The sequence below is a fragment of the Sporosarcina cascadiensis genome, assembly GCF_009650995.1.
Classification (GTDB): Bacteria; Bacillota; Bacilli; order Bacillales_A; family Planococcaceae; genus Sporosarcina; species Sporosarcina cascadiensis.
This window is the reverse complement of sequence record NZ_WHVV01000001.1, coordinates 115,343-230,685: the sequence shown is the minus strand read 5'-3', so window position 1 is coordinate 230,685 and position 115,343 is coordinate 115,343. Positions and strand designations below refer to the sequence as shown.

Annotated in this window: 113 protein-coding genes (2 of these 113 running past the window's edge); 105 read left to right on the top strand and 8 right to left on the bottom strand. The window is 44.1% G+C overall.

The genetic code is table 11. From position 1 onward, the window contains the following. From hslU to GDZ68_RS00715, 90 genes are all read left to right on the top strand, one after another. A protein-coding gene (gene hslU / locus GDZ68_RS01160; protein WP_153720664.1) for an ATP-dependent protease ATPase subunit HslU crosses the window boundary here: on the top strand, positions 1 to 86 show its 3' end. It extends 1,303 nt beyond the left edge of the window; 86 of the gene's 1,389 nt are visible here — the last part of the coding sequence; the start codon falls outside the window, past its left edge; its stop codon occupies positions 84 to 86. An 85-nt stretch (positions 87 to 171) separates the two neighbouring features. Beyond that, positions 172 to 948 (top strand): GTP-sensing pleiotropic transcriptional regulator CodY, encoded by a 777-nt coding sequence (gene codY, locus GDZ68_RS01155; RefSeq protein ID WP_153720442.1) that lies wholly within the window; start codon positions 172 to 174, stop codon positions 946 to 948. A gap of 475 nt (positions 949 to 1,423) precedes the next feature. Then, positions 1,424 to 1,813: a flagellar basal body rod protein FlgB gene (gene flgB, locus GDZ68_RS01150; RefSeq protein WP_153720663.1), complete on the top strand. Its 390-nt coding sequence runs from the start codon at positions 1,424 to 1,426 to the stop codon at positions 1,811 to 1,813. A gap of 2 nt (positions 1,814 to 1,815) precedes the next feature. Beyond that, on the top strand, positions 1,816 to 2,277 hold the full coding sequence (flgC, locus tag GDZ68_RS01145; protein WP_153720441.1) for a flagellar basal body rod protein FlgC: 462 nt from the start codon (positions 1,816 to 1,818) through the stop codon (positions 2,275 to 2,277). Between the two features lie 33 nt (positions 2,278 to 2,310). Then, positions 2,311 to 2,619: a flagellar hook-basal body complex protein FliE gene (gene fliE, locus GDZ68_RS01140; protein ID WP_153720440.1), complete on the top strand. Its 309-nt coding sequence runs from the start codon at positions 2,311 to 2,313 to the stop codon at positions 2,617 to 2,619. A 62-nt stretch (positions 2,620 to 2,681) separates the two neighbouring features. Continuing rightward, positions 2,682 to 4,274: a flagellar basal-body MS-ring/collar protein FliF gene (fliF, locus tag GDZ68_RS01135; RefSeq protein WP_153720439.1), complete on the top strand. Its 1,593-nt coding sequence runs from the start codon at positions 2,682 to 2,684 to the stop codon at positions 4,272 to 4,274. A 14-nt stretch (positions 4,275 to 4,288) separates the two neighbouring features. Further along, complete coding sequence (gene fliG / locus GDZ68_RS01130; protein WP_153720438.1) at positions 4,289 to 5,302, top strand: flagellar motor switch protein FliG; 1,014 nt, start codon at positions 4,289 to 4,291, stop codon at positions 5,300 to 5,302. Next, a complete protein-coding gene (gene fliH / locus GDZ68_RS01125) occupies positions 5,295 to 6,074 on the top strand; it encodes a flagellar assembly protein FliH (RefSeq protein ID WP_194841009.1) in 780 nt (259 codons plus the stop codon). The genes fliG and fliH overlap by 8 nt, the downstream gene beginning before the upstream one ends. Positions 6,075 to 6,076: 2 nt before the next feature. After that, on the top strand, positions 6,077 to 7,411 hold the full coding sequence (fliI, locus tag GDZ68_RS01120) for a flagellar protein export ATPase FliI (protein ID WP_153720436.1): 1,335 nt from the start codon (positions 6,077 to 6,079) through the stop codon (positions 7,409 to 7,411). Next, positions 7,408 to 7,860: a flagellar export protein FliJ gene (gene fliJ / locus GDZ68_RS01115; protein ID WP_153720435.1), complete on the top strand. Its 453-nt coding sequence runs from the start codon at positions 7,408 to 7,410 to the stop codon at positions 7,858 to 7,860. Before fliI ends, fliJ begins: the two co-directional genes overlap by 4 nt. A gap of 1 nt (position 7,861) precedes the next feature. After that, positions 7,862 to 8,470 carry a MotE family protein gene (locus GDZ68_RS01110; RefSeq protein WP_153720434.1) on the top strand — a complete coding sequence of 203 codons (609 nt, stop codon included), beginning with the start codon at positions 7,862 to 7,864 and terminating at the stop codon, positions 8,468 to 8,470. A 28-nt stretch (positions 8,471 to 8,498) separates the two neighbouring features. Next, positions 8,499 to 9,896, top strand: a complete 1,398-nt coding sequence (locus GDZ68_RS01105) for a flagellar hook-length control protein FliK (protein ID WP_153720433.1) — start codon at positions 8,499 to 8,501, stop codon at positions 9,894 to 9,896. Positions 9,897 to 9,898: 2 nt separating this feature from the next. Then, positions 9,899 to 10,591, top strand: a complete 693-nt coding sequence (gene flgD, locus GDZ68_RS01100; protein WP_153720432.1) for a flagellar hook assembly protein FlgD — start codon at positions 9,899 to 9,901, stop codon at positions 10,589 to 10,591. Positions 10,592 to 10,611: 20 nt separating this feature from the next. Then, positions 10,612 to 10,989: a TIGR02530 family flagellar biosynthesis protein gene (locus GDZ68_RS01095; protein ID WP_153720431.1), complete on the top strand. Its 378-nt coding sequence runs from the start codon at positions 10,612 to 10,614 to the stop codon at positions 10,987 to 10,989. 84 nt (positions 10,990 to 11,073) lie between these two features. Beyond that, entirely contained in the window at positions 11,074 to 11,880 is an 807-nt protein-coding gene (gene flgG / locus GDZ68_RS01090) for a flagellar basal body rod protein FlgG (protein ID WP_153720430.1), read from the top strand. 55 nt (positions 11,881 to 11,935) lie between these two features. Next, the gene (locus GDZ68_RS01085) at positions 11,936 to 12,157 is read left to right on the top strand and encodes a flagellar FlbD family protein (RefSeq protein WP_153720429.1); all 222 of its coding nucleotides are present in this window, start codon (positions 11,936 to 11,938) and stop codon (positions 12,155 to 12,157) included. Further along, complete coding sequence (gene fliL, locus GDZ68_RS01080) at positions 12,147 to 12,578, top strand: flagellar basal body-associated protein FliL (protein WP_153720428.1); 432 nt, start codon at positions 12,147 to 12,149, stop codon at positions 12,576 to 12,578. The genes GDZ68_RS01085 and fliL overlap by 11 nt, the downstream gene beginning before the upstream one ends. Before the next feature lie 48 nt (positions 12,579 to 12,626). After that, a complete protein-coding gene (gene fliM, locus GDZ68_RS01075; protein WP_153720427.1) occupies positions 12,627 to 13,628 on the top strand; it encodes a flagellar motor switch protein FliM in 1,002 nt (333 codons plus the stop codon). Beyond that, the gene (gene fliY, locus GDZ68_RS01070) at positions 13,621 to 14,808 is read left to right on the top strand and encodes a flagellar motor switch phosphatase FliY (protein ID WP_153720662.1); all 1,188 of its coding nucleotides are present in this window, start codon (positions 13,621 to 13,623) and stop codon (positions 14,806 to 14,808) included. The genes fliM and fliY overlap by 8 nt, the downstream gene beginning before the upstream one ends. 22 nt (positions 14,809 to 14,830) lie before the next feature. Beyond that, a complete protein-coding gene (locus tag GDZ68_RS01065) occupies positions 14,831 to 15,193 on the top strand; it encodes a response regulator (protein ID WP_153720426.1) in 363 nt (120 codons plus the stop codon). Between the two features lie 8 nt (positions 15,194 to 15,201). Continuing rightward, entirely contained in the window at positions 15,202 to 15,918 is a 717-nt protein-coding gene (locus GDZ68_RS01060; RefSeq protein ID WP_153720425.1) for a flagellar biosynthetic protein FliO, read from the top strand. Continuing rightward, positions 15,911 to 16,576, top strand: a complete 666-nt coding sequence (gene fliP, locus GDZ68_RS01055; protein WP_153720424.1) for a flagellar type III secretion system pore protein FliP — start codon at positions 15,911 to 15,913, stop codon at positions 16,574 to 16,576. Before GDZ68_RS01060 ends, fliP begins: the two co-directional genes overlap by 8 nt. Positions 16,577 to 16,587: 11 nt before the next feature. Then, positions 16,588 to 16,857 (top strand): flagellar biosynthesis protein FliQ, encoded by a 270-nt coding sequence (gene fliQ, locus GDZ68_RS01050; protein WP_153720423.1) that lies wholly within the window; start codon positions 16,588 to 16,590, stop codon positions 16,855 to 16,857. Between the two features lie 4 nt (positions 16,858 to 16,861). Next, complete coding sequence (gene fliR / locus GDZ68_RS01045; RefSeq protein ID WP_153720422.1) at positions 16,862 to 17,638, top strand: flagellar biosynthetic protein FliR; 777 nt, start codon at positions 16,862 to 16,864, stop codon at positions 17,636 to 17,638. Then, on the top strand, positions 17,631 to 18,722 hold the full coding sequence (gene flhB, locus GDZ68_RS01040) for a flagellar biosynthesis protein FlhB (protein ID WP_153720421.1): 1,092 nt from the start codon (positions 17,631 to 17,633) through the stop codon (positions 18,720 to 18,722). The genes fliR and flhB overlap by 8 nt, the downstream gene beginning before the upstream one ends. Positions 18,723 to 18,746: 24 nt before the next feature. Further along, entirely contained in the window at positions 18,747 to 20,777 is a 2,031-nt protein-coding gene (gene flhA / locus GDZ68_RS01035; protein WP_153720420.1) for a flagellar biosynthesis protein FlhA, read from the top strand. Beyond that, on the top strand, positions 20,777 to 21,886 hold the full coding sequence (gene flhF, locus GDZ68_RS01030) for a flagellar biosynthesis protein FlhF (RefSeq protein WP_153720419.1): 1,110 nt from the start codon (positions 20,777 to 20,779) through the stop codon (positions 21,884 to 21,886). Before flhA ends, flhF begins: the two co-directional genes overlap by 1 nt. Then, a complete protein-coding gene (locus tag GDZ68_RS01025; protein WP_153720418.1) occupies positions 21,879 to 22,745 on the top strand; it encodes a MinD/ParA family protein in 867 nt (288 codons plus the stop codon). The genes flhF and GDZ68_RS01025 overlap by 8 nt, the downstream gene beginning before the upstream one ends. A 1-nt stretch (position 22,746) precedes the next feature. Then, positions 22,747 to 23,877 carry a protein-glutamate methylesterase/protein-glutamine glutaminase gene (locus tag GDZ68_RS01020; RefSeq protein ID WP_153720417.1) on the top strand — a complete coding sequence of 377 codons (1,131 nt, stop codon included), beginning with the start codon at positions 22,747 to 22,749 and terminating at the stop codon, positions 23,875 to 23,877. A gap of 15 nt (positions 23,878 to 23,892) precedes the next feature. Further along, positions 23,893 to 25,962, top strand: coding sequence for a chemotaxis protein CheA (locus GDZ68_RS01015; RefSeq protein WP_153720416.1), 2,070 nt, complete (start codon positions 23,893 to 23,895; stop codon positions 25,960 to 25,962). A 17-nt stretch (positions 25,963 to 25,979) separates the two neighbouring features. Further along, the gene (locus GDZ68_RS01010) at positions 25,980 to 26,447 is read left to right on the top strand and encodes a chemotaxis protein CheW (protein ID WP_153720415.1); all 468 of its coding nucleotides are present in this window, start codon (positions 25,980 to 25,982) and stop codon (positions 26,445 to 26,447) included. Further along, positions 26,437 to 27,069, top strand: a complete 633-nt coding sequence (locus tag GDZ68_RS01005) for a chemotaxis protein CheC (protein WP_153720414.1) — start codon at positions 26,437 to 26,439, stop codon at positions 27,067 to 27,069. Before GDZ68_RS01010 ends, GDZ68_RS01005 begins: the two co-directional genes overlap by 11 nt. Further along, a complete protein-coding gene (locus GDZ68_RS01000; RefSeq protein WP_153720413.1) occupies positions 27,070 to 27,564 on the top strand; it encodes a chemotaxis protein CheD in 495 nt (164 codons plus the stop codon). It begins immediately after the preceding gene. A 128-nt stretch (positions 27,565 to 27,692) separates the two neighbouring features. After that, on the top strand, positions 27,693 to 28,472 hold the full coding sequence (locus GDZ68_RS00995; protein ID WP_153720412.1) for a FliA/WhiG family RNA polymerase sigma factor: 780 nt from the start codon (positions 27,693 to 27,695) through the stop codon (positions 28,470 to 28,472). Continuing rightward, a complete protein-coding gene (locus GDZ68_RS00990; protein ID WP_153720411.1) occupies positions 28,469 to 28,768 on the top strand; it encodes an RNA polymerase subunit sigma in 300 nt (99 codons plus the stop codon). The genes GDZ68_RS00995 and GDZ68_RS00990 overlap by 4 nt, the downstream gene beginning before the upstream one ends. A gap of 6 nt (positions 28,769 to 28,774) precedes the next feature. Further along, on the top strand, positions 28,775 to 29,263 hold the full coding sequence (locus GDZ68_RS00985) for a helix-turn-helix domain-containing protein (RefSeq protein ID WP_153720410.1): 489 nt from the start codon (positions 28,775 to 28,777) through the stop codon (positions 29,261 to 29,263). Between the two features lie 150 nt (positions 29,264 to 29,413). Further along, on the top strand, positions 29,414 to 30,154 hold the full coding sequence (gene rpsB / locus GDZ68_RS00980; protein ID WP_153720409.1) for a 30S ribosomal protein S2: 741 nt from the start codon (positions 29,414 to 29,416) through the stop codon (positions 30,152 to 30,154). A 96-nt stretch (positions 30,155 to 30,250) separates the two neighbouring features. Further along, entirely contained in the window at positions 30,251 to 31,138 is an 888-nt protein-coding gene (gene tsf, locus GDZ68_RS00975; protein WP_153720408.1) for a translation elongation factor Ts, read from the top strand. 110 nt (positions 31,139 to 31,248) lie between these two features. Continuing rightward, on the top strand, positions 31,249 to 31,977 hold the full coding sequence (gene pyrH / locus GDZ68_RS00970; protein ID WP_153720407.1) for a UMP kinase: 729 nt from the start codon (positions 31,249 to 31,251) through the stop codon (positions 31,975 to 31,977). Then, entirely contained in the window at positions 31,974 to 32,531 is a 558-nt protein-coding gene (gene frr, locus GDZ68_RS00965; protein ID WP_153720406.1) for a ribosome recycling factor, read from the top strand. The genes pyrH and frr overlap by 4 nt, the downstream gene beginning before the upstream one ends. A gap of 132 nt (positions 32,532 to 32,663) precedes the next feature. Next, on the top strand, positions 32,664 to 33,455 hold the full coding sequence (locus tag GDZ68_RS00960; RefSeq protein WP_153720405.1) for an isoprenyl transferase: 792 nt from the start codon (positions 32,664 to 32,666) through the stop codon (positions 33,453 to 33,455). Beyond that, positions 33,452 to 34,246 carry a phosphatidate cytidylyltransferase gene (locus GDZ68_RS00955; protein ID WP_153720404.1) on the top strand — a complete coding sequence of 265 codons (795 nt, stop codon included), beginning with the start codon at positions 33,452 to 33,454 and terminating at the stop codon, positions 34,244 to 34,246. Before GDZ68_RS00960 ends, GDZ68_RS00955 begins: the two co-directional genes overlap by 4 nt. Before the next feature lie 18 nt (positions 34,247 to 34,264). Beyond that, positions 34,265 to 35,410, top strand: a complete 1,146-nt coding sequence (dxr, locus tag GDZ68_RS00950; protein WP_153720403.1) for a 1-deoxy-D-xylulose-5-phosphate reductoisomerase — start codon at positions 34,265 to 34,267, stop codon at positions 35,408 to 35,410. Positions 35,411 to 35,454: 44 nt separating this feature from the next. After that, positions 35,455 to 36,714 (top strand): RIP metalloprotease RseP, encoded by a 1,260-nt coding sequence (rseP, locus tag GDZ68_RS00945; protein ID WP_153720402.1) that lies wholly within the window; start codon positions 35,455 to 35,457, stop codon positions 36,712 to 36,714. 18 nt (positions 36,715 to 36,732) lie between these two features. Further along, positions 36,733 to 38,427 (top strand): proline--tRNA ligase, encoded by a 1,695-nt coding sequence (locus GDZ68_RS00940; RefSeq protein ID WP_153720401.1) that lies wholly within the window; start codon positions 36,733 to 36,735, stop codon positions 38,425 to 38,427. A 61-nt stretch (positions 38,428 to 38,488) separates the two neighbouring features. Next, complete coding sequence (locus GDZ68_RS00935) at positions 38,489 to 42,799, top strand: PolC-type DNA polymerase III (RefSeq protein ID WP_408020113.1); 4,311 nt, start codon at positions 38,489 to 38,491, stop codon at positions 42,797 to 42,799. A gap of 382 nt (positions 42,800 to 43,181) precedes the next feature. Further along, on the top strand, positions 43,182 to 43,652 hold the full coding sequence (gene rimP, locus GDZ68_RS00930) for a ribosome maturation factor RimP (RefSeq protein ID WP_153720399.1): 471 nt from the start codon (positions 43,182 to 43,184) through the stop codon (positions 43,650 to 43,652). Positions 43,653 to 43,965: 313 nt separating this feature from the next. Then, positions 43,966 to 45,150, top strand: coding sequence for a transcription termination factor NusA (gene nusA, locus GDZ68_RS00925; protein ID WP_153720398.1), 1,185 nt, complete (start codon positions 43,966 to 43,968; stop codon positions 45,148 to 45,150). 20 nt (positions 45,151 to 45,170) lie between these two features. Continuing rightward, positions 45,171 to 45,449: an RNase P modulator RnpM gene (gene rnpM, locus GDZ68_RS00920; RefSeq protein WP_153720397.1), complete on the top strand. Its 279-nt coding sequence runs from the start codon at positions 45,171 to 45,173 to the stop codon at positions 45,447 to 45,449. After that, positions 45,446 to 45,793 carry a YlxQ family RNA-binding protein gene (locus GDZ68_RS00915; RefSeq protein WP_153720396.1) on the top strand — a complete coding sequence of 116 codons (348 nt, stop codon included), beginning with the start codon at positions 45,446 to 45,448 and terminating at the stop codon, positions 45,791 to 45,793. The genes rnpM and GDZ68_RS00915 overlap by 4 nt, the downstream gene beginning before the upstream one ends. After that, entirely contained in the window at positions 45,771 to 48,215 is a 2,445-nt protein-coding gene (gene infB, locus GDZ68_RS00910; RefSeq protein WP_153720395.1) for a translation initiation factor IF-2, read from the top strand. The genes GDZ68_RS00915 and infB overlap by 23 nt, the downstream gene beginning before the upstream one ends. Beyond that, complete coding sequence (locus GDZ68_RS00905; RefSeq protein ID WP_153720394.1) at positions 48,212 to 48,490, top strand: DUF503 domain-containing protein; 279 nt, start codon at positions 48,212 to 48,214, stop codon at positions 48,488 to 48,490. Before infB ends, GDZ68_RS00905 begins: the two co-directional genes overlap by 4 nt. A gap of 41 nt (positions 48,491 to 48,531) precedes the next feature. Further along, on the top strand, positions 48,532 to 48,885 hold the full coding sequence (gene rbfA, locus GDZ68_RS00900) for a 30S ribosome-binding factor RbfA (RefSeq protein WP_153720393.1): 354 nt from the start codon (positions 48,532 to 48,534) through the stop codon (positions 48,883 to 48,885). Positions 48,886 to 48,985: 100 nt separating this feature from the next. Then, positions 48,986 to 49,897, top strand: a complete 912-nt coding sequence (truB, locus tag GDZ68_RS00895) for a tRNA pseudouridine(55) synthase TruB (protein WP_153720392.1) — start codon at positions 48,986 to 48,988, stop codon at positions 49,895 to 49,897. A gap of 12 nt (positions 49,898 to 49,909) precedes the next feature. Beyond that, complete coding sequence (gene ribF, locus GDZ68_RS00890) at positions 49,910 to 50,848, top strand: riboflavin biosynthesis protein RibF (RefSeq protein WP_153720391.1); 939 nt, start codon at positions 49,910 to 49,912, stop codon at positions 50,846 to 50,848. A 133-nt stretch (positions 50,849 to 50,981) separates the two neighbouring features. Further along, entirely contained in the window at positions 50,982 to 51,251 is a 270-nt protein-coding gene (rpsO, locus tag GDZ68_RS00885) for a 30S ribosomal protein S15 (protein WP_153720390.1), read from the top strand. A gap of 141 nt (positions 51,252 to 51,392) precedes the next feature. Next, a complete protein-coding gene (gene pnp, locus GDZ68_RS00880) occupies positions 51,393 to 53,507 on the top strand; it encodes a polyribonucleotide nucleotidyltransferase (RefSeq protein WP_153720389.1) in 2,115 nt (704 codons plus the stop codon). A gap of 75 nt (positions 53,508 to 53,582) precedes the next feature. After that, positions 53,583 to 54,836, top strand: coding sequence for a M16 family metallopeptidase (locus GDZ68_RS00875; protein WP_153720388.1), 1,254 nt, complete (start codon positions 53,583 to 53,585; stop codon positions 54,834 to 54,836). Positions 54,837 to 54,895: 59 nt separating this feature from the next. Further along, complete coding sequence (locus GDZ68_RS00870) at positions 54,896 to 55,174, top strand: YlmC/YmxH family sporulation protein (protein WP_153720661.1); 279 nt, start codon at positions 54,896 to 54,898, stop codon at positions 55,172 to 55,174. Then, positions 55,167 to 55,967 (top strand): dipicolinate synthase subunit A, encoded by an 801-nt coding sequence (locus tag GDZ68_RS00865; RefSeq protein WP_153720387.1) that lies wholly within the window; start codon positions 55,167 to 55,169, stop codon positions 55,965 to 55,967. The genes GDZ68_RS00870 and GDZ68_RS00865 overlap by 8 nt, the downstream gene beginning before the upstream one ends. Continuing rightward, complete coding sequence (locus GDZ68_RS00860; protein WP_153720386.1) at positions 55,940 to 56,530, top strand: dipicolinate synthase subunit B; 591 nt, start codon at positions 55,940 to 55,942, stop codon at positions 56,528 to 56,530. The genes GDZ68_RS00865 and GDZ68_RS00860 overlap by 28 nt, the downstream gene beginning before the upstream one ends. A 118-nt stretch (positions 56,531 to 56,648) precedes the next feature. Next, positions 56,649 to 57,674, top strand: a complete 1,026-nt coding sequence (asd, locus tag GDZ68_RS00855; RefSeq protein WP_153720385.1) for an aspartate-semialdehyde dehydrogenase — start codon at positions 56,649 to 56,651, stop codon at positions 57,672 to 57,674. A 442-nt stretch (positions 57,675 to 58,116) separates the two neighbouring features. Then, positions 58,117 to 59,007, top strand: a complete 891-nt coding sequence (gene dapA / locus GDZ68_RS00850; RefSeq protein WP_153720384.1) for a 4-hydroxy-tetrahydrodipicolinate synthase — start codon at positions 58,117 to 58,119, stop codon at positions 59,005 to 59,007. A gap of 113 nt (positions 59,008 to 59,120) precedes the next feature. Beyond that, positions 59,121 to 60,788 carry a ribonuclease J gene (locus GDZ68_RS00845; protein WP_153720383.1) on the top strand — a complete coding sequence of 556 codons (1,668 nt, stop codon included), beginning with the start codon at positions 59,121 to 59,123 and terminating at the stop codon, positions 60,786 to 60,788. 79 nt (positions 60,789 to 60,867) lie between these two features. After that, positions 60,868 to 63,201, top strand: a complete 2,334-nt coding sequence (locus GDZ68_RS00840) for a DNA translocase FtsK (RefSeq protein WP_153720382.1) — start codon at positions 60,868 to 60,870, stop codon at positions 63,199 to 63,201. Positions 63,202 to 63,333: 132 nt separating this feature from the next. Then, the gene (locus GDZ68_RS00835; RefSeq protein WP_153720381.1) at positions 63,334 to 64,059 is read left to right on the top strand and encodes a GntR family transcriptional regulator; all 726 of its coding nucleotides are present in this window, start codon (positions 63,334 to 63,336) and stop codon (positions 64,057 to 64,059) included. A gap of 54 nt (positions 64,060 to 64,113) precedes the next feature. Continuing rightward, positions 64,114 to 65,202: a BMP family lipoprotein gene (locus GDZ68_RS00830; RefSeq protein WP_153720380.1), complete on the top strand. Its 1,089-nt coding sequence runs from the start codon at positions 64,114 to 64,116 to the stop codon at positions 65,200 to 65,202. Positions 65,203 to 65,487: 285 nt separating this feature from the next. After that, entirely contained in the window at positions 65,488 to 67,056 is a 1,569-nt protein-coding gene (locus GDZ68_RS00825; RefSeq protein WP_153720379.1) for an ABC transporter ATP-binding protein, read from the top strand. After that, on the top strand, positions 67,046 to 68,092 hold the full coding sequence (locus tag GDZ68_RS00820; protein WP_153720378.1) for an ABC transporter permease: 1,047 nt from the start codon (positions 67,046 to 67,048) through the stop codon (positions 68,090 to 68,092). The genes GDZ68_RS00825 and GDZ68_RS00820 overlap by 11 nt, the downstream gene beginning before the upstream one ends. Position 68,093: 1 nt before the next feature. Continuing rightward, complete coding sequence (locus tag GDZ68_RS00815) at positions 68,094 to 69,047, top strand: ABC transporter permease (protein ID WP_153720377.1); 954 nt, start codon at positions 68,094 to 68,096, stop codon at positions 69,045 to 69,047. A 159-nt stretch (positions 69,048 to 69,206) separates the two neighbouring features. Further along, positions 69,207 to 70,481 carry an EF-P 5-aminopentanol modification-associated protein YfmF gene (gene yfmF, locus GDZ68_RS00810; RefSeq protein ID WP_153720376.1) on the top strand — a complete coding sequence of 425 codons (1,275 nt, stop codon included), beginning with the start codon at positions 69,207 to 69,209 and terminating at the stop codon, positions 70,479 to 70,481. Continuing rightward, the gene (gene yfmH, locus GDZ68_RS00805; protein ID WP_153720375.1) at positions 70,478 to 71,776 is read left to right on the top strand and encodes an EF-P 5-aminopentanol modification-associated protein YfmH; all 1,299 of its coding nucleotides are present in this window, start codon (positions 70,478 to 70,480) and stop codon (positions 71,774 to 71,776) included. The genes yfmF and yfmH overlap by 4 nt, the downstream gene beginning before the upstream one ends. Further along, positions 71,773 to 72,507 (top strand): elongation factor P 5-aminopentanone reductase, encoded by a 735-nt coding sequence (gene ymfI, locus GDZ68_RS00800; protein WP_153720374.1) that lies wholly within the window; start codon positions 71,773 to 71,775, stop codon positions 72,505 to 72,507. Before yfmH ends, ymfI begins: the two co-directional genes overlap by 4 nt. A 131-nt stretch (positions 72,508 to 72,638) precedes the next feature. Beyond that, positions 72,639 to 73,433, top strand: coding sequence for a DUF3388 domain-containing protein (locus tag GDZ68_RS00795; RefSeq protein WP_153720373.1), 795 nt, complete (start codon positions 72,639 to 72,641; stop codon positions 73,431 to 73,433). A 37-nt stretch (positions 73,434 to 73,470) separates the two neighbouring features. Continuing rightward, a complete protein-coding gene (locus GDZ68_RS00790; RefSeq protein WP_153720372.1) occupies positions 73,471 to 74,355 on the top strand; it encodes a helix-turn-helix domain-containing protein in 885 nt (294 codons plus the stop codon). An 81-nt stretch (positions 74,356 to 74,436) separates the two neighbouring features. Beyond that, entirely contained in the window at positions 74,437 to 75,015 is a 579-nt protein-coding gene (gene pgsA / locus GDZ68_RS00785; protein ID WP_153720371.1) for a CDP-diacylglycerol--glycerol-3-phosphate 3-phosphatidyltransferase, read from the top strand. A gap of 16 nt (positions 75,016 to 75,031) precedes the next feature. Next, the gene (locus tag GDZ68_RS00780; protein WP_153720370.1) at positions 75,032 to 76,288 is read left to right on the top strand and encodes a competence/damage-inducible protein A; all 1,257 of its coding nucleotides are present in this window, start codon (positions 75,032 to 75,034) and stop codon (positions 76,286 to 76,288) included. A gap of 165 nt (positions 76,289 to 76,453) precedes the next feature. Then, the gene (gene recA / locus GDZ68_RS00775) at positions 76,454 to 77,515 is read left to right on the top strand and encodes a recombinase RecA (RefSeq protein ID WP_153720369.1); all 1,062 of its coding nucleotides are present in this window, start codon (positions 76,454 to 76,456) and stop codon (positions 77,513 to 77,515) included. A gap of 444 nt (positions 77,516 to 77,959) precedes the next feature. After that, positions 77,960 to 79,519 (top strand): ribonuclease Y, encoded by a 1,560-nt coding sequence (rny, locus tag GDZ68_RS00770; RefSeq protein WP_153720368.1) that lies wholly within the window; start codon positions 77,960 to 77,962, stop codon positions 79,517 to 79,519. A 68-nt stretch (positions 79,520 to 79,587) separates the two neighbouring features. Then, a complete protein-coding gene (locus GDZ68_RS00765) occupies positions 79,588 to 80,385 on the top strand; it encodes a TIGR00282 family metallophosphoesterase (protein ID WP_153720367.1) in 798 nt (265 codons plus the stop codon). 92 nt (positions 80,386 to 80,477) lie between these two features. Then, a complete protein-coding gene (locus GDZ68_RS00760; RefSeq protein WP_153720366.1) occupies positions 80,478 to 80,744 on the top strand; it encodes a stage V sporulation protein S in 267 nt (88 codons plus the stop codon). Between the two features lie 535 nt (positions 80,745 to 81,279). After that, on the top strand, positions 81,280 to 82,827 hold the full coding sequence (miaB, locus tag GDZ68_RS00755) for a tRNA (N6-isopentenyl adenosine(37)-C2)-methylthiotransferase MiaB (protein WP_153720365.1): 1,548 nt from the start codon (positions 81,280 to 81,282) through the stop codon (positions 82,825 to 82,827). Further along, a complete protein-coding gene (locus tag GDZ68_RS00750) occupies positions 82,827 to 83,261 on the top strand; it encodes a RicAFT regulatory complex protein RicA family protein (protein ID WP_194841008.1) in 435 nt (144 codons plus the stop codon). The genes miaB and GDZ68_RS00750 overlap by 1 nt, the downstream gene beginning before the upstream one ends. A 97-nt stretch (positions 83,262 to 83,358) precedes the next feature. After that, positions 83,359 to 83,937, top strand: a complete 579-nt coding sequence (cotE, locus tag GDZ68_RS00745; RefSeq protein ID WP_194841025.1) for an outer spore coat protein CotE — start codon at positions 83,359 to 83,361, stop codon at positions 83,935 to 83,937. Positions 83,938 to 84,057: 120 nt separating this feature from the next. Beyond that, positions 84,058 to 86,616, top strand: coding sequence for a DNA mismatch repair protein MutS (gene mutS, locus GDZ68_RS00740; RefSeq protein ID WP_153720362.1), 2,559 nt, complete (start codon positions 84,058 to 84,060; stop codon positions 86,614 to 86,616). 13 nt (positions 86,617 to 86,629) lie between these two features. Beyond that, positions 86,630 to 88,462, top strand: coding sequence for a DNA mismatch repair endonuclease MutL (gene mutL, locus GDZ68_RS00735; RefSeq protein WP_153720361.1), 1,833 nt, complete (start codon positions 86,630 to 86,632; stop codon positions 88,460 to 88,462). 105 nt (positions 88,463 to 88,567) lie between these two features. Continuing rightward, positions 88,568 to 89,494: an alpha/beta hydrolase gene (locus GDZ68_RS00730; protein ID WP_194841007.1), complete on the top strand. Its 927-nt coding sequence runs from the start codon at positions 88,568 to 88,570 to the stop codon at positions 89,492 to 89,494. Beyond that, positions 89,478 to 90,410, top strand: a complete 933-nt coding sequence (gene miaA / locus GDZ68_RS00725) for a tRNA (adenosine(37)-N6)-dimethylallyltransferase MiaA (protein ID WP_153720359.1) — start codon at positions 89,478 to 89,480, stop codon at positions 90,408 to 90,410. The genes GDZ68_RS00730 and miaA overlap by 17 nt, the downstream gene beginning before the upstream one ends. A 41-nt stretch (positions 90,411 to 90,451) precedes the next feature. Then, on the top strand, positions 90,452 to 90,676 hold the full coding sequence (hfq, locus tag GDZ68_RS00720; RefSeq protein WP_153720358.1) for an RNA chaperone Hfq: 225 nt from the start codon (positions 90,452 to 90,454) through the stop codon (positions 90,674 to 90,676). Between the two features lie 96 nt (positions 90,677 to 90,772). Further along, positions 90,773 to 92,032, top strand: coding sequence for a methionine gamma-lyase family protein (locus tag GDZ68_RS00715; protein ID WP_153720357.1), 1,260 nt, complete (start codon positions 90,773 to 90,775; stop codon positions 92,030 to 92,032). Between the two features lie 46 nt (positions 92,033 to 92,078). Here the strand turns inward: GDZ68_RS00715 and lexA are convergent, their stop codons facing one another. Next, the gene (gene lexA, locus GDZ68_RS00710; RefSeq protein ID WP_153720356.1) at positions 92,079 to 92,699 is read right to left on the bottom strand and encodes a transcriptional repressor LexA; all 621 of its coding nucleotides are present in this window, start codon (positions 92,697 to 92,699) and stop codon (positions 92,079 to 92,081) included. Between the two features lie 196 nt (positions 92,700 to 92,895). Between lexA and yneA the strand changes: the two genes are divergently transcribed. The 6 genes from yneA (at position 92,896) to GDZ68_RS00680 (ending at position 97,234) form a co-directional block, all read left to right on the top strand. Then, on the top strand, positions 92,896 to 93,216 hold the full coding sequence (yneA, locus tag GDZ68_RS00705) for a cell division suppressor protein YneA (protein ID WP_194841006.1): 321 nt from the start codon (positions 92,896 to 92,898) through the stop codon (positions 93,214 to 93,216). Continuing rightward, positions 93,209 to 93,862: a YneB family resolvase-like protein gene (locus GDZ68_RS00700; RefSeq protein WP_153720354.1), complete on the top strand. Its 654-nt coding sequence runs from the start codon at positions 93,209 to 93,211 to the stop codon at positions 93,860 to 93,862. Before yneA ends, GDZ68_RS00700 begins: the two co-directional genes overlap by 8 nt. A gap of 66 nt (positions 93,863 to 93,928) precedes the next feature. After that, a complete protein-coding gene (locus tag GDZ68_RS00695; protein ID WP_153720353.1) occupies positions 93,929 to 94,165 on the top strand; it encodes a DUF896 domain-containing protein in 237 nt (78 codons plus the stop codon). Between the two features lie 106 nt (positions 94,166 to 94,271). Beyond that, a complete protein-coding gene (tkt, locus tag GDZ68_RS00690) occupies positions 94,272 to 96,278 on the top strand; it encodes a transketolase (RefSeq protein WP_153720352.1) in 2,007 nt (668 codons plus the stop codon). 167 nt (positions 96,279 to 96,445) lie between these two features. Beyond that, positions 96,446 to 96,886 (top strand): sporulation inhibitor of replication protein SirA, encoded by a 441-nt coding sequence (gene sirA / locus GDZ68_RS00685; RefSeq protein ID WP_153720351.1) that lies wholly within the window; start codon positions 96,446 to 96,448, stop codon positions 96,884 to 96,886. Between the two features lie 111 nt (positions 96,887 to 96,997). After that, entirely contained in the window at positions 96,998 to 97,234 is a 237-nt protein-coding gene (locus GDZ68_RS00680; protein ID WP_153720350.1) for a YneF family protein, read from the top strand. Positions 97,235 to 97,281: 47 nt separating this feature from the next. Here GDZ68_RS00680 and GDZ68_RS00675 read toward each other — a convergent pair whose 3' ends face one another. Beyond that, the gene (locus GDZ68_RS00675) at positions 97,282 to 98,205 is read right to left on the bottom strand and encodes an alpha/beta hydrolase (protein WP_153720349.1); all 924 of its coding nucleotides are present in this window, start codon (positions 98,203 to 98,205) and stop codon (positions 97,282 to 97,284) included. A gap of 25 nt (positions 98,206 to 98,230) precedes the next feature. Continuing rightward, positions 98,231 to 99,124, bottom strand: a complete 894-nt coding sequence (locus tag GDZ68_RS00670) for a hydroxymethylglutaryl-CoA lyase (protein ID WP_153720348.1) — start codon at positions 99,122 to 99,124, stop codon at positions 98,231 to 98,233. Between the two features lie 128 nt (positions 99,125 to 99,252). Between GDZ68_RS00670 and GDZ68_RS00665 the strand changes: the two genes are divergently transcribed. The 3 genes from GDZ68_RS00665 (at position 99,253) to GDZ68_RS00655 (ending at position 100,933) form a co-directional block, all read left to right on the top strand. Further along, positions 99,253 to 99,510 (top strand): YqkE family protein, encoded by a 258-nt coding sequence (locus GDZ68_RS00665; protein ID WP_153720347.1) that lies wholly within the window; start codon positions 99,253 to 99,255, stop codon positions 99,508 to 99,510. A gap of 88 nt (positions 99,511 to 99,598) precedes the next feature. Continuing rightward, on the top strand, positions 99,599 to 100,024 hold the full coding sequence (locus GDZ68_RS00660; protein WP_153720346.1) for a hypothetical protein: 426 nt from the start codon (positions 99,599 to 99,601) through the stop codon (positions 100,022 to 100,024). Between the two features lie 57 nt (positions 100,025 to 100,081). After that, on the top strand, positions 100,082 to 100,933 hold the full coding sequence (locus tag GDZ68_RS00655; RefSeq protein ID WP_153720345.1) for an STAS domain-containing protein: 852 nt from the start codon (positions 100,082 to 100,084) through the stop codon (positions 100,931 to 100,933). Between the two features lie 36 nt (positions 100,934 to 100,969). Here the strand turns inward: GDZ68_RS00655 and serC are convergent, their stop codons facing one another. Continuing rightward, the gene (gene serC, locus GDZ68_RS00650; RefSeq protein ID WP_153720344.1) at positions 100,970 to 102,070 is read right to left on the bottom strand and encodes a 3-phosphoserine/phosphohydroxythreonine transaminase; all 1,101 of its coding nucleotides are present in this window, start codon (positions 102,068 to 102,070) and stop codon (positions 100,970 to 100,972) included. 220 nt (positions 102,071 to 102,290) lie between these two features. Between serC and ypfJ the strand changes: the two genes are divergently transcribed. Beyond that, positions 102,291 to 103,136 carry a KPN_02809 family neutral zinc metallopeptidase gene (ypfJ, locus tag GDZ68_RS00645; protein WP_153720343.1) on the top strand — a complete coding sequence of 282 codons (846 nt, stop codon included), beginning with the start codon at positions 102,291 to 102,293 and terminating at the stop codon, positions 103,134 to 103,136. 45 nt (positions 103,137 to 103,181) lie between these two features. On the opposite strand, the gene GDZ68_RS00640 is transcribed toward ypfJ, so the two are convergent. From GDZ68_RS00640 to GDZ68_RS00630, 3 genes are all read right to left on the bottom strand, one after another. Further along, the gene (locus GDZ68_RS00640; protein WP_153720342.1) at positions 103,182 to 104,465 is read right to left on the bottom strand and encodes an L-lactate MFS transporter; all 1,284 of its coding nucleotides are present in this window, start codon (positions 104,463 to 104,465) and stop codon (positions 103,182 to 103,184) included. 219 nt (positions 104,466 to 104,684) lie between these two features. Next, complete coding sequence (gene fdhD, locus GDZ68_RS00635) at positions 104,685 to 105,476, bottom strand: formate dehydrogenase accessory sulfurtransferase FdhD (RefSeq protein WP_153720341.1); 792 nt, start codon at positions 105,474 to 105,476, stop codon at positions 104,685 to 104,687. Between the two features lie 14 nt (positions 105,477 to 105,490). Further along, positions 105,491 to 105,832 (bottom strand): DUF2294 domain-containing protein, encoded by a 342-nt coding sequence (locus GDZ68_RS00630; RefSeq protein ID WP_153720340.1) that lies wholly within the window; start codon positions 105,830 to 105,832, stop codon positions 105,491 to 105,493. A 261-nt stretch (positions 105,833 to 106,093) separates the two neighbouring features. Between GDZ68_RS00630 and fdhF the strand changes: the two genes are divergently transcribed. The 3 genes from fdhF (at position 106,094) to purU (ending at position 110,602) form a co-directional block, all read left to right on the top strand. Then, positions 106,094 to 109,018 (top strand): formate dehydrogenase subunit alpha, encoded by a 2,925-nt coding sequence (fdhF, locus tag GDZ68_RS00625; protein WP_153720339.1) that lies wholly within the window; start codon positions 106,094 to 106,096, stop codon positions 109,016 to 109,018. A gap of 17 nt (positions 109,019 to 109,035) precedes the next feature. Then, positions 109,036 to 109,524 carry a DUF1641 domain-containing protein gene (locus tag GDZ68_RS00620; RefSeq protein ID WP_153720338.1) on the top strand — a complete coding sequence of 163 codons (489 nt, stop codon included), beginning with the start codon at positions 109,036 to 109,038 and terminating at the stop codon, positions 109,522 to 109,524. 187 nt (positions 109,525 to 109,711) lie between these two features. Next, positions 109,712 to 110,602, top strand: coding sequence for a formyltetrahydrofolate deformylase (purU, locus tag GDZ68_RS00615; protein WP_153720660.1), 891 nt, complete (start codon positions 109,712 to 109,714; stop codon positions 110,600 to 110,602). 65 nt (positions 110,603 to 110,667) lie between these two features. Here purU and GDZ68_RS00610 read toward each other — a convergent pair whose 3' ends face one another. Then, positions 110,668 to 111,531: a YitT family protein gene (locus tag GDZ68_RS00610; protein WP_153720337.1), complete on the bottom strand. Its 864-nt coding sequence runs from the start codon at positions 111,529 to 111,531 to the stop codon at positions 110,668 to 110,670. Between the two features lie 153 nt (positions 111,532 to 111,684). Between GDZ68_RS00610 and GDZ68_RS00605 the strand changes: the two genes are divergently transcribed. Both GDZ68_RS00605 and yhbH read left to right on the top strand, forming a co-directional pair. Continuing rightward, positions 111,685 to 113,580, top strand: a complete 1,896-nt coding sequence (locus tag GDZ68_RS00605) for a PrkA family serine protein kinase (protein WP_153720336.1) — start codon at positions 111,685 to 111,687, stop codon at positions 113,578 to 113,580. A 741-nt stretch (positions 113,581 to 114,321) separates the two neighbouring features. Then, positions 114,322 to 115,343, top strand: the 5' portion of a protein-coding gene (gene yhbH, locus GDZ68_RS00600; protein ID WP_153720335.1) for a sporulation protein YhbH. It continues 142 nt past the right edge of the window; 1,022 of the gene's 1,164 nt are visible here — the first part of the coding sequence; it begins with the start codon at positions 114,322 to 114,324; its stop codon lies beyond the right edge, outside the window.

The window sequence follows — 115,343 nt, the reverse complement described above, 5'->3', positions numbered from 1 at the left end:
CTTCCATAAAGATCACACCCGCTTATGTAGATGAAAAATTAGATGGAATCGTTAAAAACAAAGATTTGTCACATTTTATTTTATAATTGAGGCTTTATAGTTTATTTAATGATTAAAAACCTTTAGAATATTCAATATAGTCAACAGAGAATTTGAGGAGGAACAATTGAAATGAGTTTATTAGTCAAAACAAGAAAAATTAATGCAATGTTACAAGAAGGCGCGGGCGGCCCAGTCAATTTCAAAGAGATGGCAGAGGAACTGAGCGATGTCATCGATTGTAATGCGTTTATCGTCAGCCGGAAAGGTAAATTGCTCGGACTTGAAGTACACCATCAGATTGAAAATGACCGCATGAAGAAAATGTTTGAAGACCGTAAATTCCCTGAAGAATACACGAATCATTTATTCGAAATTCAGGAAACATCACCAAATATCGATATCGAAAGTGAATATACCGTATTCCCTGTAGAGAATAAAGAGTTATTCAAAGACGGCTTGACTACGATCGTTCCGATTATTGGCGGCGGAGAGCGTTTGGGTACGCTGATCCTGGCAAGATTAAAAGAAGGATTTAAAGAAGATGATCTGATTCTTGCTGAGTACGGTGCTACAGTGGTAGGAATGGAAATCTTGCGTGAGAAATCAGAAGAGATCGAACATGAAGCACGCAGTAAAGCGGTTGTTCAGATGGCGATCAACTCTCTGTCATACAGTGAGCATGAAGCGATCGAGCATATTTTCAAAGAGCTGGACGGAAATGAAGGCTTACTGGTTGCGTCAAAAATTGCAGACCGTGTAGGAATCACTCGTTCTGTAATTGTTAATGCGCTTCGTAAATTAGAAAGTGCCGGCGTAATCGAATCACGTTCTCTGGGAATGAAAGGGACATACATCAAAGTATTGAACGACAAGTTTTTATCAGAGTTAGAAAAACATAATTCATAAAAAAGAGCGCTGCTTCTTTAAAGAAGCGGCGCTTTTATATTGGGTAATAATACATTGTGGTTACCAGAGGAATGGGTAATAATTACATGATTTGACACAAGTACATAAGATACAGTTTCTTCAGTGTGTTATTCTATATAATGGTTTAATGGATAAAAAAATGGTCATATAAACAAACATTTACCGATTAGCCCTAAATAAGCATAGAGAAAAAGAGTGTTTTCAAAATACAAAGTAGTGAAAAAATGGTACTGTATAGTACGAAAATAGCTAAAAGGGATATTAGTCCTAGTGATTTGTCTAGAATTCATTGGACAAAAATCATTAGAATCCGCTACAATAGATTAGTAGATAAAACAAGAATTTTACAATTGCGTTTATAAACATAGCGAAAAATGGCTAGTATACTAGATTGGAATCAAATAATGCAGGAATATAAGGAAAGTATGACTACTTTAAAGAGGGAGGCATGACATTGAATATTTACGGCAGCACTATCAATCTGCTTGAAAAAGGCCTGGACTATTCGTCTGCCAAAGGTAAAGCTATCTCGCAAAATATCGCGAATGTTGACACACCCAAGTACAAAGCGAAATCTGTTAACTTTCAAGAAGTGTTTTCCGGTGAAAAGAGCAAAGCGTTTGAAGCGTATAAAACAGATGCAAGACATCTCGACTTTACGGCTTCTGCCGGAAATAAAACATTCGACATATCCAATTTGCGTTATCGTCAGGACCGCAACGGAGTCGATATGGATAAAGAACAGGCAGATTTAGCTGCCAATCAAATTTATAACTCTGCATTGATCGAACGGCTGAACGGCAAATTCAACAGCCTGCAAAACATTATTAAAGGAGGGCGCTGATCTTGAGTATATTTCACAGTCTGAATACTTCATCCTCCGCTCTGACTGCGCAGCGGCTTCGAATGGATGTTATTTCATCCAATATGGCGAATGTCGATTCAACGCGGGCAAAGCAAGTAAATGGCGAATGGGAGCCATACCGCAGAAAAACGGTTACGCTGCAGCCTAAAGAAGGACAGTTCGCTTCATTTCTGCAGGCGGCAAAAGGAGTCCAGTCTCATAGCGGCGCCGGCAATGGAGTCGCAGTTACAAGAGTGAAAGAAGACCGTGAGACGCCTTTCAAGCAAGTGTTTGATCCAACTCATCCAGATGCCAACGACGAAGGTTATGTGCAGATGCCAAATGTGGATCCTCTTCGTGAAATGATTGACCTGATGTCAGCAACACGGTCATACGAAGCGAACGTCACGGTGCTGAACGCAAACAAGTCCATGTTGATGAAAGCTTTAGAAATAGGAAGATAACGTATACGAACTACTATAGAAGGAGTGGAAAAGATGCCGATTCAAGCAATTACGGGCGCTTTGCCTACTATGCAGGTTCAGCCGGCTGAAGTACGGACTCAAAAAACCCCGTTCGAAGCGCAGCAAAACTTCTCAGCCATGCTGAATGATGCAATTCATAAAGTCGATCAAGCGCAGCAAACTTCTGATACTTTGACAGTCAAGCTGATTAAAGGTGAGGACGTAGATTTGCATAATGTGATGATCGCTGCCCAAAAGGCGAGTATTGCATTAAATGCGACGGTGGAAATGCGTAATAAAGTGGTTGAAGCATATCAAGAAATCATCAGAATGCCTGTCTAACAGAACAAGTTACGCTGGGCAGACGTGAAATTTTGCCTAGTTAGGCTGACCGGGGGATTAGAATGAAAGAAAGATTCACAAAGCTCAGAGCGGATCTTAAGGCGTTCTGGGAAAGCCGCTCCAAAAAACAAAAAATCACATACATTGCTACGGCAGCCAGTGTTATCGCATTGGCCATTTTTTTAACAATTTTCTTATCGAGAACTACATATGTCACACTCTATTCAGAAGTTTCGCCTTCTGAAATCGGCCGCATTAAGGAAGTATTGGACGGCCAAGGTGTTCCGTATGTTGTCCAGCCCGGCGGAACTGCGATTGCAGTGCCTGAAAAACAGCTGGATACGCTTCGTGTTTCATTGGCTGCGGAAGGATTTCCGGACTCCGGTCTGATCGATTACTCCTTCTTCTCTGATAATGCAGGCTTTGGAACGACAGATAATGAATTCAATATGATCAAACTGGCTGCCATGCAGACAGAATTAGCGAACTTAATTAAGGGTATAGAGGGTATTAAGGACGCAAAAGTGATGCTGACTTTACCGACTGAAGGCATTTTCGTAAATGATTCAACGCAGGAAGCCAGTGCGGCAATCATGCTGAAGACCAATCCGGGTCAAAATTTCTCAGAACAGCAGATTGCATCTCTGTATAATTTGGTTTCCAAAAGCTTGCCGAACCTGTCTAATGATAATATCGTCATTCAGAACCAATATTTTGAGTACTTTGATTTAAAAGGTTCAGAAAACTCCTACGGTCAGAGTGTCACGGATCAAATGGGTCTGAAGAAAACGATAGAGCGCGACTTGCAGAGACAAGTGCAGATGATGCTCGGAACCATGATGGGACAGGATAAAGTCGTTGTTTCGGTTACTACCGATATCGACTTCAAAGTGGAAAAGCGCAAAGAAGACCTGGTATCGCCGGTGGATGAGGAAAATATGGAAGGCATCGCGCTGAGTGTACAGCGGATTACTGAGTCATTTTCCGGTACGAATCCGGCTGTCGGCGGAACACCGGAAGCTGAAGATCCGACCGATAACCGCACCACTTATGTGGAAGGTGAAATGGGCAACGGAGATTATGAACGATTGGAAGAAACCATCAATAATGAAGTGAACCGGATCAGTAAAGACATTATTGAAAGTCCTTATAAAATACGCGATCTGGGTATACAGGTAATGATCGAACCCCCTACAGCGGACGATCCGAATTCATTGGCACCTGAAGTTCAGCAGGACGTAGAGCAGATTCTGGAAACAATTATTCGGACTTCACTGGATAAAGAAGCAGCAGGGGAACTGACAGATGAAATGCTGGCAGAGAAGATTGCTGTTTCGGTACAGCCGCTGAAAGGTAAGAATGTACTGTTCGATGAGCCGAAGACGGTTATTCCTTGGTGGGCATATGTTATCGGCGGAGTTCTGCTGTTAGCATTAATCGCAGTAATTGTTCTGTTGCTGCGTAAACGGCGCCGTGAAGCCGAGATGGAAGATGAGCTCGCATTGGAAGCGCAGCTTGAAGCAATCCAAGTGGATGACATTAATCTGGAACACGAAACAGAAGCAACAGCACGCAGAAAACAGCTTGAAAAAATGGCGAAAGATAAGCCGGAAGAGTTTGCCAAGCTATTGAGAACGTGGATTGCTGAGGAGTAACGGAGGGATGCAAGTTGGTAAAGAAAGATAAAGAAATGTCAGGCAAACAGAAGGCTGCCTTATTGCTCATCTCTCTAGGGCCTGAAGTCTCAGCAGCGGTTTATAAGCACTTGAACGAAGAGGAGATAGAGCGTCTGACGTTAGAGATTTCAGGCGTGAAAAAAGTGGATTCTTCGGTGAAAGAAGAGATTATTGAAGAATTTCATAATATTGCGCTGGCTCAGGATTATATTTCGCAGGGCGGGATCGGTTACGCCAAAACGATACTTGAGAAAGCGCTCGGTAAAGAACATGCGCAGGCAGTGATTAACCGCCTGACGTCTTCACTTCAAGTACGGCCGTTTGACTTTGCCAGACGGGCAGAGCCGTCTCAGATTTTAAACTTTATTCAAAATGAACATCCGCAGACAATCGCGCTGATTCTTTCCTATTTAGAGGCGGAGCAGGCAGGTTTGATCCTGTCTTCACTGCCGCAGGAGATGCAGGCCGATATTGCGAAGCGTATTGCGACGATGGAATCTACTTCACCTGAAGTGATCAGTGAGATTGAAGCTGTTCTAGAGCGGAAATTATCTTCTACTGTTACGCAGGATTTCACAGAAACCGGCGGAGTCGATGCGGTGGTCGAAGTACTGAACGGAGTAGACCGTGCGACCGAGAAAACAATTCTCGATGCACTCGAAATACAGGATCCCGAATTGGCAGAAGAAATTCGCAAAAGAATGTTCGTCTTCGAAGATATTATTACATTGGATAATCGTTCGATTCAGCGCGTGGTCCGCGAATGTGAAAATGAAGACCTCATTCTGTCCATGAAAGTATCCAGTGAAGAAGTAAAAGATATTTTATTCAAAAATATGTCGCAGAGGATGGCGGAATCATTCCAAGAAGAAATGGAAATTATGGGTCCAGTCAGACTGCGTGATGTAGAGGAAGCCCAGTCACGGATTGTTGGCATTATTCGAAGATTGGAAGATGCGGGTGAGATTATTATTGCCCGCGGCGGAGGAGATGACATCATTGTCTAATCTGTTTCGTTCAGATCGTACAGTAGTGAATCAAAGCGGCGCAAAAGAAATTTCAATACGCAGTCTACAGCAGCAAATGCCGGATGATCAGTCTCCTGCTCAAGCGCCTGCAGACACAGGTGCAGTATTTGCCGAACGAAGACGAATGGTTCAGGAAATGGAACAGCGCAGCGCCATGGTGAATGCAGACATTCAGCAGCGCATGGAACATGCAGCGGCTGATATTGAAGCAATGCGTGCAGCGTGGGCTGAAGAGAAAGAACAGCTGCAGCAGCAGGCCTATGACGAAGGATTCCAGGCAGGTTTTGAAGACGGGCGCAACAAGGCGCAGTCTGATATGCAGGAAACGATACAGGCGGCGAATGAAACGACAACTTTATCGTATCAGAATGCTACCCAGTATTTACTTAATCAGGAACGGGTCATTCTCGACATTGCCATTCGTTCAGCTGAACAAATTATTAATAAAACAATTGAAGATGATGAAGAAACGTATCTCTCCATTGTTCGAAAAGGTATAAAAGAAGCACAGGAAATGAAAGAGATTAAACTATATGTCCCGACCGAGCATTTTAAAATGGTGACAGCCAGCCGGGCTGAATTGGCATCAATCTTCCCTCCTGAAACGCCGTTTATGATCTTTGTCAACGAAGACTTTGATGCCAACGATTGTTTTGTCGAAACAAATCATGGCCGCATTGTCGTCAGTGTCGATGAACAGTTGAATGAATTGAAGGAGCAGCTTGTCGAAATTATGGAAAGTGGTGTGTAATTTTGAGAAAAGCAGAAGATTTGATTCGAATCATTCCTAATATCAATACGATGAAAAAATATGGCCGGGTTATCCGGGTAGTCGGTTTATTGATTGAGTCGCAGGGGCCCGAATCTTCCATTGGAGATGTCTGTCTAATTCATTTGAATGTGCCGGACGCAGGAAGATCTATTATTAAAGCGGAAGTAGTCGGTTTCCGGGAAGAAATCGTCATGCTGATGCCTTACACAGATATCAGTAATATCTCGAGTGGCTGCCTGGTGGAATCGCTCGGCAAACCGCTGGAAGTCAAAGTGGGCATGAACTTAGTCGGCCAGGTGCTGGATTCGATGGGCAAACCGATCGATCACAGTGCTTTGCCGAAGGGGCTGGCGACAGTGCGGACTGAAAATAGCCCGCCAAACGTGCTGACCCGTCCGACGATCAATGATAAGCTCGCGGTCGGTGTCAAGGCGATTGATGGCATGCTGACAGTCGGAAACGGCCAGCGTGTCGGAATATTCGCTGGTTCCGGTGTAGGTAAAAGTACGCTGCTCGGCATGATTGCCCGCAACACGGAGGCAGATATCAATATCATTGCATTAATTGGTGAGCGCGGACGCGAAGTGCGGGAATTTATTGACCGCGACTTAGGCCCTGAAGGCATGAAGAAAACAATTGTTGTTGCTGCTACGTCAGACCAGCCAGCGCTGATGCGAATTAAAGGAGCCTTTACGGCAACTGCCATTGCAGAGTACTTCAGAGACCGCGGTATGCGTGTCATGCTGATGATGGATTCCGTAACGCGTGTCGCGATGGCACAGCGTGAAATCGGTCTTGCTGTAGGCGAACCGCCAGCGACTAGGGGATACACACCGTCGGTCTTCGCGATTTTGCCAAAGCTGCTGGAACGGACAGGCACCAATGAACACGGTGCAATTACTGCGTTCTATACCGTTCTCGTTGACGGTGATGATATGAATGAGCCGATTGCGGATGCAGTGCGGGGGATTTTGGACGGGCATATTGTCCTGGACCGGACCCTTGCCAATAAAGGTCAGTATCCTGCGATTAATGTCCTAAAAAGTGTCAGCCGGCTGATGAATCATATTGCAGATCCGGAACATGTCAAAGCTGCAGAAAAGTTGCGGGAGCTGTACTACACCTATGATAAATCGGAAGACTTGATTAATATCGGTGCCTATAAAAAAGGGACATCGAAAGAAATTGATGAAGCGATTGACTATGAACCGATCATTACGAACTTCTTGAAGCAGAGCTATAAAGATAATATCCAGCTCGAAGATACAGTAAATGAAATGATAGCATTGGCTTCTGGAGGAGGAGGCAGCATATGACTTCTTACCGCTACCGATTTGAAAAAGTGCTGACATTGCGGGAACAAGAGCGTGATGAAACGGAAATGGCTTATAAAGAAGCCATTGAGCAGTTTGAAGAAGTGGCCAGGGAGCTGTATGACCAGCTGAAAAAGAAAGAAGACACACTGGAAGAGCAGCAGCAGCGAATGAGCACTGGTTTCTCCATTGATGATCTGCATCATTATTCGCGATTTATTGGTACGCTCGATGTGAAAATCGATCAAATTCAACAGGAAGTCATGAAATCCCGTTCGAAAATGAGCTGGTATGAGTCGCAATTGCTGGAGAAAAATATAGAAGTGAAGAAGTTTGAAAAGATGAAAGAACTGAATAAACAACAATATGATGCAGAAATGGAACATGCGGAGGCAAATCGGATTGACGAACTGGCCACGATGAAATTTCGCTCAAAAGAAGACAGGTGGTAAAGTGGCAAAAGCTAAGAAGAAAAAAGAGGTAGAATCTGTAGAAGTGCAAGAGAAGAAGTCCGCTGGTTTTTTTCAGATTTTATTAGCTTGGATCATTATTCCTCTCATGTTCACAATGGCTGTCGTATTAATTATAGCGAAAGTCGCGGACATAAATGTCTTTGATCAAGCTAAAGAATGGACTTCAAAAATACCTTTTCTTGAAGAGAAAGCACCTGACGAGCAGGCGGAAGGTGACTTAATCCTGGAAGAGCGTGTCATTTCACTGCAGGCTGAAATCCAGGAAAAAGAAGCCCAGCTGTTTGAAGTGCAGGATGAACTGACGAAAGTGAAAGATTCCAATGAAACACTGGAGATCGAAAAAGAAAAACTGAATGAAGAAATTGAAAAACTAAAACTGGCACAGAGTGAAACGAAGCGTGACTTCAAGGAAATCATTACGACTTATGAACAAATGTCGGCTAAATCAGCAGCTCCTGTTATTACCAAAATGGGCGATGCAGAGGCAGTACAAATTTTATCTAGTCTGAAACCTGCGACTTTAGCAGCTATACTTGAGAAAATGTCCCCGGAACAAGCTGCGAAATATACAACTATGCTTACAAAGTAGTATAATAGTAGTTAAGGGAGGTGAAAAAGTGAATTTAGGACTATTGATGGGTGTTGGTGCACCGAGTGTGCCGTCTGTTACTCCAAGTAATTCTTCCAGTGGTACAAGCAGTGCCGGATTTGGCAGTGTGTATCAGAGTTTAATGGGAGCTTCTCAGCTGACTGATACTTCTTCAACAATGGGAACCGACAGTGCTTTGACTGAACTGATGCAGGATATCATGCAGGCTGGAAGTTTAGAAGAACTTGCAGCTGTTTTAAAAGAGTTGCAGCAGGATGGCAAGACGGTTTCGGCAATGGATCAGTTGATGAAAGTGTTGGGCGGCAAGCAAAACGTGGTTATCACAGATTCTGCAACAGAGGTAGTTATTACTGAGTCGAAACTGGATGATAATCTAAACAGCGCGTTAGAAAGCGAATTACTTCTAACTGATCTGACAAACTTAAATAAGTTTCCTAGTCTGCAACAATTAGCTTCTCTTATTACGGAAAATCCTGATAAACTAGTAGAAGTGATGACTAAGGCCCTAGCAGAAGCAGGTGTTTCGGAAGAAGAAATTAAGCAGTTGGAAGCAACCGGTGATATTTGGTTTGTATTGGAGACATTGCAAAAACTGCCGCCTGAACAGTTGCAGATCGTGACAGAGAACCTGCCTGAAAAAGTTGCAGTGGAAATCACAGCTTTATTCAAAGCCATTGAACTGACAGCTCCTAAAATGGATCTGCATATAAAGCAGGAAGAACTGATTAAGACCATTCAGCCATTGCTTGCACAGTTCGCGGGTCATATAGAAGAGAAATCCATTCAGCCGGAGATCAAGCAGACAATCCAGCTGCCTGCTGCTGTTCAGCATATGATTCGTTTCACGACGGAACAGCCGGCTGCAGATACCAAGCAGCAGGGGGAGCAAACAAAGTCTAACGAGGCACCGACTCTTCAAACCGCGATGACGCAAACAGAAGCGAGACCCGTGTTTCAGATGACTCAGACTGAAAAAGCACCGGAAAGCCGAAGTGAAGCATTAATGAGAGAGTTTCAGGCTGTATTGAACCGTGCGAATTTTGGTCAGACAGGCGGAACGAACCGTCTATTAGTGAAACTGTATCCTGAGCATTTGGGGCAGGTACGTATTGAACTGCTGGAAGTAAACGGCGTTATGACAGCCAGAATCCTGGCATCGTCTGCCATGGCCCGTGAAATGCTTGACAGCCAGATGCATCAGCTGCGTCACGCATTCAATCAGCAGAACTTGCAGGTGGAACGCATTGATCTTTCGCAGACGTTACAGGACCCGGGCAAGAATGAACGGGAGCAGGCTTTTAATAAACAGCATGAGAAGCAGAATGAACAGACTTCTGAACAAAACGAAAATCAGGATGAACATGAACAGACTTTCCAGGAGTTCATGATTGAACTGGAGGTATAGAAATGGCTAACGAAGTAAATTCGATGTCAGGCCAGCAGGCGATCACAGACTCGATGTATCTGATCAACAAGCAGCGTGACGAACGTAAGACAGGACCCGATACAATGGGGAAAGATGCGTTCATGAAAATTCTGATCACCCAGCTGACAAACCAGGATCCGACGAATCCAATGAAAGATACGGAATTCATGGCACAGATGGCGCAGTTCTCAGCGCTTGAGCAAACGATGAATATGGCGAAAGCTTTTGATAAGTTTGCAGATATTCAGTCTCAAAGTCAATTGATTCAGTATAATAGTTTCATTGGCAAAGACGTGAAATGGCATGAAGTGACAGATAAGAAAGATGAAGACGGCAAGCCAATTATTAATGAAGGAACCGGCAATATTCAATCCATTAAATATGTGGACGGCTCAGTCATCTTTACACTGGAAGACGGCAAAGAGCTATCACCCGGCAATATTTCCGAAGTGCTTGCGAACGGTACGGGCGGAAGTTCAGGAAGCCAGCCGAATAATTTGGTGCAGGCCAGTATGCTGATCGGCAAGAATGTCAGTTATATGGACGGCGATGTAGAAAAGACAGCCAAAGTGATTTCTGTTACAAATAAAGACGGCAAGCTGAATTATATACTAGCCGATGGCAGTAAAATTGAAGGGAAACAATTTACATCAATTAGTGAATCAAGAGAATAAGAAACGAATGGAGCGATGTCATGAACAAGATTGATTTCCATCGCATTCCATCACAGCCGCTCATACGCCCAGGACAGACACAGCAGAAAACTCAGCCCAATCAGTCATTCTCAGCACATCTGCAGCAAGCGGTACAGCCTGAAAAGCTGAAGATCAGCAAGCATGCTAACGACCGACTGCAAGAACGAGGCATTCAGATGACAGAAGCAGAATGGGCACGCATCTCAGAGAAAGTGGACGAGGCGAAGAGGAAGGGAATCCGTGAATCGCTCGTGTTGACCGATCAAGCCGCACTCATTGTCAGTGCAAAGAACTCAACCGTCATCACCGCGATGAACCGCATGGAAGCGAAAGACCAGTTATTTACGAATATCGACGGCACTATATTGCTCAGCTAATAACGGCAGGACCTTACGAGGATGCCACCGTACCGCCGACTGAATGAAGCGGTACATTTTAAAACCGAGAGGGGAAACTACATTATGTTACGCTCAATGTACTCAGGAATATCAGGATTGAAAAACTTTCAAACGAAATTAGACGTTATTGGTAATAATATTGCCAATGTTAATACTTACGGATTTAAGAAAGGCCGTGCGGTTTTTAAGGATCTTATTTCTCAAACAGTTTCAGGTGCGACAGGTCCGACAGACTTGCGTGGTGGAGTAAACTATAAACAGGTTGGGCTAGGTTCACAAATTGCAGCTATTGATACAATTCATAGTGGTGGCTCAACACAATTCACGGGTAATACATTGGATTTGGCGATATCTGGAGATGGTTTTTTTAAGGTAGGTGAAGACGGCGGAGAAAATTCTTTTTATACGAGAGCAGGCAATTTCGGATTGGATCAAAATGGAGATTTGGTAGATGGAGAAGGTAGATACGTTTTGGATACAGGTAGTGCTAAAATTAACATCCCTTTAGATGCTACTTCAATGTCTATCGGTCAAGATGGAAGTGTCAGATATGTTCAGCCTGGCCAAGATGAATTGCAAGGAACACAGAATATCTCTATAACTAAATTTGCGAACCCTGGTGGTTTGGAAAAAGTAGGGGGGAATCTGTTTCAGTTCTCTGCAAACTCTGGCTCACCTGAGGATAACTTCGGAGCGCCAATGTTAGAAGGACGCGGTAAAATTGAGTCTGGTTTTGTAGAAATGTCCAACGTAGACCTATCCGAAGAATTCACAGAAATGATTGTTGCGCAGCGTGGATTCCAGGCCAACACCCGGATAATCACAACATCAGACGAAATTTTGCAGGAACTAGTAAACTTAAAACGATAAAAATAGCATAGTTTGAAAAGGAGGGTCGGGCCGGCCTTGGCCTGGCCCCTTACATATGATTAAAGTTACGAGATTGAATAACACGACATTCACGTTAAACGCTTTATACATAGAGAAGGTTGAGTCGTTTCCAGACACGACCATTACGCTGACTTCAGGGTCGAAGTACATCGTTCTTGATACGGTTGAGGAAGTGAACAGCCGGATCATTGAATTTTATCAAGCGGTCCAGCTGTTGTCGAATCCGCATATCCGGGGTGAAGAAGATGAAGAATAAATTATTGACGATTTCATTGATTATTTTAGTAAGTATTACGCTCATCGGCGTAGTGGCGGTTGTACTCATTCTGAATTTTAACAAAGGGGATGAAGAGGCCGAGAAAGGTCCGAATATCGATGAAATTCTTGAGTCCTCTGTCGATGTCGAAGAAATTACAACGAATCTGTCCGGCCGCAATTTCATCCGGGTTTCATTGAAAATCCAGACGGACAGCAAAAAAGCCGGAGAAGAATTGACGAAGCGTGATTTCCAGGTGAAGAATCTCGTCATCCAGGAGCTTTCCGAATTAACGGCGAAAGATTTTGAAGGAAAAGCAGGAAAACAGCAGTTCCAGGATTCTATAAAAGCCCAGCTGAATGAACTGATGCAGGATGGTAAGATAGAGAAAGTGTATATTGTCTCTTACATTATTCAGTGACGGGCCGTATGATCTGTAAGAGGTGCTTACGCAAGAGGAGGTGGGCTAATGTCGGGAGATGTGCTGTCCCAAAATGAAATAGATGCGCTTCTGTCTGCCTTATCGACAGGTGAGATGTCAGCGGAAGAAATGAAGAAAGAAGAAGAAACCCGCAAAGTACGGGTCTATGATTTTAAACGTGCGCTGCGGTTCTCGAAAGATCAGATTCGCAGTCTGACACGGATTCATGAAAACTTCGCCAGATTGCTGACGACCTATTTTTCAGCTCAGCTGCGTACATATATTCAGATCAATGTCGTTTCGGTCGATCAGATTCCTTTTGAAGAGTTTATCAGCTCGATTCCGAATATGACGCTGATCAATATATTTGATGTGTCACCGCTCGAAGGCAATATCTTGATGGAAGTGAATCCGAACGTTGCCTATTCCATGCTGGAGCGCTTAATGGGCGGATTCGGCTCGAGTTCCGGCAAAGTGGATAATATGACTGAGATCGAGACGAAAATTTTAACGAACTTATTTGAACGTTCTTTTGACAGTTTGCGGGAAGCATGGTCAGGTTTGATCGATATCGATCCGTATCTCGCGGAGATGGAAGTGAATCCGCAGTTCCTGCAGATGATCTCTCCCAATGAAACGGTCGTCGTTATTTCATTCAACATAATGATCGGCGAATCAAGCGGAATGATCAATATCTGTATCCCGCACATTGTTCTGGAACCGATAATTCCAAATTTGTCGGTCAGCTACTGGATGCAGACGAATAAAAAGGAACCGACGCCTGAACAGAGTGTACTTCTCGAGAAACGAATCAAAAAAGCCTCACTGCCGATTACTGCAGAACTGGGTAAAGGAGAAATCTCTGTAGAAGACTTCTTATACTTGCAGATGGGTGATGTGATTTCATTAAATACAAGAATTGAAGAACCATTAACGATCCGAGTCGGTGATACGCCTAAATTTACCGCACAGCCGGGAAAACTGCGAAACCGCATGGCTGTTCAAATACTGGATATTTTGGAGACGGGAGGGGATGAGGATGATGAGTGATAACATTCTCTCACAGGAAGAAATAGAAGCGTTGCTGAGGGGTGAAACATTGGAACCCGCTGAAGAAGCTGCACCTGAATCAGATGAAATCGAAATTAATGATTATTTGACGGAGATGGAGCAGGACGCGCTTGGGGAGGTCGGCAATATTTCATTCGGCAGTTCGGCGACTGCACTGTCTGCATTGCTTGGACAGAAAGTGGAAATTACGACACCGAAAATCACACTGATTAAACGTGACGAGCTGGATAGAGAATTTGTCCATCCTTATGTTGCGATTAAAGTGGAATACACAGAAGGTCTGAGCGGTGTGAATCTGCTTGTTATTAAGCAGAGTGACGCAGCGATTATCGCAGACTTGATGCTGGGCGGGGATGGGACTTCGCCGAATGAAGATTTGGGGGATATCCATCTTAGCGCTGTACAGGAAGCGATGAATCAAATGATGGGCTCTTCTGCTACTTCGATGTCCACTATTTTCAATAAGAAAGTGGACATTTCACCGCCTACAATTGATTTGATGAATATTCAGCTGGACCAGGGTACTGAACATATTCCGCCTCATAATCTGCTGATCCGCGTGTCTTTCAATTTAAGGGTGGGCGAGTTAATTGATTCGAATATTATGCAGCTATTCCCTCTGGAGTTTGGTAAGAAACTAGTTTCATCTTTGATGGGAGAAGAAGAGGCGGCAACTGTTACAGAAGAACCGCCTGCACCGGCACAGCCTGCACCACAGCCGCAGCAGCAGGAATATCAGCAGCCGGCCGCCCAGCAGGAGCCAGAGCCGGCTTATCAGGCACCGCCCCAGCAGCAGGTTCAGCAAGCGCCACCTCAGCAAAGACCGGCACAGCCTCAGGTTCAAGTACAGCAGGCACAATTTGCCAGCTTCGACGCACCGAGCTTGAACAAAGAAGAAGCAAATAATTTAAATATGCTGCTTGATATACCTCTTCAAGTAACGGTAGAATTAGGCCGTACGAAGCGTTCAGTCCAGGAAATCCTGGAAATGTCCGGAGGCTCTATTATTGAACTGGATAAATTGGCGGGTGAACCTGTCGATATCTTGGTCAACAACCGCTTTATTGCTAAAGGAGAAGTAGTAGTCATAGATGAAAACTTCGGTGTCCGGATTACGGATATACTAAGTCAGATGGACCGATTAAACAATTTACGATAGTAGATACTTGGAGGGATAAGCAATGGGAAAACGAATTTTAGTAGTTGACGACGCAGCATTTATGCGTATGATGATCAAGGATATCTTGACGAAGAATGATTATGAAGTAGTAGGAGAGGCAGCAGACGGTGCGCAGGCTGTAGAAAAGTACAGTGAGTTAAAACCGGATCTGGTCACAATGGATATCACGATGCCGGAGATGGACGGAATCGCTGCACTTAAAGCAATTAAAGGCAATGATCCGTCTGCAACTATCATTATGTGTTCAGCTATGGGGCAGCAGGCCATGGTTATTGATGCAATTCAAGCGGGCGCTAAAGATTTCATCGTAAAACCATTCCAGGCTGACCGTGTGATTGAAGCGATCGACAAAGCGTTGAGCTAAGTCATCTTATGAACGTAAAACAATTTACCAAATGGTTTGTTATGCTGCTCGTATGCCTCGTTTTCTGGATGCCGCACGCAGAGGCAGAAACAGATCCTAATGCCCGTGTATCTGACTGCTTTGGAAAAGGAAAAGACTGCAGTTCGGATGATACTGCTGAAAATCAAGCAGATAAAAAAGATCAGGACATTCCGGCGGGGGCCCCGGGAAGCCTGTCCGATCCGCAGGAGACTGAGAAAGCGCCAAAAGGGCTGTCTGCCTGGGATTATATCCGGACCCTTTTAGCCTTTATTTTTGTTATCGGTTTGCTTGTATGGCTGCTGCGATTTCTTAATAAACGCAATCGCAGTTTTGACCAGACCCGCTTGATGACCAATTTGGGCGGCGTGCCGCTTGGACAGCATAAATCTATTCAATTAGTGAAAATGGGCAATCATTATTTTGTAGTAGGTGTCGGCGAAAATGTCCAGCTGCTGAAAGAAATTGATGATCCTGCCGATATCGCTGATTTGCTGGACCGTTATGATTCCGAAGGCAGTGATGTTCGCAAAGGCATTATTTCACAGCTTTATGAACGCTTTTTCTCAAAAGTACAGTCTGGAAACACCTCTACGGATTCATCTGATTTCAGTCAATTGTTTTCTTCCAAAATGGATGAGATCAAAGCAGATCGCAAGGAACATTTGGATCGGTTGAAGCGGAAAGGAAGCGACCGGGATGACTGATTTTCTAAATTCGTTTTCAAACAGTGATCCGGCTAACGTTTCGACTTCCATCAAAATGCTTTTGCTGCTGACAGTGTTGTCACTGGCTCCCGCTATTTTGATATTAATGACATCTTTTGCCCGGATCATTATTGTATTATCATTTGTTCGGACGGCTCTTGCGACACAGCAGATGCCGCCTAACCAAGTGCTTGTAGGACTGGCTTTATTTCTGACTTTCTTTATTATGGCGCCTGTTTTATCTCAGGTGAATGAAGAAGCGCTGACTCCTTTATTTGATGAAGAAATTTCATTGGATGAAGCATATGAACGGGCGAGCGGTCCGTTTAAAGAGTTCATGAGTGAACATACGAGACAGAAAGATTTAGAATTATTCATGCGTTATAACCAGATGGAACAACCTGAAACGCTTGAAGAAATACCGCTGACGATGATGGTGCCGGCTTTTGCGCTGAGTGAAATCAAAACAGCCTTTCAAATGGGTTTCATGATCTTTATTCCATTTCTGGTGATCGATATGATTGTCGCCAGTGTCCTCATGTCGATGGGTATGATGATGCTTCCGCCAGTTATGATCTCATTGCCGTTTAAAATATTATTGTTTGTGTTAGTGGACGGTTGGTATCTCATTATCCAGTCATTGCTGCAAAGCTTTTAGGGGGGATTTGAATGACGAGCGAATTTGTTATTTCTATTGCAGAACGATCTGTGTGGGTTATTCTTCTCGCTTCAGGGCCTCTCTTGCTCGTTGCGTTATTGACTGGACTCGGTGTCAGTATTTTCCAAGCGACAACGCAGATTCAGGAACAAACGTTGGCATTTGTACCGAAAATTATCGCAGTTATGGTGGCCATCGTATTTTTCGGACCATGGATGCTGTCATATGTTACCAATTATGCAAGTGATATTTTTTCCGGTCTTGCAAGGTATATTGGGTGATTAAATGAATGAACTCATCCCGTCTATACCTGCATTCTTACTCATACTAACGCGTGTGACATCTTTCTTTGTTACACTGCCCTTATTTTCATACCGCTCGATTCCGGCGACACAGCGTTTGGTTTTTGCTGCGATACTCGCGTGGATGATGTCTTACTCGGTTGATATCCCGGTTGTCGAAATAGATGGCCAATACATATTGCTGGTGATTAAAGAAGCGGTAGTCGGCTTGTCCATTGGCATTGCCGCCTTTATTATTATGTCAGCCATTCAAGTGGCTGGTGGTTTTATCGACTTTCAGATGGGTTTTGCGATAGCGAACGTCATTGACCCACAAACTGGTGCCCAGTCACCTTTGCTAGGTCAATTTTTCAATTCATTGGCGATGCTTCTGCTGCTCGTCTTAAATGGCCATCATATGCTGCTGGACGGTATTTTTTACAGTTATGAATTTGTGCCTGTAAATGAAATGTTTCCGCCATTCGGCAGTGAAAATGTGGCGGAATTCATGGTGTTGACGTTTGCTAAATCTTTTGCCATCGCTTTCCAAATGGCGATACCAGTTGTTGCTACATTATTCCTCGTGGACTTGGCTCTTGGAATCACAGCACGTGCTGTGCCGCAGCTGAATATATTCGTAGTTGGCTTTCCGATCAAGATTGGAGTTAGTTTCATGGTTCTTGTGACCATGTCAGGCGTGCTGATTACCTTAATGAAGAAGCTGTTTGAAGTGATGATCATTACAATGAGAGATCTGATGGTACTGCTGGGAGGTGGCTGATTTGTTGCTGAGGCTTGATTTACAATTTTTCGCCGGCGAGAAAACAGAAAAAGCCACCCCGAAAAAACGTGAAGATTCTCGAAAAAAAGGACAGGTATTGAAAAGTCAGGACGTTACAAGTGCGATTGTTTTGCTTTCTGTCTTTACATTCATGTTTTTTGCAGCAGGTTTTATGAGAGATAATTTCTTTGTGTTTTTCCGAGAGTCTTTTACTCATTTTATTCCTATACATATATTAGATGAAGACCAAGTGATGTTAGTTTATATGAACATCCTGAAACAGATGGCGGTCATTCTGTTGCCGATTATGATCATTGCGGTGATCGCAAGTGTTGCAGCAAACCTTTTACAGTTTGGTCTGTTGTTTACTGGTGAGCCATTGAAGTTTGATTTGAAAAAGATTGATCCGATTAAAGGACTGAAGCGAATATTCTCTATACGGGCCATTGTAGAATTACTTAAATCTGTACTGAAGATTTCGTTTATCGGGACTGTGACGACACTTGTCATTTGGATGAACTTGGGACAGGTCCTGGATCTGGCTTTCAGAACACCGCATATGATCTTGCTGACCATTGCAAAATTAGTCGGAATGATGGGGATTATCGCCTCACTTGTCCTGCTCTTTATCTCTATACTAGATTTCCTTTATCAGAAATTTGACTATGAAAAGAATCTTAGAATGTCCAAGCAGGATATCAAAGATGAACATAAAAATATGGACGGAGATCCGCTTATTAAATCACGGATCAAGCAGCGTCAGCGAGAAATGGCAATGCGGCGGATGATGCAGGAAATTCCTGAGGCGGATGTAGTGATAACCAACCCGACGCACTTTGCGATTGCACTGAAGTATGATGACGAGCAGATGGATTCTCCGATCGTCGTAGCGAAGGGTGCAGATTTCATTGCACAGAAGATCAAGATGATTGCCAAGGAGAATGAAATCGTCATGGTGGAAAACCGTCCGCTTGCACGGGCTATGTTTGATCAAGTGGAAATTGGTGACCGTATTCCTGAAGAATTTTTTAAAGCAGTAGCTGAAATCCTGGCGTACGTATATCGTATCCAGCGAAAAATATAAGTGAATTGAGAAAGTAGGGGTGGCATGCAGTTTAAAGATATCGGAGTATTAGCAGCGGTAATTATGATCGTTGCGATGCTCGTCATCCCGTTACCACCCTGGCTGTTAAGTTTTCTAATCATTATTAATATTACCCTTGGTTTAATGGTGCTTCTGACGGCGATGAATATGCAGGAAGCACTGCAATTCTCGATTTTCCCGTCGCTCTTGCTGTTATTGACGCTGTTCCGTCTCGGCCTGAACGTATCCACTACACGTGCAATCCTTTCTGAAGGTGATGCAGGGGGCGTAGTTGATACATTCGGTACGTTTGTAACAGGTGGAAATATTGTTGTCGGTCTTGTGGTCTTTGTTATTTTGATTATTATTCAATTTATCGTTATCACGAAAGGTTCGGAACGTGTTTCTGAAGTTGCTGCGCGGTTTACGCTGGATGCGATGCCGGGTAAGCAAATGAGTATCGATGCGGATTTGAACGCCGGTATGATCTCCGATACAGAAGCGCGTGCAAGACGTGAGAAAGTCAGTAATGAAGCGGACTTTTACGGTGCGATGGACGGTGCGACGAAATTCGTAAAAGGGGATGCAATTGCCGGAATCATCATTGTAATGATCAACTTATTGGTCGGTATGATTATCGGAGTCGTGCAGATGGGACTGCCATTCGCTGAAGCCGCAGTTCAATTCTCCACTTTGACAGTCGGTGACGGAATCGTTTCACAGATTCCGGCATTATTAATCTCGACAGCTACCGGTATTGTCGTTACGCGTGCCGCTTCTGAAGGGAACCTAGGCTCAGATATTACGAATCAGCTGCTAGGACAGCCGAAGCTGCTGTATGTTGCAGCGGTAACAATCTTTTTATTAGGATTGGCTACTCCAATTAATGACATTTTGACGATTCCGATTGCTTTAGCTTTGGCAATCAGTGCATACATGATGTCACATAAAGCGGCTGAAGATCCGGAAGAATTGCTTGAGATGGAAGAAGATGTAGAAACAGAGGGACTGAAACGGCCTGAAAATGTTATCGACTTATTGAACGTTGATCCGATTGAATTTGAATTCGGCTACGGGCTTATACCTCTTGTGGATGCAACGCAGGGCGGAGACTTGCTCGACCGCGTCGTCATGATCAGACGTCAGCTGGCAATTGAGCTTGGACTCGTTATTCCAGTTGTGCGGATCCGTGACAATATCCAGCTGCAGCCGAATGAATACCGCATCAAAGTTAAAGGCAATGAAATGGCGCGGGGTGAGCTGCTGCTCGATCATTACTTGGCCATGAGTCCGGGCGGGGAAGATTTAATTGAAGGAATCGATACGATTGAGCCTTCATTCGGACTTCCTGCCAAATGGATTACAGAAGAAGCAAAAGAAGAAGCGGAAATAATGGGGTACACGGTTGTCGATCCGCCGAGTGTTGTTTCTACTCATTTAACCGAAATAATTCGCGCGAATGCAGCCGACTTGCTTGGCCGCCAGGAAACAAAACAGCTGGTCGACCATGTGCATGAAACCTATCCTATTTTGGTCGACGAATTAACGCCGACGCCATTATCCATCGGCGAAATTCAAAAAGTTTTGGCTAAGCTATTAAGTGAACAAGTATCTGTCAGAAACTTGCCGATCATTTTTGAAACACTTGCGGATTATGCTAAATATACATCTGATGTAGATGTGCTGACAGAATACGTGCGCCAGTCATTGGCACGTCAAATTACGAGCCAGTACGTAACCGGCAATGCAGCGCTCAAAGTCTTGACGGTTTCCGGCAAGGTGGAAAAACTGATTGCTGACAGTATCCAGCAGACCGAACAAGGAAACTTCCTGTCGATCGACCCTTCACAGTCGCAGGCAATCCTGGAGCGCATTGCACAGGAAGTCGAGCGAGTGGCTTTGCTTGATCAGGCACCGGTCATTCTATGTTCACCTGCCATTCGAATGTATTTGCGCCAGATTACGGAGCGTTATTTCCCACAAATACCCATCTTGTCTTATAATGAACTCGAAGCATCCGTTGAAGTACAAAGTGTAGGGGTGGTGGATATTTAATGAAAATGAAAAAATATACAGCTCCAACCATGGTCGAGGCTATGAAAAAAGTACGAGAAGATTTCGGCGATGATGCCGTGATCCTTAGTTCCAGCGTGATCAAATCAAAAGGTTTTCTCGGGCTGTTTCAAAAACGCTCTGTAGAAGTCGTGGCGGGCTTTGACCAAAAAGCTGAAAAACCGATATATGAACCGCCTGCAAGAGCTGTGCTGCCAGCCCGCTCTGATGCTGCGGAATCCCTTCAGGCAGAAATGCAGGAAATGAAAAAAATGATCAAAGGGATGCAGCAGAGTGACCGTACGCTGGAGAAATATCCTGATGAATTGATACCGCTTTTAGTGAAGCTGCAGACACAGGGGCTTGCGCACGAATACATAGCGGAGGCCGGCGACGCACTCTATGAACAAATGAAAAAAGAGAAGAAAGATTTCACAGAAACAGAACAACTTGAATTATTGAAACAATGGTTTTCCGCCAAACTTAGAGAAGTATCGTTCGGCGGAATTTCTTATACCAAAAAATATATTAACGTGCTCGGTCCGACCGGCGTCGGTAAAACGACAACGATTGCGAAAATTGCTGCGCGCGCACTTCTGGAAGAAAAAAAGAAAATTGGCTTTATCACTACCGATACGTACCGGATTGCCGCGATTGAACAATTGCGGACATACGCCAATTTGCTGCAGGCTCCCGTGGAAATTGCTTATAACGCAACTGATTTTGCCGCTGCGATTGAAAAGCTTCAGGACCGCGACTTAATTTTTATTGACACGGCCGGCCGCAATTATAAAGAAACAAAATTTGTTGAGGATTTACAGAGACTTGTAGATTTTTCATTGGATATGGAAACATTTCTTGTCTTGTCGACTACGTCTAAAGAGCAGGATATGGATATTATCATAGAACGTTTTGAAAAGTTCCCGATTGAGAAATTTATTTTCACAAAGACAGATGAAACCAGTTCAGTTGGCTCGATGATCAACTTAATGCTGAAGTATTCTATAGGCATGGCTTATTTTACAGACGGCCAGGAAGTTCCTGAAGATATAACAGAAGCGAATTTTGAAAAACTGTTCACTCTTTTGCTGGCAGGTGATCAGCATGCATGATCAGGCAGAAGCACTGCGTTTGAAAATGTTAAAAGCACAAGGGAAAACGGCCAGATCTGTTGCGGTTATCAGTGGAAAAGGCGGAGTTGGAAAATCTAACTTTACAGCAAATTTTTCATATTCACTAGCCGCTAAAGGCAAAAAAGTATTAATTGTAGATATGGACATCGGCATGGGCAATATTCATATTCTATTCGGCGCTGCTCCTAATTATAGTTTGAAAGATTATTTAAACGGTTCAAGAGACCTCTATGACGTCATTACACCTTTAGAAGATAGATTGTCGTTTATCGCGGGCGGCTCCGGACTGGAGACAGTAATGGAATGGTCTGAATCGATGTTCGACCGTCTGATAGAAGGATTTACGACTCTACAGTCCGATTACGATGTTATTTTATTCGATATGGGTGCAGGTGCAACACAAAACTCCTTGGACTTAATTATGGCAGTCGATGAAATTATTCTGATCGCCACTCCGGAACCGACTTCTATTACCGATGCTTATTCGATGATGAAATTCATTTGCATGCAGGATGCAGAGCGGACTTTTCATATTGTTGGAAACCGGGTACTGAAAGAAGAAGAAGGCCGGGACTCCATTGCCAGACTGCAGCTCGCATTGCGTAAATTTTTATCGGCGGAAACGAATCTATTGGGTTTTTTGCCGGATGATTTGAATGTGCGAAACGCAGTCGTCGCACAAACACCTTTTGTAAAGCTGTATCCAAATGCGCACATCACGAGACGAATGACCGCAATTACGGATTCATTTTTAATTGGCCATCAGCCGGGCACCTCTATTGAGACGTCAGGTTTCCTTGGCAAATTAAAGAGCATTTTTCGGAAAGGGCGTGCCTGAAATGATAGTCGGTAAGAAAAAACGAGTACTTGTCGTGGATGATTCAGCCTTTATGCGGAAACTGATTTCAGATATGCTGAATAAACATCCGATGATGGAAGTAGTTGGTATTGCCAGAAACGGACAGGATGCAGTCCAGAAAGTACGCGACTTTTCTCCTGATGTCGTGACAATGGACATTGAGATGCCGGTGATGGACGGGCTGCAGGCACTGAAGGAAATGATGGATCATCATCCGGTTCCTGTCGTCATTTTATCGAGTACGACAAAACATAATACAGAAAATGCAGTTCTGGCTATGGAGTACGGTGCCGTGGATGTAATTGCCAAGCCGGGCGGTGCGATTTCTTTGAATTTGCATGAAATCGAAAAAGAGATTGTTGAAAAAGTTTTTGCTGCCTCAAATGTCGGAATTCACTCACTGACGAGGAAGATTACGCCTGCCAGAACTCGTTATACCATGCCTGTTGAGAAGAAAGATACAACGGAAAAAAGTAATTCCATCACAGGAACGCCTGCTAATTTAGCAAGTTTTTCTAGAAATAAAGCCCAAAGTTCTAAAACATTTGTTATAATAGGTACATCGACAGGGGGACCGCGAGCCTTACAGGAAGTAATTACCCGCCTGCCAGCAGATTTCCCTTCTCCCATTTTAATCGTTCAGCACATGCCGCCGGGATTTACGAAGTCACTGGCAGAACGTTTAAACGGGCTTAGTGAGATTACTGTTAAAGAGGCTGAGCACGGGGAGTTACTTTACAACGGCACGGCTTATGTTGCTCCAGGCGGCCTGCACTTAACATTCGAAAAAACAGCAGCGGGATATCAGGCGGTCCTGGATGCAAAGGAAGCACCGCGCTCCGGACATCGACCGGCTGTAAACGTCCTACTGGAATCAGCCGCGAAACATCCTGAATTGAATTATCTCACCGTTATTATGACGGGGATGGGCTATGACGGAAAAGAAGGAATGGAGTTACTGCGTGCAACATGCAAAACCATAACAATTGCGGAATCCAAAAATACTTCAGTTGTCTATGGCATGCCGAAAGCCATCATAGATGCGGGCTTGAGCGATGAAGTCAGAGATGTTCAGCAAATCGCTGATGCAATATTGGGAAATTTGAAGTGATTAGGGGGCTTTACAGTGGATACAAGTCAATATTTGGATATGTTCATCGAGGAAAGTAAAGAACATTTGCAGGCGTGTAATGAACAATTGCTTGCATTGGAAAATAATCCTGATGATCTGGCAATCGTCAATGAAATTTTCAGAGCAGCCCATACATTAAAGGGTATGTCCGCTACTATGGGATATGAAGATATTGCGGATTTAACACATAAGATGGAAAACGTCCTCGACGCAATCCGTAACTCAAAAATCAGCGTCACCACAGAAATTTTGGATGTAGTATTTGAAGCGTCCGACGATCTGGAATTAATGGTACTGGATATCGAAGCAGGCGGAGACGGCAAGAAGGACGTCAGCCATCTGGTCGACACACTGAATCGGATTGAAGCGGGAGAGCCGCTGGATTTATCAGAAACAGCTGCCGCGACAGAAGAAGCGCCGACAGAAGTCTTGACTTCATCGGGCATACATTATGATGAATTTGAGTTGACTGTTATTTCCCAGTCATCTGACCAGGGCTTCAATGCCTATGAAATCACTGTGGAACTGCGCGAAGATTGTTTATTGAAAGTGGCGCGCGTATTCATGACATTTGAAATCCTGGAAAAATCAGGGGAAGTTATCAAAACGGTACCGACAGTAGAAAAGCTGGAAAATGAAGACTTCGATCAGAAGTTTACCATTGTTTTGCTGACACATGAAGATGCTGATGAACTGAGAGCAAAAGTTATGAAGGTTTCCGAAATTGAAGATGTGAAAATCACTCATATTACAGATGAATACGTGCAAAAATATAAGCAGACAGAGTTTGAGAGTCTGGAAGAACAACCGCAGGAAATAGAAAAGAAAACAGAAAATCCCACAGTAAAAGCAGCACAGGAAAAGGCAGAGCCTAAGGACACGGCACCAAGCAAAAAATCAGGCCAGTCATCTTCCAATAAGACGATCCGCGTAAACATCGACCGTCTCGACATCTTAATGAACTTGTTTGAAGAACTGGTTATTGACCGCGGACGTCTGCAATCGATCGCGAGCGAGCTCCATAATCCGGAACTCAATGAATCAGTGGAACGTATGACGCGGGTGTCGGGTGACCTTCAAAATATTATCCTGAATATGCGGATGGTTCCAGTTGAGACTGTCTTTAACCGTTTTCCTAAAATGGTTCGGACGCTGGCGCGTGATCTGAATAAAAAGGTTAATTTGGAAATTATCGGTGCTGAAACGGAATTGGACCGGACAGTTATTGATGAAATAGGCGATCCGCTTGTCCACTTGATCCGAAATGCTCTCGATCACGGAGTCGAAAGTCCGGAAGAGCGAATTGCGGCCGGTAAGCCTGAAGAAGGCACTGTGACTTTGCGTGCGTATCACTCTGGAAATCATGTCTTTATTGAACTGGAAGATGATGGAGCCGGTGTGAACCGTGAGCGGGTATTGAATAAAGCAATTGAGCGCGGCATTGTCAGCGAAGAAATTGCGCCGACTTTATCCGATAAGCAAGTGGCAGAGCTCATACTGGCGTCCGGTTTCTCGACCGCCGCTGCCATAACAGATGTATCGGGACGCGGAGTCGGTCTTGATGTTGTGAAAAATACAATCGAGTCCCTCGGCGGCCATATCTCTATTGATTCAAAAGAAGGAAAAGGCTCGTTATTCCAAGTTCAGCTGCCGCTGACTCTATCCATTATTTCCGTTATGCTGGTAGAATTGGATCAGGAAATCTATGCGATTCCTTTATCCTCTATTATCGAAACGGCTATTATTCAAAAATCAGATATTCTGAATGCGCATAACCAGCCTGTAATCGATTTCCGCGGTACTATCGTGCCGTTAGTGGATCTAAAAGAAATCTTTGAAATGCGTGATGGAAATGCAGATGAAGAAGATTTCCAATCGATCGTCATTGTACGAAAAGGTGAGAGTTTAGCAGGATTAGTCGTAGATTCATTCATTGGCCAGCAGGAAATCGTTTTAAAATCACTTGGCAACTATCTGCAGAGTGTCTTTGCTATATCAGGCGCTACGATTCTTGGTAATGGCCAAGTGGCTTTAATTGTCGACTGCAATGCACTGATTAAATAATCGAGGTGATAAAAGGTATGACAAAAGCTGTAGAAGTAAGTGATATGAAAGTAATTGTCTTTCAATTAATGAATAAAGAATATGCGATTGGCCTGGATGTAGTAGAATCCATTGAAAAATCGCTGTCCATCACACGTGTGCCGAGAATGCCTTCTTACGTCAAAGGAGTCTTGAACTTGCGTGGTGTCGTAACGCCGGTCGTTGATTTGCGTGAACGCTTTGACATGGAATATAAGGAATTTGACGAATCAAGCTGTATTATCATCGTCTCCTATGCCGACTCAGAAGTAGGCTTGATCGTCGATGATGCAAATGATGTCATGGATGTGCCGACTAGCGCAATCGGTCCGCAGCCGGAAGTAGTAGGTTCTGTGGAGTCAGAATTCATTTCGGGTGTAGCCAAAGTAGATAAGCGCTTGCTCGTGATGCTGAATCTGGAAAAAGTGCTGCAGCCGATCAAAAAGGTGAATGCGGATGAACTCTGAAAATGAAATCACCGAGATGCATCTGGATGTACTAAAGGAGATCGGCAATATAGGAGCTGCACACGCGGCGACTTCGCTGTCTCAGCTGCTCGGGCAAAAAATTGATATGAGAGTTCCGAATGTAGAGCTGGTTTCATTTGATGAAATGTTTGATCTGGCAGGCGGTGCCGAGAAAATAGTAGCCGGCATATTCCTCCGGATTGAAGGCGATTTGACGGGCAGTATGTTTTTTGTACTGACAATCGAGTCTGCTACTGAATTCATTCAAAAACTGATGAATGAACCTGACTTTACATTTACAGATGTAGAAGACTTAGGGTTAGGCGCTTCTGCCCTGCAGGAGTTGGGCAATATCCTTTCGGGATCTTATTTATCCGCGCTTTCTGACTTTACATCACTGAATATTTATCCGACTGTCCCTTCATTAAGCGTCGACATGGTCGGGGCAATTGTCAGTTTTGGTTTAATTGAAGTTTCTCAGTACAGCGATGAAGTCATCGTCATTGAAACGGAAATTTTGCAAGAAGGGGAACAAGGTGTTTCGAGTTTAGCAGGTCACTTTTTCTTATTACCGGACCCGCCCTCATACCGCACGATATTCAGTTCTTTAGGTGTACTCTAAATGCAAAATATTAAAACCGTCGTAAGAGTGGGAATCGCGGATATGAATGTCGCCAAAGCTCCAGAGACGATCCGAACATCCGGACTCGGCTCCTGTGTCGGTGTGGTGTTGTATGATCCTTCAAAAAAAGTCGCGGGCATGGTGCATGTCATGCTGCCGGACAGCCAATTAGGAAAGTCATCTACAGTGAATGCAGCTAAATTCGCAGATACCGGTATTTATGCCATGATGGAAATACTCAAATCTGAAGGTGTCCGCCCTTTCAGCATTAAAGCGAAAATTGCGGGCGGCGCCCAAATGTTTCAATTCGGCTCCAATGATACGATTCGTATCGGACCGAGAAATGTGGAGGCTGTCAAAGCTGAGCTAAAAAGGCTTTCCATACCCATTATTGCCGAAGATACAGGCGGTTCGAGCGGAAGGACAATTGAATTCGACCCGGAAACGTGCATTCTCCATGTCCGCACAGTCAATGCGGGCACTCAGGAGATGTAACCAGATGACAAAGCGGTAAAACACAGGCGGCTATTTGATTAGTCGCCTATTTTTGTTGAGATTTGTTATACTGTTAAATAAGGAGTAAGAATAGGCAGACGGAAGCTGACAGGAAAGGCGTGAATTCGATGGCAAAGCAAGATACAGCTGAACGGCATCAGTGGAAGTTGTGGCTCGAAGACCGTGATCCTGATGCAGGTGACACGCTAGTCCAACTTTATACACCATTAGTGAATTATCATGTGCAGCGAATCAGTGCGGGACTGCCGAAAAATGTCTCACGGGACGAAATTAAGTCATTAGGCTATCAGGGATTATTTGATGCTTTGACAAAATTTGATCCTGATCGTGATTTGAAATTTGATACGTACGCATCTTTTCGTATTCGCGGAACGATCATAGACGGTTTGCGAAAAGAGGATTGGCTTTCACGTTCCTCTAGAGAAAAGACAAAAAAGATGGATGAAGAAATCAGCAAACTTGAGCAGTCGTATTTGCGGACAGTAACTCCTGAAGAAGTGGCAGACCATCTCGGGATGACTACGGATGAGGTATATCAGACGGTTCATGAGCAATATTTCGCAAATGTTTTATCGATTGATGAGAAAATGAATGACGATGATGAGCAGAATGATCAGACGTTTGTTTTGCGTGATGAACAGACAAAGACACCGGAACAGATGGCAGTCAAAGACGAGCTGATCAGTGATCTAATGACGAAAATTAAAGAACTCAATGAAAACGAGCAGCTGGTTCTCAGTTTATTTTATCAGGAAGATATGACCTTGACTGAAATCGGTGAAATTTTAAGTCTGTCCACTTCCAGAATATCGCAGATTCATTCGAAAGCTTTGTTTAAACTGCGAACCATGCTGGCGGGTGAAATTACGGATGGAGGGGTTTTATGAGCTTGAAAAGTATTGAACTGCAAATAGCGATACCTAAGACATTCGAGGCTGGAAAAATTGCCGAGCAAAAACAGCAGCAATCCCAAATTGCGCAGCAGCATGCAAATACTTCAACAGAAAAACAAGCGCTGAAAAACCAAGAGACCGTGGTGGAATCCGATCCTTATGCTAAATTAAACCCCGATGACCGGCAGCCGGATGAACAAAGCGGACAGCAGAAGAAAGAAAAACAGGAAGAAGAAGCACAACGAGTGAAGCATCCTTTTAAAGGCTCATTTGTTGACTGTAGCGGGTGATCAAATATGGGAATCATTGTAGCAATTTTATTCATCCTGCAAATCATCAGTTTTATGATTATTACGTTACTATTTCTAAAAGTCTCCAAATTCAATAATCTGGAGAAGAAACAGCAACAGCTAATGGATGAAATGGACCATTCCGTAATGGCGTATCTGGCTGAAATCAAAGAAGAAAATGACCGTTTGATTGAGCAGTTAAACAGGAAGACAGATTTTTTTCCGCCTGCTGATTTTTCATTCCCGCAGACGGCACAGCAAAAAACGGCTGCAGAAACTGATAAAATGCAGCAGAAACCTCATCCCGTGCCGGTGCAATTTGCTCTTCGCTCCTATCAGAAGACTGCCGCTACGACAGAACAGCGGGAAGCAGAGCCGCTGGATGACCGGGCGAAGGCGAAGATGATGATTGCTGAAGGCAAGTCGGTTGAAGAAATTGCAAAAGAACTCGGAAAAGGCCGGACCGAAATTGAACTGCTGCTTAAATTCAGTTAAAAAAAGTCGATGGTTGCAAATGGATTATATATATGTTATTTTAGTAGATGGTATTACTACACACGTGTGCGGACGAAAGAGTGGGTGCCGTTTCGGTCACTCTTTTGCAAGAAGTACACGGAGGACAAAAAACCAATAGGAGGAATTACCATGTCAGTAATCTCAATGAAGCAATTACTAGAAGCAGGTGTTCATTTCGGACACCAAACACGCCGCTGGAACCCGAAAATGAAGAAGTATATTTTTGTGGAGCGTAACGGCATTTACATCATCGATCTTCAAAAAACAGTTAAAAAATTAGAGGAAGCTTACAACTTCATGCGCCAAGTCGGTGCTGACGGTGGAAAAGTCCTTTTCGTAGGTACGAAGAAACAAGCACAGGAAGCGATCAAAGAAGAAGCAGAACGTGCTGGAATGTACTACATCAACCAACGTTGGTTGGGTGGAACATTGACAAACTTCGGAACGATTCAAAAGCGTGTAGCTCGTATGAAAGCAATCGAGAAAATGGAAGAAGACGGCACATTCGACGTACTTCCTAAGAAAGAAGTTTCTCAATTAAATAAAGAACATGAACGTCTTGTGAAGTTCCTAGGCGGTATCCGCGATATGAAAGGATTGCCAGATGTAATTTTCATCGTAGATCCTCGTAAAGAGCGTATCGCAGTTGCTGAAGCAATCAAATTGAATATTCCACTCGTTGGAATCGTAGATACTAACTGTGATCCGGACGAAATCGACTATGTCATCCCGGCGAACGACGATGCAATCCGCGCAGTACGTTTACTTACAAGTAAAATGGCAGATGCATTGATTGAATCCCGTCAAGGTGAAGACGATGAAGCGGCTGCTGAAACAGCGAACGAAACTGAAACTGTAGCTGCAGACTGAAATGAGTAAATGAAGAGACGATAAGCGGCGTACCCCTTATCGTCTTTTTTTAAAGTAATCTATATAAGTTGAATTATAATAGGAGGAATTTTTAAAATGGCAACAATTACAGCTCAAATGGTAAAAGAACTTCGTGAAAAAACAGGCGCAGGTATGATGGACTGCAAAAAAGCACTTACTCAAGTAGACGGCGACATGGATGCGGCAATCGATTTCATGCGCGAAAAAGGTCTTTCTAGTGCAGCTAAGAAAGCTGACCGTATCGCAGCTGAAGGTGTGGCGAACATTTTAGTTCAAGGCAACGAAGCAGTTATTCTTGAAGTGAATGCGGAAACAGATTTCGTTGCGAAAAATGAAGGTTTCCAAGTACTTGTTAAGGAACTTTCTGAGTTCTTGCTTACAAATAAACCCGCTTCCGTTGAAGAAGCAAATGAAGCGAAAATGGACAGCGGTCTGACTGTTTCACAGCATATCTCAAACGCTGTAGCTAAAATCGGAGAGAAAATCACTCTTCGCCGTTTTGAGATTCGCCAAAAGACAGATCAAGATGCATTCGGTCCTTACCTGCACATGGGTGGACGTATTGCAGTATTGACAGTACTTGAAGGTTCAACTGATTCTGAAGCAGCAAAAGATGTAGCAATGCATATCGCAGCAATGAATCCGAAATATATTTCACGTGACGAAGTATCTGCTGACGAAGTAGAATCAGAGCGTAAAGTGTTGACTGAGCAAGCACTGAACGAAGGCAAGCCGGAGAACATTGTAGCGAAAATGGTAGAAGGCCGTCTAGGAAAGTATTTTGAGGAAATCTGTGTACTTGACCAGGCTTTCGTTAAAAACTCTGACCAAAAAGTCCGTGATTTCGTTAAATCAACTGGCGGAACTTTAGTTGAATTTATTCGTTATGAAGTGGGCGAAGGAATCGAGAAGCGTGAAGACAACTTTGCTGACGAAGTAATGAGCCAAGTTAAAGGAAACTAAGTTTAACTGGTTTCATTATGCAGAAGTGTAATTGATAACCAATCATACAGAGGGGCACATCCATTATGTGTTCCTCTTTTTTGAGAATAGGAAATGGCAGGAGGGTCTACATGAGTAATCCAAAGTATAAACGGATTGTGTTGAAGTTAAGTGGAGAAGCATTGGCAGGAGAACAAGGTTACGGATTGTCTCCAGAAGTAGTGAAATCAGTTGCGACTCAAGTAAAAGAAGTAGTAGAGCTTGGTGTGGAAGTAGCTGTAGTAGTAGGCGGAGGCAATATCTGGAGAGGCAAAGTCGGAAGCGAAATGGGTATGGACCGCACAACAGCGGATTATATGGGCATGCTGGCGACTGTCATGAATTCTCTTGCACTGCAGGACGCTATTGAAAAGCTTGGACATGAAACAAGAGTGATGAGCTCCATTGACATGAGACAAGTGGCAGAACCATACATACGCCGAAAAGCAATCCGTCATTTGGAGAAAGACCGCGTGGTTATTTTTGCCGCAGGTACAGGAAATCCGTATTTCTCTACGGATACGACAGCTGCTTTGCGTGCAGCTGAAATTGAAGCGGATGTCATTTTAATGGCAAAAAATAACGTAGACGGTGTGTACTCTGCAGATCCAATGAAAGATGCAAGCGCAGTTAAATATTTTGAACTGTCATACTTAGAAGTAATCAGCCAGGGTCTTGAAGTAATGGACTCGACTGCATCCACATTATGTATGGACAATGATATCCCGCTCGTAGTATTCTCAATTATGGAGAATGGAAATATAAAAAGAGCCGTACTCGGTGAAGAAATCGGTACGGTGGTCAGGAGGAATAAACAATGACGAAAGAAATTATGAATTCCGCAACTGAACGGATGGACAAAGCATTGGGTGCCTACTCAAGACAGCTGGCCTCCATACGTGCAGGAAGAGCCAATGCAAGCATTCTGGACAGAATTTCTGTAATCTATTATGGAGCGCCTACCCCATTGAATCAAATGGCCGGCATTTCTGTTCCCGAACCCCGCCTGCTCGTTGTTCAGCCGTACGACAAAACAACGATCGGTGAAATCGAAAAAGCGATCCTGAAATCAGATATCGGCATCACGCCTTCCAATGATGGAAATGTGATCCGTCTGGCAGTGCCGGCCTTGACAGAAGAACGCCGTAAAGATTTGGTTAAAGAAGTAAAGCGTGAAGCAGAAGACGCGAAAGTTGCAGTCCGTAACGTTCGCCGCGACAGCAATGATGAGCTGAAGAAGAGTGAAAAAGACGGAGACATTACGGAAGATGAACTGCGCCGCTATAATGATGAAGTTCAAAAGTTAACAGATAACTTCATTGAAAAAGTAGACGAGATGGCAAAAGATAAAGAAAATGAAATTTTAGAAATCTGAGTATAGAACTTTCTATCAGGAGGAGCGTCCTACTTTTAGGACGCTTTTTTCTGTCTTTTGCATGCTATTTACTATGCAATTTGGTAGGATAGGCTATAGGAGTATCCGAAATGAGCCAAGTGGGGGAACGCTATGCTTAGAAAACTGTTGCGAAAAAAAACACCAGATATTCAGTTTTTAGATGACCGAATAGAATCTGTTAAGAAAAAACCAATCCCAAACCATGTGGCGATCATTATGGATGGGAATGGAAGATGGGCTAAACAGCGGAAAATGCCGCGTATAGCAGGTCATCATGAAGGAATGAAGAAGGTCCGGCAAATTACTAATTTCGCAAATGCGCTCGGTGTAAAAGCTCTAACACTCTATGCTTTTTCTACAGAAAATTGGAAACGTCCAAAAATCGAAATCGATTTTTTGATGAATCTTCCAGGCGAATTCCTCAATACATATTTACCAGAGTTGATGGAAAGAGATATTAAAGTAGAGATGATCGGAAATATAGAGGCACTTCCTGCACATACTAGGAGCGCCATCACAAAAGCGATTGACGCGACGAAACATAATAAAGGGCTTGTACTGAACTTTGCGATGAATTACGGCAGCCGGGTGGAGCTGGTCAACGTAATGAAGGAAATTGCGCAGGAAGTCGCAGACGGCAGGATTCAGAAAAACGATATAGATGAGAATGTCATTAATTCTAGACTCATGACAGCTCACTTGCCGGAGCCGGATCTGCTTATCCGTACTAGCGGTGAAGTCCGGCTGTCCAACTTCATGTTATGGCAGCTGGCTTATGCAGAGTTCATTTTTACGAATGTACTGTGGCCGGACTTCAATGAAGAATGTTTTTTGGCGTCAATTGAAGACTTCCAGCGTCGCGATCGCAGATTTGGAAGTTTGGAAGGGGATCAGAAAGGATGAAGCAAAGAATCATCACGGCCATCGTAGCCCTCGCATTTTTTATTCCTATGATTTGGATCGGCGGTCTGCCTTTCATCATAACGATATTTGCAATTTCTACAATAGGGTTATATGAGTTACTTCGTATGCGGAAGATGTCAATATTCACAGCCGGCGGTTTTTTATCCTGGCTGCTGTTACTGGTCATCCTGCTGCCTTCTAAATGGACTGCACAAGTGGAAAGCAACTTACATTTACAGAAACTTGAAATGATTTACATTCTTATTCTATTGCTGCTTGTGTATACCGTACTTGTGAAGAACCGTTCTACTTTTGAAGACGTGGCATTCATCGCAATGAGCGCCTTATATGTAGGAGTAGGATTTTATTACTTAATCGAAACCCGGCTTTTTGGACTGGAATACATAGGCTATGCGCTGCTGATCATTTGGTCAACAGATTCAGGCGCTTATTTCGTCGGCCGTAAAATAGGCAAGCGGAAATTATGGCCTGAAATCTCTCCAAATAAAACAATCGAAGGATTTATTGGAGGAATTATCTGCGCGGTTATTTTCACGCTGATCTACAATATATTCTTTCCGATTGCAAGCTCGTATACAGCATTCATCCTCATCACCGTCGTTGCATCAATTGTCGGTCAGATGGGAGATTTAGTGGAGTCTGCATTAAAACGCTATTATGATGTGAAAGATTCGGGCACGCTGCTGCCTGGACACGGCGGAATTATGGATCGTTTTGACAGTCTGCTTTTCGTATTGCCGTTACTTCACTTTTTGCAGTTTGTAGGATAACCGAAGGGAAGTTTACGTATGAAGAAAATAAATTTACTGGGTGCTACAGGATCAATTGGCACGCAGACGCTCGATATTATAGAGTCGAATCCGGAGCTCTTTACATTAACTGCGATGTCAGCAGGAAGAAATATGAAAAAAGTCAGTGAAATCATTGCACAGTTTAAGCCGCAGCTGGTCTCTGTCATGGAGAAAGCAGATGCTGATCGCTTGCAGGCTGAATTTCCAAACGTTAAAATTGTCCACGGCGATGAAGGTCTCATCGAAGCAGCGGTTGGAATCGAAGCAGACGTCCTGCTGAATTCCGTGATCGGAAGCGTTGGACTGAAGCCGACACTGGCAGCAATTGCAGCCGGTATGACGATCGCCATTGCAAATAAAGAAACATTAGTTGCAGCCGGGGATCTGGTTGTCCAGGCTGCAAAACGACACCAAGTGCCGCTTGTGCCGGTCGACAGTGAGCACTCCGCTTTATTTCAGGCGTTGAACGGTGAAAATGAAAAGCGTATTACCCAGTTGATCATTACCGCTTCAGGCGGGAGTTTCAGAGACTTAACTCGCGATCAGCTGCAACATGTAACGGTCGAGCAGGCATTGGCGCATCCAAACTGGTCGATGGGCAATAAACTGACGATTGATTCAGCTACTATGATGAATAAAGGGTTGGAGGTCATAGAAGCGCATCACCTATTTGCCATGCCGTATGATCAGATTGAATGTCTTCTTCATAAAGAAAGTATCATTCATTCGATGGTCGAGTTTGAAGATACGAGTGTCATGGCGCAACTCGGTTCCCCCGATATGCGGGTGCCGATTCAGTACGCACTGACGTATCCCGACCGGATTCCAATGGCGAATGCCAAACGTCTGCGTCTTGATGAAATCGGGAAACTTCATTTTGAAAAAATGGATTTTGAGCGATTCAGAGCCCTGTCCTTTGCATATGATGCAGGTAGGGAAGGAGGCACGCTGCCGACAGCAATGAACGCGGCAAATGAAGTAGCAGTTCAGTTGTTCATGGAAGGCCGTATTCCTTTCATGAAGATCGAGGATATTATCGAGCAGATGATGGATCAGCACCAGACTATAAGTCATCCTGATTTGGAAGAAATTTTGGAGACAGATCGCGTTACGCGAAAAAAAGTGTATGGTATAGTAAAGTAATGAGATGAATCTAAGGCGTTATAGCCTGTGAAGGTGGTTACTGAATGGAAACCGTTATTGCGTTCATAGTAATATTCGGGACACTCGTTGCGTTTCATGAATTCGGGCATTTCCTGTTTGCGAAAAGAGCAGGCATCATGGTGCGTGAATTCGCGATAGGCATGGGACCAAAAATATTGGCAATTCGTAAAGGTGAAACACAATATACGCTTCGTCTGCTTCCGCTTGGCGGATATGTACGGATGGCAGGAGAAGATTTTGACACGGTGGAACTGCAGCCTGGCTATCGAGTGGGTCTGCTGCTGAATGCTCAAAATGAGATTGAAAAAATTTATTTAAACCGAAATGTTTCCAATCCGAACATTTTAAATGTGGAAGTAGAAAAATCAGACTTAGATCGAGAGTTGTTTATAGAAGGTTATGACGAAGACGGGCAGTTTGTTCATCTGAATATCGCAAGAACTGCTATGATTATTGAAAAGGGACAAGAAACCCTAATCGCGCCGTATGACCGTCAGTTTGAATCCAAGTCACTCGGCAAGCGGTCGATGGCCATTTTTGCAGGACCGCTTTTCAACTTCATCTTGGCGTTTTTCATTTTCCTGGCACTTGGACTGATGAATGGTGTGCCAACGAATGAACCGATTATTACAGAAGTGAAGCCTGATACCCCTGCAGAAGTGTCGGGTATGCAGGATAATGACCTGGTGACGGGCGTTGACGGAAAAGAAATCAAGACATGGACGCAGTTTTCACAGGCGATTCAGGACAGTCCAGGCGTTCCGATGGCAGTGGAAGTGGAACGTGACGGAAGTTCAGTATCTTTGAACGTCACACCGGATACTGTCGAAGATGCCGGGAAAGAATATGGTCAGATTGGTGTATTATATTCAAGTCCGCTTGAAAAGGGCATTGTGAAATCATTTGTTTTCGGTGCAGAGCAGACTTACACATGGACAGTGAAAATTTTTGAACTGCTCGGCCAGCTAGTAACAGGACAATTTACGATTGATGCGTTGTCAGGGCCGGTTGGTATTTATAAAGCGACAGAAGAAGTGGCTCAATATGGAATTTTCAACCTGATGAACTGGGGAGCTGTGCTGAGTATTAACCTGGGTATTATGAACCTGCTTCCGCTGCCTGCACTTGACGGCGGCCGGTTATTGTTCTTCCTGTTCGAAGGACTGCGCGGAAAACCGATCGATAAACAAAAAGAAGGTATGGTGCACTTCGTCGGAATCATGCTGCTCATGGTCTTGATGCTTGTTGTGACATGGAATGACATTCAACGATTTTTCTTTTAAAAAAGGTGGAAGCATATCATGAAACAATCCAAAACATTTATACCTACGATGCGGGAAACGCCTGCTGACGCTGATATCCGCTCACACCAGCTATTGTTGCGTGCGGGCTATATCCGTCAGAATGCGAACGGCGTCTTTACCTATTTGACACTTGCGCAGCGGGTATTTCGTAAAATGGAAAACATCATACGTCAGGAAATGGAAGCAATTGAAGGTATCGAAATTTCTATGCCTGCTTTACAGCGGACTGAAATCCGGCAGGAATGCGATCGCTGGAAATCTTACGGTAAAGAGCTGTTTCAAGTTCAGGACCGTCATGGCAAAGAATTCACACTCAGTCCGAGCGATGAAGAACTGATGATTTCGTTGCTGAGAGACGAAGTGAGATCGTATAAGAAACTGCCTTTGACACTGTTTCAGATTCAAACCAAGTTTCGTGATGAAGACAAGCCGCGTTTTGGATTGCTTCGGAGCCGTGAGTTTATCATGAAAGATGCCTATTCATTCCATGCGACACAGGAAAGTTTAGATGAAAAGTATCTCGAAGTGATGCAGGCATATACAAATATCCTGACGCGTCTCCGTGTTCATTTCCGCATGGTTATATCAGGCGGCGGAGCGGGCATGCATGAATTTATTGCTTTGGCGGCAATCGGAGAAGATAAGATTGCATACAGTGACAGTTCTTCCTATGCAGCAAATATCGAATTGGCGGCAGTCAATATTGATTATGAGCAGACGGAGGAGAAACCGAAAGATACAGCGAAAGTAGCCACGCCAAACGTCCGGACTATAGATGATATCACTTCATTCCTGTCTGTTGATCCGAAAAAAATCATTAAATCACTAGTCTATACAATAGACGGCGACCATGTTTTACTAGTTTGCCGCGGTGACCATCGCATTAATGAACATAAATTAAAAGCAGTGCTGAAGGCTGATGAAGTTTCATTGGCAAGTGAATCAGAGATTGAAGAATTACTTAACTGCCATGCAGGATCAGTGGGTCCGGTGAAACTGCCGATCGGTGTAAAAGTTTTTGCTGATCACGCGGTGGGGTACATTGTCAATGGGGTGGCGGGAGCCAATGAAGAGGATCATCATTTAATCAATGTCAATCCGGAGCGGGATTTCGCGATTGATGACTATCTGGACATCCGCTATATACAGGAAGGTGAGCCTTCGCCGGACGGAATGGGTTCGGTCAAGTTTGCTGAAGGCATCGGGATTGGTCATATTTCCAAGCTGGGAACCGGCTGCAGTGAACAAATGAAAGGAAACTTCCTCAATGATCATGGACGGGCTGAGCCTTTCATTATGGGCAGCTACGGACTGGGCGTATCGCGGCTTATTGCTGCCATCGCTGAACAGTATAACGACGAAAATGGGTTAAAATGGCCGAAGCATTTAGCGCCTTTTGATATTCATCTGGTCGCTGTGAATGTGAAAGATGAAACTCAAAAGCAATTGGCTGATGAGTTGTATGCAGTACTGGAATCTTATCGTTATGATGTTCTGTATGATGACCGGGACGAACGGGCCGGGGTGAAATTTGCTGATTCTGACTTGATTGGCCTGCCGGTTCGGATTACAATTGGTAAGAGAGCCGGTGAAGGAATTGTCGAAGTGACATTCCGGCACAGTGGTGAGTCAATAGACTGGCAAAAAGAAGAAGTGCTTGAGAAGCTGCAATCATTTTTTACTGCAGAATAAACAGAGAAGGGGAGTCCGTCAGCGGAACTTCCCTTCTTTTCGCGATAGATTGGAGGAATTTATATTGGATGCCGCCCAGAAATTTTTAACTTTGCTGCAGCAGACCGGTTTGACGGATGATCAGCTGATGCCGTTTTTTGAGCACGCTGAATTAAACCGGGTGACTGTACAGACGAAATCGAGAGTGTGGAAATTTAATGTGACACTTGATCAGGTGCTGCCTGTCAATGTATTTCAGCTAATGCAGCAGCGTGTCCATGAAACATTTGCCGCGATTGCAAATGTGCACCTTCAAATTGAAACCCGTAATAAATCATATGATGAGCAGTTGATTATTTCCTATTGGCCGCTTGTAATAGAAGGATTGGCGGATATTTCTCCTCCGCTCCGTCAATGTTTGAACGGGCAGAAACCGGTTCTGCAGGGAGAGAAGTTGCAGATTAATTGTTCAAGCGATTTGGAATGTCAGACGCTGAAAAATAAATACACGGAACCGTTGGCTGCGCTTTACCGTCAGTTTGGTTTTCCTTCTTTACTAGTCGACGTAAAAGTAGAAGAAAATACACGTGCACAAGAAGAACTGCAGCAATTTCTTTCGCAGAAACAGCAGGAAGAAGACGTACTTTCAAAGAAAGCATTTGAACAACTGCAGCAGCGTGAATCTATGAAGAGTGAGCAGGGCGATTCTGACAAACCAATGATTCTTGGCACACCGATCAAAGCAGGAGAAGCGATCATGCCGATTCATGAAATTCAAGATGAGGAACGCCGGTTGATTATTGAGGGATTTGTCTTTGATGCGGAAGTGCGGGAACTTCGCAGCGGGCGTTCATTGCTGACGTTAAAAGTTACAGATTATACCGATTCAATTTTGGTGAAAATGTTCTCACGCGACAATGAAGATGCCGAAATCATGAAGTCGTTCAAGAAAGGCATGTGGGTACGTGCACGGGGAAGCATCCAGAATGATACGTTCGTAAGGGATTTAATTATGATGGCGCAGGATCTTGCCGTTATCCCTTCTGTTGAACGCAAAGACAAAGCGCCGGCTGGACAAAAGCGTGTGGAATTGCATGCACATACGTCCATGAGTCAGATGGATGCAGTTGTTTCTGCCCAGGCACTCGTTGAACAGGCGGCAAAATGGGGGCACCCGGCTATCGCGATTACGGACCACGCCAATGTACAGTCGTTTCCTGAAGCCTATAACACAGGAAAGAAACACGGAATTAAAGTGTTATTCGGCCTGGAAGCAAATTTAGTGGATGACGGGGTGCCGATTGTTTATGAAGAACAGCATAGACGATTGGAAACCGATACGTATGTGGTATTTGACGTGGAAACTACCGGACTGTCGGCAGTCTACGATACCATTATCGAGCTTGCTGCGGTTCGCGTCCGTGACGGAGAAATTATTGACCGTTTTGAACGATTTGCCAATCCGCATCATCCGCTGTCTTCTATCACAACCGACTTGACAGGAATTACAGATGACATGGTCAAAGATGCACCGGAAGTATCTGAGGTAATGGCTGATTTTATTGAATTTATCGGAGATGCTGTACTGATTGCGCACAATGCTTCATTCGATATGGGCTTTTTCTATGCTTCGTGCAAACGGGCGAAAATTGAAACTGCCGCATATCCTGTAATCGATACATTAGAACTCTCACGTTTCCTGTATCCAGAACTGCGGAATCATCGCTTGAATACGCTGGCGAAGAAGTTCGATATTGAACTAACTCAGCATCACCGGGCGATATATGATACGGAGGCAACAGCCTATTTATTTCTGCGTCTGCTGACGGAAGCACAGGAAAAAGGGATCGAATGGCTGGATGATCTCAATAAAAACATTGGAGAGGGAGACGCCTATAAACGATCGCGTCCGTCTCACTGTACTTTGCTTGCGACCGACAATGAAGGTTTGAAAAACTTGTTCAAGCTCGTATCCATCTCACATATGGATTTTTTCTACCGGGTGCCGCGGATTCCGCGTTCGCTGTTAGTGAAACATCGCAAAGGACTGCTGGTAGGTTCAGGCTGTGACAAAGGAGAAGTCTTTGAAGGCCTGATGCAGAAACCGATGGAAGAAGTTGAAGAAATAGCGAGTTTCTATGATTATCTTGAAATCCATCCAAAGCCTGTATACTCTCACTTACTGGAGCTGGATTTAATTCGGGATGAGTGGAACTTGGAAGATATTATGCGGAAAATGTTGAAACTCGGCAAGAAAACCGGCCTGCCGGTCTGCGCGACAGGGAACGTTCATTATCTGGACGAGACGGATGCAACATACCGCAAAGTATTAGTACGTTCTCAAGGCGGGGCTAACCCGATGAACCGACATTCTCTGCCAGCGGTTCATTTCCGGACGACTGATGAAATGCTGGAGGAATTCGCATTTTTAGGCGAGGCGGCAGCAAAGGAAATTGTCATTGAAAATCCGTTGAAGATTGTGGAACGTGTCGGTGACGTCAAACCAATCAAGGATGATTTGTATACACCGACGATTGAAGGTGCCGATGAAGAGGTCAGAGAGCTGACATATTCAATGGCCCATCATATATACGGAGATAAGCTGCCTGAAATTATTGAAGCGCGGATTGAGAAAGAGTTAACATCCATTATCGACAATGGTTTCGCGGTTATTTATTTAATTTCTCATAAACTTGTTAAGAAATCGCTCGATGACGGCTATTTGGTTGGATCACGGGGGTCTGTCGGTTCATCATTTGTCGCGACAATGATGGAAATCACGGAAGTTAACCCGATGCCGCCTCATTACGTCTGTCCATCTTGTAAAACGCATGAATTCTTTGACGACGGTTCAGTCGGCTCCGGCTACGATTTGCCTGATAAAGAATGTACGAACTGCAATGTCATGTTCAAAAAAGATGGACAGGATATCCCGTTTGAAACCTTTCTTGGTTTTGCCGGAGACAAAGTACCGGATATTGATTTGAACTTCAGCGGCGAATATCAAGCTCATGCGCATAACTATACGAAAGAACTGTTCGGCGAAGATTATGTGTACCGGGCAGGTACAATCGGTACAGTTGCTGAAAAAACAGCATACGGTTATGTGCGCGGCTATATGAATGACAATGATCTGCAGATGAGGGGTGCGGAAATTGACCGTCTAGTCCAGGGCTGTTCCGGAGTAAAGCGTAATACAGGGCAGCACCCGGGCGGTATTATTGTTGTTCCGGATACGATGGATATTTTTGATTTTACCCCGGTTCAATTTCCGGCGGACGATATAGAATCGAGTTGGAAGACAACGCATTTCGACTTCCACTCCATCGATAATAACTTGCTCAAGCTTGATATTCTTGGTCATGATGATCCGACGATGATTAAGATGCTTGAAGATTTATCAGGAATTGATGCCAAAACGATTGCACCAGATGACGCAGGAGTTATGGCACTGTTTAGCGGAACTTCTTCATTAGGCGTAACGCAGGAACAGATCGACTGTAAGACAGGAACGCTCGGTGTGCCCGAATTCGGTACGCGTTTCGTCCGTCAGATGCTTGAAGAGACAAAACCGTCGACTTTCTCGGAATTGATTCAGATTTCGGGGTTGTCTCACGGAACAGATGTCTGGCTTGGAAATGCGCAGGAACTGATCCAGAATAAAACGTGCCAGCTGTCAGAAGTAATCGGCTGCCGGGATGATATTATGGTCTATCTGATTTATCAGGGTCTTGAACCTTCGCTGGCATTTAAGATTATGGAATCTGTCCGTAAAGGTAAAGGACTGACACCAGAATTCGAAGCTGAAATGAAAGCGAATAAAGTACCGGGCTGGTATATCAGCTCATGTAAGAAGATTAAATATATGTTCCCGAAAGCACACGCTGCGGCCTATGTATTGATGGCTTTGCGAATAGCATATTTCAAAGTGCATCACCCAATCATGTATTATGCAACATATTTTACGGTGCGGGCAACGGACTTCGATCTGGTGACGATGTCAAAAGGTTCTGCGTCCATCCGGGCAAAAATTAAAGAAATCAATGATAAAGGTCTGGATGCACCGCCGAAAGAAAAAAACTTGGTGACAGTGCTTGAAATTGCGCTGGAAATGGTGGAGCGGGGCTTCACTTTTGCGAAGCCTGATCTGTATAAATCGGATGCGACTGAGTTCTTGATAGACGGCAATCAATTGATACCGCCGTTTAATTCAGTTCCTTCATTAGGAACGAACGTTGCCAAAACAATAGTGGAAGCGCGAAAAGACGGCGAGTTTTTATCAAAAGAAGACCTGCAAAAGCGCGGCCGTGTTTCCAAGACCATTACCGAGTACTTAGATACACTCGGCTGCTTGGAAGGTATGCCTGAAGCCAACCAATTATCCTTGTTCTAAAGGCTGTGCATGGCCCCATCAGTTGCATTGTAAATGGCGTTGTGATACGATTGAAACAACTTTTGCTATACGTCTTGCTGAAAAGAGTGGGGTTTCCCGCTCTTTTCTGTTGTTTATCTGGATTCAGCAGAAGCCTGCTTCTAACATTCAGGAGCAGGGCGAATGCAAGCGGTTTTTTGTTTAGTGGGTTTCAAACTTCGGCTGAATCCAGATAAGCCTCCGGCGGATGTCATGGATTTTGAGTGGAGTTACATTTGAGGCGTGCGGACGACACTGCATTCTGCGGTAGCGTCTGTCTGACCTGCATTTTGCAGGCCTCATTTCAAAATCCAGACGCAATCACGCCAAGGCGTGATTGATTTTAATTTCGGGAGGGATACATGTGAGTAAAATTACAGAGGAAGTCGAGCAGTTTGCGAGACCGATTGTTGAAGAATTGGGGCTTGAACTGGTAGACGTCGAGTTCATAAAAGAAGGCCGGGACTGGTTCTTGCGTGTTTATATCGACACACCTGAAGGGAGTATCGACATAGACCAATGCGCCGCGGTCAGTGAGAAGCTAAGCGAGGAATTGGACCGAACAGATCCAATTCCACAAAACTACTTCCTTGAAGTGTCTTCTCCCGGAGCGGAAAGACCATTGAAAAAAGATGAGGATTTTGAAAAAGCTGTCGGTCAGTACGTTTTCATCAAAACATACGAGCCGATTGACGGGCTGAAAGAATTCGAAGGATACCTGCTCGGATACGGTCCTGACTTCGCGAAAGTAGAAATACGCATCAAGACACGAAAAGTACTAGTAGAAATTGACAAAACCAAAATTGCCCTCGCCCGGCTGGCCATCGACTTTTAACACCAAAAGCGGAAAGCGGCTGTTTAGAGGCGGCAGGCATAAGACGAAGCTGCGACGCGGCGTTCTTTGCCGCACACAGCAGCTTTGACTTATGACCCGAGCCTCTAGCCGCTTGCAGCTGGATAACACCAAAAGCGGAAAGCGCCGTCTAGCCTCGACAGGCGTTGGAGGGCTTAAAATAAAGGCGTTTCATTGCCTTTATCTTTAAGACCGAAACGACCCGAGAGGCTGGCGCTTGCAGCTGGATGACACCAAAAGTGGAAAGCGCCGTCATAGCAGGGCATAAAGATAATCGAATGTGGGAGTGATGAACATGAGTAGTGATCTACTCGAAGCGCTGACAGCTCTTGAACAACAAAAAGGTATTTCAAGAGATGTATTAGTGGATGCGATTGAAGCGGCCCTAGTGACTGCCTATAAGAGAAACTTTAATCAGGCACAAAACGTCCGTGTGGATTTAAACTTGGATAAAGGTACAATGAAGGTTTATTCGCGAAAAGATGTTGTAGAAGAAGTGGAAGATGAGCGTCTGCAGATTTCATTGGAAGATGCAGAAGTCATCAATCCCGTATATGAACTTGGCGACATTGTCGAAGAAGAAGTCACACCGCGTGATTTTGGACGGATTGCCGCACAGACAGCGAAGCAGGTTGTTACACAGCGTGTGCGTGAAGCGGAACGCGGCTTGATTTATGAAGAATATATTGACCGTGAAGAAGATATTGTCAACGGTATTGTTGAGCGGATGGATCCGAAAAACCTGTTTGTCGGTTTAGGTAAAGTAGAGGCTGTGCTGCCTTCAAGTGAACAGATTCAGACAGAGTCGTACGCACCGCATGACCGAATTAAAGTATATATTACAAAAGTGGAAAGAACGGCAAGAGGCCCTCAAGTATTTGTTTCCCGAACACATCCCGGATTACTGCGCCGTTTATTTGAACTGGAAGTCCCGGAGATTTATGATGGAACAGTAGAGATCAAATCCATTGCGCGTGAAGCTGGAGACCGCTCGAAAATTTCCGTTTTTACAACAAATGACGAAGTGGATCCGGTCGGTTCCTGTGTAGGAACAAGAGGTGCGCGGGTACAGTCGATCTCTAATGAACTGAACGGCGAGAAGGTCGATATCGTCGAATGGTCGGAAGACCCGGTTGTATTTGTAGCGAATGCCCTGAGCCCGTCAAAAGTGATGGACGTTCAAGTGAACGAGGAAGACCGTTCCACTACCGTGGTGGTTCCGGATTATCAGCTATCGCTGGCAATTGGAAAAAGAGGTCAGAACGCCAGACTGGCTGCTAAATTGACAGGCTGGAAAATCGATATCAAAAGTGAAACAGATGCTCGGGAAATGGGGATCTATCCCCGCGCTGCAGAAGAATTGGATACTGAAGAAACTGAAGCAGACGAATTCTTGGAAGCATATGAGTATGAAGAAGAAGTGCCGGCTGAACAAACAGAAGACTTTGATTTGTACGCAGATACAGACGAAGAAGATTGATTGGAAAGGATTGCATGCCCATGTCGAACAATCGGAAAATCCCTTTGCGCAAATGTGCAGCTACAGGCGAAATGCTGCCTAAAAAAGAAATGATCCGGATTGTCCGTACGAAAGAAGGAGAAGTATCAGTGGATCTGACAGGGAAAAAGTCAGGACGCGGAACATACGTCTCCAAGTCGGAGGACGCCGTAGAAAAAGCACGGAAACAGCACTCGATTGAACATCAGCTGGGTGCAAAGGTTCCTGAGCAGGTATATGATGATCTGCTTCACGCGATTCGCCGAGAGGCAATCAAATGACAGATGCTAAGCAAATTTATCAACTGCTCGGAATGGCGGCGCGTGCACGGAAAATTGTGACGGGTGAGGATCTGGTTGTTCGGGAAGTACGTGCGGGCAATGCGGCACTTGTCATCCTTTCAGAAGATGCATCAGCAAATACGAAAAAAAAATTAACTGATAAATGTAACACTTACAACGTTGAGAAGCATGATTTCGGGAGTCGTGAAGACCTTGGGCATGCGATAGGAAAAGAAGCGCGGGTAGTATTGGCGCTTACGGATACAGGTTTTGCCAAAAAGTTATCCGAGCTCCTCAACGATTATAACCGGGGGTGGGCTAATGACGAAAATACGAGTACATGAATATGCCAAAAAGGTAAATAAATCGAGTAAAGACATTATTAATGAATTAGGGAATATGAAAGTGGAAGTCAGCAATCATATGTCAGTAATTGATCCGGAAACTGTGACGAAGCTGGATAAAAAGTTTACTGCTCCGCAGAAAACGCAAAATGCCGGTCCGTCGAATAAGCCGAGCAATAATCAAAAGACAGACCGTCCGGCAGCAAACCGCCAAGGCGGAAATAATGCAGGAAAGCCTCAGCAGTCCAACTCAGGACAGTCCACAGCAAAAGGAAGCAACAACCGTTCACAGCAAACTGGAAACCGCACAAACCAAGGCGGCAATACAGGAGCTAAGCGTCCGGCTGGGGCAGCAACCGGCAACAGAACACAAGGACAGCAAACTGGCGCGAACCAGCAAACGCGACAGGGCCAAGGAAGTAACCAACAATCAAGACCGGCCCAGACGACAGGCAGCAATCAGCAATCAAGACCTGCTCAAACAGCAGGCAGCAATCAGCAGCCAAGACAAAATCAGGGCGGTAACACAGCACGTCCTGGCGGCGGAGGACGTCCAGGCGGCGGCCGTGGCGGAAGACCGCCGGCACGCGGCATTAACCAAGGACGCCGTAGATACCGTCCGGCAGTACCGGCACAGAAGATTGAAAAGCCGCTGCCGGAAAAAATCACATTCTATGAATCATTATCAGTCGGCGAACTGGCACAGAAACTGGGCAAAGAGCCTTCTGAAATCATCAAAAAGCTGTTCATGCTTGGTGTAATGGCAACCATTAACCAAGAACTTGATAAAGATGCAATTGAATTGATCTGTGCTGAATACGGTGTAGATGTGGAAGAAGAGATTCGAATTGACGTTACGGATTTGGAAATCTACTTTGAAGATCCTGAGGAAGAAGAAGAACAGCCAGGCGCTTTAGAAGAAAGACCGCCGGTTGTTACAATCATGGGTCACGTAGACCACGGTAAAACGACGCTTCTTGACTCTATCCGCGATACAAAAGTAACGCAAGGTGAGGCAGGCGGGATCACACAGCATATCGGTGCGTATCAAATTAAACAAGGTGATAAGAAAATTACTTTCTTAGATACACCGGGACACGAAGCTTTCACGACAATGAGAGCGCGCGGAGCGAAAATCACGGATTTAACAATTTTAGTGGTAGCAGCTGATGACGGTGTAATGCCGCAGACTGTCGAAGCGATCAATCACGCGAAAGCAGCTGAAGTTCCAATCATTGTAGCTGTAAATAAAATGGATAAGCCAACAGCAAATCCTGACCGCGTTATGCAGGAACTGACGGAACACGGTTTAGTTTCTGAAGACTGGGGCGGCGATACAATTTTCGTTCCGATTTCAGCGCTTAAAGGTGAAGGCATTGATCAGTTAATCGAAATGGTTCTATTAGTAGCAGAAGTAGGCGAATTAACTGCAGATCCTTCTATTAGAGCTAGAGGGACAGTTATTGAAGCGCAGCTTGATAAAGGAAAAGGATCCGTTGCTACACTTCTTGTCCAGAACGGAACACTGCACGTTGGAGATCCGATCGTAGTAGGTAATACTTACGGACGTGTTCGTGCGATGGTCAGTGACTTAGGCCGCCGTGTGAAAGAAGCTGCTCCTTCAACTCCTGTTGAAATCACAGGATTGAGCGATGTGCCGCAGGCTGGCGATCGTTTCGTTGTATTTAAAGATGAAAAGACAGCACGTCAGATTGGTGAGACCCGTGCAGGAGAAGCACTGCAGGAACAGCGCGTGGAGAAAACACGTGTTACACTCGACAATCTGTTTGATCAAATGAAGCAAGGCGAAATGAAAGAGCTTAATTTGATTGTAAAAGCAGATGTGCAGGGTGCTGTTGAAGCAATGGCTGCCTCACTTATGAAAATTGAAGTAGAAGGCGTCAACGTGAAAATCATCCATACGGGTGCAGGTGCAATCAATGAATCAGATATTTCATTGGCGGCAGCTTCAAATGCCATCGTAATCGGCTTTAACGTACGACCTGATACAAATGCGAAGCGTTCAGCAGAAGCGGAAGGCGTAGATATCCGACTTCACCGTGTTATATATAAAGTAATCGAAGAAATCGAATCTGCGATGAAGGGATTATTAGATCCTGAGTTCGAGGAGAAAGTAATCGGACAGGCCGAAGTTCGCGAGACATTTAAAGTAACGAAGATCGGTACAATCGCAGGTAGTTATGTGATTGACGGTAAGATCACGCGTGATTCAAGTGTTCGTATCCTGCGCGATAACATCGTAATCTTTGAAGGAGAGCTTGATACATTGAAGCGTTTCAAAGATGATGTGAAAGAAGTAGCGAAGGGTTATGAGTGCGGAATTACCATCGTAAAATTCCATGATATTAAAGAAGGAGATATCATTGAAGCTTACGTAATGGAGGAAATTAAGCGAGTATGATTGTCTACGCGGAATGTTCCTTTTTCATACCGGGGGCTGCTTCTCTGAAAGAGAAACGGGCCGTTTTAAACCGGATGAGAGATCGAGTGAAAAATTCTTATAATGTTTCTGTCGCGGAAATTGATCATCAAGATCTTTGGCAGCGTACTACTTTTGCTTTAGTTGCGGTAGCTTCGGCTAAGGAAGCTGCAGAACGTGAAGTCAGAAGAGCGATCCGTTTATTTGAATCGAATCCAGATTGGGAAATGACTGCGTGTACAGTCGATTATTTATAATCGAAATACTTTCAAAGATGATGAAATTGAGGTGAACTGCCATGTCAGTGCGTGCAAATCGAATAGCCGAGCAAATGAAGAAAGAACTGGGCGATATTATCGGTCAGAAGCTAAAAGATCCGCGTATCGGATTTGTAACGGTTACAGGAGTAGACGTAACAGGTGACCTGCAGCAAGCAAAAATTTTCATTTCTGTTCTTGGTACCGATAAAGAACGAGAGGATACGTTAGTCGGTCTCTCAAAAGCGAAAGGATTTATTCGCACAGAGATCGGTCAGCGCATTCGCTTGCGTAAAACGCCGGAAATTGAATTTGAAATGGATGAATCGGTTGCCTATGGTAATCGAATCGAGAGCTTGATCCGTCAAGTGAATGTTGAAGAAGAAGAGCAGTAAACAATGAGGAGGAAGTTCATTATCGCTTAGGCATAATGACTTCCTCCCTTCTTACATAGAACAATAAATAATATAGTATCCATAGGAAAGAAGGTATAGTATGAACGGCATTCTTCCATTATGGAAAGAAAAAGGCATGACATCGCATGATTGTGTATTTAAGCTTCGCAAAATTTTACACACTAAAAAAGTAGGCCATACAGGCACGCTTGATCCTGAAGTAGAAGGCGTCCTGCCTATTTGTATCGGCCGTGCAACAAAAGTGGCATCTTATATTACAGATGCCGGTAAAGAGTATATCGCTAAAGTTTCCATAGGCAGGTCAACAGAAACGGAAGATGCGCAGGGAGCAACTGTGAGCCGTGATGATTCTGATAAAGTTATTTCCAGAGAACAGCTACTGGAAGAGCTTCAGCAGCTGACAGGTGAAATTACACAAATACCCCCTATGTACTCGGCGGTGAAAGTGAATGGGAGACGGCTGTATGAATACGCAAGAAAAGGGATAGAAGTGGAAAGGCCGGCAAAACAAGTTTATATTGAAGAAATTGAACTGCTGGATGAAGCATCTGTTTTCTCCGGAAAAGACGTGTCTTTTTCTATACGAGTCCGCTGTGGAAAAGGGACTTATATACGAACGCTCGCTGTTCAGATTGGCGAGTTGTTCGGATATCCGGCACATATGGAATCTTTGGTTCGAACTGTTTCAGGGAACTTTACGCAAAATGACTGCAAGACGCTTGCAGAAGTCGCGCAGCTGATGGAAGAGAGACAAGTCGATTCAATCCTGCGTCCTGTAGAAGATGTCTTAACAGAATTTCCGCGATTGGAAATAGATCCTGATTTATTGGAAAGTATCAGAAACGGACAGGTGCTTCCAGCCGTTCAGTTATTGCAGGAACACGTTTCGGTTATTTTGACGTATAATGGACAAGTATTGGCGATTTATAAAAATCATCCAACGAAAATCGGGCTGATGAAACCTGAAAAGATGTTACTGTCCAACGAGTAAGGAGAGATAGAAATGAAAGTCTATAGATTACGATATCCTGATCAGCTGCAAATTGAACCGGGACATGAATATTCATTGGCAATCGGCTTTTTTGACGGCGTACATAAAGGGCATCAAAAAGTCATTACGACAGCCGCAAGAATGGCAGAGCAGTTAGAAATAGAAACCGCTGTCATGACATTCGATCCGCATCCATCCCAGTTGTTTTCAGGAAAAAATGTTGGATATATAACTCCTCTGCCTGAAAAAATCAGACTGCTTGAAGAGTTGCAAGTGGATGCTTTGTTCATTGTCAGCTTTGATTGGGACTTGGCAAGTCTGTTACCTCAACAATTCATCGATACCTTTATCAAAGGGTTAGGTGTAAAGCATGTGACAGCGGGCTTTGACTTTACATTCGGCATGAAAGGCTCGGGTACGATGAGCGATATGCAGGAACTTTCTGACGGAATGTATGGCACGACGGTAATCGAGAAAGTGACATTTGACGAAGAAGAAAAGGTCTCTTCCACCAAAGTGCGCCAGCTGCTTGCAGACGGCAACGTAGAGGAAGCTGCCGGTCTTTTGGGTCGTCCATTCAGGACTTTCGGAGAAGTGATCCATGGAGAAAAGCGAGGGCGTCAATTAGGATTTCCAACAGCAAATATTCATACACAGGAAGAAGTGATCGTGCCTGCAAACGGCGTGTATGCGGTGCGCTGTCTGATTGACGGGGACTGGCATGCAGGTGTTTGCAATATGGGCGTGAAACCGACTTTCCATGATCCGCAGCATCGACTGCCCACAGCTGAAGTCCACCTTCTGGACGCTAATATGGATCTTTACGGGAAGCATGTGGCGATTGACTGGCTTTACCGCATTAGATCTGAGCGGAAATTTGATTCACTCGATGCGCTGAAAGAACAGATTGGCAAGGATAAACAAACTGCAATAGACTTATTAAACGATTAGAGTTGGTTGTTGCAACCAACAGAATGCCGTGATATGATAAAGTAGTGTTAATGACACGAACCGCTTCTTGGCAACACGAGTCACCAACGTTTGCTCGGGAGATGGGGATACTTTTATTTAGGAGGTGAAAAGGATGGCTATTACACAAGAGCGAAAAGCTGAATTGATCAACGAATTCAAGACTCATGAAAATGATACTGGATCTGCTGATGTTCAGATTGCTATCCTTACTGAAGAGATCAATAACCTGAACGGCCACTTGCGTACGCACAAGAAAGACCACCACTCACGTCGCGGTCTGTACAAAATGGTTGGTACACGTCGTCGTCTTTTAAGATATTTGCGTGAAACTAACGTTCAACGTTACCGTGATCTTATTGCAAAACTTGGCTTACGCCGTTAATAAGACTAAAAAGCGGGCATTGCCCGCTTTTTTCTATGGAATGAAGAATATTTTTAGCATAAATGTATCAGGTTTGATACACTACTACTAATTACATACAACTATTATGCAACAAGTTCCACAATAGAGAGGAGTTCTACCATGTCAGAACAAAAAAAAGTTTACACACTTGAATGGGCAGGCCGTCCGCTGACGATTGAAGCAGGACAGCTTGCAAAACAGGCAAACGGCGCAGTTCTTGTGCGTTATGGCGATACGACCGTTTTATCCACAGTTACCGCTTCGAAGAAACCAAAACCTCTGGACTTTTTCCCGCTTACCGTTAACTATGAAGAACGTTTATATGCAGTCGGTAAAATCCCCGGCGGCTTTATTAAGCGCGAAGGACGTCCGTCTGAACACGCAGTATTGACGAGCCGTCTGATCGACCGTCCGATCCGTCCTTTATTTCCCGACGGCTTCCGTAATGATGTACAAGTTATTTCACTTGTGATGTCTGTAGATCAGGACTGTCCTTCTGAGATTGCTGCTATGATTGGTTCTTCTTTGGCGCTGTCTATTTCGGATATCCCGTTTGACGGACCGATTGCCGGCGTGCAGGTAGGGCGCATTGACGGTAATTTTATCGTCAACCCGACACCAGAACAGCTCGAAACGTCTGAAATCGACTTAGTAGTAGCCGGAACAAAAGATGCGATTAACATGGTGGAAGCAGGAGCGAAAGAAGTTTCTGAAGATATCATGCTGGAAGCCATCATGTTCGGTCACGATGAGATCAAAAAGCTGATCGCTTTCCAAGAGCAGATTATTCAGGAAATCGGTAAAGAAAAGTTTGAAATCGAGTTGTTCGAATTAGATGCAGACATCAGCAAAGAAGTAAAAGACCTCTGCGAAAATAATTTGATGGCAGCTATTCAGACGGAAGAAAAACATGCCCGTGAAGAAGCAATCAATGAAGTGAAAGCATCTGTTCTTGAACGTTACACGGAGCAGGAAGCTGACGATACTACGATGAAGCAAGTGAAAGCTGTGCTTGAGCAGATGGTGAAAGATGAAGTCCGCCGCCTGATCACAGTTGATAAAGTCCGTCCGGATGGCCGTGCATTGGATGAAATTCGTCCGCTGGCTTCTGAAACAGGTCTCTTAAACCGTGTGCACGGCTCATCTTTATTTACACGCGGTCAAACACAAGTATTGAGTGTTTGTACTTTAGGGGCGCTTGGAGAAGTGCAGATCATTGATGGAATCGGTCTGGATGAGTCAAAGCGTTTCATGCATCATTATAATTTCCCGAACTTCAGTGTCGGTGAAACAGGACCGATCCGCGGACCCGGCCGTCGTGAAATCGGTCACGGAGCACTTGGAGAGCGTGCATTGCTTCCAGTTCTTCCGAATGAAGTGGAATTCCCTTACACCATGCGTCTCGTTGCAGAAGTACTGGAATCAAACGGTTCTTCTTCACAAGCATCAATCTGTGCGTCTACAATGGCCATGATGGATGCAGGTGTTCCGATTAAGTCACCGGTTGCAGGCATTGCAATGGGCTTGATCAAAAAGGATGAAGATTACTCCATCTTGACTGATATTCAAGGCATGGAAGACCATTTGGGCGATATGGACTTTAAAGTGGCAGGTACTGATAAAGGCATCACTGCTCTTCAAATGGATATCAAAATTGATGGGTTATCCCGTCAGATCCTTGAAGAATCATTGGCACAGGCAAAAATAGGCCGTATCAAGATTCTTGAACATATGATGACAACCATATCTTCGACTCGTGAAGAGTTGTCTGAATACGCACCGAAGATCGTGGTTATCCACATTAATCCGGACAAGATCCGCGACGTAATCGGACCTGGCGGCAAAGTCATCAATAAGATCATTGAGGAAACTCAAGTGAAGATTGATACCGAGCAGGACGGTACAATTTACATTTCATCACCGAACTCTGAAATGAATGCGAAAGCTAAGAGTATGATTGAAAATATCGTGCGTGAAGCAAAAGCGGGCGAATATTACTTAGCTAAAGTAAAACGTATTGAGAAATTCGGAGCATTCTTAGAAATCTTCCCTGGAAAAGACGGCTTATTGCATATTTCCGAAATCAAGGAAGGCCGTACGAAAGAAGTGGAAGATGAACTGAAGCTTGGAGATGAGCTGTTCGTCAAAGTAATTGAAATTGACAGACAGGGCCGCGTAAACCTTTCACGCAAAGTTGTGCTTGAAGAAGAAAAAGCTAAAGAAAATAAAGAGTAAGACAGAAGCGAACAAGCCTCTTCCTGCACAAGTTGCGGCGAAGGAGGCTTTTTGTACTTTTAAGGAGTGAAGTCAATGATTCAAACACATATATGCCAGAATGGCGTACGGATAGTCCATGAGAAAATGCCCCATGTGAAATCAGTTGCAGTCGGCCTGTGGGTTCATGCAGGATCTGCTGATGAAACAGCGGAACAGGAAGGAATTGCTCATTTCATTGAGCATATGTTATTTAAAGGGACAGCCAACAGAACTGCGCGGATGATTGCGGAACAGTTTGACCAGATCGGCGGAGACCTCAATGCGTTTACGTCTAAGGAAATGACTTGCTACTACACGACGGTACTCAGCCATCATGCATCGTACGCACTGACTATCTTATCGGATATGTTCTTTCATTCGCAGTTTGATGAGAAAGAGATGGAAAAAGAGAAATCCGTTATATTAGACGAAATTTCCTCTGTAGAAGATATGCCTGATGAAGATGTGGATGAAAGATTATGGGCAGCCATGTTTCCTGATGACCCGATCGGTAAGCCGGTAGGCGGCCGCAGCGAGACAATCAAGCGCTTTACAAAAGAGATGGCGGCTGAGTTCATGGAGCAGCATTACGGGCCTGAAAACCTTGTTATATCCATCGCAGGCAGCTATGATGAAAGACTCATCAAATTAATTGAAGCCCATTTCGGCTCATATCAGCGCAAAACCGCATGGCTGCCAGAAAAAAAGCAGCTTCCTGACTTTGCTGCTAAACAGTCGATCAAAGCAAAAGATATTGAACAGGCCCACGTATGCTTCGGCTATCCGTCACTTCCCGCAACACATGACAAAATTTTTGAACTTAGTTTATTCGACAGTATTCTTGGCGGTACGATGTCTTCCAGGCTGTTCCAGGAAGTCCGGGAAAACCGCGGTTTAGCCTATTCTGTGCACACGTATTATTCGGCATACGAAACAGCAGGAGGATTCGTTATTTATTGCGGCACGTCTCCAGAAAACTTTAAAGAGACATATCAGACCATTGAGAATGTCATTGCTGAAATATTACACGACGGACTAACGGATAAAGAGCTGCATAATGCAAAAGAACAATTAAAAGGCAGCTTCGTATTGGGATTGGAAAGTTCCGAGTCACGCATGTACCGCAACGGACGCAATGAACTCGTATTAGGCAAGCATGAGTCGATTGAAGAGGTAGTGGAGCGTATTGAACAGGTAGAGAAGCGCAGTGTCTACCGGCTTGGCCAGCAAGTACTGACGAGTGACCGAGCAGTTTCTCTTCTTGCCCCCGAAATAAATATTCATCAGTATAAAAAATTCCGCAACTAGTCGACTTCTCTCTTTCTCTACATATGATGATAGAAGATATGGAGAGAGGGAGGAACATGATGCTTCTGTCAGAGTTGGCGCAAAAAGAATTGATTCAAGTGGAAGAAGGTATGCGTTATGGCTTTTTAGGCGATACAGATTTGCTGTTCAATCCGAAAACCGGTGATATTATCGGATTTGAAATCAGGAAAAAGCTTGGTAAGCAACTGTTTCGTCAAAAAGACCAGGATATCATTGAATATATCCCGTGGCATGAGATCGTACTCGTAGGGGAAGACAGGATCTTATTCGGCAAAACGCATGAATTGGACCGTAAGGATGTGTCGGACGATGAGTAAATGGCTGGTGGTCGGAACAGATCAGCGACTTAACATATTGAATGATGTATTAGAGGAAAAAGGATGCGAAAGCTGCTATCTCGCCCAGGATTCTTTTGATGATAAATTGAAGCTCATCTTAGAGGAATGGCAGCCAAATCGCGTCGTACTGCCGTTGCTGGCTATGAAGCAGCCGATCCCTGCTGAATTGATTGGGAAAGATGCCGTCTTGTATACCGGTCAGACTGCGCCGGGTTGGCTGGCTGAGCTGAATAAGTCCGGTATCAACTATCAGAGTTATTTGGAAAATGAATATTTTATATGGCAGAATGCACAATTGACTGCAGAAGCATTTTTGCAAGTTTTCTATGAACAGACAAAGCGGCAAATTGCAGGCAAACATTTTTATATAGCGGGCTTCGGCCGTGTCGGAAAGGCAGTCGCTCATGTACTGCACAGCCTGCAGGCATCTGTCACCGTTGCTGCCCGTGCAGAAGAACAGCTGGCGGAAGCCGGTTTATTAGGCTATACGCCAGTAAGGTTAACACCGACTGTACATTTCCCAGACGGTTACTTAGTCAACACGATTCCTTCACAGTGGCTTGAAGCAGCCAGCTGCCTGCATATATTTGACGTGGCTTCGGCGCCCGGCTGCCTAAAGCCCGGCCAGACTTCTGAATACTATACGATACACCTCAAATTGCCCGGGATACATTTCCCTGCAGACGCGGCAGCAGTTCTGGCTGACGCGATTTTGAGAATGGATACAGAAGAAAGGGGAGCTACATGCTTGAAGGAAAACGAATCGGATTAGGGATTACGGCTTCGCACTGCACATATGACCAGCTGCTGCCGATGATTGCTTCATTACAAAATGAAGGTGCTTCAGTCGTGCCGATTATTACTCATTCTGTACTCCATGCCGCCACGCGATTTGGCACAGGAGAAGAATGGATTAAACGAATTGAAGAAGCGACGGGAGAAAAAGTTATATCGAGTATTGTGGAGGCGGAGCCGTTCGGGCCGACCAATCCATTAGACTGTATGATAATTTCGCCGCTGACAGGCAATTCGATGAGCCGCCTGGCAAATGCGGCGACAGATTCACCTGTATTGATGGCTGCCAAAGCAACACTTCGAAACGGTAAACCAGTGGTGCTCGGTGTTTCGACAAATGATGCACTGGGACTGAACGGCATGAATCTCATGAAACTGCTGAATATGAAACATGTATTTTTTATACCGTTTGGGCAGGATGATTGCATAAAAAAACCAAACTCATTAATAGCAGATTTTACATTATTACCGGCCACTGCGGCATCCGCCATACTAGGTAAGCAGCTGCAGCCATTATTGATCTCTCATAAAGATGCATAAAAATAGATTTTTTAAATTCCGCAAAATATGTTATAATTCGTACAATAACAATTAACGAGACGCGGTCTTTTCTAGTGGACCCGAATATTGCTTGTTAATCATTGAAAGGGAGATTTAAATGAAGAATGTACATGTTGCCATTGTCGGAGCTACGGGAGCAGTAGGAACAAAAATACTTGAGAAATTGACAGAGCGGAAATTTCCTGCCGATTCGATTAAGTTACTTGCATCCAAACGATCTGCAGGCAAAGAAATCAAAGCTGGAGGAAAAACTTACACAGTACACGAAACAACACCCGAAGCTTTTGAAGGAATTGACATTGCATTCTTTAGTGCAGGCGGCAGTATTTCAGAGAAATTTGCACATGAAGCAGTGAAAAGAGGCGCGGTAGTAATTGATAACACAAGTGCTTTCCGTATGGATCCGAACACACCGCTTGTTGTGCCCGAAGTGAATCCGCAGGAATTAGCCAATCACTCAGGAATTATTGCCAATCCAAACTGCTCCACAATTCAGATGGTGGCGGCATTGCAGCCGATCAAAGAAAAGTATGGATTGAACCGTTTAATTGTTTCCACGTATCAGGCGGTTTCCGGTGCAGGAGTGGAAGCAATTGACGAGCTGGCTGAACAAAGCAAGCAGTTTACGGACCGCAGTGAAATTCAGGCGGAAGTATTGCCTTCAGCGTCAGCCCAGCGCCACTATCCAATTGCGTTCAATGCGATCCCGCAAATCGATTCATTTGATGAATCAGGCTATACATTAGAAGAGCTGAAGATGATCAATGAAACAAAGAAAATATTTAACGATTACGATATGTCAGTAGCAGCTACTTGTGTCAGACTTCCTGTCGTATCAGGGCATTCCGAATCGGTCTACATCGAGATAGATCAGGAAGGCGTCTCAGTAGAGGATCTGAGAGGTTTATTGAAAAATGCTCCGGGTATTGTACTGCAAGATGATCCCGCTGCGCAACTCTATCCAATGCCTCTTTATGCAGAGGATAAAGATGAAGTGTTCGTCGGCAGAATCCGTAAAGATTTAAACGAGCCAACAGGCTTCCATCTGTGGATCGTCTCGGATAACCTGCTGAAAGGCGCTGCATTAAACTCGGTGCAGATTGCCGAAGAACTGATTAACTGATTGAAGAACGATTTCTATATAAGTTGGTTTTACATCATAAGGAAGCTATGTTCTATCTGCTCAGTTGATTGGAGTGCAAGGCAACCTAAGTACGCCGCGTCCTGCGGCAACGGTTGCATGACTCACTTCGTGTGAGCCCGCGGCTAAAACGACTCTGGGAGGATCAGCCCGACAGGTGAGACAACTTAGGGGAGCGAAAGCCGTCACGAAGAACGGCTTTTGCGAGTAAAAGCGTAGCGTTAGGAGCACTGTTTGCCTTAATTTCTGCAAAAGGCGCAGAAATACGGCAAAGCGGACCCTTCGCTGTCCGCTTGGCTCACCGCGGGCCCTCCAGAACGCGTCCGCCTAGAACGGAAATCAACGGTACTAAGTAGCTTAAAGAATGCCTATTTATTAATTCAACTTATATAGGCAAAGTATCAATAGAAAAGAGTTGATCAATGTGGAACTGGGTAATATAGGAACGGCAATGGTCACCCCTTTTTCTCCGGAGGGTACAATCGATTTCAAAAAAACAGCAGATCTGCTGGAACATTTAATCGCAAATGGAACAGATTCTGTTGTTGTCAGCGGAACAACAGGTGAATCTCCAACTGTTACAGAAGCGGAAAAAAAGGAATTGCTCGATTTTGTGGTAAAGACAGTGAATAAGCGAATTCCTGTCATTGCCGGAACAGGTACAAACGGTACGGCGGAATCAATCGATTTGACTAAGGCTGCTGAATCAGCGGGAGCTGACGGCATCATGCTCGTCACTCCCTACTATAACCGGCCGGATCAGCAAGGGATGTACGCGCACTTTGCTGCTATCGCAAATGAGACGAAGCTTCCTGTGCTGCTCTACAACATTCCAAGCAGATCCGTTGTCAATCTTCTGCCTGAAACCATTATCGAACTCTCGAAGATTGATAATATTAAAGCAGTGAAAGAGGCCAGCGGAAGTTTGGAGCAAATGGCCGCCATCATTGAAAATACGGCGGATGACTTTCAAGTGTACAGCGGAGATGACAGCCTGACGCTACCGCTGCTGGCAGTTGGCGGAAGAGGAATTATCTCCGTTTCTGCCCACGTTGTCGGAAATGAAATGCAGCAAATGATTCAAGCCTTCCAAAAAGGCGGGATGAAAGAAGCCGCAAAGATTCATCGTGCGCTTTTGCCAGTCTTCAGCGCGTTGTTCTCTGCTCCGAATCCCGTGCCGGTGAAATACGCATTGAAAAAAGCCGGTATATCAGTCGGCGGTGTACGATTGCCGCTTGTGGAATTGGAGCCGGAACAGACGGCTCTCATCGATTTGGCATTAGAAAACTTCAAAAAAAACCAACTTATTCTCTAATAAAGTGAAGCCGGACGAAGAATCCGGCTTTTTTTGTTTGTACTGTGAGCCCACTATCTCGTATAATGGATTCTAGTCGTTGTGAACGGGAAAAGATAATAGGAGGAAACAATGTGACCAAAATTCAAAATGAAATAATTAGAGTGATCCCTTTAGGTGGGGTTGGAGAAATCGGGAAGTCCATGTACGTCGTTGAAATCGATGACGAACTGTTTATCATGGACGCTGGTTTAATGTTCCCTGAAACCGAAATGCTAGGGATCGATATCGTCATACCGGATATGACGTATCTGGAAGAAAATAAAGACCGGATCAAAGGAATCTTCTTAACGCACGGTCATGAAGACGCGATCGGTTCAATTGCTTATCTGCTGCAGAAAGTACAAGCACCGGTGTACGGAACAAAACTGACATTGGCGCTTGCCAAAGAACACCTGAAAAAAATGCCGGCTCCTTCAAACGTACGTTTCTTTGAAGTGACGAATAAAAGCCGCATGAACTTTAAACGCACGCATGTGACATTCTTTTACACAACACACAGCATCCCGGACTCTCTTGGGATTGTCTTCCATACAAGTGAAGGGGCGATTGTCAATACAGGCGAGTTTAAGTTTGATCAGGCGGCAAAAGGAAAATACCGTCCGGATATCGCGAAAATGGCGACACTTGGAGAAGAAGGCGTCTTCATTTTGATGTCTGATTCTACAGAAGCGGAACGCCCGGGCTATACAACATCTGAGTCCGTAATCGTAAAACGCCTGTCGAAAACATTCCATGAAGCGCAAGGGCGCATTCTAGTGGCGCTGTATGCATCGAACTTTATCCGTATTCAGCAAGTGCTAGATCAGGCAGCTGAGAAAAAGAAGAAAGTAATTGTGATTGGGAAAAGTCTGGAGAGCTATTTTGAAGTCGGCTTGCGTTTAGGTTATCTGCAAGTAGAAGAGGATATCGTGATTCCAGTGAAAGATATGGATAAATACAACGATCAGGATATTGTCATCATCGTAACAGGCAACCAAGGCGAACCGCTTGAAGCACTTGAAAAAATCGTGCGCAAGCATCATAAAGAAATTAATATTAAACAAACAGATACTGTGCTGATCACGTTCACACCATCACCTGTCATGGAAATTTCTATGTTCCAGATGATGAATGAGCTGGCGAAAGCAGGAGCAAAAGTGCTGACTTCTACACGAAATGTCCACGTTTCAGGTCACGGTTCACAGGAAGATCTGAAAATGATGCTGAACTTGATGCGACCGAAATACTTTATTCCGATTCAAGGGGAATACCGCATGCTGATCGCGCACTCCAAACTGGCGCAGGAAGTCGGATTATCCAAGAACCAGATCTTCATTGCGGACAAAGGTGATATCGTGGAATTCAAAAACGATAAGCTCCGCATGAGCGGCAGAGTACAGGCCGGCAATGTCCTGATTGACGGAATCGGAGTCGGTGATGTAGGGAATATCGTATTGCGTGACCGTAAGCTGTTGTCTCAAGACGGAATCTTCACGGTTGTTGTGACGCTTAACAGAAAACAGAAACGAATTGCAGCCGGACCTGAAGTCGTATCTAGAGGATTTGTGTATGTTCGTGATTCTGAAGAGCTTTTTGAAGAGGCAACGAAGCTGATCCGTAAAATCGTTGAGAAATATGTGAATAAAGAAACGTTCGAATGGACAAACATTAAACAAGAGATCCGTGAAACGTTAAGTTCTTATTTATATCAGCAAACGAAAAGACGTCCGATGATCATTCCGATCATTATGGAATACTGATTAATTACCAAATGAAACAACTACAGGATTTCCATGCCGAATAGGCTGGAAATCTTTTTTTCAGAAAGGGGGAAAACAGATGGCGAAAAAGAAAGCAAAGAAAAAAACGCCTGCCAAAAAAAGACCGCAGCAGAAAAAACAAGGGCAGATCCAGCCGCTCTGGTTTGAAATTCTGGGTGTTGTCTTAATTGGACTGTCGATCATCCTGATATTTGAATACGGCGTGATCGGCAGGGGTTTAGCTGCATTCTCCCGCTTTTTATTAGGCAACTGGCATGCTGCGTTACCGTTCCTGATCATTGTGCAGGCTTTGGTGTTTATGATCAAGCGGCAAATGGGCGGTTATAAGCATCGCATCGTGCTCGGCTGTTTGTTCATCTTAAGCAGTATGCTGCTGTTCAGCCATATCCATTTATTCCAGACACTTTATGAGAGTAAAGTACTGATGTCTAACTCTGCACTGAAAGAGACGTGGAAAGTGCTTGTGACGGGCGGCGGAATTTTTAATCAGGACGGAACGCTTGGAGGGGGCATGATAGGCGCCGTACTCTTTGCCATGTTCCATTCATTAGTGGATTCAGCCGGAGCCACTGTCGCAGGTGTGCTGCTGCTGCTGATCGGTATCATTTTATTGACGGGCAAAGCACTAATACCTTATGTAGCGGAACAAGCGCCTTTATTTATAGAACGAGTGAAAAAGAAATGGGCGGCAAGAGAGAAAAAGCCAGTGAAATCTCCAGAAGAAAATAGAAAAGAACTGTCGCGCAGCAATCGGAAAAAACAGCAGAAAACAATTGCAGAACCGATAATGGAAGAAATGGCAGAGGATATAGAGCCTGCAGCAGAGCCGATCATTTCGAGCTTTACGTCCAAAATTGAACCTGTGGCTGAACCGGAGAAAGCAACAGAACTGTCTGACCAAGAGGTTCAGGAAACACCCGCTGAAGGCGCACCGGAGTATCCGGTAATGGGAGGGGAACAGGAAAACGAATCTTATATACTTCCTTCTACGAGCCTGCTTGAACCGCCTATTGCGAGCGATCAGTCAGGAGAGTATGATTTAATTCAGACGAACGCTAAAAAACTTGAGAGAACGTTTCTGAGCTTTGGCGTAAAGGCGCGTGTGACACAAGTCCATTTAGGGCCGGCAGTGACAAAATATGAAATCTTGCCGGATGCAGGTGTTAAAGTGAGCAGAATTGTCAGTTTAACAGATGATATCGCGCTGGCACTTGCAGCTAACGGAATCCGCATCGAAGCACCGATCCCCGGTAAATCAGCTGTCGGTATTGAAGTGCCGAATAATGCGGTTGCGATGGTCAGTCTGCGGGAAATTCTCGAATCAAAAGAAAATAACCGTGCGCACTCTAAGCTGCTTGTCGGTCTCGGACGGGACGTTACCGGACAGGCTATGATGACAGAGCTCAATAAAATGCCGCATGTTCTGATTGCCGGTGCAACGGGAAGTGGAAAAAGTGTCTGTGTCAACGGAATCATTATGAGTATTATCATGCGGGCGAAACCGCATGAAGTAAAAATGATGATGATTGATCCGAAAATGGTGGAGCTCAATGTTTTTAATGGTATCCCGCATTTATTGGCTCCCGTTGTGACAGATCCGAGAAAAGCCGCACAGGCCCTGCAGCGCGTCGTCTCAGAAATGGAAAGAAGATATGAATTGTTTTCCCATACAGGAACGCGGAATATTGAAGGCTATAATAATCACATTGAGCAGTGGAATAAAGATCATGATGAAAAACATCCGCGTATGCCTTATATCGTCGTCATAGTCGACGAGCTTGCAGATTTAATGATGGTCGCTTCAAATGAAGTGGAAGATTCGATTACACGCTTAGCGCAGATGGCGAGAGCAGCAGGCATCCATTTGATCATTGCGACTCAGCGGCCGAGTGTGGATGTCATTACAGGAATTATCAAAGCGAATATCCCTTCGCGTATAGCATTTGCCGTATCGTCTGCAATCGATTCACGAACGATCTTAGATGGCGGCGGAGCTGAGAAACTGCTAGGCAGAGGAGATATGCTGTTTCTTCCTGCAGGCGCTTCAAAGCCAACGAGAATACAAGGAGCTTTTGTTTCGGATGAAGAAGTGGAAGCGGTCGTTAATTTCATTATTGAGCAGCAAAAAGCGCAATATCAGGAAGAAATGATTCCGACAGAAGTGGAAGTACTGCAGCCGCATGAAGAGACTGATGATTTATATGATGAAGCAGTTCAAATGGTTGTGGATATGCAGACTGCTTCTGTTTCAATGATCCAGCGCCGATTCCGCGTGGGGTATGCCAGAGCAGCGCGCATTGTCGATCAGATGGAAGCACACGGTGTGGTCGGACCGCCGGAAGGCAGCAAACCGCGGCAAGTATTAGTAAGTAAATCTGAACTGGATCAATAATTAATAGTTAATAAAATCAACTGAAATGTGCAACTTCAATGGTAACTCCAACTAGATATTTCCTTCTTCTAAAGAAGATGATATAGTAGAATCAATAGTAATCAGATGTCTGACGTCTTGGGAGGTGGCTAAATGTTCGTGAAGAAAGATCCGCGGCATTTATATATTCAGGTCATCGAGCGGTTAAAGCAAGAAATCCAATCGGGGCTGTTTCAGCGTCATGAACGACTTCCGTCTGAGGCGAAACTGTCAGAGATGCTCGGCGTCAGCCGTGCGACACTGCGTGAGGCGCTTCGGGTGCTCGAGGAAGAGAAAGTGATCTTCAGAAAGCATGGGGTCGGTACATTTGTCGCTTCGCAGCCGATGGTGATGTCAGGAATAGAACAGCTCTCCAGTATCACTACAATGATTCGCAATGCGAATATGGAGCCGGGCACCATCGTGCGGGAAATGTCGGTCATTCCCATGACCGGGGAGTACGCAGAACGGTTTCATTCAGCGGATAAAAAACTGGTGCAAATCAAGCGAATCCGTACGGCTGACGGGGAACCGGTTGTATACTGCGCAGATCTTGTACTGCTGGAATGTCTGCCTGAAGGGATTGAGGGGCTGAATGATATGTCATTATTTGATGCAATTGAGAAGTCCGGGGCGATTCAGATCGGACAGGCAGTTGCCGAAATAGAGCCGGTCAGCCATCATCCAGAAGCATTTGATGCTTTGTCATGCGATGCTGCTCAGTCTTTGTTACTATTGTCTCAAGAGCATTTCAGCGAAGAAGGAAAAATGGTTTTGTATTCTGAGAACTTTTTCCGTGCAGATAAGTTTAAGTTCCATGTAGTCCGGAAACGGGTATAAGACGTTTTACGTCCTGATTTCATACCAATATAAATAAAGGGGAGGTCTTTTGTAATGAAGAAAAGAAAATTTGGTTTGGCTATGTCTGTCGTTTTAGCTGCAGGTACGATGCTGGCTGCGTGTGGATCTGACAAAGCAGACGAAAAAGAGCCGGCTGATAAACCGGCAACAGGCAATGAAGGCGAAAAAAGTGAATTCTCAATTGCCATGGTAACGGACATTGGAGGAATCGATGATAAATCATTCAACCAATCCGCATGGAAAGGTGTTCAGGAATTTGGGAAAGAGCAAGGATGGGAAAAAGGCGATGGCGGATATGATTATTTGCAGTCTACAGGTGCTGCCGACTATACAACGCACTTAAATAACTTAACTCGTCGAAACTTTAGTTTAATTTATGGTGTCGGTTTCTTGATGGAAGATGCAATTGCTGAAATTGCAGCGCAGAGGACAGAAACAGAATTTGCCATTATTGATGGTGTGGTCGATGCTCCAAACGTTGCAAGTGTTCTATTTAAAGAGCAAGAAGGTGGATTCCTTGCTGGTGTGGCGGCTGCTTTGATGACAAAGTCTGATAAGATCGGTTTTATTGGCGGTCAGGATATACCTGTCATCGAGCGTTTTGAAGCTGGTTTCCTTGAAGGTGTTAAAGCGGTTAAGCCAGAGATCAAAGTAGACGCTAAATATACAGGGGCATTTGATAAAGCAGAACTAGGGAAAGCAGAAGCCGGCCGTATGTATTCTTCAGGTGTAGATGTTATTTTCCACGCAGCAGGCGCTACTGGTAATGGTGTATTCTCTGAAGCGAAAGAGCGTAAACAAGCAGATAAAGATGCTTATGTTTGGGTAATCGGAGTAGATTCTGACCAGTATGAAGAAGGTAAAGTCGGCGATGATAACGTAACATTGACTTCTATGTTGAAACGCGTTGATGTGGCTGTTAATGATATTTCTAAATTAGCTATGGAAGGCAATTTCCCTGGCGGTGAAACAAAAGTATACGGTCTACATGACAATGGGATAGCTCTTGCAGATTCACGCGGGGCGATTCCGCAAGACGTGTTAGATCAAATTGATGAATATGGAAAAAAGATTGCGGATGGCGAAATCGAAGTTCCTGAATTTGTAGAAAAGAAGAAGTAATCTTCGAAATAAGATAGAGGCCGGTTTTTATGTCCGGCCTTTATTTGATAAAATTTGTAAACTAAAGGTTCCTTGACGATCTTGCTGGAACTTTTATTTTATTAATTTTAACTGTATACAGCAGAAACTCCGGTTTCCTCAGCATGATGTTTGAGATTAATAAGACAGTGATATAGCAATTATAATCAGATATGTATAGAGACAGTGACAACGCTTACAGCCGAAAGCAGTAGTCATTCTGCTGTCTTCGAACGAAACTCTATTACGGGCAAGGAAGTGATTGGATTGGATTATGTTATTGAAATGTTGGATGTCTCGAAAAAGTTTGGAACCTTCTATGCAAATGACCATATTACCTTGCAGCTGGAAAAAGGAGAAATTCATGCGCTATTAGGAGAGAATGGTGCCGGGAAGTCTACTTTGATGAACGTATTATTTGGTCTGTACCAGCCGGATGGCGGAGAAATTCGCGTAAGGGGAGAAAAAGTGGCGATCACTGACCCCAACGTAGCTAATGATTTAGGAATCGGAATGGTTCACCAGCACTTTATGCTAGTAGAAAACTTAACAGTTACCGAGAACATCATTTTAGGCAGCGAACCGACAAAGTCCGGTGTTATTAACATCAAAGATTCTGCTAAAAAAATAGCGGAAATTTCTAAGACATATGGACTGGATGTCGATCCTTATGCGAAAATTGAAGATATCTCGGTTGGTATGCAGCAGCGTGTTGAAATCTTAAAGACGCTTTATCGCGGAGCAGATATACTTATTTTTGACGAGCCGACCGCTTCACTGACTCCGCAAGAAATTGAAGAGCTCCTGAACATCATGCGCAAGCTGGTGGCAGAAGGGAAATCTATTATCCTGATTACACACAAATTGCAAGAGATTATGAATGTCTCGGATAAATGTACAGTCATTCGTAAAGGCAAGGGAATCGGTACAGTGATAACAGCTGAAACGAACCCGGAAGAGCTGGCGACACTGATGGTAGGACGTCAGGTTACGTTTAAAACTGAAAAAGGTCCTTCTCATCCAACTGAAGAAATATTGAAAATTGAGGATTTATATGTCAACGATTATCGTGGCGTCGCTAAACTGAAAGGTCTTAATCTTACTGTACGCCGCGGAGAAATTGTTGGCATTGCAGGGATTGACGGAAACGGACAATCTGAATTAATTGAGTCGATTACTGGCTTGGCTAAAGTCAAAAGCGGAAAGATTTTGCTTAACGGAGAAGATATTGCAAATAAAAAGCCGAGAAAAATTACAGAAGCCGGACTCGGTCACATTCCGCAGGATCGTCATAAGCATGGCCTGATCCTTGATTTTTCAGTGGGTTATAACGCAGCACTTCAATCTTACTATCATGAACCGTTTTCTAAGAATGGCCTTATGAACTATAAGGTCGTGAATGAAGAAGCGGAGAAGCTGATTCAGGAGTATGACGTCAGAACGCAGGGCGTACATGAACCTGCAAGAGCACTTTCCGGGGGGAATCAGCAAAAATTAATTATTGGCCGTGAAGTTACGCGTAATCCGGACTTATTAATTGCAGCATTGCCTACACGCGGACTTGACGTCGGAGCTATTGAGTTCATCCATCGCCGTCTGATCGAACAGCGGGACAGCGGAAAAGCCGTGCTCTTGATCACATTCGAACTGGATGAAGTAATGAATGTTTCAGATCGAATTTCGGTTATTTATGACGGTGCAATCGTAGGAACCGTTATACCTCAAGAAACAACAGAACAGGCGCTTGGCTTAATGATGGCCGGCCATTCAAAAGATACGGCTATGAAAGAACAGGCAGCTGCTGGGAAAGATGGTGATGAACATCATGTCGAATAGAATGATCAATATACTGGTGCCGGTCATCTCCATCGTTTTAGGTCTCATTGTAGGTGCAATTGTAATGTGGGTCAGCGGTTATAGCCCGGTAACAGGATATAGTGCGCTATGGAACGGGATATTTGGGGATTCGTACGCAATCGGTGAAACGATTCGTCAGATCAGCCCATATATCCTGGCTGGTTTAGCAGTTGCTTTCGCATTCCGAACAGGACTTTTCAACATCGGGGTGGAGGGGCAGCTGATTGTGGGCTGGTTCGCTGCCGCTTATGTAGGAATGGCGTTTGAACTTCCTAAAATTATACACTTGCCGCTTGCTTTATTGGCAGCTGCGGCAGCGGGCGCATTCTGGGCGTTTATTCCCGGTATTTTACGTGCGACATTGAAAGTCCACGAAGTTATTGTAACGATTATGATGAACTATATAGCTTTGCACGTAGTCAATGCATTGATTAAGACACTTTCAGGCGGAGGATTCAAATTGGAGCGTATCCATCAATCAGCATCTCTTCGTTCTGATTTCTTATCCAATTTGACCGACTTCTCCACGCTGCACTACGGAATATTTGTTGCGCTGGCAATGGTCGTCGTCATGTGGTTCATCTTAGAAAAAACAAAGACTGGTTTCGAATTGAAATCAGTAGGTTTTAATGATCACGCATCCCGCTATGCAGGGATGAGCGTTAATAAGAATATCGTTCTTGCGATGGTCATCTCCGGTGCATTTGCCGGTCTTGGCGGTGCGATGGAGGCACTTGGAACTTTCGGTAATATGTCTTCTATGGGCGGTTTTACAGGTATCGGATTTGATGGAATTGCGGTAGCGCTTCTCGGAGCAAATACGCCGCTTGGTGTTATTTTCGGTGCGACGCTGTTCGGTTCGTTGAAATATGGCGCGAACAACATGCCGAATGCGGCGGGTATCCCAGTCGAAATTGTTTCTATTATCATTGCATTGGTTATTTTCTTTGTAGCCTGCGGATATATCATTCGTATCGGTCTAATACGTTTACGTAAAAATAAGGAGGCGAAGTAAGATGTTAGATGTGTTATATTTCATTGTACCTATAACGATTGCTTCTGCTGCGCCTCTGATCTTCACTGCCATAGGCGGTGTGTTCTCTGAACGTTCCGGCGTCATAAACATCGGATTAGAAGGTCTGATGATTATGGGTGCGTTCATTGGAATTCTTTTTAACTTGTTTTTTGCAGATACCTTTGGAGCTTGGACGCCATGGATTTCCTTGATTGTCGCTATGTTTGTATCTGCTCTGTTTGCCAGCCTGCATGCGATTGCTTCCATTTCATTCCGGGCCGATCAGGTTGTCTCGGGTGTCGCAATCAATATGCTGGGTTTAGCAATTGCATTGTTCTCTGTTAAAATGATCTTTGATAAAGGACAGACAGACTTCATTCAGCAGAAAATTCCTAGATTTAACGTGCCGTATTTACAGGATATCCCGATTATCGGGCCCATGTTCTTCAAACTGGTTTACGGTTCTTCCATCATTGCGATTGCCGTGGCAATTATCGCCTGGTTCGTCATTTATAAGACACCGTTCGGTTTGCGTCTGCGTTCTGTAGGAGAACATCCTATGGCAGCAGATACGATGGGGATCAAAGTGACAAAAATTCGTTATATCGCAGTAATTATTTCCGGCGGGCTGGCTGGAATCGGCGGCGCGGTTTATTCACAGACCATCACGAATGACTTTGGCCATGCAACGATTAACGGGCAAGGATTTATGGCGCTTGCAGCCATGATATTTGGTAAATGGCATCCGCTGGGTGCAATGGGAGCTGCTTTATTCTTTGGTTTCGCGCAAGCGCTGGCGATCAGTTCATCGAGCATTAAGATTTTAGCCGGAATCCCTTCCGTTTACTTCCATATATTCCCTTACGTGTTGACGATTCTGGCTTTAGCCGGTTTCCTTGGAAAAGCAAGTGCACCAAAAGCACTTGGTAAGCCATACATTAAAGGAAATAGATAATAATTGAAAAAGCTATCTGGAGAACTTTGGTCTTCAGATAGCTTTTCTTAGTTTTTTACAGTTGTCTGCGTATACAATGTGTATCATTTTTCATTTGAAGAGTGAAAATGTATAGTGAGGGTAGGAATACATATAATAAGGTAAACGAGAGGTGTTTATATGTTCAATAAAATAAAATTGCAAGACGGCGTTAATTTGTATATACGAAAAACTGAACAATTTAAAACAGTAAATGTAACGATTAAATGGAAAGCTTCATTGGAAGAAAAATCCGCTTCGGACCGTACCGTTCTGGCAAATGTGCTAGAAGAGTCCAACCGCAGCTACCCGACACAGAGTGAAATGCGAAAAGCGCTTGACCAGCTTTATGGGACCGTATTATTTACGGATGTTTCAAAAAGAAGCTCTCAGCATATCGTTTCTTTATATGCGGAATGTGTAAATGATGAGTTTTTTGAAGGGGAAGACATTTTCAAACAGCTGTGGCGTTTAATAAGAGCCACCGTTTTTGAACCGAAAATTTCGGATGGTGCATTTGAACAAGCTGTAGTGGATCGTGAAAAGCGCAATGTGCGGGATCGGATCCGTTCTATTTATGATGATAAAACGAGATATGCACAAAAGCGCATGCTTGAAATCATGCGTCCGGACCAGCCGGCTTCTATTTCTGCCTACGGTACAGAAGAAGCAGTGGCAGCCATTACACCTGAAAGCCTTCGTCAGACATATGACGATATGATTCATCAGGATTTAGTTGAAATTTATGTCGTAGGCGATATAGATGAGAGAGAGATTATTGCACAGATCAAAGAGTTCCTGCCTTTTAATGCGCGCAAGGCAAAGAAGCAGGATACCATACAATCTGAAAACACGGCAATACCCGTAAAAACGGTTAAAGAGCGTCAAGACATGAAACAAGGGAAACTCCATTTAGGTTTCAGTACGCCGATTACTTTCCTTCATCCGGATTATAATAAAATGCAAGTAATGAACGGAATTTTTGGCGGTTTTGCCCACAGCAAGCTGTTTATGAATGTTCGTGAAAAAGAAAGTATGGCGTATTATGCAAACAGCGCTTTTGCTTCTCAATATGGGATTGTCTATGTGACAGCCGGCATTGATGCCGAGCTTGAAGACAAAGCAGTTAAACTGATTATTGCTCAACTGGAAACGATGCAGCAAGGCGATATTTCGGAACTAGAGTTAAATCAGACAGTAGCGCTGCTGGAGAACAGTATTCGCAGTTCAAATGATTCGGCACGCAGTCAAATTGAAATATACGACCAATACAAAGAGTTGGAAGAAAACTTTACTGCTGAGGAACTGATCAGCAAATGGCAGGCAGTGACAATTGAAGATGTGAAAGAAATGGCAGATACCGTTCATTTAGAAGTGGTTTATCTGTTATCCGGCAAGGAAGGTGAAGAACAATGAAAGAAATAGTATTCGATGAACTGCAGGAAAAGATCTATACTGAAACACTGGATAACGGCTTAAAAGTCGTCATTCTGCCAAAACGCGGCTATTCTAAAACTTTCGTGACATTCACAACGAAATACGGATCAATCGACCGTACATTTAAACCGCATGGTAAAGATGAATTTATTACCGTGCCAGATGGCATCGCTCATTTTCTTGAGCACAAAATGTTTGAAAAAGAGGATGGCGACGTCTTTCAAAAGTTCAGTTTGAACGGTGCATCAGCGAATGCTTACACGACGTTCGGCAGAACCGCCTATTTGTTTTCCGCCACGAATAAAGTAAAAGAAAATACGAAAGTTTTGCTGGATTTCGTTCAGGAACCTTATTTTACAAAGGAAACGGTTGATAAGGAAAAGGGGATTATTGCCCAGGAAATTACGATGTACGATGACCAGCCGGACTGGCGCCTGTATTTTGGTTCAATCGAAAATCTTTACGAGAACCATCCGGTAAAGATCGATATTGCAGGTACAGTGGAATCCATTCAAGATATTACCGCCGAACATTTATATACATGTTATGAGACATTTTATCATCCGTCCAATATGCTGTTATTCATCGTCGGCGCAGTAGATCCGCAAGAAATGATGGCTTTTGTGAAAGAGGATCAGGCAAAGAAAACTTTTGATGCGCCTGAGCCGATTGAACGCAAATTCCCAGCAGAACCGAATCACGCAGACATACCTGAACGTACGTTAACAATGGATGTCTCTAAACCGAAGCTGAATATCGGTATGAAGTGTAACGCTGCCGATCAGCAGGGTCAGGAAATGCTTGAAACGGAGCTGTCTGCCAATTTAGTGCTGGACAGTTTATTCGGACGTACGTCACCTTTCTACGAGAAAGCCAATGACGAAGGATTAATCGACGAGTCGTTTTCTTATGAATTTTCAATGGAAGACGGTTATGGATTTGCAATGGTCGGTTCTGATACAGAAGAGCCAGAACGTTTGGAAACACTTATCAAACAGACGATTCAGAATGCAAAAGATTATTGGCCGGTAAAAGAGGAAGATTTAGATCGCATGCGCAGAAAGAAAATCGGGCAGTTCATGCGTTCATTAAACTCCATAGAGTTTATCGCTAATCAATATACGCGTTATGAATTTAACGAAATGAATTTATTTGATGTAGTACCGACATTAGAAAAATTATCTATGGATAAATTAAAGCAGGCATTCTCCACTTTTTCTGATGATCAGAACTATACAATTTTCACCATAATGCCTCCAGCAGCAGAGCAATGAATGCAGTAAGATTTTCACTGGTCTTGGGCGCGTCGGGCGGAATAGGCGAGGCTGTCTGCCGCCAGCTTGCAGACGCCGGATGGTCTCTTTATCTGCACTACCATTCCAATAAACGTCAGGCCGATATACTGATGAACGATCTGAGTGATGAGTATCCTCATTTGGAATTCCGTACAGTTCAGGCGGATTTCCGGATTGAACTGGCAGCAGAGCAGCTGGCAGCAAACATTCAGGGGGTGCAGGCTATCGTCGCAGCGAATGGTCAAGCCCTTGTCAAGCTGCTGTCAGAAACGACAGACAGTGAAATGACAGAACTGTGGCGGGTGCATGTGCAGAATCCCGCACGTCTGATTGCTCTGCTGTCTGCGAAACTCAGAAAAAATCCGGTTTCCTATGTGCTGTTTATCGGTTCCATTTGGGGCAGCGCCGGAGCGGCGGGGGAAGTCATGTATTCTGCCGTAAAAGGTGCACAGCATGCTTTTGTGAAGGCGTATGCCAAAGAAGCTGCTTATTCAGGCATACGGGTTAACGCAATAGCGCCCGGATGGATTGATACACGGATGAATCAGGACTTTTCTGCAGAAGAACGGCAGATGGTCATGGAACAGATTCCGTTGCTGTCTGTCGGTACGCCGCAGGAAATCGCGAATATGGTCGAATTCATGCTGAGCGGCAAAGCGGACTATATGACTGGAGAAATTGTCCAGATCAACGGCGGCTGGTACATGTGATACTAAGAGAAAAGGACGGTTATTGCAGTCCTTTTCTTTTTTTTCTTTAATTCGCTCCTGCTATCCGTTATCATAGAACTAAGTGCAGAATTATGCGTCCTATTTAAAAGAAGCCAAAGGGAGTGTGTCGAATGGGAGAATGGTATGTCGAATATGAGATTCAAGTCAATCGGCCCGGCTTGCTTGGAGATATTGCATCCCTGCTCGGCATGTTGAGAGTGGATATTGTTACCATCAATGGCGTGGACGGCAGATACCGCGGAATGCTTGTACAGACAGATCACGATCAACAGATCAGGCGATTTGAATTGATAGCGTCTACAATGGATACAATTGTCATTCATAAAATTCGAGAGCCGAAATTGCGTGATGTGCTGGCTGTCCGTCACGGGCATTATATTCAGCGGGGGGCAGAGGAACGGAATACTTTTCAGTTTCTTCGGAGCGAACTGGGTATTCTGGTTGATTTCCTGGCTGAGATTTTCAAGCAGGAAGGCCATAAACTGATCGGTGTACGCGGAATGCCGCGTGTCGGTAAAACCGAATCGGTCGTAGCTGCCAGCGTGTGCGCCAATAAAAAGTGGGTGTTCCTGTCCTCCACAATGATCAAGCAGACAGTGCGGACGAGCATGATGGGCGATGAGTTTTCAAATGATAATATCTTTATTCTCGACGGCATTGTTACGCGCAAATCACCGGACGAACGGCATATGCAACTGGTCCGTGAAGTGATGAGCCTTCCCACCATCAAGGTTGTGGAGCATCCGGATATGTTTGTGAAGCAGTCTGAATATACGATCAGTGATTTTGATATTATTATCGAATTGCGGACACATGTAGATCAGGAAATTACATATGATATCTTGGAAAGAAATGACCAGATGTCCAATCGCAGTTCTATGGGCGGCTTTGATATGTTCAACTAACGTAAATTTATTTTGATTAATTAGGCAGGTGTTAAAATTGACCGGATTAGGTGCTCGTCTGAAAGAAGCGAGAGTCGCGAAAGGCTATACACTGGATGATTTGCAAGGTATGACAAAAATTCAGAAGCGGTATCTTTCGGGAATTGAAAATGAAGATTACAGTATGATGCCGGGCGCGTTTTATATTAGGGCATTTATTAAGCAGTATGCAGAAGCTGTTGACTTGGATGCGGATGAAATGCTGGCACTCTATAAAGAAGAGTCCGGAAGCGTCCCTGAACCTGAGCGTGAAACAGTAACACCTCCACCGCTGCAGCGCAGCGGTGGATTGAAAAGCAACAGCCGGTTAAAAGAAGTGATGCCGAAAGTAATTGTGGCTTTATTTATTGTGATGATTATCGTCGTTGTCTATATTTTATTCAGGGAGAAAGCGGCTGAGAAATCCCCTGAGTCTGACAATGCTTCACAAAATGTACCGGCAGTGATCGAACAGCCATCAGAAAACCCTGAGAAGGAGCCGGCTGTTGATAAAGACGAGCCTGCAGAGAAACCAGCCGATGATGCAGAGGATGCCGAAGAGCCGGCAGATGACACAGCTGCAGCTGGCCAGCTTGAATTCCAGTCTTCGTCAGGCGAAACATCGACATTCAAATTAACCGATTCACAACAGCTTAAATTGGTAATTAACACTTCGGGAGATTCTTGGATTTCCGTTACAGACCAAGCAGGTACAGAGAGAATGCCGCAGCCGGGTGGCAGGATTATGACGACGGGTGAGTCTGTCGAAATAGATGCGGCTGATGCGGCAAGTCTGCGTATCCGTGTCGGCAGGACTAACTCTACGGAATTGGTTATCAACGGTCAGCCGGTAGAATATCAGAACGACCTTCAGACACAAAATATCATTATTCAAAAACCATAGTAAAAAATAGTCATCTCAAGGGATGACTATTTTGTTATTCTAAAGAACTTATTATGTTAGAGCCGGAAAGGTGGAATATTAATGAATTTACCTAATAAAATTACTTTATCACGCGTCTTGATGATTCCTTTCTTCATCTTGTTTATGGCAGTCGATTTTGGCTGGGGAATCATCCAGATCGGCGGTGTCGAAATGCCGGTTGAACATCTGGTCGGCGCCATTATCTTTATCATTGCTTCTACCACGGACTGGCTTGACGGCTATTTGGCCAGAAAAAATAATTTAGTAACGAATATGGGGAAATTCTTGGACCCGCTTGCCGATAAACTGCTGGTTTCTGCCGCTTTTATCTTACTCGTGGAAATGGATTTTGCACCGGCATGGATTGTCATTATCATCATCAGCCGTGAGTTTGCAGTCACGGGCCTGCGATTAATTTTGGCAGGCGGCGGAGAAGTAGTGGCGGCGAACCAACTGGGTAAAATTAAAACAGTTACTCAGTTACTGGCGATCTCATTCCTTTTGCTGCATAATATATTTTTTGAACCGATGGGCATACCATTCGGAACGATCATGCTGTATATTGCGTTAGTCTTTACGGTCTGGTCAGGTGTCGACTATTTCATCAAAAACCGTAAAGTGTTAGTCGAGTCTATGTGAGGAGTTGGATTCATTTATGAAAGCAGAGATCATTGCAGTTGGTTCTGAACTTTTATTAGGTCAGATTACGAATACGAACGCCAAATTCATTTCAGGCAGGCTGGCGGAAGCAGGGTTTGATGTTTATTATCATACCGTGGTAGGAGACAATCCGGAACGGCTTGCAGATTCCATCCGTCTGGCACAGCAGCGTGCGGATATATTGATTTTCAGCGGCGGGCTGGGGCCGACGAAAGATGATCTGACGAAGGAAACCATTGCGCGTGAGCTGGGCAGTGAATTGATTTCTGATGACGAAGCAATGAATACAATTTTGCAGTATTTTAAACAAGTCGGAAAAGAGATGACTGAAAACAATAAGAAGCAGGCTTTGGTGCTTAAAGGCGCAAAAGTATTGCCTAATCGTCACGGCATGGCACCCGGAATGGGGCTTGAAAAAGACGGCAGGCAGTATATTTTATTACCGGGTCCTCCACATGAACTGGAACCAATGTTTGAAAATGAAGCCATCCCTTATTTAATGGGTGTATATGGAAAGCAGGATGTCATTTCTTCTAAAGTGTTGAAACTGCAGGGAATTGGTGAATCTGAATTAGAAGTCCGTATTCAGTCATTGCTCGAGAAACAGACCAATCCTACAATTGCACCGCTGGCATCCCCCGGAATGGTGAAATTGCGGATTACTGCCAAAGCAGAATCAGAAGAAGAAGCACAAAAACTCATTCTTCCGGTAGAACAGGAAATCCGTTCGATTGTCGGGGAATTTATTTATGGAACAGACGACGATACGCTGGCATCCAAAACGACAGAGCTGCTTTTGCAGAACGATTGGTCGATTTCCGCCGCGGAAAGTCTGACTTCGGGTATGTTTATGGCTGAACTTGGTTCGGAGCCTGGAATCGGCAACGCATTAAAAGGCGGCACGGTAGTTTATAATAAAGAAATGAAAATAGAACAACTCGGTATACTGCCTTCATTGCTCGACTACCACGGCATCGTCAGTTCTGAGTGTGCAGAAGCGCTGGCAGAAAGTATCAGGGAGAAATTCTCTACGACGTTTGGCGTCGGACTGACAGGTGCGGCAGGCCCTGAACCGCATGACGGACAGCCGCCAGGCACAGTTTGGATCGGGATTGCATCTGAAGACATGGAGACAGTATCTTTTAAACTTCAATTGTCGGGATCGCGCAACTCGAACCGCAAAAGATCTGTGCAGTTTGCCTTGCATTATCTGATTCAGAAAATGAAAGAAAAAAAAGAGTTGAAATATTGATTTTGCCGCTGAAATCGCCGGTAAAAGTTAAAATTACTCCCATTTCCGATAGTATTATTCAATTTTCCAACGTAATTAATCGAATACCCGTTCGTTTATTTGTTGTGTATTTCAGTAGAAAAAGGTATAATAGAAATAGAAAAAGAGTTTGAGGAGGAATTTTAATTGAGCGATCGTAAAGCGGCATTAGATATGGCATTAAAACAAATAGAAAAGCAATTCGGTAAAGGTTCTGTGATGAAGCTTGGAGAGAAAACAAATCTTCAAATTGCAACTTCATCTTCGGGTTCACTGGCACTTGATTCCGCACTTGGAATAGGCGGATACCCGCGCGGCCGTGTAATCGAAGTATACGGACCGGAAAGTTCGGGTAAAACAACTGTCGCTCTTCATGCGATTGCAGAAATTCAGGCAAACGGCGGCACTGCAGCATTTATTGATGCTGAACACGCACTGGATCCTATTTATGCACGAAACTTGGGTGTAAATATAGATGATTTGCTATTGTCACAGCCGGATACAGGAGAACAGGCATTGGAAATTGCTGAAGCACTTGTGCGAAGCGGTGCAGTGGATATGATCGTAGTGGACTCAGTGGCAGCATTGGTGCCGAAAGCTGAAATTGAAGGTGAAATGGGCGATGCGCACGTTGGTTTGCAAGCCCGCTTAATGTCCCAGGCACTGCGTAAGCTTTCAGGCGCGATCAATAAATCCAATACCATTGCAGTATTCATTAACCAAATCCGTGAAAAAGTCGGCGTCATGTTCGGTAACCCGGAAGTAACACCGGGCGGCCGAGCGCTGAAGTTCTATGCTTCTGTACGTTTGGAAGTACGGCGCGGAGAAGCAATTAAGCAAGGCAATGACATAATGGGTAATAAAACAAGAATCCGTGTCGTGAAAAACAAAGTTGCTCCTCCGTTCAGAACTGCTGAAGTGGATATTATGTATGGAGAAGGAATTTCAAGAGAAGGCGAAATTCTGGATCTGGGTTCAGAATTGGAAGTTGTTCAAAAAAGCGGCGCCTGGTATTCATATGAAGGCGAGCGTTTGGGACAAGGACGGGAAAATGCAAAAATATTCCTTAAAGAAAACCCCGAAATGCGTGCTGAAATAGCAGGGAAAATCCGTGCAACATACGGCTTGGACAATACCGACTATGTAATCGGAGCACATGATGAAGAAGATGAGCTGGAAGAATTACTGTTGATCTCTGACGAAAAATAAATTGCTGCAGCAGGCCCGTCAATGGAAATTGGCGGGCTTTTTCTTGGCTTGCTGTTTACAATCTATTTAACCTTCGAATTTCCTTGGTGTTTCCTTGACACATGAAAAATACAACTATACAATTAAAGTGGTGTATTCTATACGCCTTACATGGATCAAACCAATGAATTGTTTTTTTGGCGGTATGTTGATTTTAACTTAATTCAGCAAACACTTTGCTCAACTTCAGAGCAGCAGAATGAATGCCAAATAGTCCCGAAACAACAGGGTTCCCGCCCGCATACGGGGCACACCCGTTGGATTAAGTTAGAGCCTTCGGTGCTTTCACAGAAAAGTAGGGACATTACCGGTCTGGTACGGTAAACATGTGAAATCATAACACCAGGGCAAAATTAATTATACGAGCCGACTGAAAAGAAAAGAAAGCAGGAGGAGGTGACCTCAATGGTTGTTGAAATACTCATCTCCGTTTTGCTAAGTCTCATCGTCGGTGCAGTTGTTAGCTTTTTTATATTGAAAAATGTGAATGATTCAAAAGTGACTGGTGCCAAGCAAACAGCGAATCAAATCGTTGAAGAGGCGAAGCGTGAAGCGGAGTCAGTGAAAAAAGAGGCACTATTAGAAGCGAAAGATGAAACTCACGAACTGCGAATTGAAGCGGAAACAGAAGTCCGTGAGAGACGGGCAGAATTGCAGAAGCAAGAAAACCGACTCGTACAGCGGGAAGAAAACCTTGATCGCAAGGATGATGCACTCAATAAGAGAGAAGCAGGTCTAGAACGCAAAGAAGATGCGCTTTTAGAAAGACAACAGCATATTGAACAGATGGAACGCAAAGCGGAAGAACTCGTTACCGCTCAGAAGACGGAACTCGAAAGAATCTCTTCTCTGACAAGAGATGAAGCGAAACGTGTCATCCTGGAAGATGTAGAGGAAGAGCTGTCGACTGACATTGCGGTCATGACCAAAGAATCGGAACAGCGTGCAAAAGAAGAATCTGAACGTAAAGCACGTGAGATTCTATCACTTGCATTACAGCGATTTGCAGCCGATCATGTGGCGGAAACTACTGTTTCTGTCGTGAACTTGCCAAACGATGAAATGAAAGGCCGTATCATTGGCCGTGAAGGAAGAAATATCCGCACACTGGAAACATTGACGGGTATTGATCTGATCATCGATGATACACCAGAGGCAGTCATTTTATCAGGCTTTGATCCCGTACGGAGAGAAACTGCCAGATTGGCACTGGAGAAACTCGTACAGGATGGACGAATACATCCGGCACGTATTGAAGAAATGGTGGACAAGTCCAGAAGAGAAGTAGATGAGCTGATCCGGGAGAAAGGTGAACAGACTACATTTGATATAGGCATTCACAATTTACATCCGGATTTGATTAAAATTCTCGGACGTCTGCATTTCCGTACCAGTTACGGCCAGAACGTCTTGAAGCACTCGATTGAAGTGGCCTATCTGACTGGGTTGCTCGCGGCTGAACTTGGTGAGGATGTGAACCTGGCAAGACGTGCCGGTTTACTTCACGATATTGGTAAAGCGATCGATCACGAGGTAGAAGGAAGCCATGTTCAAATCGGTAAAGAGCTTGCAGTGAAATACAAAGAACATCCGGTAGTGATCAACAGTATCGCTTCGCACCACGGTGACGAAGAAGCGACCTCTGTCATCGCAGTGCTGGTTGCAGCAGCAGACGCATTGTCAGCCGCAAGACCTGGTGCTCGCAGTGAAACACTGGAGAATTATATTAAACGTCTGCAAAAACTGGAAGAAATCTCTGAATCTTACGAAGGCGTGGAAAAATCATTTGCGATTCAAGCGGGACGTGAAGTACGGATTATTGTCCGTCCAGAACAAATTGATGATATTACCGCACACCGTCTGGCAAGAGATATCCGAAAACAGATTGAAGAAGAATTGAATTATCCAGGGCATATCAAAGTGACGGTCATTCGGGAGACCCGCGCAGTAGAGTATGCAAAATAACGAATAACTAAGTTAACAGCTTCCGGTTCGATGGGAAGCTGTTTTCATTTTGGAAAGAGGTTTAAAGGATGAGAGTAATTTTTATTGGTGATATTGTCGGTTCAATTGGGCGCGATATGGTGATGGATAATTTATCACGTCTGAAAAGAAAATACCAAGCGGATGTAATTATCGCAAATGGTGAAAATGCAGCATCGGGAAGAGGCATTACAAAAGCCATCTATCAGGATTTGCTGTATGCCGGTGTAGACGTCATTACGATGGGGAATCATACATGGGATCAAAAAGAAATTTTCGATTTTATTGATGATGTCGATTATTTAATCCGTCCTGCAAACTTTTCTGATCAGGCGCCGGGCAAGGGCATGACAGCGGTCACGAAGAACGGGGTAACATTGTCGGTTATTAATTTGCACGGTCGGACGTTCCTGCCGCCGCATGATGATCCATTCGCTAAAGCAGATGAATTAATTGCAGAAGCAAAAGAACTGTCACCACTTATTTTCGTTGATTTCCATGCGGAAGCTACAAGTGAGAAAATTGCGATGGGCTGGCATCTGGACGGGAAAGCATCAGTTGTGGTCGGTACGCATACGCATGTGCAGACAGCAGATGAACGCATATTACCAGGCGGCACAGCGTATTTAACTGACGCCGGTATGACAGGACCCTATGATGAAATACTTGGAATGAAAAAAGAGGATGTTCTGTATCGATTCTACACGAATTTACCGACACGCTTTGAAGTGCCGAAAAATGGCCGGCCGCAGCTGAATGGGATGTTTGTGGAACTGGATGACAGTACCGGGAAAGCCCTTCACATTGAACGTATTCGAATAAACGAAGATCATCCATTTACAAACTAATCCGAATAGCGTCTAATTCCTCCTGATCTTTCATAGGATGGCTTATGGAATATAGCTTTTCCATAGACATTGCAAAATAAGGAGGAAATATCGTGAGTCCCTTGAAAGTATCTTCCAGATCAAATCCAAACTCTGTTGCGGGTGCATTGGTTGCAGTCATCCGCGAACAAGGCTATGCAGAAATCCAGGCAGTCGGAGCTGGCGCATTAAATCAAGCAGTGAAGGCCATAGCAATTGCAAGAGGTTTTGTGGCCCCGAGTGGCGGAGACCTGATCTGCGCACCTGCATTTACAGATATTGAAATCAATGGAGAAGCAAGGACAGCTCTCAAACTTCTTGTAGAGAAAAAAACTCGTTGAGCTGTTTAGATTTGTAATGTTACTCTTCAAACCACAGAAAATAATCTGTGGTCTTTTTTAGTTCTGCGGAAAAATGAGTTCTTGACAACTTGTCATGTTAGAATTACTAAAATCATGCTGCAGGTAAACCCGCTACGGCGCGTGATGAGCTTGCTGGCGAAAAGCGTGGCTGCCTGCCAAAGAAGTTTCGCGGATGATCATGCTATCTGCCCAAGCGCTCATAGCCCAGCCTCAACCGCTCATACACACCGTACACGTGATCATTCGGCTCGGCCGCGTGATCATACCGCAACCCGCCGTGATCATTGAATGGGCCTCCGCGCTCATAACCGTCCTGCAGCTGCGTCTACGCTGGTATGTCAAATCTCACTCTGCTCATGAAATAGACTATCAAGCACAAGTTTTGGAGAAGAGCCCTTTTTTTGATGACAAACCTGCGACAATTTAGTCCTTTGCTGTCATATCAGATAAAAGTTCAGTATAATAACATCATGTATGCTTATTTCCCGATAAGTATTAGAAAGGGGCTGCTGCAATGAATGAAGAACAGCGTTTGCAGGCTGGACTCGCAACAGAAAATGCACCAACTGCCAAAACAACTGAAAAAGACTATAGCAAATATTTTGAGTCTGTGTATAGTGCACCTTCTTTGAAAGATGCAAAAAAACGCGGGAAAGAAGAAGTCGAATATCATGATAATTTTCAAATAGATCAGCGCTTTAAAGGCATGGGCCAAGGTCGGAAGTTTTATATCCGTACATATGGCTGCCAAATGAACGAGCATGATACAGAAGTCATCGCCGGTATTTTCATGGCTCTCGGTTATGAATCCACCGATACCGTACAGGACGCGGACGTTATTCTGCTGAATACCTGTGCAATCCGTGAAAATGCAGAGAATAAAGTATTCGGCGAACTGGGGCATCTGAAATCGCTGAAGCGGGAACGTCCCGAACTGTTGATTGGTGTCTGCGGCTGTATGTCGCAAGAAGAATCTGTCGTTAATAAAATACTGAAGACGTACGATCAGGTCGATATGATCTTCGGCACGCACAATATTCACCGCCTGCCGCATATTTTGCATGAGGCCTATATGTCAAAAGAGATGGTCATTGAAGTTTGGTCAAAAGAAGGCGATGTCATTGAAGATTTGCCGAAAGTTCGACATGGCAAGATCAAGGCATGGGTCAATATCATGTACGGCTGTGATAAGTTCTGCACGTACTGTATTGTGCCGTATACACGCGGAAAAGAACGCAGCCGCCGACCAGATGATATCATCCAGGAAGTTCGTCAGCTCGCTGCAGAAGGCTATAAAGAAATCACTTTGCTTGGCCAGAACGTCAACGCGTATGGGAAAGACTTTGATGACATCACCTACCGTTTAGGCGATTTGATGAATGATCTTCGTCTGATCGACATCCCAAGAATTCGTTTCACGACGAGCCATCCGCGTGATTTCGATGATCATTTGATTGAGGTTCTCGCAAAAGGTGGCAATCTGGTCGACCATATTCACTTGCCGGTACAGTCCGGATCAAGTGAGATGCTGAAGATTATGGCGCGTAAATATACACGTGAACATTACTTAGTTCTCGTTGATAAAATTCGTAAAGCCATCCCTACTGCTTCTCTGACAACAGATATTATTGTCGGTTTCCCGAATGAAACGGATGAACAGTTCGAAGAAACGATGTCGTTGTATCGTGAAGTGGGATTTGACACGGCGTTTACGTATATTTATTCACCGCGTGAAGGAACGCCGGCTGCGAAAATGATCGACAATGTACCGATGGAAGTGAAGAAAGAACGTCTGCAGCGACTGAACAAACTGGTGAATGAGATGTCCGCAGAAGCAATGAAGCCGTATCAGGGACAAGTCGTAAAAGTTCTGGTAGAAGGCGAGAGTAAGAAAAATCCTGATGTTCTTGCGGGGTATACAGAAAAAAGCAAGCTGGTAAACTTTAAAGCACCCCGCTCCGTAATAGGACAAATTGTAGAAGTCAGAATCACAGAAGCAAAAACATGGTCGCTCGATGGAGAATACATCGGAGTATCTAAAGAGGAAAAGGTGATGGCATAATGGAAAAGCTGTACACGAAAGACGATATTATAGCAAAAGCACGCGACTTGGCGCATATGCTTGCAAACACGGAAGAAGTAGAATTCTATAAGCGTGCAGAAGCGCAAATTAATGAAAATCAAAAAGTGCGTGAAAAAATTGCCAGTCTTAAATCACTTCAGACACAGGCGGTAAATTTCCAGCACTATGAAAAAGAACGTGCTTTGAAAAACATTGAGAAGAAAATTGAACAGGTACAGGGTGAGATTGATGAAATTCCATTGGTTCAAGAATTCAAGCAATCACAAGACGAAGTGAATGATTTGCTGCAGCTTGTTTCAAATACAATTGCAAACAGTGTCACGGATGAAATTATCGAATCTACCGGCGGCGATGTATTGCGCGGCGAAACCGGTTCATATGTAGAAAATACTTCAAAAAAATCATTGTCTTAATAATAAATCGGCTGGGGATAAAATTCCTTGCCGATTTTTTCACTTTCTGGGCTGCTGTTGCATAGGATGGATAGAAGCCTAAGAAGGAGGAAGAAAACTGAAAAACTTACGACAAATTGTGACGAAAGCTGTTATTGCCAAAGGAAAGCATCGATCAGAGAGCACTGTGACGTTAAAACCGCCAAATCAGCCTTCGAGTATTTTGGGCTGCTGGGTCATTAACCACACATATCAGGCGAAGAAAACAGGAAATCATGTGGAAGTGACAGGGAGCTTTGATGTAAACGTCTGGTATTCTCATCACGATCACTCCAAAACATCGGTCTTCACGGAATCCGTTCCATACAAAGATAAAATTGCCCTGCATTACCGGGATGAGCCAACGTCAAAACACGAAGAGACGATTGTGTCTGTCATTCAGCACCCGAACTGTACGGAAGCCAGCATTTCGGAATGCGGAAAGAACTTTGCGATTTCAATTGAAAGAGAATTGGTCGTGGAGATGGTGGGGGAAACGAAGGTGTCTGTAACGATTCACCCCGATCCATATGAAGAAGAATGGCCACTGGCATACACAGAATCATCTTCGATTGTCATGGAAGAAAAGAAAACACAGGGACCGCCTGCAAAACAAGAAACACCTCAGTCGATGAGACGTAAAGATTCACCGTTTTAAAAGCCGGTTTTTTACCGGCTTTTTTATTTTGCCTGAAGAAAAGCTATTTCTTTTGATTCGTTAACTACCATCAGGTTTGTTATAATGGAAAGAAAATGAGCGAATAAATGAGGGTTATAGATGTCTGAACACACACCGATGATTAAACAGTATTTACAAATTAAAGAGCAGCACAAGGATGCGTTTTTATTTTTCCGTCTCGGCGACTTTTATGAAATGTTTTTTGAAGATGCGCTGAATGCTTCTTCTATTTTAGAAATCACACTGACGAGCCGGGATTCGGGATCAAAGGACCGAATTCCCATGTGCGGAATACCCTATCATTCTGCTGCGGGTTATATTGAAACATTAATTCAGAAAGGGCATAAAGTAGCGATTTGCGAACAGATGGAAGATCCAAGGTCAGTGAAAGGCATCGTCAAACGGGAAGTGGTGAAAGTTGTCACACCGGGAACCCTTACAGAAGGCAAAACAATTGATACTGAAGCAAATCATTTTATAGGAGCGGTTCATAATATTGCCGACCAGCGTTTTGCACTGGCTTATTTGGATGTTGGAACAGGCGAAGGAAAAGTCGAACTGATTGAAGGCACGGAGCGCTCGCTGCTTGCTGAAATCGAATCACTCGGAATGAAAGAAATAGTCGTGGATCAGCAGCTTCATCTGGCTCTGCATGAAATGTTCGAAAGCCGGGAAATCATGCTTTCTATAGAAGATACAGAGCAGCTTCAAACGATCGGTCAAGATACATATGCACATCTTCCCGCTGAACTTCAGGAAGCATGCAGAAAGCTGCAGGCCTATCTCCTGCGGATGCAAAAAATGGTATTCGGCCATATCCGTCCGTTCGTCTATATTGAAAAAGACGCTAAACTGTCCATTGATGCGAATTCCATGCGAAATCTGGAGCTTGTTCAAACAATCCGTTCCGGCAAAAAAGAAGGCACGCTGTTTTGGGTGCTTGATGAAACCGTCACGGCAATGGGCGCAAGAAAACTGAGAATGTGGATTCATCAGCCGTTGGCGCAGCACCGTGCTATCGAAGACCGGCTGGAAGCAGTCAGCAATTTAGTTGATGAATATTTTCTGCGTGAAGAATTGGTTGAAGAACTGAAGAATGTTTATGATCTCGAGAGGCTTGCCGGGAGAATATCAATGGGTAGCGCGAGTGCCCGTGATTTAGCACAATTAAGAAATTCATTGACACATATACCAAAACTTAAACAAATACTCGATGAATCACAGCGTCCGATGCTACAAAAACTTGCAGAACAGATGGACCCATGTAAAGAAACCTTTCACTTACTGGCTGATGCCATTGCAGAAAATCCGCCGCTGTCCGGCAAAGACGGCGGACTGATCAAAGACGGCTACCATGACAGACTCGATCAGCTTCGCGACGCTTCGCGCAACGGCAAGAACTGGCTGGCGCAGCTTGAACAGAAAGAGCGCCAGGCAACTGGAATTAAAACGTTAAAAATCGGCTACAACCGAATATTCGGCTATTATATTGAAATTACGAAATCCAATATTCATTTGGCAGATCTAAGTCGTTATGAACGGAAACAGACACTGGCGAATGCAGAGCGTTACATCACCGCAGAACTTAAAGAGAAAGAAGAATTGATTTTGAATGCCGAAGCGGACAGCCAGACGCTTGAAACAGAGCTGTTTTCAGCCATTCGTGATCAAGTGAAGAATGATGTGCAGCGCATTCAGCGGCTCGCTTCTGTGATCAGTGAACTGGATGTCTTACTTTCATTTGCTGCGGTGTCAGAAAAAAATCAATATGTCAGACCTGAATTCCATGAAGGTCGTGCACTCCATATTCAAACAGGCAGACATCCTGTCGTTGAAAAGATGATGAATCATTCACTCTATATTCCGAACTCTTGTGAGCTGGCTGAAAACAGCAATATGCTGCTGATTACAGGGCCGAATATGTCGGGTAAAAGCACCTATATGCGCCAAGTCGCTTTAACGGTTGTAATGGCACAGATCGGATGTTTCGTCCCCTGTGAAAAAGCGATGCTGCCGATTACCGATCAAATTTTCACGAGAATCGGTGCAGCCGATGATGTGGCATCCGGCCAAAGTACATTTATGATGGAAATGATGGAGTCCCAGTATGCGCTTGCCCATGCCTCATCACGAAGTCTGCTATTATTCGATGAAATCGGGCGAGGTACGTCTACTTATGACGGCATGGCGCTCGCGCAGGCGATGATGGAGCATATTCATGAAGAAATTCAGGCCAACACGTTATTTTCCACTCATTACCATGAACTGACGAAACTGGAAGATGTTCTTGCACGTCTCATGAACGTTCACGTCGCAGCAAAAGAACAGAATGGCAAAGTGGTATTTCTGCATAAAGTTCTGCCGGGTGCTGCAGATAAAAGTTACGGCATACATGTGGCGGAATTGGCGGGACTGCCGAATGAACTGGTTGGACGAGCCAAAGATCTGCTGTATTGTTTTGAAGAAGAAAGCGCAGGGAAAGATGCGAATTCAGTGTCTGAACAGCTTGCATTATTCGATTCATTCGAAGAACCGGCTGTTTCTCCTGCAAAAATTCGGCTGCTTGAAGAGATTGAAGCGACAGACGTCATGAACATGACACCGATGCAGGCCATGCAGAAGCTGGCAGAATGGAAAACGCAATTAGCTGTAAAATGAAAGGCGGGATCGAATGAATCACATTCACATCATGGAAGACACGTTAGCCAATAAAATTGCAGCGGGTGAAGTGGTGGAACGTCCTGCTTCTATCGTCAAAGAACTCGTGGAAAATGCGATTGACGCAGACAGCACGAAAATTGAAATCACACTGGAAGAGGCGGGCCTGACTTCGATCCGAGTGACAGATAATGGCAAAGGAATGTCGGAAGAAGACGCCCTGCGCTGTTTTGAACGTCATGCAACGAGTAAAATTTCCAATGAACACGATCTGTTCCGTATCCGGACATTAGGATTTCGGGGAGAGGCGCTGGCAAGTATCGCAGCAGTCTCGAAAGTCACATTGTGGACATCTGACGGAGAAGAACAAGGAACAGTCGTTGAAATAGAAGGCGGCAAAGTCATAAAACATGAAGCCGGCGCGCTGCGGAAAGGAACCGATTTTCTCGTGCAGCATCTTTTCTTTAATACTCCTGCCCGTCTGAAATATATGAAGACGATACAGACAGAACTTGGACATACGATCGATCTGCTGAACAGGCTGGCACTGAGCCATCCTGATATAGCATTCACACTGACTCACGATCAGCATCAGCTTTTGCGAACAGCGGGTTCAGGCGATCTGCTAAGAGTCCTGGCCGATATATATGGAGTATCTGTAGCACGCAAAATGATCCCGTTTGAAAAAGAAGATGCAGATTTTAAAGTGAATGGATTCATCACACTGCCTGAAATGACCAGAGCATCTAAAAACTATATTTCCCTTTTGATGAATGGCCGCTGGATCAAAAGCTATCCGGGAACGCAGGCTAGTATCGACGCGATGCACACGTATTTGCCGATCGGCAGGTTTCCGATTGCGGTCGTTAATATAACAGCGGATCCGATCTTGACGGATGTCAACGTGCACCCTGCAAAGCGTCATATAAGAATCAGCAAGGAGCAGGAATTATTTTCGTTGATTAAACAGGCTATACAAGAAGCCGTGCAAGGTGTGTCGATTATTCCGGATGCCGTTAAAAAAGAAAAACCTGTCAGGACAGAGTCTGAACAGCAGACGATCTGGACACCTTCAATCCGGCATCCGCAAGTAGAAGTTCAAGGCCCGGTACAACCGTATCAGTCAACCGTACAGACTCCGGTAAGAGAGCAAGATATGCCCGCTATTCAGCAGGAGCCGGACTTTCCTGAAGTAATATTTGAAGAGCCTGAAGAACAAAAAGTGTCATCTGAACAACAAACAGAAATACCCAGATCCAGCCATTTTCCTGCAATTGTTCCAGTTGGACAGATTCACGGTACGTATATCGTTGCGCAAAATGAGGATGGTTTTTATTTGATTGACCAGCACGCTGCGCAAGAGAGGATAAAATATGAATATTTCAAAACGAAGCTCGGGCAAGTAAGCGCAGAGGAAAGGCAGCAGCTGTTGTTGCCGATGGTCTTTCATTATTCAGCAGATGAACAATTGAAAATTGAAGAATGCAAAGATGCACTAGAGCGGGTGGGAATTTATTTAGAAGCATTCGGGCCTTCCACCTATACGGTAAAAGAATATCCAATATGGTTTCCCGAAGGACAGGCTGCCGCTATCATTGAAGAAATGATTGAGCAGGTCCTGGAGAGCCGGAAAGTAGATGTGGAGAAACTGCGGGAAGAGAGCGCGATCATGATGAGCTGCAAACGGTCAATTAAAGCGAATTATTATTTGACACAAGCAGATATGGAACGCCTGCTTACAGACCTTGGAAACTGTCATAACCCCTATACTTGTCCGCACGGCCGTCCTGTTTTAATTCATTTCACTACGTATGAGTTAGAAAAAATGTTCAAGCGAGTGATGTGAACTATAGAGAGCGGAGTCTGATTACATGAGATGGACGATGAAAAAAACCGTTCATTTACATGCTATAATAAACGCGATTGCAGTAGCGAAGGGAAGTGGAGCACAGTGAATGAAAAATGGATGGAGATGCGTGACGGGACAATCATTTACAGTAAGTGCAAAAAGCCTGAAGGATTGAAAAAAGCCCGGGTTCATCTGGTGCACGGGCTGGCGGAACATTCACGGCGATATGAGCAGTTTATGGATTATTTGGCTTCCAATGGATATGAAGTCGTTGCGCATGATCAAAGAGGACATGGCAAAACAGCTGCAGCCAACTATCATCCATATGGCTATCTGGGAGAAAATGCGACATTTGATCATTTGGTTGACGACGCATTTGAAGTACTTCAAGCTTATCGCGCGGACGGACCCGATCTGCCGATTATCATAATTGGGCACAGCATGGGTTCTTTCGTAGTCAGACGTTTCATTCAGCTGTATGGAAATGCAGTAGATGAAGTTGTTTTATCCGGAACAGGAAGTAATGCGAAACCAGTGGGCTTTGCAGGAAAGCTGCTGTCAGAATATAGAGAGAGCAGGCTGTCTGATCAGGAACCGGATGAATTTCTGAATAACATGATATTCGGCAGTTATTCTAAACTTTTCCCTGAAGAGTCTTCATTCGCCTGGTTGTCGAGGGACAATGAATGCGTGCAGGATTATGTAGAGGATGAAGCATGCGGATTTGTACCCACTGCTCAGCTGTTCCGGGTGCTACTCGAAGGCATGAATTCAATTGAATCACCGGAACTTCTTCAGAACATCCCGCATGATCTGCCTATTTTATTAGTATCGGGTACTGAAGATCCTGTCGGCAACGGAGGAAAAGGTGTTTGGAAAACAGCGAAACAGTTTATCAAGGCCGGGCAGGAGAGTGTGACGGTTCAGCTGTATGAAGGCGGACGTCATGAAATGCTGCAGGAGACAAATCGGCACGAAGTATTCAAGTATATAGTCGGGTGGATGGAACAGCATGAACGGAGTAATTGATGTAATTGCAGTAGCGGGGCCGACTGCATCAGGGAAGACGGCCCTAAGCACGGCATTGGCCAAAGAACTGAACGGTGAAATTATCAACGGTGATGCAATGCAGGTATACAAGGAGCTGGATATAGGCACCGCGAAAATCCAGCCGTCTGAAATGCAGGGAATTCCTCATCATTTCTTTGATGTAAAAGAGCCGACAGAAAGTTTTTCCGTAGCAGAATATCAACAGGTAGTAAGAGGATGGATTGCAGATATTCAGTCGAGAGGGAAACTGCCGGTCATTGTCGGAGGCAGCGGAATGTATATTCAGGCGGTTTTATTTGATTATCGCTTCACAGAGCAGGCAGCTGATCCTGAGGTGCGTGCCAGACTGGAAAATGAATTGGAGGAGTTCGGATCTGCCGTACTGCACAGCAGACTGGCGGAACTGGATCCTAAAAGTGCAGAAATCATCCATCCGAATAATCACAGGCGTTTAATCCGTGCGCTTGAGATTTTGGAAGTGACGGGACAGACGAAGCAAGAACATGAGCAGCAGCAAGGAAATGAACCGATGTACAATGAGCTTATTATCGGACTCGATCTTCCGCGGGAAATGCTGTATGAACGCATCAATCACCGGGTAGACTTGATGGTGGAAGCGGGGCTATTTGCGGAAGTGGAAGAGCTGTGGAATCGCGGAATTCGAAATACGCAGTCAGTCCAGGCAATCGGTTATAAGGAATTGATCTCTTATTTTGACGGTCATCTGACAAAAGAACAGGCGATTGAAGCAGTCAAAAAAAACACCCGTAACTATGCAAAACGGCAGCTGACTTATTTCCGCAATAAACTTCCTGTGGAGTGGGTGGAGGCCGACCAGCCAACGGATGAAATTTTTCGAAAAACATGTGAAATAATAAAGGGTTTTAAGAAGTAAGTGGGGAATAATTCATGTAATAGATATAGGGAGGCAATTGAATGGCACAAGGGAATATGCAGGATACGTTTTTGAATTCTTTACGGAAGAACAACACGTTTGTTACGGTTTTTCTATTGAATGGTTTTCAATTGAAAGGCTTGATCAAGTCCTATGACAATTATACGGTCTTGCTGGAATCAGACGGAAAACAGCAACTCATCTATAAACATGCGATATCAACCTATGCACCGGCAAAACCCGTTATTTTAAAAGATGAACAGTAAAACAGGCTGATGCCTGTTTTTTTATGTTCTTTAGTAGGGCAACCCGGCTCCTTCTGCTAAAATAGATGTTGAACAAAATGAAAAGAGGTACTACCTATGCAAATCGCACCGATCAATGAAGAACTGCTTCAGAAATCTTACGAAGCAGAGCAGAAAATTGCACCTTATGTAAAAAAAGTAGAAGAAATCGCTTTTTATAATCAGCGAAAAGTGCTTCAGGCTTTCAAGCAGAATAAAGTCAGTGACTTTCATCTGTCCGGTTCAACAGGCTACGGCTACGATGACAGCGGCCGTGATACTCTTGAACAGGTCTATGCAGATGTTTTCGGGGCAGAAGACTGTCTTGTCCGAAATCAAATCATTTCAGGCACTCATGCCATTACCATCAGTTTGTTCGGTATACTCCGTCCGGGGGATGAATTGATCTATATCACCGGCAAACCGTACGATACACTGGAATCAATCATTTCAGGAAACGGCAAAGATACTGGTTCACTGGAAGACTACCAAATTTCATATCGGCATATCGATTTGAAAGAAGACGGCAAAGTGGATTATGAGAAAGCTGAAGAAGCGATTTCTTCCAAAACAAAAATAGTCGCAATTCAGCGCTCAAAAGGCTATTCGAGCAATCCATCATTCCGGATACATGAAATTAGAGAAATGATTCAAGAGATACGCAAAATAAAAGAAGATGTCGTCATCTTCGTGGACAATTGCTATGGTGAATTTGTGGAGCTGCAGGAACCGACGGAAGCAGGCGCCGATTTGATGGCTGGTTCACTTATTAAAAATCCGGGCGGCGGCTTAGTGAGAACCGGCGGATATATAGCAGGAAAAAAAGAACTGGTAGAAAAATGTGCGTACCGAATGACTTCTCCGGGACTTGGCGCAGAAGCCGGAGCATCACTGGATACATTACTCGAAATGTATCAGGGCTTTTTCCTGGCACCCCATGTGGTGAGCCAGGCAGTCAAAGGCGCATTGTTTACTGCTGCTTTCTTTGAACAGTTTGGAATGGACACGACACCGCACTACAGCGTGCAGCGCACAGATCTCATCCAATCGGTAAACTTTTCAACACCGGAACAGATGATCACATTCTGCCGGATGATACAGGACAATTCTCCAATAAATGCCCACTATGCGCCTGAACCATCTTATATGCCGGGCTATTCGGATGACGTCATTATGGCCGCCGGCACGTTTATCCAGGGTTCCAGCATCGAGCTGACAGCTGACGGCCCCATCAGATCGCCTTATACCGCTTATATACAGGGCGGACTGACATATGAACATGTCAAAGCTGCTGTGCTGGCATCTACTGAGCAGCTTTTGGAACAAAAACTGATATAAAACAAAAAGTGTATCAAAAACCATAATGGTTTTCGATACACTTTTTTTAATGAATCATCCGATAAACTCCGACAACTTTCCCGAGTATCGATACTTGGTCAACGATAATCGGTTCCATAGACGAGTTTTCAGGCTGCAGACGGAAATAGTCCTTCTCTTTAAAGAAACGTTTCACCGTTGCTTCATCTTCCTCAGTCATAGCTACTACAATTTCGCCGTTCATAGCGGAATGAGTCTGTCTGACAATCACACGGTCGCCATTCAAGATGCCTGCTTCAATCATACTCTCTCCAACAATCTCAAGCATGAAGATTTCATCATCTGAAGAGCCGAAACTGTCCGGCAGCGGAAAGTACTCTTCTATATTTTCAATAGCAGTTATCGGAGCACCTGCAGTAACTTTACCAATCAATGGAACATGCATGACCCCGCCTTTTAATTCTTCAAGGCCTTCGGGATCTAATATTTCTATCGCACGGGGCTTCGTCGGGTCCCGCCGGATAAATCCTTTGTTCTCCAGACGTGACAAGTGGCCGTGCACAGTAGAGCTGGATGCAAGACCGACTGCTTCTCCGATTTCCCTTACGGATGGCGGATATCCTTTTAAACGGACTTCATCTTTAATGAAAGCAAGTATTTCTTCCTGTCTTTTAGAAATTTTCTTCAATTCATTCACCTCTTCAATTGGTTTGCCGGTAAATCGAAATATCCAACAAGTATTTTGAATATAGTATAACATGCGTTCGGCTAGTAATCAAACAAAGGTTCGAATTTTGCTTGACAGCCAATCGTATGTTCTCTTATAATTAAGAACAAGCATTCCGAACATGCATTCTAAAAATAGAGTAATAGGAGGATTCAGCATGAGATTCTTTAAAGAAAATTATTTTTTTATTGTACTTATAGTAGTTATTCTATCCGTGGCGGCCTACCAATTGGACAAGTTGTCATCAGATGAAGGGTATATGGAAATAGTTATTGACGATGGTGACACATTATGGGATCTGGCAGCGAATTATGCAGACGCCAAGACGCCTCCTCACCATTGGATTGAACAAGTAAAATCCTTGAATGAGCTGAAGAGTGACCAGATCAAATCCGGTGACTTGCTGCGTCTGCCTGTTAAGATGGACAGACAGCCCGATCACAGGCTGGCTGAAATGGGAGAGGGAGCAAATGAATAACAAGAAATGTGTGATATATTGCCGTGTGAGTACAGAAAAAGAAACGCAGGAACAGTCTCTGGTGAGGCAGCAGGAAGAACTGGAGCAATTAGCGGTGGAACTTTCCTATGAATGTGCCGGTATTTTTACTGATCGGCAAAGCGGTTATGAAATGGACCGGGACGGACTGCTTGCTCTGCTCGATCAGCTGCAGAATGAAAAAATCGATGCATTGCTTGTACAGGACGAAACCCGTCTTGGACGCGGCAACGCTAGAGTGGCTATTTTGCACGTTATAGCTAAATCGCAGACCACCGTGATATCCAATCATTCAAACGGGACGATAGAACTCAATGAAATGGATACGATGCTGCTTGAAATTCTGGCAATCGTTGAAGAATATCAGCGTAAACTGCATAATGCAAAAATTCGAAGAGGCATGAAGCGGGCAGTCCAAAAAGGTTATGACCCATCAAAAAACTTACATAATATTGATAAAGGTCCCGGCAGAGAACGATTAGTTATCCCAATAGAAGAAATTATTTCGTTGCGCGATAAGGGGCTGACTTTTGAAGAAATAGCATCTGTATTGAACGGACTTGGCCACTCAGTCAGCAAAGCTACTGTTCATAGAAGATATAAAGAGTTTATAGAGAAGGAACACTAATCTGTTGCACTTTTCCTCCAGGTTGTTTACATTTTAATAAACAAGAAATTTTGGAGGTTCTTAAAGATGCTATCAGAAAAGAAAATTAGTCGAATCAATGAGCTTGCTAATAAGTCGAAAACGACAGGTCTGTCAATTGAAGAAGCAAAGGAACAGACACAGCTTCGAAAAGAATATTTAGAAACATTTCGTTCAAGCATGCGGGAAACAATTGAATCTGTCAAAGTGATCGATGCAGAAGGTAATGATGTGACGCCAGAAAAGGTCAAAAAAGCACAGGCCGGTCATAAACCGTTAAATTAAGTATTGACAGCTGATTAATATTGTAATTGGTTAAGGAATTGACTACACTAGAGAAGGAATACTCACAAACATAATCAGAAGAGACAGTACGGAAAGGATGTACAGAATGACCGAAAAAATCGATCAACTGGCAATAACAACAATCCGAACGCTATCAATCGATGCGATCGAAAAAGCGAACTCCGGACACCCGGGTCTTCCTATGGGTGCAGCACCAATGGCATACACCTTATGGACAAAGTACTTACACCATAATCCGTCAAATCCCCAATGGTTTAACCGCGACCGTTTTGTTCTTTCGGCAGGCCACGGTTCGATGCTGCTCTACAGCCTGCTTCATTTAAGCGGGTATGGTTTGACAATCGACGATATTAAGAATTTTAGACAGTGGGATTCAAAAACACCAGGTCATCCGGAGTACAAGCACACAGCAGGTGTAGAAGCTACGACAGGACCTCTTGGACAAGGAATTGGTATGGCTGTAGGTATGGCAATGGCTGAGAAACATTTAGCCGCAACATACAATAAACCTGGTTTTGACATCGTTGATCATTACACATATGCCCTTTGCGGTGATGGAGATCTGATGGAAGGTGTGGCAGCTGAGGCAATTTCACTAGCTGGCCACTTGCAGCTGGACAAATTAATCATACTTTATGATAGTAATGATATTTCATTGGACGGCGACTTAGGCATGTCATTCTCTGAAAATATCAAAAAACGTTTCGAATCATACGGCTGGAATTATCTTCGTGTAGACGACGGCAATGACATCAATTCGGTTTCCGGCGCGATTGAAGAAGCAAAAGGAAACACCGGCGGTCCTACGATCATAGAAGTAAAAACAGTCATCGGATATGGCTCGCCAAATAAATCAGGTAAATCTGACGTTCACGGCGCCCCGCTTGGTGAAGATGAACTAGCGTTGACAAAAGATTACTACAAGTGGACATTTGAGGAAGATTTCCATGTTCCGGATGAAGTATATGACCGTTTTAAAGAAACATCCGAAGAACTAGGCGTGAAATCGGAAAATCAGTGGAACGAACTGTTCAGTCAATATGAAAATGAACATAAGGAATTGGCAGCACAATTGAAAACGGCTATTGCTGGCGAACTGCCTTCTGACTTGAAAGAAGGCATGCCTGTCTATGAGGCAGGTGCTTCAGTTGCGACTCGTTCGGCTTCCGGAGATTCCATTAATGCGCTGGCTTCTGTATTGCCTTCTTTGTTCGGCGGAAGTGCCGATCTTGCGGGTTCGAATAAAACTTCTATTAAAAATGCTGGAGATTTCTCTTCTGAAAATTATGAAGGACGAAATATTTGGTTCGGCGTTCGTGAATTTGCCATGGGTACAGCATTGAACGGAATGGCTTTACACGGTGGAGTTACTGTCTTTGGCGGTACATTCTTTGTGTTCAGTGACTATGTAAGACCTGCAATTCGCCTGTCTGCCCTGATGGGTCTGCCTGTCACATATGTTTTTACTCACGACAGCGTGGCAGTCGGAGAAGACGGTCCTACACATGAACCGGTTGAACAGCTGGCTTCATTGCGTGCGATGCCCGGCTTAACTATTATTCGTCCGGCAGACGGCAATGAGACATCTGCCGCTTGGTATACAGCCGTAACGTCTAAAAACACTCCAACGGTTCTGGTACTCTCCAGACAAAACCTGAAAGTACTTCCGAAGTCAAAAGAATTGGCAATGGAATCTGTACAAAAAGGGGCATATGTCGTGTCTCCTGCTTCTAAAGAAATTGCTGATGGTATTTTGATTGCGAGTGGATCTGAAGTCAGTTTGGCAGCAGAAGCACAACAGGCTCTAAAAGAACAAAACATCGATGTTAGTGTAGTTTCTATGCCTTCTTGGGATCTATTTGAAAAACAAGATCAGGCATATAAAGATTCAGTTCTCCCGAAATCAGTGAAGAAACGTTTGGCAATTGAAATGGGCGCTTCCCTCGGATGGCATAAATATGCCGGCGATGAAGGGTCAGTTATGGCAATCGATACGTTCGGCGCAAGTGCACCCGGCGATCTTGTCATTGAAAAATACGGTTTCACTGTAGAGAACGTAGTGAAGCAATTTAAAAAACTTCAAAATCAGTAATCAACCTATAAAACACATCCCTTCGTTTCTTGCGGAAGGATGTGTTTTTTATATTTCAGATGAGATGGGCTTCGCAACTTTCCGACAATAATAGTGAGGAAGTTTTCCGCCATCTGACAAGAATTTAGTGAGACAAGCTCTATGATAGTAATCAGGAGGTGTTCGTTATGAGGAAATATGAAATTTTTAAAATTAAAGCAGAGTATCAATCCTTCATAATGGGACGTGAACGGTTACTATTTGATTTGTTAGCGGTGGGTCCTTCTACTAACTATCAGGAAATTGAATATTTATGTGATCAATTGAATGAATCGGAACTCGACCGGCTGATCCAGCAGAAATTGGGTAAAAGCTTTGATGCTATCGATTCCTGCCATAATGAGTACCGGTTAACCCATTTAATTAAAGGGGAAGTGTTCATCAAAATGGGGACACATTGTATACAAGTCTATTGCCAAGGCTCCAGAATGCTTGACTTGGATTTATTCGTAGCGCTCTCGAGTTCGACAGACCGCTTTTTTGCAGTGATGAACGAGCAAGAGGAGTGCGGCTGGCTGAAACCCGTAAAATATTCAGAGCGTATGATCTTAGAAGACTCGGTTATGTAAAAACTTCTGAACAATTAGCGAACAGTTATTGCTATTCACTGCTGCTATGTTGTATAATCCTTCTTGGTAGTATGTAATCGAACTATTTTTAATGAGGGAGGTTTGGCAGCAATGACTCTATGGATAGCAATTCTCTTGATCGTCGTCGCTTTGATCGGCGGGGTAGCACTCGGCTTTTTCATCGCGCGTAAATATATGATGAATTATTTGAAGGAAAACCCACCAATTAATGAACAAATGTTACGTATGATGATGATGCAAATGGGACAGAAACCCTCACAAAAGAAAATCAATCAAATGATGGCTCAAATGAACAAGGTTCAAGACAAGCCCGATAAAAAAAAATAAGCAAAAACTCCGTTGCAGGCTAATGACCTTTTACGGAGTTTTTTGTTTTAATATAATCGAAAACGGTGCAGGAATGTCTGGACAGTGCGTAAATACTGTTCAGGATTATCATTATATGACTTCGCATGAGCACCTTTCTCAAACAGTCTCATCATTTTGTCGCCCTCCTTTAGTTCATACAACTCTTCTGTCATATGCGGCAATATAAAAGTATCTTCCATACTGTGTATGAAAAGAACAGGTTTATTGATATATTTCATCACCTCGCGGGGAGACACCGCAGCCGAGGTATAGCCATCACGAATTTTCAGGAATAAGTTGGCGACGCGCAGGCTCATAGAAGTCTTAAAAGGAAATTCGGTTCGGATGATATGCAGCAGCTGTTCTGAGAAATCGGAGAAGGGACAGTCTGAAATATAGAAATCAGCCTGATCTTCATAGGTACCGGCATATAATAGCGTCGTCGCAGCTCCCATCGATTCACCATGTATCCCAATCAGCGCACGTTTGCCGACCCGTTCGCGCACTGCGGAAACTACTTCTTTCAAATCCATCTTTTCATAAAACCCAAAGCTGGTAGTCTTTCCTCCAGAATCCCCATGCCGGCGATGATCAAAGATGACAGAGTTAAAACCCAGACGCTCAAAAAGCCTGGCATATTTGATGGAGTTCACTTTGTTTTCAGTTACGCCATGACAGATGACAACTGTCCGCGTCGTATCGAGCGGCCGTAAAAAGATGGCGCGAAGATTATAACCGTTAGGAGAAGGAATCCAAATATCATCTTTGCGTACCGTTTCAAACCACTGACGATCAAATCGCTTGGCAATTGTCTCTCTTTGCAAAATAAATTCGGAATCCTTTGTTTTCAGGTACATCATTCGATTGGTGACTAAAAAACCGAAAATGGTCAGTACAGATGCGAGTACACTTGAAATGATGCCTGTCATATAGATTAATCTGCGTTTCAAAGAATTACCTCCTTCCCGTTTATTCTTATTGTTTACTTAATTGATACATAGCAGTTGTTATGGGCCGTGAGAGATATGGGGCTACTTCATCCACTGCGAGAATAACTTTCTGCAGGTCAACTCCTGTATGGATATCTAGAGTGTTTAAAAGGTATAAGACATCCTCTGTCGCTACATTTCCAGTTGCACCCGGTGCGAACGGACAGCCCCCCAGACCACCAGCAGATGTATCGAACCGATCCACGCCTGCCTGTAGAGAAGCGTAAATATTCGTCAGTCCTAATTTTCGCGTATCATGAAAATGAGCTGTCAACAGTGTATGCGGAAAATGTTCTTTCAGATTGTTGAATAAGGAGAAGCTGGCTGCAGGATTGGCCATTCCGTCTGTATCTGCAACACTTAATTCATCTGCACCCATATCAATGAATTGCTGACATAAAGCTATTGTCTGTTCGGGTTTGATCCATCCTTCATATGGACAGTGAAAAGCAGTGGAAATACAAGCGCGGACAAAGTGCTTTTTTTCTTTTAATTGCCGGACGACAGGAAATAAAGCGTTGACAGCTTCCTCGGTAGTTCGATTGATATTCTTTTTATTGAATGTATTACTGACTCCAACAAATACAGCCATATTCTGTGCGCCTGCATGTAGGGCAGTTGAAACACCTTTTTCATTGGGTGTCAGTACAATTTGCCGTCCAACTTTTTTGGCTTGCCCAACAATCTCTTTGGCGTCTGCCATTTGGGGAATCCATTTTGGAGATACAAACGAGGTCAGCTCCATTTCCTGAATACCTGCCTCCTGAAGTGCATGAATATATGCTAATTTACTGTCTGTGGGGATACTGTTTTTTTCATTTTGAAGACCATCACGCGGTCCTACCTCGATTAGTGTGACGTTTTTTGGTAAACTAAACATAGAACATCCCTCCCTCCTTCTATTGTACGTAAAAAAGAAGAATTAGGGCAATGGTTATACCCTGCGAATTACTATTATAAGTCGCATGAAGCCGGATGATACATAATAGATAGAAAGCAGTGATAGATATGGCGAAAAAAGGAAAGAAGATTCGTGCAGCTCAGCCGAAGCAAGAAATAAAGGAGACAGGCAACTCACTTTCTGACTTAGTAAGCGATGAAATGCTTGCAAAATTAAAGAATGCCAAACAAGAACTCTCAGCAGCTGACGAACAGAAAAAAGAGCTGGAGAAAGAAAAACGTATTCAGGAAAGAAGAGAACGGGAGAAAAATAAAAGTTTTGGAGAACTTTTAGAGGAATACGGTGACAAAGGGGCAAAATACTAAGTAATTGAACGATACGCTTAACGAATAGGTTATAATAGACTTGTCTGGATAATCAAAGACAGTAAGAGCGATTTAAGGAGGGAATCACGTGAAATTTTTACATATTGAGTATTGCGGTCTAAATGAAATATCCGAAGCGGCAATACATCAGCATCCATGCAAAAAAGTTCATCAGGCACCTCTGGAACACCCGATTGCAGCATGGGTCAGAAATCAGTTACAATTACTTGCTGAAAATGAAGAGATTCTTTGTTATGATTTTCCTAAAGAAAAGGTTGAGCTTTTTTATGATGTTTTGAATGAAGCACATGCTGAGAAAGCGAAAGATCCATCACGTCCTTGGAAGTATCTTCCTATCCCTGATGAAGAGAATTATCCTTATCCAATCGCGCAGTATGAAAAAGAATATGGACAGATTTATTATGAGTCACTTTATAAATACATTACAGTACTTGGAGTGATTTTGAATATATTTGATTTCGAAAAAAATCAATTAATCATTACAATCAAGTAAAAATGTCTTTGTTGTGTAAACATATGATGGAAACTAGAATATTAGCGGAGGAAAGATATGAAACAATTAGATGTAAAACTTTATGAGTTCTTAATGGCTAATTTCAATAATATTACGGACTCCTGGTTGTCGATGAGAGAAGTAGAAGACGGATCTGTCTATTCACTCGATGTGAATGACAAGATGGAAGAGACACTCCGTGAGCAAAACAAACTCACGAACTTGACAATTACAAGCAGTTTATTGGATGATCCTGAAATTTTCGAGAAAAATAAAAAGAAATGGGCTGCGGTAGTCGCGCTCAGCAGAGTAAACAGCAGTACGCCGATCGAAGATGTATTGGCGGCATTGAGTAAAGTCCGTTTAACGTACTGGAAATTTATCAAAGAGTTTTATTTGCTTCACGGGGACGATGTAACAATAGAAGATTATGTTCGCTGGAGCGAAACGATCAATAATGCATTCGATCAAATCAATGTAGATTTCGCCGCTGCATACAATAAATTTATAAATAGTAAATTTGATATTCAGCAAACCTTGATCAATGAATTAAGTTCGCCTGTCATTAAGCTGACAGACAAAATCGGAGTGGTTCCGCTAGTTGGCGACATGGATGAATTGCGTGCACGAATTATGCTAGAAAGTATTCCTGAAAAATGTTTGGAAGCAGATATTATTCATTTGTACATCGATTTATCCGGTGTGACAGTTATCGATACGTTAGTCGCCCAGCAAATTTATCAGGTTATAAAAGTTCTTGAACTTCTTGGCACAGAAGCTACACTCACTGGAATCAGGCCGGAAATTGCTCATGCATCTACTGAATTAGGATTAGACTTTACAAACACTCAGACATTCAGCTCACTACAGCAGGCATTTTCCAAAGAATTCAGCGTAGTTGCCAATTAAAAAATGAGGCACTCTCATAAGAGAGTACCTCATTTTTTATTTCTGATGTTTTGCCTGGAAGTTTTTCATGAACTGCTCTAAAGCCTGGCATGCAGTAAATGGCACGGAGTTATATGCAGAAGCACGGCATCCGCCAACAGAGCGATGTCCGTTCAATCCTACAAAACCAGCTTCTTTTGCTTCAGCTAAAAATTGTTTTTCCAGCTCTTCATCCGCAACACGGAACGTAATATTCATCAAAGAACGGCTGCCTTTTTCAGCATGTCCTGTGTAGAAGCCGCCACTGTTGTCGATCGCGTCATAGATCAACTTTGCTTTTTCTTCATTATTTCTAGCGATTGCTTCGAGCCCGCCTTGTTTTTCCATCCAGCCCAGCACTTCACCCAGCATATAAATTCCAAATGAAGGGGGAGTATTGTACAGCGAGTTATTGGAAGCATGTGTGCTGTATTTCAAGATCGCAGGAATGGAAGAATTGGCATTCTCCAAAAGGTCTTTTCGGATAATCGCAACTGTTACGCCGGAAGGACCCAGATTTTTTTGCGCTCCTGCATAGATCATTCCAAATTTGCTGACATCAATTGGACGGGACAGAATATCGCTCGACATATCCGCAATTAATGGCACATCGTTTGTTTCGGGGAATTCCTGAAATTGTGTACCGAAAATCGTGTTATTAGATGTGATATGAACATAGGCATCGTCTTCGTTCCATTTGATTTCATTGAGGGCAGGAACTTTATTATAGTTGGTTTCTTTTGTAGAAGCTGATTCATATACTTCTCCGATTGCTTTACCTTCTTTTAATGCTTTATCAGACCAAGCGCCCGACATGATATAGGCAGCTTTTTTTCCGGAAGCTAAAAAATTCATTGGAATCATAGCAAATTGAAGGCTGGCTCCGCCCTGCATCAAAAGCACTTCGTAATTTTCCGGAACAGAGAAAAGTGATTTCAGACGTTCGATTGCTTGATTATGTACTTCTTCATAAGCGGCACTGCGGTGGCTCATCTCCATAATAGACATTCCAGAATCTTTAAAATCAACCAATTCTGTTTGTGCTTTCTCCAAAACTTCACGCGGAAGAGCTGACGGACCCGCGTTAAAATTATATACAGACTTCAGATTACTCAACATAACCACTCCTTCATACAGTTTACGATACTAAAGTAAAGTATATATGAAAAAGCAGCTGTGTGAAATAGATAACTGCCGATTCACAATAATTTCACTGTATAGTACATAAGCTTGCTTGTTTGCTCGGCTCAAAAGATGGGTATGTTGAAATAAAAGTTATTTTGTCTTTTAGCTACTAGACGGACATTCCACAATGGAAAGAAAGAGTGGAGGAGATTGTATGAAAACAGATGGACGTAGAAAAAGCTCCAACGTAGAAGACAGACGCGGCAGGGGCGGCGGAGGCGGGGCGATTGCGCTCGGCGGCGGGGGACTCGGTATCGTCGGAATTATCTTGTTCTTATTGCTGGGCGGCAACCCGACTGATTTATTGGGAAATGAATCATCTGTCGGTAATGAACAGCCTTATGTCGAAACAGAGCAGGATAAAGAATTGGCTGACTTTGTTTCAGTAGTTCTGGCAGATACTGAGGACATCTGGTCAGAGCAGTTCAGACAGGAAGGCCTGACTTATAAGAACCCGACATTAGTATTATATACGGGACAAGTACAGACAGCCTGCGGATTTGGCAGCGCTGCAGCGGGCCCGTTTTATTGTCCGGGTGATCAGAAATTATATATTGATTTAGAATTTTATAATGAACTGCAGAATTCCTTCCAAGCTCCGGGAGATTTTGCAATGGCATACGTTGTGGCACATGAAGTCGGTCATCATGTACAGACACTGCTTGGTATTTCCGATCAAGTGATGCCTTTGCGGCAGAAACTCAGCGAAGAGGAATTTAATAAATATTTAGTTCGATTTGAGTTGCAGGCCGATTACTTTGCCGGTGTCTGGGCGCATCATGCACAGGGACGCGGTTACTTGGAACAAGGAGACTTGCAGGAAGCAATCACTGCGGCGGGTGCAGTCGGAGACGATACCATTCAAAAACGTGCAAGAGGCTATGTAGTACCCGAAAGTTTTACGCATGGTACAGCGAAACAAAGGATTTATTGGTTTGAGCGCGGCTTTAAGCTCGGTACCATTGAAGGCGGCGACACATTTAACGAAACAGAAAAATAAAAGCAGCGCATCTTCACAAAAACTGTGAATAGGATGCGCTGTTTTTTATTTTGTAGCGGCTGTCTGAGCAATTACCGACGGATCAATACCTTCCTGTTCATTGCGCAGTCGCTTCATATCGACACGGATTAATAAGGAGATGACGAAAGCGACAGCAAACAGTCCGGCAAAAAATAAGAGACTGCTCTCATAACTGCCTGTTGTATCTTTCATCCAGGCAGCAAACATCGGGCCGGCTACTCCCGCGGCAGACCAGGCAGTTAGAATATAACCGTGAATCGCACCGAGCTGTTTTGTGCCGAAAATATCCCCGATAAACGCGGGAATGGACGCGAAACCTCCACCGTAGCAGGTATAGATGACAGCCAGGATAATCTGGAATACTATCGCGTTTGTCGTGAATGGAAGCACGGAGAATAAAATGAGCTGCACGACGAAAAATGTCGTATACGTATTCGGACGGCCGATATAGTCTGAAATGGCCGCCCAGCCGAGACGCCCTGCACCGTTGAAAATACCGAGTACACCGACCAGAGCGGCGGCTTGAACAGTCGTCATCCCGATACTGTCGATGGCGAGAGGTTTAGCAGCAGAGAGAATGGCGATTCCGCATGTGACATTAATAAATAACATAAGCCATAAATAATAAAAACGTTTTGTTTTTATGGCCTGATTAGCAGTTAACTGAGCAAGATCCTTTTTAATTTCTGATTTTCCTGAACGGACTTTCTCAATAAATCCAGGAGGAGCCCATCCTTCTTCTGGTTTCTCTAGGTATAGAGAGGACAGAAGCATGATCGCGAAATAAGAGATTCCAAGAATGTAAAAAGTATTGGTCAGCCCAACATTAACGATTAAATATTCCATGATCGGACTGCTGATTGCAGCAGCAAAACCAAAGCCCATAATTGCGAGACCTGTTGCCAGCCCGCGTCTGTCGGGGAACCATTTGACCAAAGTGGAAACAGGTGCGATATAACCGACGCCCAAACCGATTCCGCCGAGCATACCGTAGAAAATATAAAGCATTGGCAATGATCCCATACTGACAGCGAGTCCTGAACCAGTAACTCCAATTCCAAAGAACGCAGCTGCCAGCAGCCCGGCTTTGCGGGGGCCGTACTTCTCTACAAAATGACCGAGAAATGCAGCTGATAAGCCGAGGAAAAGGATGGCGATACTGAATGTCAGCTGTACTTGACTTGTCGTCCAGCCAAATTCTTCGATCAGTGGATTGGTGAAGTTACTCCATGCATACACCGACCCGATAGAAATGTGAATACCTACCGCAGATAAAGCGATTAACCATCTGTTCTTAGTCTTTTTCATGCGATATCCTCCCTTTTTTATTCAGGTTTCTCTTGTTGTATTTTTATGCCGGAGAGACGTCTCTCTCTGTACAGATCTGTCGGTGAAATCCCGTTTATTGCCAAAAACAGAATTCGTTTTAGCGATAAGTAACGTGCAATTCAGGATTAAGCTGTATGTTAGTATCATTTCACAATATTGTCAATATTAATTTTTGTATTTACTTGGGAGAGGTTCCAGTTAATCCGTTAGTATACGTTCGGGATGTGTGTATAAATTAAAAGATGTACCCCGGATAAAGCCAACTGTTGTAATCCCCAGATCTTCAGCCAATGTCAGTGCTAATTCGGTCGGTGCCGATTTTGATAATACAATTTCACAGCCGATTTTTGCCACCTTCAGAAGAATTTCAGATGAGATGCGACCACTGAAAACAATAATCTTATTCCGAACGGAAATTTTGTTTTTCAGACAGTGTCCATAGATTTTATCCAGCGCATTATGCCGGCCGATATCCATTCGCGATAAAAGCAATTGATCCGGCTGGCAAAGTGCCGCATTATGGACTCCTCCAGTATGCCGGAACATCTCCGCCTGTTCTTCCATCTCGTTCATCAGTGAGAAAATTTGATTGGTTGTCAATTGCACAGAGATGCTGTCCATCTTTTTTGCTGTTAAAACATCGCTGGCAAAGACAAACCCTTGCCGGCTCATCCCGCAGCAAGAGGTAATATAGCGTTTATTCTGCAGCTGTTCAAAAAATGGATATACTGTTTCCGTATGCACATCGATTATTCCTTTTTCCTTATCCAGACGAATGTCTTTGATCTGATCCCATCTCGGCACTACTCCTTCAGATGCAAGAAAACCAACCACCATATCTTCGATGTATTCAGGGGTACAGACGATGGTGGCGAATTCTTTATCATTCAGTCTGATGGTAATCGCATATTCTACAGCCACTTGATCTTCTTTTACAGTAAACTGTCCATTCTGATAGCGTATAATCGGCCGTTTTTGCTGCTGCTCCACATCTTTTCCCCCTTTCACTCGATCGATCTGTCAAATAAAAATACCGAGACAGCAATATCATCATCCACTTTGAAATCACTGAATAAGTGTAAAAATTGAGCTTCGACTATTTCTTCCAGTCCCTCCGGAGGTGCTTTTGCGTAGACCGCCTGAATCATGCCTGTGCGTGCGCGGTGCACCATTTCTCTTCCTTCCGGGGTGCTGGCAATAAACTTTTCAGTCGGCGTCAAATTGCCGTACAGCGTAGAGACTGCCATATTATCTACGAAGACTGTATGGATTCTTTCCGGACCTTTTCCAAACAGGTCTTTTCGCAGCTTTCTGATAATATCATTGAACACATGGATCTTTTTCATGGGTTTCCCTCGATTCCGTTTACTGAATAATCAAAATTTTAATTTATAGGCATTGTATTAATTGTTATATTACTTTATACTAAATAGTGAATCGATGATAGTCTGGTATGTGAATGCCAAATTATTATCTATTGTCTATTGTTATATTAAATATGGATTGGTTCTTTAGCAAGTCCTGTTAAGAAACTATTCCACCATGAAAATTGCCGATATACCGGCCTTTTTCATGGTGGATTTTTATTTGAGAAGGGGGACGCAGACGTGTCAATTACAATCAACGGCAAGCCCTTTGACTTTTCTCCAGGGTCAACGATCATTCAAATCATCAATGCCAATAAAATAGAACACCCGCAGATTTGCTATTTACCGGAAGTAGATCCGATCGAAACTTGCGATACGTGCATCGTAGAAGTAAACGGTGAATTGATGCGTGCCTGTTCCGCGAAAGCAGCCGACGGTATGGATGTCCGGCTGGATTCTTCACGCGCAAAGGCTGCACAGACAGAAGCAATGGACCGAATCCTGGAAAATCATTTACTGTACTGTACAGTGTGTGATAATAACAACGGCAACTGTAAAGTGCATAACACGGTGGCGATGATGGAAGTCGAGCATCAAAAGTATCCATACGAGCCGAAGTGTACGAAAGATGCAGTTGATTTCACTCATCCGTTCTACCGCTATGATCCTAATCAGTGTATCGCCTGCGGTCAATGCGTGGAAGTATGCCAGAATCTTCAGGTCAATGAAACACTGTCGATGGACTGGAAACGCGACCGTCCGATTGTGCTGTGGGATGGCGGAGCGAAAATCAATGATTCTTCCTGTGTTGGATGCGGACATTGTATTACGGTTTGTCCGTGTAATGCCTTAATGGAGAAAACTATGCTGGGCGAAGCAGGATTCATGACGAAGATGGATGATGAACTGATGGATCCGATGATCGATCTGATCAAAGATGTCGAGCCGGGCTACAGCAGTATTATGGCAGTATCCGACGTAGAGGCGGCGATGAGAGAATCGAAAATCAATAAAACAAAAACCGTCTGTACGTTCTGTGGAGTTGGCTGCTCTTATGAGGTTTGGACGAAAGACCGAAAAATCTTGAAAATTCAACCTGTCCATGAGGCGCCGGTCAACCAAATATCCACTTGCATCAAGGGAAAATTCGGCTGGGATTTTGTCAACAGTGAAGAGCGGATCACATCTCCTCTAATCCGTAAAGGTGATGCATTTGTCGAGGCTTCATGGGAAGAAGCACTGGATCTGGTTGCTCAAAAACTGGGAGAAATAAAAAAAGAACATGGACGTGACGGTGTGGGCGTAATTTCTTCTTCCAAGATTACCAATGAAGAAAACTACGTCATTCAAAAGTTCGCACGTCAGGTATTTGAAACCAATAACGTGGATAATTGCTCACGCTACTGCCAGTCACCTGCAACCGATGGATTGTTCAGAACGGTCGGGATGGGCGGAGATGCCGGAACGATTAAGGATATCGCGAAAGCCGGACTGGTCATCATTGTCGGGGCAAATCCTGCAGAAGGACATCCAGTTCTTGCAACACGTGTAAAACGGGCGCATAAACTGCATGAGCAGAAATTAATTGTCGCTGATCTCAGAAAACATGAAATGGCAGAGCGTGCAGATATCTTCATGACACCGCAGCAAGGGACAGACCAGGTATGGCTGATGGCGGTTACAAAATATCTGATTGATCAAGGCTGGCATGATCAGCGTTTCATTGATGAAAATGTTCATCACTTCGAAGATTTCAAAAAGGTATTAGAGCGCTATACACTTGAGTATGCAGAGAAAATTACAGGGATTTCACAAGAGGTGCTGATTCAAACAGCTGAATTAATCCGCGATGCGGATGGCACTTGTGTGCTGTGGGGAATGGGTGTCACTCAAAATACAGGCGGGTCTGATACATCAGCAGCAATTTCAAACTTGCTTCTCGCTACCGGGAATTACCGCCGCGAAGGTGCAGGCGCCTATCCGCTGCGCGGCCATAATAACGTACAGGGCGCCTGTGATATGGGCAGTCTGCCGGGCTGGCTTCCGGGTTATCAGCATGTGACGGATGATGCGGCGAGGGAAAAGTTTGAACACGCATATGGTGTGAAAATTGAAGGGAAGCCGGGTTTGGATAATATCCAGATGCTTCATTCGATTGATGACGGCAAGATGAAAGGCATGTATATCGTCGGAGAAGATATGGCGTTAGTTGATTCGAATGCCAATTATGTTCATGATGTTTTATCTAAACTTGATTTCTTAGTCGTGCAGGATATTTTCTTCTCCCGTACAGCCCAATATGCAGATGTTATTCTGCCGGCGGTTCCTTCATTGGAAAAGGACGGAACATTTACAAATACCGAACGCCGCGTGCAGCGTCTGTATAAAGCACTGCCGAACAAAGGCGACTCACGCCAGGACTGGTGGATCATTCAGGAAGTGGCCAAACGTCTCGGATATGATTGGAATTACACACATCCGCGTGATATTTTTGAAGAGATGACAAGTCTGAGCCCGATGTTCAGCCAGGCATCTTACGAAGAACTCGAAGATTGGGGCAGTTTCCTTTGGGGCAGTCTGGAAGGAGAAAGTACACCGCTTCTGTATACAGACGGTTTTAATTTTCCTGATAAAATGGCGCGTTTTGCCTTGTCTGACTGGGTAGAGCCTGTGAAATTCGACGATGAGTTTGATCTTCATATTAATAATGGCCGGATGCTCGAGCATTTCCATGAAGGGAATATGACCAATAAATCCGAAGGGATCCAGGAGAAAGTTCCCAATATATTTGTGGAAGTTTCACCGGAACTTGCAAAAGAGCGGAAAGTCGTGACAGGTACTTATGTCCGTCTGATCTCTCCATACGGTGCATTGAAACTGCCGGCACTTGTTACAGACCGTGTGCAGAAAAACGAATTATTCCTGCCTATGAACTCTGTCAGCAAAGAATCTGCGATCAATTTCCTGACAGGTCCTGCGACAGATCAGCGTACGAATACACCAGCCTATAAGCAGACAAAGGTACGCATGGAAGTACTTGATAAAGAAGGCGATAATCCATTGCCTAAAAGCAATCACCGCGATAAGAAAAGACATCCGCAAAACGGTGTGGAAGTAGAGCGGAAATGGAAACGCCCCGGGTATATCCAGTTAACAGATCAATAATTCAGGAGGTGAAAGGAATGGCGGCACCGATAACTTCTATTAAACGAATTGAACGGACAGAGATGGAAATTCAGCAGGAGAAGCTGGCGGATCTTCAAAAACTGATTGCAGAACAAGAAGAGTCACTGCAGAAGATTATGGAGATCACAGGGGAGCTTCATGACATCGGCGCGCTGGATGCATTGCAGGCGATGCTTCAGGCGAAAGAGAAAATTACGGGCATTGCTGTTGGTCAAATATCACGTGAGCCCGTAACCAATATGCTCAATAACGTCATGGCAGCTGCCGGCGCGCTGACAGAAATTGATCCGGCGACTATTCAGAAGCTGACAAAGAGTGCGCAGCGCGGTTTACAGGAAGCGGAGCAGGGAATTAAGCAAAATCATAAAACCAGTGCTCTTCAATTATTGAAATCAGTGAACGATCCTGATATTAACCGGGCGCTTACTTTCGGACTCAACATTCTAAAGGGAATGGGCAAAGGATTAGATACTCCAGCCGAATAACAAAACTTTGCGAAAAAGGAAGACTTCCTTCATACTATATAGAAGTAAAACATTCTCCAGCTGCCACCTCAGGCAGTTGGAGAATTTATTGATTATAGAAGTTGGATGAGGTTCGTTGCCATAATCGTAACCGGTCATCACAACTTACCCAGTAGGAGATGGAGAATACATGTCAACAAGAAGTAAAATGTCAGCACACCTTGAAAAGCAATCATCAGCAATGCGGAATATCGGAAGATTACTTATTAAATGCTCCGACAAACCGGGAATCGTTTCGGCCGTCTCGACTTTTTTGCTGAAACACCAAGCAAATATCGTAGAATCCAGCCAGTACTCAACTGATCCTGAAGGCGGAACGTTCTATCTGCGTATTGAATTTCATTTAGAAAATCTGCTTGAACGAAAGGCAGAACTTGAGAAAGATTTTCGTGGTATCGCAGATGGGCATAGTATGGAATACAAATTCTCCTATGCTGCTGAGTTAAAAAGAGCGGCAATCTTTGTTTCAAAAGAACCGTATTGCCTGATGGAACTTCTTTGGGAATGGCAGAACGGTGACTTGAATGCGGAAATAGCTGTTGTCATCAGTAACCATGAAGATGCACGCGATATGGTCGAAGCACTGGGCATTCCATTCCATTATATTCCTGCGAATAAAGACATTCGCCAGGAAGTTGAACAGAAGCAGATTAAGCTGATGGAAGAATATGAAATCGATGTGTTGATACTTGCGCGTTATATGCAAATTCTCACCCCTGATTTCGTCAGCCATTTTCCAAATCAGATAATCAATATTCATCACTCCTTCCTGCCGGCGTTCATCGGTGCACGTCCTTATGAAAGAGCTTTTGGACGCGGAGTAAAGCTGATCGGGGCAACTTCCCACTATGTTACGAATGATTTGGATGAAGGTCCGATCATCGAGCAGGATATTGAACGTGTAGATCACCGCGACGATACAGTTCAACTGAAGAAGATCGGCCGTACAATTGAACGGCGTGTACTTGCACGCGCAGTGAAATGGCATATTGAAGACCGGATCATTGTAGAAGATAATAAAACAATTGTCTTTCATTAAGAATGCGCAACAGCCTCTCCGTAAAACTGCGGAGAGGCTGTTGCTATTATATAGAAGGAACTCGTTTAATGGATCGGTGATTTAAAGGTCGCTCCATGTGTTTCCTGTGTATTCATAATCGTTAAAAATGCAGATGGATCAACGTCCTGCGCAATTTGTTTAAGCTTGGAAATCTCCAGACGTGTGACAACGACATAGATGACATCTTTTTCATTGTCTGAATAGCCGCCGCGTCCATGCAATTTCGTTATACTGCGGCCTAAACGTAGACGAATCGCTTCACCGAGTTCTTCATATTCATCAGAAATGATAATGACTGCTTTTGTTTCATCAAGACCCTGGATGACAATATCAATCGCTTTGGAAGCGATATAATAAGTGATAATTGAGTACATGGCCTTTTCAGGACCCAATACAAAACCTGCCCATCCAAAAATAAAAAGATTGAAGAACATCACGAATTCACCGACACTGTAAGGGATTTTACGCGTCAGTAATATACCAAGTATTTCCGTACCGTCCAACGCTCCGCCATTGCGTATGATCGTTCCAACGCCGGCTCCCAGCAGTAAACCCCCAAAAACAGTAGCAAGCAATGGATCTGTAACGAAAGGCCCGATAGTTTTTAAAGGAAACTCCACAATTGCAAGCAGTGCAATCGCAAATGAAGAAGAGATAAAAAAGTTCTTTCCGATATGTTTGTATCCGAAAAATAAAAACGGCAGATTGAGAATGAGGATCAGAATACCAAAAGGCATCCCCGTAATGAAATTCAATATAAGTGCAATACCAATAATGCCTCCGTCAATGACTGCGTTCGGTATAAGAAATAAATCTAATGCAACAGCGGTCAGCACAACGCCGATCGATATGAATAAATATCGTCTGATCAAATGACCGGTACTTTCTTTTTTATGTTGTTTGTTCATAAAACTCTCCTTTTCTACATCCTGTACCTTCTATCTTAACGGAATATATAGCAAGAACCTAGTCGCAACTTGTTATTTCTCTGCAGTCGCAGGTAATTATTTTTCTTTCTGGCGCATACGATGATACATCATAGCCTAATTGGAGGAGAGACGTTGGATATTATTAATCAATTGCATAACTATCGTAAAGAAGAAAATGAGTTGAAGTGGGAAGGGACGTTCAAAGATTATTTGGAACTGCTGAAGGAACGTAAAGAAGTTGCACAGACGGCTCATTCGAGAATATATGAAATGATTGAAAGTGCAGGAATCGAGAAACAAAATGGACGAAAGGTTTTCAGCTTTTTTAATGAAGAGTTATTCGGCTTAGAAGAATCTATTGAACGACTCGTAGAAGAATATTTTCATCCGGCAGCCAAGCGCCTGGATGTTAAAAAACGTGTTTTACTGTTAATGGGACCGGTGAGCGGTGGAAAGTCCACGATTGTGACGATGCTGAAACGCGGTTTGGAAGAGTATTCACGGACTGATAAGGGGGCTGTTTATGCGATTAAAGGCTGCCCGATGCATGAAGATCCGCTTCATTTGATACCAATGGCATTGCGTGATTCATTTTTTGAAGAGTACGGGATTCGTGTGGAAGGAAGTCTTTCTCCTTTAAACAGACTTCGTCTCGAAGAAGAATATGAAGGCAGAATAGAAGAAGTATTAATTGAGAGAGTGCTATTTTCAGAAGATCGAAGAGTGGGCATCGGTACTTTCACACCGTCTGATCCCAAGTCGCAGGACATTGCTGACTTAACAGGAAGCATCGACTTTTCCACAATTGCAGAATATGGTTCCGAATCTGACCCGCGGGCGTACCGTTTTGACGGCGAATTAAATATTGCAAACCGCGGTATGATGGAGTTCCAAGAAATGCTGAAGTTGGATGAGAAGTTTCTCTGGCATTTACTGTCGCTGACACAGGAAGGGAATTTTAAAGCAGGCAGATTTGCGCTGATCAGTGCAGATGAGCTGATTGTTGCCCATACGAATGAAACGGAGTATCGCTCCTTCATCAGCAATAAAAAGAATGAAGCATTACACTCCAGGCTGATTGTCATCCCGATTCCGTATAATCTTAAAGTGAGTGCGGAAGAGAAAATTTATGAGAAAATGATTCGCGACAGTGATATCTCACATGTTCATATTGCACCGCATGCGTTGCGTGTGGCTGCTATTTTCTCTGTCTTGACTCGATTAAAAGCATCTAAAAAGCAAGGAATTGACCGCTTAAAAAAGCTGCGTCTGTATGATGGTCAAAATGTGGAAGGCTTCAATGATGCGGACGCAGAAGAATTGAAAAATGAGTTCATGGATGAAGGCATGGATGGAATTGATCCGCGTTATGTAATCAACCGGATTTCATCAGCAATTATCCGTAAAGAAGTGCCCAGTATCAATGCGCTGGATGTGTTACGCAGTCTGAAGGATGGTTTTGATCAGCATGCATCGATTTCAGCTGAAGACCGTGATACTTATATGAACTATATATCGATGGCGCGAAAAGAGTACGACGAAATAGCAAAGAAAGAAGTACAGAAAGCATTTGTCTATTCTTATGAAGAATCAGCGAAAACGTTGATGGATAACTATTTGGATAATGTAGAAGCGTACTGCAATAAAAATAAATTGCGTGATCAGCTGACAGGTGAAGAAGTGAACCCGGATGAAAAATTGATGCGTTCGCTGGAGGAGCAGATCGGAATATCTGAAAATGCGAAGAAAGCATTCAGAGAAGAAATTTTGATTCGAATTTCTGCATATGCGCGAAAGAATCAGCGTTTTGATTATCGTTCGCATGACCGTTTGCGCGAGGCAATTCAGAAAAAGCTATTTGCCGATCTGAAGGATGTCGTCAAGATTACAACGACGTCTGCGACACCTGACGAGACTCAGCTCAAGAAGATGAATGAAGTAGTCGCACGCTTGGTCGATGAACATGGCTATAACTCTGTTTCAGCAAATGAATTGCTGCGCTATGTAGGCAGTCTGTTAAATCGGTGATATAAACAAGGCCTGAATATAGGCCTTGTTTTTTGGCCTAAAGAATTGGTAAGTGGGATGAGACCGTTTCCCTGCGTTCCAGGCGGACGCTTTCGGGAGGGCCCTCGGTGAGCCAAGCGAACAGCGAAGGGTTCGCTTTGCCTTAATTTCTGCGGTCTTTGCAGAAATTAAGGCAAGACAGAGTTCCTTCTGCACATTATTTTCGTTCGCTCCCTTTAGTTGTCTCATCCTATCGGACTGATCCTCCCAGAGTGGTTTTGCCTTCCACTCCGGTACACTGTCTGGTGTTTTAATACATTTTATGTGAGTGGCGGTATGAGCAAGCCATTTGATAATTACGATAGGTGCGGTGTTTCATGCAATACTTAGCATTCTATAAATGCTGAGATCAAGATCTATTCATTTGCAAAGTCGAAAAACGAAAATACATTAACTAGACTCACACTTTGCAAAAAGCAGAATGACATACATTCCTCACGCCAGCGAAGGCGCAACTGCGGGGTCGGCCGTTGCTGTGAGACTGCTGGCGCGCTCTTTGCCAGTTGGCTCATGGCGTAAGGCAATCCCCCAGCGCCGAAGCGGGTTTAAACTGCAAACACACACTTCGTTTAAATCTCTTGCAAAGTCGAGCAACGACACCACACCAACTAAATTGTGTTTCCTGAACATTTAGTCAATAATTAAAAGTCTGCCGCATATGATAGGGGAAACAGATTGTACGAGAGATAGGCGGGGATTCGAATGGAAGAAAACGAGAAAAGTCGATTTGTCGTTACCGAGGAAAATTGGTCTCTCCATCGCAAAGGTCATCAGGATCAGCAACGCCATCTGGATAAAATTAAAGAGGTTTTGCAAAGTAATTTACCAGACTTAATCAGTGAAGAAAACATAATATTATCCAACGGTAAAAATGTCGTTAAAATTCCAATCCGTTCTCTGGACGAATTTAAGATACGCTATAATCATGATAAGTCCAAGCATGTCGGCCAGGGAACAGGCGACAGCAAAATTGGAGATGTTGTAGCACAGGGAGAACAGCAAAAAGGGCAGCAAGGCACAGGAAAAGAAGCGGGAGATCAGCCGGGGCAGGATATATATGAAACAGAAGTGACAGTAGAAGAGATTGAAGAAATGCTTTTCAAAGAGCTGGAACTGCCTAATTTAGAGCAGAAAGAACAATCTGCCACAACAATTGAAGACATCGATTTTACAGATATCAGAAAAAAAGGCTTGATTGGAAATCTGGATAAAAAGCGAACGCTGCTGTCTGCAATTAAACGAAATGCAATGGAGGGGAAAGCGGAAATTGCACCGATTTTAGAAGATGATCTGCGTTTTAAGACGTGGAATCCCGTAGAGAAACATCAGTCAAAAGCCGTTGTGCTGGCGATGATGGACACAAGCGGTTCGATGGGGAAGTTCGAAAAGTACATGGCAAGAAGTTTCTTTTTCTGGATGACGAAATTCTTGCGCACGAAATATGAAACGGTGGATATTGAATTCATTGCACACCATACAGAAGCGAAAGTTGTGACGGAAGAAATTTTTTTCAATAAAGGAGAGAGCGGCGGGACTAAGTGTTCGTCAGCATATGAAAAAGCTCTTTATCTCATCAAGGAATCTTATCCTCCAGCCAGTTATAATATTTATCCGGTACACTTCTCAGATGGAGAAAACATGACGAGTGATAATCGTAAATGTCTTGAATATGTCGAGGAGCTATTGAGAATATCCAATATGTTCGGTTATGCCGAAGTCAATGA

Coding starts and splice junctions, on each gene's coding strand:
- codY (WP_153720442.1), top strand. CDS start 172: ATGAGTTTATTAGTCAAAACAAGAAAAATTAATGCAATGTTACAAGAA.
- fliE (WP_153720440.1), top strand. CDS start 2,311: ATGCCGATTCAAGCAATTACGGGCGCTTTGCCTACTATGCAGGTTCAG.
- fliF (WP_153720439.1), top strand. CDS start 2,682: ATGAAAGAAAGATTCACAAAGCTCAGAGCGGATCTTAAGGCGTTCTGG.
- fliJ (WP_153720435.1), top strand. CDS start 7,408: ATGACTTCTTACCGCTACCGATTTGAAAAAGTGCTGACATTGCGGGAA.
- flgD (WP_153720432.1), top strand. CDS start 9,899: ATGGCTAACGAAGTAAATTCGATGTCAGGCCAGCAGGCGATCACAGAC.
- GDZ68_RS01095 (WP_153720431.1), top strand. CDS start 10,612: ATGAACAAGATTGATTTCCATCGCATTCCATCACAGCCGCTCATACGC.
- flgG (WP_153720430.1), top strand. CDS start 11,074: ATGTTACGCTCAATGTACTCAGGAATATCAGGATTGAAAAACTTTCAA.
- GDZ68_RS01085 (WP_153720429.1), top strand. CDS start 11,936: ATGATTAAAGTTACGAGATTGAATAACACGACATTCACGTTAAACGCT.
- fliL (WP_153720428.1), top strand. CDS start 12,147: ATGAAGAATAAATTATTGACGATTTCATTGATTATTTTAGTAAGTATT.
- fliM (WP_153720427.1), top strand. CDS start 12,627: ATGTCGGGAGATGTGCTGTCCCAAAATGAAATAGATGCGCTTCTGTCT.
- fliY (WP_153720662.1), top strand. CDS start 13,621: ATGAGTGATAACATTCTCTCACAGGAAGAAATAGAAGCGTTGCTGAGG.
- GDZ68_RS01065 (WP_153720426.1), top strand. CDS start 14,831: ATGGGAAAACGAATTTTAGTAGTTGACGACGCAGCATTTATGCGTATG.
- GDZ68_RS01060 (WP_153720425.1), top strand. CDS start 15,202: ATGAACGTAAAACAATTTACCAAATGGTTTGTTATGCTGCTCGTATGC.
- fliP (WP_153720424.1), top strand. CDS start 15,911: ATGACTGATTTTCTAAATTCGTTTTCAAACAGTGATCCGGCTAACGTT.
- fliQ (WP_153720423.1), top strand. CDS start 16,588: ATGACGAGCGAATTTGTTATTTCTATTGCAGAACGATCTGTGTGGGTT.
- fliR (WP_153720422.1), top strand. CDS start 16,862: ATGAATGAACTCATCCCGTCTATACCTGCATTCTTACTCATACTAACG.
- flhA (WP_153720420.1), top strand. CDS start 18,747: ATGCAGTTTAAAGATATCGGAGTATTAGCAGCGGTAATTATGATCGTT.
- flhF (WP_153720419.1), top strand. CDS start 20,777: ATGAAAATGAAAAAATATACAGCTCCAACCATGGTCGAGGCTATGAAA.
- GDZ68_RS01025 (WP_153720418.1), top strand. CDS start 21,879: ATGCATGATCAGGCAGAAGCACTGCGTTTGAAAATGTTAAAAGCACAA.
- GDZ68_RS01020 (WP_153720417.1), top strand. CDS start 22,747: ATGATAGTCGGTAAGAAAAAACGAGTACTTGTCGTGGATGATTCAGCC.
- GDZ68_RS01010 (WP_153720415.1), top strand. CDS start 25,980: ATGACAAAAGCTGTAGAAGTAAGTGATATGAAAGTAATTGTCTTTCAA.
- GDZ68_RS01005 (WP_153720414.1), top strand. CDS start 26,437: ATGAACTCTGAAAATGAAATCACCGAGATGCATCTGGATGTACTAAAG.
- GDZ68_RS01000 (WP_153720413.1), top strand. CDS start 27,070: ATGCAAAATATTAAAACCGTCGTAAGAGTGGGAATCGCGGATATGAAT.
- GDZ68_RS00995 (WP_153720412.1), top strand. CDS start 27,693: ATGGCAAAGCAAGATACAGCTGAACGGCATCAGTGGAAGTTGTGGCTC.
- GDZ68_RS00990 (WP_153720411.1), top strand. CDS start 28,469: ATGAGCTTGAAAAGTATTGAACTGCAAATAGCGATACCTAAGACATTC.
- GDZ68_RS00985 (WP_153720410.1), top strand. CDS start 28,775: ATGGGAATCATTGTAGCAATTTTATTCATCCTGCAAATCATCAGTTTT.
- rpsB (WP_153720409.1), top strand. CDS start 29,414: ATGTCAGTAATCTCAATGAAGCAATTACTAGAAGCAGGTGTTCATTTC.
- tsf (WP_153720408.1), top strand. CDS start 30,251: ATGGCAACAATTACAGCTCAAATGGTAAAAGAACTTCGTGAAAAAACA.
- pyrH (WP_153720407.1), top strand. CDS start 31,249: ATGAGTAATCCAAAGTATAAACGGATTGTGTTGAAGTTAAGTGGAGAA.
- frr (WP_153720406.1), top strand. CDS start 31,974: ATGACGAAAGAAATTATGAATTCCGCAACTGAACGGATGGACAAAGCA.
- GDZ68_RS00960 (WP_153720405.1), top strand. CDS start 32,664: ATGCTTAGAAAACTGTTGCGAAAAAAAACACCAGATATTCAGTTTTTA.
- GDZ68_RS00955 (WP_153720404.1), top strand. CDS start 33,452: ATGAAGCAAAGAATCATCACGGCCATCGTAGCCCTCGCATTTTTTATT.
- dxr (WP_153720403.1), top strand. CDS start 34,265: ATGAAGAAAATAAATTTACTGGGTGCTACAGGATCAATTGGCACGCAG.
- rseP (WP_153720402.1), top strand. CDS start 35,455: ATGGAAACCGTTATTGCGTTCATAGTAATATTCGGGACACTCGTTGCG.
- GDZ68_RS00940 (WP_153720401.1), top strand. CDS start 36,733: ATGAAACAATCCAAAACATTTATACCTACGATGCGGGAAACGCCTGCT.
- nusA (WP_153720398.1), top strand. CDS start 43,966: ATGAGTAGTGATCTACTCGAAGCGCTGACAGCTCTTGAACAACAAAAA.
- rnpM (WP_153720397.1), top strand. CDS start 45,171: ATGTCGAACAATCGGAAAATCCCTTTGCGCAAATGTGCAGCTACAGGC.
- GDZ68_RS00915 (WP_153720396.1), top strand. CDS start 45,446: ATGACAGATGCTAAGCAAATTTATCAACTGCTCGGAATGGCGGCGCGT.
- infB (WP_153720395.1), top strand. CDS start 45,771: ATGACGAAAATACGAGTACATGAATATGCCAAAAAGGTAAATAAATCG.
- GDZ68_RS00905 (WP_153720394.1), top strand. CDS start 48,212: ATGATTGTCTACGCGGAATGTTCCTTTTTCATACCGGGGGCTGCTTCT.
- rbfA (WP_153720393.1), top strand. CDS start 48,532: ATGTCAGTGCGTGCAAATCGAATAGCCGAGCAAATGAAGAAAGAACTG.
- truB (WP_153720392.1), top strand. CDS start 48,986: ATGAACGGCATTCTTCCATTATGGAAAGAAAAAGGCATGACATCGCAT.
- ribF (WP_153720391.1), top strand. CDS start 49,910: ATGAAAGTCTATAGATTACGATATCCTGATCAGCTGCAAATTGAACCG.
- rpsO (WP_153720390.1), top strand. CDS start 50,982: ATGGCTATTACACAAGAGCGAAAAGCTGAATTGATCAACGAATTCAAG.
- pnp (WP_153720389.1), top strand. CDS start 51,393: ATGTCAGAACAAAAAAAAGTTTACACACTTGAATGGGCAGGCCGTCCG.
- GDZ68_RS00875 (WP_153720388.1), top strand. CDS start 53,583: ATGATTCAAACACATATATGCCAGAATGGCGTACGGATAGTCCATGAG.
- GDZ68_RS00870 (WP_153720661.1), top strand. CDS start 54,896: ATGCTTCTGTCAGAGTTGGCGCAAAAAGAATTGATTCAAGTGGAAGAA.
- GDZ68_RS00865 (WP_153720387.1), top strand. CDS start 55,167: ATGAGTAAATGGCTGGTGGTCGGAACAGATCAGCGACTTAACATATTG.
- GDZ68_RS00860 (WP_153720386.1), top strand. CDS start 55,940: ATGCTTGAAGGAAAACGAATCGGATTAGGGATTACGGCTTCGCACTGC.
- asd (WP_153720385.1), top strand. CDS start 56,649: ATGAAGAATGTACATGTTGCCATTGTCGGAGCTACGGGAGCAGTAGGA.
- GDZ68_RS00840 (WP_153720382.1), top strand. CDS start 60,868: ATGGCGAAAAAGAAAGCAAAGAAAAAAACGCCTGCCAAAAAAAGACCG.
- GDZ68_RS00835 (WP_153720381.1), top strand. CDS start 63,334: ATGTTCGTGAAGAAAGATCCGCGGCATTTATATATTCAGGTCATCGAG.
- GDZ68_RS00830 (WP_153720380.1), top strand. CDS start 64,114: ATGAAGAAAAGAAAATTTGGTTTGGCTATGTCTGTCGTTTTAGCTGCA.
- GDZ68_RS00820 (WP_153720378.1), top strand. CDS start 67,046: ATGTCGAATAGAATGATCAATATACTGGTGCCGGTCATCTCCATCGTT.
- GDZ68_RS00815 (WP_153720377.1), top strand. CDS start 68,094: ATGTTAGATGTGTTATATTTCATTGTACCTATAACGATTGCTTCTGCT.
- yfmF (WP_153720376.1), top strand. CDS start 69,207: ATGTTCAATAAAATAAAATTGCAAGACGGCGTTAATTTGTATATACGA.
- yfmH (WP_153720375.1), top strand. CDS start 70,478: ATGAAAGAAATAGTATTCGATGAACTGCAGGAAAAGATCTATACTGAA.
- ymfI (WP_153720374.1), top strand. CDS start 71,773: ATGAATGCAGTAAGATTTTCACTGGTCTTGGGCGCGTCGGGCGGAATA.
- GDZ68_RS00795 (WP_153720373.1), top strand. CDS start 72,639: ATGGGAGAATGGTATGTCGAATATGAGATTCAAGTCAATCGGCCCGGC.
- pgsA (WP_153720371.1), top strand. CDS start 74,437: ATGAATTTACCTAATAAAATTACTTTATCACGCGTCTTGATGATTCCT.
- GDZ68_RS00780 (WP_153720370.1), top strand. CDS start 75,032: ATGAAAGCAGAGATCATTGCAGTTGGTTCTGAACTTTTATTAGGTCAG.
- rny (WP_153720368.1), top strand. CDS start 77,960: ATGGTTGTTGAAATACTCATCTCCGTTTTGCTAAGTCTCATCGTCGGT.
- GDZ68_RS00765 (WP_153720367.1), top strand. CDS start 79,588: ATGAGAGTAATTTTTATTGGTGATATTGTCGGTTCAATTGGGCGCGAT.
- miaB (WP_153720365.1), top strand. CDS start 81,280: ATGAATGAAGAACAGCGTTTGCAGGCTGGACTCGCAACAGAAAATGCA.
- GDZ68_RS00750 (WP_194841008.1), top strand. CDS start 82,827: ATGGAAAAGCTGTACACGAAAGACGATATTATAGCAAAAGCACGCGAC.
- mutS (WP_153720362.1), top strand. CDS start 84,058: ATGTCTGAACACACACCGATGATTAAACAGTATTTACAAATTAAAGAG.
- mutL (WP_153720361.1), top strand. CDS start 86,630: ATGAATCACATTCACATCATGGAAGACACGTTAGCCAATAAAATTGCA.
- miaA (WP_153720359.1), top strand. CDS start 89,478: ATGAACGGAGTAATTGATGTAATTGCAGTAGCGGGGCCGACTGCATCA.
- hfq (WP_153720358.1), top strand. CDS start 90,452: ATGGCACAAGGGAATATGCAGGATACGTTTTTGAATTCTTTACGGAAG.
- GDZ68_RS00715 (WP_153720357.1), top strand. CDS start 90,773: ATGCAAATCGCACCGATCAATGAAGAACTGCTTCAGAAATCTTACGAA.
- yneA (WP_194841006.1), top strand. CDS start 92,896: ATGAGATTCTTTAAAGAAAATTATTTTTTTATTGTACTTATAGTAGTT.
- GDZ68_RS00700 (WP_153720354.1), top strand. CDS start 93,209: ATGAATAACAAGAAATGTGTGATATATTGCCGTGTGAGTACAGAAAAA.
- GDZ68_RS00695 (WP_153720353.1), top strand. CDS start 93,929: ATGCTATCAGAAAAGAAAATTAGTCGAATCAATGAGCTTGCTAATAAG.
- tkt (WP_153720352.1), top strand. CDS start 94,272: ATGACCGAAAAAATCGATCAACTGGCAATAACAACAATCCGAACGCTA.
- sirA (WP_153720351.1), top strand. CDS start 96,446: ATGAGGAAATATGAAATTTTTAAAATTAAAGCAGAGTATCAATCCTTC.
- GDZ68_RS00680 (WP_153720350.1), top strand. CDS start 96,998: ATGACTCTATGGATAGCAATTCTCTTGATCGTCGTCGCTTTGATCGGC.
- GDZ68_RS00670 (WP_153720348.1), bottom strand. CDS start 99,124: ATGTTTAGTTTACCAAAAAACGTCACACTAATCGAGGTAGGACCGCGT.
- GDZ68_RS00665 (WP_153720347.1), top strand. CDS start 99,253: ATGGCGAAAAAAGGAAAGAAGATTCGTGCAGCTCAGCCGAAGCAAGAA.
- GDZ68_RS00655 (WP_153720345.1), top strand. CDS start 100,082: ATGAAACAATTAGATGTAAAACTTTATGAGTTCTTAATGGCTAATTTC.
- serC (WP_153720344.1), bottom strand. CDS start 102,070: ATGTTGAGTAATCTGAAGTCTGTATATAATTTTAACGCGGGTCCGTCA.
- ypfJ (WP_153720343.1), top strand. CDS start 102,291: ATGAAAACAGATGGACGTAGAAAAAGCTCCAACGTAGAAGACAGACGC.
- GDZ68_RS00640 (WP_153720342.1), bottom strand. CDS start 104,465: ATGAAAAAGACTAAGAACAGATGGTTAATCGCTTTATCTGCGGTAGGT.
- GDZ68_RS00630 (WP_153720340.1), bottom strand. CDS start 105,832: ATGAAAAAGATCCATGTGTTCAATGATATTATCAGAAAGCTGCGAAAA.
- GDZ68_RS00620 (WP_153720338.1), top strand. CDS start 109,036: ATGGCGGCACCGATAACTTCTATTAAACGAATTGAACGGACAGAGATG.
- purU (WP_153720660.1), top strand. CDS start 109,712: ATGTCAGCACACCTTGAAAAGCAATCATCAGCAATGCGGAATATCGGA.
- GDZ68_RS00610 (WP_153720337.1), bottom strand. CDS start 111,531: ATGAACAAACAACATAAAAAAGAAAGTACCGGTCATTTGATCAGACGA.